General features: G+C 58.5%; 104 protein-coding genes, 1 pseudogene and 1 riboswitch (2 of these 106 running past the window's edge). Of the genes and pseudogenes, 26 read left to right on the top strand and 79 right to left on the bottom strand.

Going from position 1 to position 115,343, the window contains the following annotated elements:
- On the bottom strand, nucleotides 1–1,295 hold the start of the coding sequence (locus tag EXY20_RS03305) for an alpha-amylase family protein (protein ID WP_135547541.1). It extends 1,855 nt beyond the left edge of the window; the window shows 1,295 of its 3,150 coding nt (coding positions 1–1,295); the start codon lies at nucleotides 1,293–1,295; its stop codon lies off the left edge, out of view.
- 145 nt (nucleotides 1,296–1,440) lie between these two features.
- On the opposite strand from EXY20_RS03305, the gene EXY20_RS03300 reads away from it, so the two are divergent.
- On the top strand, nucleotides 1,441–2,475 hold the full coding sequence (locus EXY20_RS03300) for a LacI family DNA-binding transcriptional regulator (protein WP_135547539.1): 1,035 nt from the start codon (nucleotides 1,441–1,443) through the stop codon (nucleotides 2,473–2,475).
- A gap of 75 nt (nucleotides 2,476–2,550) precedes the next feature.
- Here the strand turns inward: EXY20_RS03300 and EXY20_RS03295 are convergent, their stop codons facing one another.
- From EXY20_RS03295 to EXY20_RS03270, 6 genes are all read right to left on the bottom strand, one after another.
- Nucleotides 2,551–3,018 (bottom strand): GNAT family N-acetyltransferase, encoded by a 468-nt coding sequence (locus tag EXY20_RS03295; protein WP_135547537.1) that lies wholly within the window; start codon nucleotides 3,016–3,018, stop codon nucleotides 2,551–2,553.
- 322 nt (nucleotides 3,019–3,340) lie between these two features.
- A complete protein-coding gene (locus EXY20_RS03290) occupies nucleotides 3,341–4,216 on the bottom strand; it encodes a hypothetical protein (protein WP_135547535.1) in 876 nt (291 codons plus the stop codon).
- On the bottom strand, nucleotides 4,210–5,319 hold the full coding sequence (locus tag EXY20_RS03285; RefSeq protein WP_135547533.1) for a hypothetical protein: 1,110 nt from the start codon (nucleotides 5,317–5,319) through the stop codon (nucleotides 4,210–4,212). The genes EXY20_RS03290 and EXY20_RS03285 overlap by 7 nt, the downstream gene beginning before the upstream one ends.
- An 88-nt stretch (nucleotides 5,320–5,407) precedes the next feature.
- A complete protein-coding gene (locus EXY20_RS03280; RefSeq protein WP_135547531.1) occupies nucleotides 5,408–5,656 on the bottom strand; it encodes a hypothetical protein in 249 nt (82 codons plus the stop codon).
- Between the two features lie 292 nt (nucleotides 5,657–5,948).
- The gene (locus EXY20_RS03275; RefSeq protein ID WP_135547529.1) at nucleotides 5,949–6,227 is read right to left on the bottom strand and encodes a DUF2277 domain-containing protein; all 279 of its coding nucleotides are present in this window, start codon (nucleotides 6,225–6,227) and stop codon (nucleotides 5,949–5,951) included.
- A 75-nt stretch (nucleotides 6,228–6,302) separates the two neighbouring features.
- Entirely contained in the window at nucleotides 6,303–9,080 is a 2,778-nt protein-coding gene (locus tag EXY20_RS03270) for a calcium-translocating P-type ATPase, SERCA-type (RefSeq protein WP_135547526.1), read from the bottom strand.
- Between the two features lie 250 nt (nucleotides 9,081–9,330).
- On the opposite strand from EXY20_RS03270, the gene EXY20_RS03265 reads away from it, so the two are divergent.
- A complete protein-coding gene (locus tag EXY20_RS03265; RefSeq protein ID WP_135547524.1) occupies nucleotides 9,331–9,627 on the top strand; it encodes a hypothetical protein in 297 nt (98 codons plus the stop codon).
- 114 nt (nucleotides 9,628–9,741) lie between these two features.
- Here EXY20_RS03265 and EXY20_RS03260 read toward each other — a convergent pair whose 3' ends face one another.
- Entirely contained in the window at nucleotides 9,742–11,025 is a 1,284-nt protein-coding gene (locus EXY20_RS03260) for a hypothetical protein (protein ID WP_135547522.1), read from the bottom strand.
- On the bottom strand, nucleotides 11,015–11,572 hold the full coding sequence (locus EXY20_RS03255) for an RNA polymerase sigma factor (protein WP_135547520.1): 558 nt from the start codon (nucleotides 11,570–11,572) through the stop codon (nucleotides 11,015–11,017). The genes EXY20_RS03260 and EXY20_RS03255 overlap by 11 nt, the downstream gene beginning before the upstream one ends.
- A 158-nt stretch (nucleotides 11,573–11,730) precedes the next feature.
- On the opposite strand from EXY20_RS03255, the gene EXY20_RS03250 reads away from it, so the two are divergent.
- Nucleotides 11,731–13,497 carry an Rqc2 family fibronectin-binding protein gene (locus EXY20_RS03250; RefSeq protein WP_135547519.1) on the top strand — a complete coding sequence of 589 codons (1,767 nt, stop codon included), beginning with the start codon at nucleotides 11,731–11,733 and terminating at the stop codon, nucleotides 13,495–13,497.
- A 92-nt stretch (nucleotides 13,498–13,589) separates the two neighbouring features.
- A complete protein-coding gene (locus EXY20_RS03245; protein ID WP_135547517.1) occupies nucleotides 13,590–13,802 on the top strand; it encodes a twin-arginine translocase TatA/TatE family subunit in 213 nt (70 codons plus the stop codon).
- Nucleotides 13,803–13,874: 72 nt separating this feature from the next.
- Here the strand turns inward: EXY20_RS03245 and galU are convergent, their stop codons facing one another.
- From galU to EXY20_RS03205, 8 genes are all read right to left on the bottom strand, one after another.
- Complete coding sequence (gene galU / locus EXY20_RS03240; protein ID WP_135547515.1) at nucleotides 13,875–14,747, bottom strand: UTP--glucose-1-phosphate uridylyltransferase GalU; 873 nt, start codon at nucleotides 14,745–14,747, stop codon at nucleotides 13,875–13,877.
- 52 nt (nucleotides 14,748–14,799) lie between these two features.
- A complete protein-coding gene (locus EXY20_RS03235; RefSeq protein ID WP_135547513.1) occupies nucleotides 14,800–15,663 on the bottom strand; it encodes a PHP domain-containing protein in 864 nt (287 codons plus the stop codon).
- Between the two features lie 28 nt (nucleotides 15,664–15,691).
- Nucleotides 15,692–16,603 carry a selenium metabolism-associated LysR family transcriptional regulator gene (locus EXY20_RS03230; RefSeq protein ID WP_135547511.1) on the bottom strand — a complete coding sequence of 304 codons (912 nt, stop codon included), beginning with the start codon at nucleotides 16,601–16,603 and terminating at the stop codon, nucleotides 15,692–15,694.
- A 155-nt stretch (nucleotides 16,604–16,758) separates the two neighbouring features.
- On the bottom strand, nucleotides 16,759–17,193 hold the full coding sequence (locus EXY20_RS03225; RefSeq protein WP_135547509.1) for a hypothetical protein: 435 nt from the start codon (nucleotides 17,191–17,193) through the stop codon (nucleotides 16,759–16,761).
- Between the two features lie 180 nt (nucleotides 17,194–17,373).
- A complete protein-coding gene (locus EXY20_RS03220; RefSeq protein ID WP_135547506.1) occupies nucleotides 17,374–17,637 on the bottom strand; it encodes a YlbG family protein in 264 nt (87 codons plus the stop codon).
- A gap of 148 nt (nucleotides 17,638–17,785) precedes the next feature.
- Nucleotides 17,786–18,241, bottom strand: coding sequence for a YlbF family regulator (locus EXY20_RS03215; RefSeq protein WP_135547504.1), 456 nt, complete (start codon nucleotides 18,239–18,241; stop codon nucleotides 17,786–17,788).
- Nucleotides 18,242–18,287: 46 nt separating this feature from the next.
- A complete protein-coding gene (locus tag EXY20_RS03210) occupies nucleotides 18,288–20,207 on the bottom strand; it encodes a helicase-associated domain-containing protein (protein ID WP_135547502.1) in 1,920 nt (639 codons plus the stop codon).
- A complete protein-coding gene (locus EXY20_RS03205) occupies nucleotides 20,204–21,913 on the bottom strand; it encodes a DNA repair helicase XPB (protein ID WP_135547500.1) in 1,710 nt (569 codons plus the stop codon). The genes EXY20_RS03210 and EXY20_RS03205 overlap by 4 nt, the downstream gene beginning before the upstream one ends.
- 146 nt (nucleotides 21,914–22,059) lie before the next feature.
- Here EXY20_RS03205 and EXY20_RS03200 point away from each other — a divergent pair, with 146 nt between their 5' ends.
- Nucleotides 22,060–22,839 carry a thermonuclease family protein gene (locus EXY20_RS03200; protein ID WP_235885320.1) on the top strand — a complete coding sequence of 260 codons (780 nt, stop codon included), beginning with the start codon at nucleotides 22,060–22,062 and terminating at the stop codon, nucleotides 22,837–22,839.
- A gap of 55 nt (nucleotides 22,840–22,894) precedes the next feature.
- Here EXY20_RS03200 and EXY20_RS03195 read toward each other — a convergent pair whose 3' ends face one another.
- Both EXY20_RS03195 and EXY20_RS03190 read right to left on the bottom strand, forming a co-directional pair.
- On the bottom strand, nucleotides 22,895–23,335 hold the full coding sequence (locus EXY20_RS03195) for a CBS domain-containing protein (RefSeq protein WP_135547498.1): 441 nt from the start codon (nucleotides 23,333–23,335) through the stop codon (nucleotides 22,895–22,897).
- Nucleotides 23,336–23,413: 78 nt separating this feature from the next.
- On the bottom strand, nucleotides 23,414–24,640 hold the full coding sequence (locus tag EXY20_RS03190; protein WP_235885319.1) for an amidohydrolase: 1,227 nt from the start codon (nucleotides 24,638–24,640) through the stop codon (nucleotides 23,414–23,416).
- Between the two features lie 191 nt (nucleotides 24,641–24,831).
- Here EXY20_RS03190 and EXY20_RS03185 point away from each other — a divergent pair, with 191 nt between their 5' ends.
- Both EXY20_RS03185 and ftsW read left to right on the top strand, forming a co-directional pair.
- The gene (locus EXY20_RS03185) at nucleotides 24,832–25,179 is read left to right on the top strand and encodes a YugN family protein (protein ID WP_135547496.1); all 348 of its coding nucleotides are present in this window, start codon (nucleotides 24,832–24,834) and stop codon (nucleotides 25,177–25,179) included.
- 9 nt (nucleotides 25,180–25,188) lie between these two features.
- Nucleotides 25,189–26,415, top strand: coding sequence for a putative lipid II flippase FtsW (gene ftsW, locus EXY20_RS03180; RefSeq protein ID WP_135547494.1), 1,227 nt, complete (start codon nucleotides 25,189–25,191; stop codon nucleotides 26,413–26,415).
- A gap of 451 nt (nucleotides 26,416–26,866) precedes the next feature.
- Here ftsW and EXY20_RS03175 read toward each other — a convergent pair whose 3' ends face one another.
- Nucleotides 26,867–27,241, bottom strand: coding sequence for an Asp23/Gls24 family envelope stress response protein (locus tag EXY20_RS03175; protein WP_135547492.1), 375 nt, complete (start codon nucleotides 27,239–27,241; stop codon nucleotides 26,867–26,869).
- A 461-nt stretch (nucleotides 27,242–27,702) separates the two neighbouring features.
- Between EXY20_RS03175 and cax the strand changes: the two genes are divergently transcribed.
- Nucleotides 27,703–28,767 carry a calcium/proton exchanger gene (gene cax / locus EXY20_RS03170; protein ID WP_135547490.1) on the top strand — a complete coding sequence of 355 codons (1,065 nt, stop codon included), beginning with the start codon at nucleotides 27,703–27,705 and terminating at the stop codon, nucleotides 28,765–28,767.
- Between the two features lie 686 nt (nucleotides 28,768–29,453).
- On the opposite strand, the gene EXY20_RS03165 is transcribed toward cax, so the two are convergent.
- The 5 genes from EXY20_RS03165 to EXY20_RS03145 all read right to left on the bottom strand — a co-directional run bounded on the left by EXY20_RS03165 (nucleotide 29,454) and on the right by EXY20_RS03145 (nucleotide 34,286).
- On the bottom strand, nucleotides 29,454–29,741 hold the full coding sequence (locus tag EXY20_RS03165) for a YlaN family protein (protein ID WP_135547488.1): 288 nt from the start codon (nucleotides 29,739–29,741) through the stop codon (nucleotides 29,454–29,456).
- Nucleotides 29,742–29,939: 198 nt separating this feature from the next.
- Complete coding sequence (locus EXY20_RS03160; RefSeq protein WP_135547486.1) at nucleotides 29,940–30,188, bottom strand: HPr family phosphocarrier protein; 249 nt, start codon at nucleotides 30,186–30,188, stop codon at nucleotides 29,940–29,942.
- A 99-nt stretch (nucleotides 30,189–30,287) separates the two neighbouring features.
- A complete protein-coding gene (locus tag EXY20_RS03155; RefSeq protein ID WP_135547484.1) occupies nucleotides 30,288–31,403 on the bottom strand; it encodes an aminopeptidase in 1,116 nt (371 codons plus the stop codon).
- 39 nt (nucleotides 31,404–31,442) lie between these two features.
- Nucleotides 31,443–32,141 (bottom strand): TVP38/TMEM64 family protein, encoded by a 699-nt coding sequence (locus tag EXY20_RS03150; RefSeq protein WP_135547482.1) that lies wholly within the window; start codon nucleotides 32,139–32,141, stop codon nucleotides 31,443–31,445.
- Between the two features lie 177 nt (nucleotides 32,142–32,318).
- Complete coding sequence (locus tag EXY20_RS03145) at nucleotides 32,319–34,286, bottom strand: sensor domain-containing diguanylate cyclase (RefSeq protein WP_235885318.1); 1,968 nt, start codon at nucleotides 34,284–34,286, stop codon at nucleotides 32,319–32,321.
- A 321-nt stretch (nucleotides 34,287–34,607) separates the two neighbouring features.
- Here EXY20_RS03145 and rpsD point away from each other — a divergent pair, with 321 nt between their 5' ends.
- Both rpsD and EXY20_RS03135 read left to right on the top strand, forming a co-directional pair.
- Nucleotides 34,608–35,210 carry a 30S ribosomal protein S4 gene (gene rpsD / locus EXY20_RS03140; protein WP_135547480.1) on the top strand — a complete coding sequence of 201 codons (603 nt, stop codon included), beginning with the start codon at nucleotides 34,608–34,610 and terminating at the stop codon, nucleotides 35,208–35,210.
- A gap of 172 nt (nucleotides 35,211–35,382) precedes the next feature.
- Nucleotides 35,383–38,562, top strand: a complete 3,180-nt coding sequence (locus EXY20_RS03135; protein WP_235885317.1) for a transglycosylase domain-containing protein — start codon at nucleotides 35,383–35,385, stop codon at nucleotides 38,560–38,562.
- Between the two features lie 142 nt (nucleotides 38,563–38,704).
- Here the strand turns inward: EXY20_RS03135 and acsA are convergent, their stop codons facing one another.
- The 4 genes from acsA to EXY20_RS03115 form a co-directional block, all read right to left on the bottom strand.
- Nucleotides 38,705–40,429, bottom strand: coding sequence for an acetate--CoA ligase (acsA, locus tag EXY20_RS03130; RefSeq protein ID WP_135547478.1), 1,725 nt, complete (start codon nucleotides 40,427–40,429; stop codon nucleotides 38,705–38,707).
- Between the two features lie 197 nt (nucleotides 40,430–40,626).
- Nucleotides 40,627–41,328, bottom strand: a complete 702-nt coding sequence (locus EXY20_RS03125; protein WP_135547476.1) for a 5'-methylthioadenosine/adenosylhomocysteine nucleosidase — start codon at nucleotides 41,326–41,328, stop codon at nucleotides 40,627–40,629.
- 138 nt (nucleotides 41,329–41,466) lie between these two features.
- Nucleotides 41,467–42,474 (bottom strand): catabolite control protein A, encoded by a 1,008-nt coding sequence (ccpA, locus tag EXY20_RS03120; protein ID WP_135547474.1) that lies wholly within the window; start codon nucleotides 42,472–42,474, stop codon nucleotides 41,467–41,469.
- Between the two features lie 263 nt (nucleotides 42,475–42,737).
- Nucleotides 42,738–43,160 (bottom strand): hypothetical protein, encoded by a 423-nt coding sequence (locus EXY20_RS03115; protein WP_328592482.1) that lies wholly within the window; start codon nucleotides 43,158–43,160, stop codon nucleotides 42,738–42,740.
- Nucleotides 43,161–43,412: 252 nt separating this feature from the next.
- Here EXY20_RS03115 and EXY20_RS03110 point away from each other — a divergent pair, with 252 nt between their 5' ends.
- Nucleotides 43,413–43,937 carry a type 1 glutamine amidotransferase domain-containing protein gene (locus tag EXY20_RS03110; RefSeq protein WP_135547472.1) on the top strand — a complete coding sequence of 175 codons (525 nt, stop codon included), beginning with the start codon at nucleotides 43,413–43,415 and terminating at the stop codon, nucleotides 43,935–43,937.
- 72 nt (nucleotides 43,938–44,009) lie between these two features.
- Here EXY20_RS03110 and ptsP read toward each other — a convergent pair whose 3' ends face one another.
- Genes ptsP through EXY20_RS03095 form a run of 3 tightly spaced genes read right to left on the bottom strand, consistent with a single transcriptional unit; the run spans nucleotide 44,010 to nucleotide 48,040 of the window.
- Nucleotides 44,010–45,764 (bottom strand): phosphoenolpyruvate--protein phosphotransferase, encoded by a 1,755-nt coding sequence (ptsP, locus tag EXY20_RS03105; protein WP_135547470.1) that lies wholly within the window; start codon nucleotides 45,762–45,764, stop codon nucleotides 44,010–44,012.
- Entirely contained in the window at nucleotides 45,757–47,655 is a 1,899-nt protein-coding gene (locus EXY20_RS03100; RefSeq protein WP_135547468.1) for a glucose PTS transporter subunit IIA, read from the bottom strand. Before EXY20_RS03100 ends, ptsP begins: the two co-directional genes overlap by 8 nt.
- 37 nt (nucleotides 47,656–47,692) lie before the next feature.
- Nucleotides 47,693–48,040: an Hpt domain-containing protein gene (locus EXY20_RS03095; RefSeq protein ID WP_135547466.1), complete on the bottom strand. Its 348-nt coding sequence runs from the start codon at nucleotides 48,038–48,040 to the stop codon at nucleotides 47,693–47,695.
- A gap of 79 nt (nucleotides 48,041–48,119) precedes the next feature.
- On the opposite strand from EXY20_RS03095, the gene EXY20_RS03090 reads away from it, so the two are divergent.
- Nucleotides 48,120–48,500 (top strand): response regulator, encoded by a 381-nt coding sequence (locus EXY20_RS03090; protein WP_135547464.1) that lies wholly within the window; start codon nucleotides 48,120–48,122, stop codon nucleotides 48,498–48,500.
- 458 nt (nucleotides 48,501–48,958) lie between these two features.
- On the top strand, nucleotides 48,959–50,680 hold the full coding sequence (gene ilvB / locus EXY20_RS03085; protein ID WP_135547461.1) for a biosynthetic-type acetolactate synthase large subunit: 1,722 nt from the start codon (nucleotides 48,959–48,961) through the stop codon (nucleotides 50,678–50,680).
- Here the strand turns inward: ilvB and EXY20_RS03080 are convergent.
- The 7 genes from EXY20_RS03080 to aroA form a co-directional block, all read right to left on the bottom strand.
- Nucleotides 50,677–51,006 (bottom strand): spore coat protein, encoded by a 330-nt coding sequence (locus EXY20_RS03080; protein WP_135547459.1) that lies wholly within the window; start codon nucleotides 51,004–51,006, stop codon nucleotides 50,677–50,679. The two genes, ilvB and EXY20_RS03080, sit on opposite strands and share 4 nt — an antisense overlap.
- Before the next feature lie 26 nt (nucleotides 51,007–51,032).
- On the bottom strand, nucleotides 51,033–51,263 hold the full coding sequence (locus tag EXY20_RS03075; protein ID WP_135547457.1) for a hypothetical protein: 231 nt from the start codon (nucleotides 51,261–51,263) through the stop codon (nucleotides 51,033–51,035).
- A 136-nt stretch (nucleotides 51,264–51,399) separates the two neighbouring features.
- Nucleotides 51,400–51,783, bottom strand: a complete 384-nt coding sequence (locus EXY20_RS03070) for a hypothetical protein (RefSeq protein ID WP_135547455.1) — start codon at nucleotides 51,781–51,783, stop codon at nucleotides 51,400–51,402.
- 434 nt (nucleotides 51,784–52,217) lie between these two features.
- Entirely contained in the window at nucleotides 52,218–52,880 is a 663-nt protein-coding gene (gene thiE, locus EXY20_RS03065) for a thiamine phosphate synthase (RefSeq protein WP_135547452.1), read from the bottom strand.
- Nucleotides 52,873–53,298: a CoA-binding protein gene (locus tag EXY20_RS03060; protein ID WP_135547450.1), complete on the bottom strand. Its 426-nt coding sequence runs from the start codon at nucleotides 53,296–53,298 to the stop codon at nucleotides 52,873–52,875. The genes thiE (EXY20_RS03065) and EXY20_RS03060 overlap by 8 nt, the downstream gene beginning before the upstream one ends.
- A 28-nt stretch (nucleotides 53,299–53,326) precedes the next feature.
- Nucleotides 53,327–54,166: a C39 family peptidase gene (locus EXY20_RS03055; RefSeq protein ID WP_135547448.1), complete on the bottom strand. Its 840-nt coding sequence runs from the start codon at nucleotides 54,164–54,166 to the stop codon at nucleotides 53,327–53,329.
- Nucleotides 54,167–54,213: 47 nt separating this feature from the next.
- The gene (aroA, locus tag EXY20_RS03050) at nucleotides 54,214–55,509 is read right to left on the bottom strand and encodes a 3-phosphoshikimate 1-carboxyvinyltransferase (protein WP_135547445.1); all 1,296 of its coding nucleotides are present in this window, start codon (nucleotides 55,507–55,509) and stop codon (nucleotides 54,214–54,216) included.
- A gap of 196 nt (nucleotides 55,510–55,705) precedes the next feature.
- Here aroA and EXY20_RS03045 point away from each other — a divergent pair, with 196 nt between their 5' ends.
- The gene (locus EXY20_RS03045) at nucleotides 55,706–56,011 is read left to right on the top strand and encodes a rhodanese-like domain-containing protein (protein ID WP_207671208.1); all 306 of its coding nucleotides are present in this window, start codon (nucleotides 55,706–55,708) and stop codon (nucleotides 56,009–56,011) included.
- 11 nt (nucleotides 56,012–56,022) lie between these two features.
- Here the strand turns inward: EXY20_RS03045 and EXY20_RS03040 are convergent, their stop codons facing one another.
- On the bottom strand, nucleotides 56,023–56,547 hold the full coding sequence (locus tag EXY20_RS03040) for a shikimate kinase (protein ID WP_135547443.1): 525 nt from the start codon (nucleotides 56,545–56,547) through the stop codon (nucleotides 56,023–56,025).
- Between the two features lie 160 nt (nucleotides 56,548–56,707).
- Between EXY20_RS03040 and EXY20_RS03035 the strand changes: the two genes are divergently transcribed.
- Nucleotides 56,708–57,019, top strand: coding sequence for a hypothetical protein (locus EXY20_RS03035; protein ID WP_135547441.1), 312 nt, complete (start codon nucleotides 56,708–56,710; stop codon nucleotides 57,017–57,019).
- A 10-nt stretch (nucleotides 57,020–57,029) separates the two neighbouring features.
- Here the strand turns inward: EXY20_RS03035 and EXY20_RS03030 are convergent, their stop codons facing one another.
- The 16 genes and pseudogenes from EXY20_RS03030 to EXY20_RS02955 all read right to left on the bottom strand — a co-directional run bounded on the left by EXY20_RS03030 (nucleotide 57,030) and on the right by EXY20_RS02955 (nucleotide 68,314).
- On the bottom strand, nucleotides 57,030–58,028 hold the full coding sequence (locus EXY20_RS03030) for a sugar phosphate nucleotidyltransferase (RefSeq protein ID WP_235885335.1): 999 nt from the start codon (nucleotides 58,026–58,028) through the stop codon (nucleotides 57,030–57,032).
- A gap of 605 nt (nucleotides 58,029–58,633) precedes the next feature.
- Nucleotides 58,634–58,990 (bottom strand): hypothetical protein, encoded by a 357-nt coding sequence (locus tag EXY20_RS03025; RefSeq protein WP_135547437.1) that lies wholly within the window; start codon nucleotides 58,988–58,990, stop codon nucleotides 58,634–58,636.
- A gap of 18 nt (nucleotides 58,991–59,008) precedes the next feature.
- Nucleotides 59,009–59,587, bottom strand: a complete 579-nt coding sequence (locus EXY20_RS03020; RefSeq protein WP_235885334.1) for a 2'-5' RNA ligase family protein — start codon at nucleotides 59,585–59,587, stop codon at nucleotides 59,009–59,011.
- A 32-nt stretch (nucleotides 59,588–59,619) separates the two neighbouring features.
- Entirely contained in the window at nucleotides 59,620–60,120 is a 501-nt protein-coding gene (locus EXY20_RS03015; protein WP_135547433.1) for an NUDIX domain-containing protein, read from the bottom strand.
- A 141-nt stretch (nucleotides 60,121–60,261) separates the two neighbouring features.
- Nucleotides 60,262–61,328, bottom strand: a pseudogene (locus tag EXY20_RS03010) (FAD-dependent oxidoreductase).
- Nucleotides 61,310–62,149: a thiazole synthase gene (locus EXY20_RS03005; protein ID WP_135547431.1), complete on the bottom strand. Its 840-nt coding sequence runs from the start codon at nucleotides 62,147–62,149 to the stop codon at nucleotides 61,310–61,312. Before EXY20_RS03005 ends, EXY20_RS03010 begins: the two are co-directional and overlap by 19 nt.
- A 5-nt stretch (nucleotides 62,150–62,154) precedes the next feature.
- Nucleotides 62,155–63,009: a thiamine phosphate synthase gene (gene thiE / locus EXY20_RS03000; protein ID WP_328592479.1), complete on the bottom strand. Its 855-nt coding sequence runs from the start codon at nucleotides 63,007–63,009 to the stop codon at nucleotides 62,155–62,157.
- A 183-nt stretch (nucleotides 63,010–63,192) separates the two neighbouring features.
- Nucleotides 63,193–63,299, bottom strand: a riboswitch (TPP riboswitch).
- 256 nt (nucleotides 63,300–63,555) lie between these two features.
- Nucleotides 63,556–63,825, bottom strand: coding sequence for a hypothetical protein (locus EXY20_RS02995; RefSeq protein ID WP_135547429.1), 270 nt, complete (start codon nucleotides 63,823–63,825; stop codon nucleotides 63,556–63,558).
- A gap of 40 nt (nucleotides 63,826–63,865) precedes the next feature.
- The gene (locus EXY20_RS02990; RefSeq protein ID WP_135547427.1) at nucleotides 63,866–64,411 is read right to left on the bottom strand and encodes a nucleotidyltransferase family protein; all 546 of its coding nucleotides are present in this window, start codon (nucleotides 64,409–64,411) and stop codon (nucleotides 63,866–63,868) included.
- A gap of 17 nt (nucleotides 64,412–64,428) precedes the next feature.
- A complete protein-coding gene (locus EXY20_RS02985; RefSeq protein ID WP_135547425.1) occupies nucleotides 64,429–64,959 on the bottom strand; it encodes an AAA family ATPase in 531 nt (176 codons plus the stop codon).
- A 28-nt stretch (nucleotides 64,960–64,987) separates the two neighbouring features.
- Nucleotides 64,988–65,455 (bottom strand): GNAT family N-acetyltransferase, encoded by a 468-nt coding sequence (locus EXY20_RS02980; protein WP_135547423.1) that lies wholly within the window; start codon nucleotides 65,453–65,455, stop codon nucleotides 64,988–64,990.
- A 28-nt stretch (nucleotides 65,456–65,483) separates the two neighbouring features.
- Nucleotides 65,484–66,119, bottom strand: a complete 636-nt coding sequence (locus EXY20_RS02975) for a hypothetical protein (RefSeq protein WP_135547421.1) — start codon at nucleotides 66,117–66,119, stop codon at nucleotides 65,484–65,486.
- A gap of 28 nt (nucleotides 66,120–66,147) precedes the next feature.
- Nucleotides 66,148–66,561, bottom strand: a complete 414-nt coding sequence (locus EXY20_RS02970) for an NUDIX hydrolase (RefSeq protein ID WP_135547419.1) — start codon at nucleotides 66,559–66,561, stop codon at nucleotides 66,148–66,150.
- A gap of 21 nt (nucleotides 66,562–66,582) precedes the next feature.
- Nucleotides 66,583–67,050, bottom strand: coding sequence for a UPF0158 family protein (locus EXY20_RS02965; protein WP_135547417.1), 468 nt, complete (start codon nucleotides 67,048–67,050; stop codon nucleotides 66,583–66,585).
- A gap of 112 nt (nucleotides 67,051–67,162) precedes the next feature.
- The gene (locus tag EXY20_RS02960) at nucleotides 67,163–67,927 is read right to left on the bottom strand and encodes a nucleotidyltransferase domain-containing protein (RefSeq protein WP_135547415.1); all 765 of its coding nucleotides are present in this window, start codon (nucleotides 67,925–67,927) and stop codon (nucleotides 67,163–67,165) included.
- Nucleotides 67,928–67,942: 15 nt separating this feature from the next.
- On the bottom strand, nucleotides 67,943–68,314 hold the full coding sequence (locus EXY20_RS02955) for an iron chaperone (RefSeq protein ID WP_135547412.1): 372 nt from the start codon (nucleotides 68,312–68,314) through the stop codon (nucleotides 67,943–67,945).
- A gap of 201 nt (nucleotides 68,315–68,515) precedes the next feature.
- On the opposite strand from EXY20_RS02955, the gene EXY20_RS02950 reads away from it, so the two are divergent.
- Entirely contained in the window at nucleotides 68,516–69,940 is a 1,425-nt protein-coding gene (locus tag EXY20_RS02950; protein ID WP_135547409.1) for a PQQ-dependent sugar dehydrogenase, read from the top strand.
- Between the two features lie 828 nt (nucleotides 69,941–70,768).
- Here the strand turns inward: EXY20_RS02950 and EXY20_RS02945 are convergent.
- Entirely contained in the window at nucleotides 70,769–71,233 is a 465-nt protein-coding gene (locus EXY20_RS02945) for a DinB family protein (protein ID WP_135547407.1), read from the bottom strand.
- A 27-nt stretch (nucleotides 71,234–71,260) separates the two neighbouring features.
- The gene (locus tag EXY20_RS02940; RefSeq protein ID WP_268965913.1) at nucleotides 71,261–72,253 is read right to left on the bottom strand and encodes a helix-turn-helix transcriptional regulator; all 993 of its coding nucleotides are present in this window, start codon (nucleotides 72,251–72,253) and stop codon (nucleotides 71,261–71,263) included.
- Nucleotides 72,254–72,334: 81 nt separating this feature from the next.
- Here EXY20_RS02940 and EXY20_RS02935 point away from each other — a divergent pair, with 81 nt between their 5' ends.
- Both EXY20_RS02935 and EXY20_RS02930 read left to right on the top strand, forming a co-directional pair.
- Complete coding sequence (locus tag EXY20_RS02935) at nucleotides 72,335–72,814, top strand: hypothetical protein (protein WP_135547404.1); 480 nt, start codon at nucleotides 72,335–72,337, stop codon at nucleotides 72,812–72,814.
- A gap of 22 nt (nucleotides 72,815–72,836) precedes the next feature.
- Entirely contained in the window at nucleotides 72,837–73,313 is a 477-nt protein-coding gene (locus EXY20_RS02930; protein WP_135547402.1) for a GyrI-like domain-containing protein, read from the top strand.
- 73 nt (nucleotides 73,314–73,386) lie between these two features.
- Here EXY20_RS02930 and EXY20_RS02925 read toward each other — a convergent pair whose 3' ends face one another.
- Nucleotides 73,387–73,839 (bottom strand): hypothetical protein, encoded by a 453-nt coding sequence (locus EXY20_RS02925; RefSeq protein ID WP_135547401.1) that lies wholly within the window; start codon nucleotides 73,837–73,839, stop codon nucleotides 73,387–73,389.
- A 93-nt stretch (nucleotides 73,840–73,932) separates the two neighbouring features.
- Here EXY20_RS02925 and EXY20_RS02920 point away from each other — a divergent pair, with 93 nt between their 5' ends.
- Both EXY20_RS02920 and tnpC read left to right on the top strand, forming a co-directional pair.
- Nucleotides 73,933–74,118 carry a hypothetical protein gene (locus EXY20_RS02920; protein WP_135547399.1) on the top strand — a complete coding sequence of 62 codons (186 nt, stop codon included), beginning with the start codon at nucleotides 73,933–73,935 and terminating at the stop codon, nucleotides 74,116–74,118.
- 444 nt (nucleotides 74,119–74,562) lie between these two features.
- Nucleotides 74,563–75,987, top strand: a complete 1,425-nt coding sequence (gene tnpC / locus EXY20_RS02915) for an IS66 family transposase (RefSeq protein WP_135547397.1) — start codon at nucleotides 74,563–74,565, stop codon at nucleotides 75,985–75,987.
- A 513-nt stretch (nucleotides 75,988–76,500) separates the two neighbouring features.
- On the opposite strand, the gene EXY20_RS02910 is transcribed toward tnpC, so the two are convergent.
- The 3 genes from EXY20_RS02910 to EXY20_RS02900 form a co-directional block, all read right to left on the bottom strand.
- Nucleotides 76,501–78,399 (bottom strand): ABC transporter ATP-binding protein, encoded by a 1,899-nt coding sequence (locus tag EXY20_RS02910; RefSeq protein ID WP_135547396.1) that lies wholly within the window; start codon nucleotides 78,397–78,399, stop codon nucleotides 76,501–76,503.
- Nucleotides 78,396–80,123 (bottom strand): ABC transporter ATP-binding protein, encoded by a 1,728-nt coding sequence (locus EXY20_RS02905; RefSeq protein ID WP_135547394.1) that lies wholly within the window; start codon nucleotides 80,121–80,123, stop codon nucleotides 78,396–78,398. Before EXY20_RS02905 ends, EXY20_RS02910 begins: the two co-directional genes overlap by 4 nt.
- A 270-nt stretch (nucleotides 80,124–80,393) precedes the next feature.
- Complete coding sequence (locus EXY20_RS02900; protein WP_135547393.1) at nucleotides 80,394–81,329, bottom strand: phytanoyl-CoA dioxygenase family protein; 936 nt, start codon at nucleotides 81,327–81,329, stop codon at nucleotides 80,394–80,396.
- A 216-nt stretch (nucleotides 81,330–81,545) separates the two neighbouring features.
- Between EXY20_RS02900 and EXY20_RS02895 the strand changes: the two genes are divergently transcribed.
- The gene (locus EXY20_RS02895; RefSeq protein WP_235885316.1) at nucleotides 81,546–82,427 is read left to right on the top strand and encodes a helix-turn-helix transcriptional regulator; all 882 of its coding nucleotides are present in this window, start codon (nucleotides 81,546–81,548) and stop codon (nucleotides 82,425–82,427) included.
- Nucleotides 82,428–82,432: 5 nt separating this feature from the next.
- Here the strand turns inward: EXY20_RS02895 and hrpB are convergent, their stop codons facing one another.
- From hrpB to EXY20_RS02860, 7 genes are all read right to left on the bottom strand, one after another.
- Nucleotides 82,433–84,916 (bottom strand): ATP-dependent helicase HrpB, encoded by a 2,484-nt coding sequence (gene hrpB / locus EXY20_RS02890; RefSeq protein ID WP_135547392.1) that lies wholly within the window; start codon nucleotides 84,914–84,916, stop codon nucleotides 82,433–82,435.
- Nucleotides 84,917–85,657: 741 nt separating this feature from the next.
- Entirely contained in the window at nucleotides 85,658–89,380 is a 3,723-nt protein-coding gene (locus EXY20_RS02885; RefSeq protein ID WP_135547390.1) for a heparinase II/III domain-containing protein, read from the bottom strand.
- 76 nt (nucleotides 89,381–89,456) lie between these two features.
- Entirely contained in the window at nucleotides 89,457–90,344 is an 888-nt protein-coding gene (locus EXY20_RS02880; protein WP_135547388.1) for a carbohydrate ABC transporter permease, read from the bottom strand.
- Nucleotides 90,345–90,387: 43 nt separating this feature from the next.
- Complete coding sequence (locus tag EXY20_RS02875; protein WP_235885315.1) at nucleotides 90,388–91,347, bottom strand: ABC transporter permease; 960 nt, start codon at nucleotides 91,345–91,347, stop codon at nucleotides 90,388–90,390.
- Nucleotides 91,348–91,431: 84 nt separating this feature from the next.
- Entirely contained in the window at nucleotides 91,432–93,054 is a 1,623-nt protein-coding gene (locus tag EXY20_RS02870; RefSeq protein ID WP_167858948.1) for a type 2 periplasmic-binding domain-containing protein, read from the bottom strand.
- A 156-nt stretch (nucleotides 93,055–93,210) separates the two neighbouring features.
- Nucleotides 93,211–95,535: a helix-turn-helix domain-containing protein gene (locus EXY20_RS02865; protein WP_167858947.1), complete on the bottom strand. Its 2,325-nt coding sequence runs from the start codon at nucleotides 95,533–95,535 to the stop codon at nucleotides 93,211–93,213.
- Between the two features lie 134 nt (nucleotides 95,536–95,669).
- On the bottom strand, nucleotides 95,670–97,499 hold the full coding sequence (locus tag EXY20_RS02860; protein WP_135547381.1) for an FAD-dependent oxidoreductase: 1,830 nt from the start codon (nucleotides 97,497–97,499) through the stop codon (nucleotides 95,670–95,672).
- A 245-nt stretch (nucleotides 97,500–97,744) separates the two neighbouring features.
- Between EXY20_RS02860 and EXY20_RS02855 the strand changes: the two genes are divergently transcribed.
- Nucleotides 97,745–98,842 (top strand): acyltransferase, encoded by a 1,098-nt coding sequence (locus EXY20_RS02855; RefSeq protein ID WP_135547379.1) that lies wholly within the window; start codon nucleotides 97,745–97,747, stop codon nucleotides 98,840–98,842.
- Between the two features lie 324 nt (nucleotides 98,843–99,166).
- Here the strand turns inward: EXY20_RS02855 and EXY20_RS02850 are convergent, their stop codons facing one another.
- Both EXY20_RS02850 and EXY20_RS02845 read right to left on the bottom strand, forming a co-directional pair.
- Nucleotides 99,167–100,108 carry a 1-phosphofructokinase family hexose kinase gene (locus tag EXY20_RS02850; RefSeq protein ID WP_135547377.1) on the bottom strand — a complete coding sequence of 314 codons (942 nt, stop codon included), beginning with the start codon at nucleotides 100,106–100,108 and terminating at the stop codon, nucleotides 99,167–99,169.
- A 4-nt stretch (nucleotides 100,109–100,112) separates the two neighbouring features.
- Nucleotides 100,113–101,096: an ROK family protein gene (locus tag EXY20_RS02845; RefSeq protein WP_135547375.1), complete on the bottom strand. Its 984-nt coding sequence runs from the start codon at nucleotides 101,094–101,096 to the stop codon at nucleotides 100,113–100,115.
- Nucleotides 101,097–101,301: 205 nt separating this feature from the next.
- Here EXY20_RS02845 and EXY20_RS02840 point away from each other — a divergent pair, with 205 nt between their 5' ends.
- The 3 genes from EXY20_RS02840 (at nucleotide 101,302) to EXY20_RS39670 (ending at nucleotide 105,306) form a co-directional block, all read left to right on the top strand.
- Entirely contained in the window at nucleotides 101,302–103,167 is a 1,866-nt protein-coding gene (locus tag EXY20_RS02840; RefSeq protein WP_135547373.1) for an ABC transporter ATP-binding protein, read from the top strand.
- 79 nt (nucleotides 103,168–103,246) lie between these two features.
- Nucleotides 103,247–103,921, top strand: a complete 675-nt coding sequence (locus tag EXY20_RS02835) for a response regulator transcription factor (RefSeq protein WP_135547371.1) — start codon at nucleotides 103,247–103,249, stop codon at nucleotides 103,919–103,921.
- Nucleotides 103,918–105,306 carry a HAMP domain-containing sensor histidine kinase gene (locus EXY20_RS39670; protein WP_235885314.1) on the top strand — a complete coding sequence of 463 codons (1,389 nt, stop codon included), beginning with the start codon at nucleotides 103,918–103,920 and terminating at the stop codon, nucleotides 105,304–105,306. The genes EXY20_RS02835 and EXY20_RS39670 overlap by 4 nt, the downstream gene beginning before the upstream one ends.
- A 123-nt stretch (nucleotides 105,307–105,429) precedes the next feature.
- On the opposite strand, the gene EXY20_RS02825 is transcribed toward EXY20_RS39670, so the two are convergent.
- Together EXY20_RS02825 and EXY20_RS02820 are read right to left on the bottom strand one after the other, a co-directional pair.
- Nucleotides 105,430–106,056, bottom strand: a complete 627-nt coding sequence (locus EXY20_RS02825) for a YcnI family copper-binding membrane protein (protein WP_135547368.1) — start codon at nucleotides 106,054–106,056, stop codon at nucleotides 105,430–105,432.
- Between the two features lie 16 nt (nucleotides 106,057–106,072).
- The gene (locus EXY20_RS02820) at nucleotides 106,073–107,713 is read right to left on the bottom strand and encodes a copper resistance CopC/CopD family protein (RefSeq protein ID WP_167858946.1); all 1,641 of its coding nucleotides are present in this window, start codon (nucleotides 107,711–107,713) and stop codon (nucleotides 106,073–106,075) included.
- 231 nt (nucleotides 107,714–107,944) lie between these two features.
- Here EXY20_RS02820 and EXY20_RS02815 point away from each other — a divergent pair, with 231 nt between their 5' ends.
- On the top strand, nucleotides 107,945–108,871 hold the full coding sequence (locus tag EXY20_RS02815) for a S66 peptidase family protein (protein ID WP_135547363.1): 927 nt from the start codon (nucleotides 107,945–107,947) through the stop codon (nucleotides 108,869–108,871).
- A gap of 654 nt (nucleotides 108,872–109,525) precedes the next feature.
- Here EXY20_RS02815 and clpP read toward each other — a convergent pair.
- The 6 genes from clpP to EXY20_RS02785 form a co-directional block, all read right to left on the bottom strand.
- On the bottom strand, nucleotides 109,526–110,104 hold the full coding sequence (gene clpP, locus EXY20_RS02810) for an ATP-dependent Clp endopeptidase proteolytic subunit ClpP (protein WP_135547361.1): 579 nt from the start codon (nucleotides 110,102–110,104) through the stop codon (nucleotides 109,526–109,528).
- A gap of 104 nt (nucleotides 110,105–110,208) precedes the next feature.
- Entirely contained in the window at nucleotides 110,209–110,895 is a 687-nt protein-coding gene (locus EXY20_RS02805; RefSeq protein WP_135547359.1) for an RNA polymerase sigma factor, read from the bottom strand.
- Nucleotides 110,896–110,976: 81 nt separating this feature from the next.
- A complete protein-coding gene (locus tag EXY20_RS02800; protein ID WP_167858945.1) occupies nucleotides 110,977–112,398 on the bottom strand; it encodes a sulfatase-like hydrolase/transferase in 1,422 nt (473 codons plus the stop codon).
- A gap of 116 nt (nucleotides 112,399–112,514) precedes the next feature.
- Nucleotides 112,515–113,945, bottom strand: coding sequence for a sulfatase (locus EXY20_RS02795; protein WP_135547355.1), 1,431 nt, complete (start codon nucleotides 113,943–113,945; stop codon nucleotides 112,515–112,517).
- 249 nt (nucleotides 113,946–114,194) lie between these two features.
- Nucleotides 114,195–114,998, bottom strand: a complete 804-nt coding sequence (locus EXY20_RS02790; RefSeq protein ID WP_135547353.1) for a sugar phosphate isomerase/epimerase family protein — start codon at nucleotides 114,996–114,998, stop codon at nucleotides 114,195–114,197.
- A 20-nt stretch (nucleotides 114,999–115,018) separates the two neighbouring features.
- Nucleotides 115,019–115,343 carry the end of a Gfo/Idh/MocA family protein gene (locus tag EXY20_RS02785; RefSeq protein WP_135547351.1) on the bottom strand. Its footprint extends 665 nt past the window's final position, so 325 of the gene's 990 nt are visible here — the last part of the coding sequence; its start codon lies beyond the right edge, outside the window; its stop codon occupies nucleotides 115,019–115,021.

The raw sequence follows: 115,343 nt of genomic DNA, 5'->3' as shown, positions 1-115,343 counted from the left end.
CGCCAGGCTGTCCAAATGCCGGTGCGAATCAGATTGATGCCCGCCCGCTTCATCTGCGCCATGTCGCGGTCCCAGACGGCGGCGTTCGGCAGAAACAGAAACTTGCGCGCCACGTCGCTCGTCATGTAAGTCATGCCGACGATCGGCACCGGCTGTCCGCCGCGCACGAAGTAGTCGCGCCCGCAAGAGAGCCTATCGCCTTGCCGCAACAGTTCGTCATCGAAGCCCCAGAAGCCTTGGCGCAGCACGCGCCGTTCCCCGTCCGCCGCAGACAGCACCTCGCATTCCGCAATATAAAATCCGGCCTCCAGCGTCACCGGAACCGGCACGCGCAGCTGCGTCAGCACGGCGCCGACTTCGCATTCCCGCTCCGTCTCCCACACCGGCGCGAAGCCGCTGCCGTCTCCCGGCTCCGGCGTTTCGCTTGCCGCCGCCGAGCTTGCCGCTTTCAGCACGCGCAAGCGCAGCCGACATCGTGCCACCTCTTCTTTCCGGCTGCCAAGCCGTTGCCCCTGCAGCGTCAGCACCGCCCGTTCGCCCGGCTCGTACGAAGCGTAGTTCGGCTTCAGCCACAGCTCCGTCACCCCGGATGCGGCGTAGTCGGCCCATTCGCCAAGCGCATCCGCCCCGCCGCCCGACCAGAACGGCTCGCGCACCGCCTGATTGACGAGCACCCACCGTCCGCCGGCAAAATCGCCCTTCGTATGCTCCAGCAGCACGGCAGGAGCCGCAACTTCGCGGCGCAGGCCGCAGCCGCTGATGCCCTTCAGCAGCGGATAAATATGCGCGTCCATCGGACCGCCCGAGCCAAGCTCGCCCGGTTTGTCTTCCGTGCGGGTGACATGCAGCACGAGTCCGTACGTCGGCTCGACGGTGAACAAGCTTTCGCGTTCCGCCATCAACGGAATGTCGGCGTTGGCGGAAAGGGAAGCCATTGGCGCGGGATCGACCGGCAGCGCCTCGTGAATGTGCAGCTGCTGGTGATACGCCGTCTGCTCCGGTTCGGGCGCCCATTGCCCTTGCACGTCGTTGACGGGGATTTTGAACGGAGCGCCGCCGATGACGACAAGCCCTTTGCCGCCGCGCAGATGGGCCAGCACCGCCGTCCAGGCCGCCTTCGGAAAATAAGCGCCGTGCAGGTGCACATAAACGTCCGCATCGGCCAGGGCAGCGGCAAGCTCTGCCGCTCCGGCGACATGGCAGCGGGCGCGCAGCTTCTCCAGCGCCGTGGCGGAAGGCCTCTCCCCCGGGTATGGAAAATCGGCATCGTAGAAAACGACAATACGGCTTGGCAAATGAATTCCTCCTTGAATGGAAACAATGGACTTAGTATCATTTTGTTAGGTTGGTTAGGTTGCGAAGGTGCCGATCGCGCCCATAATCTACGCTTCCGCTCCGGAATAGTCAATAGCCAATCGATGCAGCGGAGGTGCGATTCCAATGGCAGGCAAAATTACGATGCAGCACATCGGCGACAGGCTCGGCGTGTCCAAATATACGGTATCGCAGGCGTTGTCGGGCAAGCCCGGCGTAAGCGAAACGAAGCGGCGGCAAATCATTGCCCTTGCCCGCACGCTGGGCTACCGCCTGCCGCCGGAGTCAATGGCCCGACCCGCCGACGACGAACCGGCCAAACTTGCAGCCGGTTCCGGTTCCGGCGCCAAAACACTGCTGATCTGCATGGCAAAAGAGCACCGCGAAGAACCGACGTTCTGGAAGCGTGTGCTCGACGGTTTGTACGGCGCTTGCCGCGACTACGGCTGGTCGCCGCATATGGTCGAACCGGGCGATCCCGTTGCCCTTGCCGCCGGCGGCATCGTCGTCGTCGGGCGCGTATCCGTCGCCGATTTGCTTGCGCTTCGCCCCTTGGCGCTGCCGACGGTGCTGCTCGATCACGAAGAACCGCTTATCGAAGCGGACGTCATTCTGAACGCCAATCTGGAAGCGGCGCGCACCGCATGCCACCATTTGCTCACTGCCGGGTGCAGGAGGATCGTGTTGATCGGGAGGGACAGCTTTGCCGTCAGCTTCAAGGAGCGCTGGTGGGGCTGCCGGCTGGCGGCGGACGAGTGGCGGGCGAAGCGACCGGAGGAAGCGGCCCGGCTGACGAAGTGGACGATCGCGTACGGCGGCCCTCCCGCCGCTTGGGAGACGCAACTGGCCAAGCGGCTGGACGGCATCGCGCCGGGTGACGAACCGGACGGCATCCTGTGCGCCAACGATCAAATTGCGCTGAAGCTGCTGCCGCTGCTTGCCGCTCGCGGCATTCGCGTTCCCGGGTCTTGCCGCGTGGTCGGCATCGACAACATTACCGCTGCCGCCGGAGCCGAACCGCCGCTGACGACCGTGGCGCTGGCGAAGGAAGCGCTCGGCCGGCGGGCGATCGAAGCGCTTGAACGCAAACGGAGCAACCCCGGCAGCGTAAGCGAAAAAATCATTTTATCCGCCCGATTGATCGTCCGCCGCTCCGGCTGAACTGACAAAACCCTTCCCCGCCGCTCTTGCGAACGGCGAAGAAGGGTTTCGTTCCGGTTTGGCAAAGATCGTTTGTCAAAGGAAAGCCATATAGACCCGTTTGCCTGCGAGCAGCTCGAACCCCAGCCTTTCGTACAACGCGCGCGCAGTTGCATTGTCTTCATCCGTCTCCAGCTGCAGCCGGCATGCTCCTTTCAACTTGGCAATGGCGAACGCGTGCTCCATCAACTGCCTGCCGATACCGCCGTTCCGGTGCCGGGGCGAAGTGTATAGCGCTTCCACCCGAAGCACGGGTCCCCCTTTTGACGAAAAGCTCCACGCGAGCATCATAAACCCGACAAACTCTTGCTCCAGCTTGGCTACAAAGCATTGTGCCGTTTCGTTCCGGAGCAACCGGAACAAAGCGCCTTCCGCATCCTCCAACTGGCTGCGCGTCAATTGCTTTTCCGCCTCTTCGTCGGCTGCATCGGTCCAATAACCGGCAAGCAGCCGCGCGACCGAAGCGGCGTTCTCCTGCCGCAGCGAAATGATAGCCAGGCTCATGAACGACCCTCCCCCGTAAGTACTCGCCATTATAGCCTAAATCGGAGACGATCGCCATAGCGTTAATATTAAGCCATGTTTCATTGGCTATTGCGCCCAAAATGGCTCCCCATAACAAAATAGCCAGTGAAATCGCTGGCTATTTCGCGGAAAAATCCAAATTCGGGGCTGTTGGGTCACAATAGCCAGTGTTTTCACTGGCTATTTTCGCCGCAGCAGGCGAAACCCGGCAAATAGGCCATTTTTCATGGCCTATTTGCCGGAGAGCGGCCACCAAGGCCCATCGCCTGGCTACCGCGCCGCCCCGCCTGCCCTTTTCCCCTTACGGCATCTGATTCACCTTAACAAACAGCGGCGTTTCGCTGACGTTGATCGTCACGGCGCCGTTCCGGATCGTCAGGCTGCTGGAGACGCCGTCGGTGTCGTTGTTCGCCAGCGCGATTTGCGTTGCCCTCGTGGGGCTTCCTCCCAGGCTGAGCGAATAGCCGCTTACCGTCGTTCCGTTAGCCGTGTGGCACCAAACGACATACACGCCTTCATTGCTCGTCGCGCTTTTGAATTTGTAAATCCACACATTGGCGTTGCCTGACGCCTGTTCGCCGACATACTTCATGCCGGTTAACGCATTCCGCATCGTGTACACATAATACCAGGACGGTTTTTTCGTCCAGTCGTTTTTCGGCCCGACCATGCCGGAGGTCGAATACTTCTGGCTCGACGTGCCGGCGTCGCGCAGCATGTACATCATCGAGCGGTCGATGCCGGAGGCGGCCAGCGCCAAATACGAGCGGACGAGCCAATCCGCCTGCACGTCCTTGTTCGTCTTCGCGCCGATCGTCGGCGCTCCTTGGGTCGAGGACGGATGCGTATCGTAGCCGAATTCCGACACCCAGATCGATTTGCCCGGCAAGTTGACGTTGCGGTACGCAACAAGCTCCTCGGCCGCTTCCTTCATCCCGCATGCCTCCGGACTGATGCCCTTCGTACCGCTCGTACAGTACGTGTGGAAATTGAGCACGTCCGCCGGGAAGGAGCCGTCGCTGCGGTTGTAGTCGGTCCATACTTTCATCGCCTGCAAATAATCGAGCCGGTAGCCGGCAAGCCCGCCCATCACGACGGTGACGTTCGGATCGGCCGTCTTCATCCCGAACGTGTTGCCCATCGTGCCGTTATGGCCGTCGTAGTCGGCGCTCAGCATCGCCGCGTATTCGTAAGGCGCCCAATACGCTTTGCGGTCGCCCCAATCGCCGTTTTCCTCGTTCCAGTCCTCGACGTAATGAACGCGTCCAGACCGCTGACTCGCGGTTGGCCGGCGTCGAGCTTCAGTTTGCCGTCGGCCACGGCGGTGCTGCCGTAACGGGCGACGAACTGGAACAAATGATCCGCGCGCGAGGCGTAAGAAGCCGGGTTGGTGGCGCTTTGACCGGTCGGCACGACCCAGGGCGTATTGTAATCGTTCGTGCCGAGCCAGTTCGTCATCCAGCCGGGGGTCGCCTTGTGGGCGGGGCTGACGAAATACCCGGCGTTGATCATATCGGTATAATACGTGTCAAAATCGGCCCCCGAACTGGACGGATTGAAGCTGTTCAGGTCGTTCGGATACGTGTTCGCCAGATCGGCTTCCCAGTCCCAGTTGTGGTATTCGCGGATGACCTTCAGCACGTCGAGGGAATCGCCGGGATCGAGCGTATCGTCAAAAAACGCGTTCATCCCCATAAACTCCTCCATCACCGGCCGGGTCGTGCCGACCGGCGTCGGCGGAGCGGGCGGTTCTTCGATCGGATAGCCGTAAACAACCACTTCCTTGACGATCGCCCCGGCATTGGCGAACGTAAATCGCAAGTAGCGCGTATCCGCATTGACGTTGTTGTTTTTCCACAGGTTGTTGCCGACGAGGTTGTCGGTGAACGCCGCCGTCCAATTGAACGGCTCGCCGGTGGAAACGGTAAACGCATTCGTTGCCGATCCGTTCGTATCGTAGAAGTACACTTTCGTAATATGATACTTGGCGCCAAAATCGAGGAAAGCGGAAGCCGGCAGCCACCAGCTTTCGGTTTCGTGCGGGGCGGCGTACTTTTTGCCGAACAGGTACCAGCCTGTCGTCGGAGCGCCGCCGGTTCCGTTCATCGGATCGCCCGCCAGCGTCTGCTCGTCGATCAGCGTGCCGGCGTTCTCGTGAGCGATTTCGTTCACCAGCATCGACGGCGTCAGCGTCATCTTCTGCGCGACCGCCCCCGACGTCGTGCCGCTGGCCACATTGGAGAGCGCCGATTCATTCGGCTGCTCGTCGCTCGTCTTCATCGCAAAATAGTACGTAGTGCCGTAGCGTCGCCTCCCGAACCGTATACCTGGAACTCATAAGCGCTTGCCCAGCCGGTGCTCGCACCCGTTACGGTGTTTGCGGATACGTCGGGCCGACAGCCGACCAGCGCGTCCCGGTCAATTCGCCGTCGTTGGCATTGCCGGGCGGATTGGAGCCCTGATTCGAGCTCACCGCCACCGATTTGCCTTGCGAGAGCAGCACTTCCGCCGCATGCGCCGGAAGCGAGCCGAACCATACTCCCGCCAGGCATAAGACGAACACGCCGACCAGCAGCCATACCGGTTTCAGACCGAACCTTGTTAAGCCCACTTGCACGTTACATTCCTCCTTCGATTCGAATGCCTTTTTGAAAACCATCGTCTGCCATTCGGCCCCGATGCCTTGGGACAAGCCCCCTTTCCGCCTGCCATTCGCAAAGCAACTTCATTATAGGCAATCGGCTCCGCGGGAACTATTGCCTTCTATTGTGTTTCCTGATCTTTCGTTAAGCAGTTGTGTAAACGGCTCCGGTCATCGACGGCACATGGGCAAAAAAAAACCGCAATGCCGTCCTCGCCCGTTCGGGCAGAAGCGGCACTGCGGCATTGCGGCTCAAACCAAGTTGAGATTATCGTTTGACCGTTCCGAATCGTTGCACATTCCTCGCCTTGGCCCTGGCGATTTCGACGTCGCGGTTGCGCGGCTCGGCATTCGTCACGAGCGAGTCCAGCAGCTTGCGGGCCGCTGCGGCCACTTCTTCGACGGCTTGGTGAAACGCCGCTTCATTCGCCTTCGACGGCGATTGAAAGCCGGACAGCTTGCGCACGAACTGCAGCGACGCCGCCCGGACCTCGTTGTCGGTGGCCGGAGGGTCGAAGTTGTACAGCACTTTGATGCTGCGGCACATGTCTGGCGGTCTCCTTTCGCGAACAGGGATATATCCCAGTTTACACGATCCGCGCCCCACTGCGCCATCTCCCGCTTACTTGACCAGCGTCCGCGATCCGTAGCCGAGCTTCTTCGCCGTTGGTTTGGGCTTGTGCATCACGCTGCCGAAACCCATCAGGAAGGTCGGAATGCCGGCGAATACGAGCACAACGATCCATTCCTTCCAGTTCAGCGGCACCGTCTTGAAAATTGTTCGCAGCGGCTCGACATACATGACGACCAGCATCAGCACTAGCGATGACAGCACGGCCAGCACCAGGTAGCGGTTCTGCAGCGGGTTGCGGTGGAAAATCGAACGCGAGCTGCGGCAGTCGAACACGTGGATGAGCTGCGCCATGACGAGTGTTGCGAACGCGATCGTTTGCGCCTTGACGAGCGTGTCGGCCGTGTCCGGACCGCGATAAAGCACCAGGCAGAACGGCGCCAGCGTGCAGATGCCGATCAGTATGCCGCGGCTGATGATTTTCCAGCCGAGCCGGCGGGCGAAAATGTTTTCCTTCGACGAGCGCGGCTTGTGCTGCATCAAATCTTTCTCCGCCTGGTCGACGCCGAGCGCCATCGCCGGCAAGCCGTCCGTTACCAGGTTTACCCAAAGGATTTGAATCGGCACGAGCGGCAGCGGCAGCCCCATCATCATCGCAAGGAACATCGTCAAAATTTCGCCGACATTCGAAGCGAGCAAATAGCGGATGAACTTGCGAATGTTTTCGTAAATGCCGCGCCCTTCCTCGATCGCCGCAACGATCGTGGCGAAATTGTCGTCGCCGAGCACAAGCGCCGACGCCTCCTTCGACACGTCGGTGCCGCTGATGCCCATCGCGATGCCGATGTCGGCCGCCTTGATCGCCGGCGCGTCGTTGACGCCGTCCCCCGTCATCGCCACCACATGGCCGCCGCGCTGCAGCGACTTGACGATGCGCAGCTTGTGTTCCGGCGAAACGCGGGCGTACACGTACACGTTGTCGACCGCCGCGTCGAGCTCGGCGTCGTCCATAGCGGCCAGCTGCCGTCCGGTCATCGATTGCGCTCCCGGAGGCAGCATGCCGAGCTGCCTGGCGATCGCTTCCGCCGTCGCCTGATGGTCGCCGGTAATCATGACCGTGCGGATGCCGGCCTTTTTGCAAGTGGCGATCGCTTCGCGCACTTCCTTGCGCGGCGGGTCGATCATGCCGGCAAGGCCGACGAACACGAGCTGCGATTCCGCCGTCTCCTCGTCGTCGAGCGACTCTCCCGGCTTGGCGTCGCGATAAGCGAAGCCGAGCACGCGCAGCGCCGCTTTCGCCATGCCTTCGCTTGCGGCCATCACCTTCTGCCGCAGCGTGTTCGTAAACGGGATCACCTTGTCGTCCCAAAGGATATAGCTGCAGAGCGGCAGCAGCACGTCCGGCGCGCCTTTCGTACAGATGATCGCGCCTCCCGGCTGCGATGCGACGACCGACATGCGTTTTCTTTCCGAATCGAACGGGAACTCCGCTTTGCGCGCATAATGCGGCTCGAGCGACTGCCGGCTGATGCCGGCCTTGGCGCCGAGCACGACCAGCGCCCCTTCCGTCGGGTCTCCGGCGATGCTCCACACCGGCTTGGCCGGCTCCTTCGCCTTCTTCTTCCCCGCTTCGGGCACCGACTGCGTCAGCGACGCATTGTTGCACAGCACCGAAATATGCAGCATCTTGCGCAGCATCGGCTGGGTGCGCGGCTCGACGGCTTTGCCCTCCAGCAGCATGGCGCCGGTCGGCTCATGCCCTTCGCCGGTTACCTCGAGCAAATCGCCGCCTACCCACACGTGGGTCACCGTCATTTTATTTTGCGTCAGCGTTCCCGTCTTGTCGGAACAGATTACCGATGCGCAGCCAAGCGTTTCCACCGATGGCAGCTTGCGCACGATCGCATTGCGCCGGATCATCCGCTGCACGCCCAGCGCCAGCGCGATCGTGACGATTGCCGGCAGCCCTTCGGGGATAGCGGCGACGGCCAAACTGACGCCGGCGAGGAACATGCCGTACGGCTGCTGCCCGTGCAGAATGCCGGCGACGACAACCATCACCGTCAGGCCGAGCGCCACGACGATAAGCGTTTTGCCAAGCTGCTCCAGCCGGTGCTGCAGCGGCGTTTCCATCGCTTCGGCGCTTTGGATCAGGCCGGCGATTTTGCCCATTTCCGTGCTCATCCCGGTGCGCACGACCACGCCTTTGCCGGTGCCGCGCGTCACCATCGTGCCCATGAATCCGAGATTGCGCTGGTCGCCGGCGGGAAGATCGGCGCCCGCCAGCGGCTGCGTATGTTTGCTGACCGGCACCGACTCGCCGGTGAGCGCCGATTCTTCCGCATACACGCCGTTCGTTTCGATCCAGCGAATGTCCGCCGGCACCCGGTCGCCGCTCTCCAGCAGCACGATATCGCCGGGAACCAGCTCTTTGGCAGGCACCTGCTGCACGGCGCCGTCCCGCACCACCTTGGCCGATGGTGCGGACAGTTCCTTCAAGGCGCGCAGCGACCGCTCCGCGCGAAATTCCTGGACGAAGCCGAGAATGCCGTTCATGACGATGATGGCAATAATCGTAATCGCGTCCAGGTATTCGCCGAGCAGGCCGGAGACCAGCGTCGCCCCCGCCAGAACAAGCACCATAAAATCTTTGAACTGATTGAGCAGAAGCACAAGCGGCGAGACGGATTGCCCGTCCGACAGCTCGTTGCGCCCGTTCTTCTCGCGCCTGGCGATCGCCTCCGCCTGCGACAGCCCCGTCTCGGCCGCCACTTGCTGCGCCTGCAGCGTCTCCTGCGCCGACAGGTTGTGCCACTGATTCGCATCCATGTTCCGTTTCCCTCCCGAACGGTCGCTTTCTGCATTCCGGCCGGACGGCGAAACCGCCGGACAGACTGCCCTGTCGCCAATGTATGCAGACAAGCCGAAAAATAGCACCCGACTCCGGTTGAAGTCGTTTTTTCCCTGGCGATGATTCCGGTTTCGCTTTATCATTAAGGAATGAAAATACAAGCGGAGGGATTTGATGTGTACGACAACAACAGCAGCAATATCGCCGTTCGCCAGTGGCGGGAAACGGATGCCGAAACGATATCCGCCGCATTCCGCCAGCAGGGCTGGGAGAAGCCGGCGGAGCAATACCTCCGGCAGCATGCTGATGGACCGGGCGGAAGCGACGATTGGCGAACGCTCGCCGATTGCCGGACTCGGCGTCGGTCTGTTCAGCGATTACGGGGCCGCGCAAGTGTTGTACGGCAAGCGCGGTTATATCCCCGACGGCAACGGCATTTACTGGAACGACGCCTACGTGCGATATGGCGAGCAAGTCGTGGCAGACGACGATCTGAACCTGTTTCTGGTCAAAATGCTGCGGTAGCCCTCATCCCGGGCAGTGCAAATAACCCCACGGAGTGGGGCCGGTCTGTTGCGGGGATCATCGGTGCCTTTCTCGCGATCGGCTCGTCATCGAAGCTGCCATCAAACATACGTCTTAACGCAAATTTGCTCTTGCCTGGGCAATCCAATCCTCGGCATATTTGGCCGTCGCCCATTGCGCCATAATCATCGTTTCGCCCGGATTCAGATCGATGCGCAGCGACATATCGGTGGCAACCCCGTTGTCCGTAAACGGATGGACGAAAATATACTCCGACGTCACGATTGCGATCATGTCGCGGTCCGGAGACGTCATGGCATCCACCGCCGCCGGGCGGGCTGCCTTCACATCTTTCCAATCGACGTCCATCTCGTCGTACGAAACGACGGAATAAGGCAGCTTCAAGTTCACATCGGCCAGCACGTAGGAAGATACGCGGCTGCTGGCGGCGCGCTGGGTTACCGCTACTTGCGGCTCCCAGGAGCCGCGCTTGCGGGCAACCGCCCAGTGGTCGCCGTTCACTTCCGTCTCCATGCCGAGCTCGGTCAGCACGCTCGAACCCTCCATAACGGCAAGCGCCGACGCAGCCGAATCGCCAAAAATATCGCGCAGCGACACATGAGGCTCGTCCGCTGCCGCGGAGCGCGCCGCGTTCAGCTGGCGAATTTCCTTCGTCCACACCGTGTCCGTCCGGGACGTCGTGTTGCCCCGCTTCACCTGATCGCTTTCCCCTACCGAAACGTACTTGTTGCCGACGTACAGCAGCTTCTCCTCGTGCTTCACTTCTTCGTTCGGGTCGTCCGCCGGCCAATCCGCCGCCGCTTCCGCCTGCCCGCGCACCGGCGCGGCCGTTAACGCGTGAAGCACGTCGGTGCTCGTTTCTTTCGTTTTCGTGCCGATGCGCCAAAACTGCTGGCCGTAAGGCATCAGAATGCCTCCGCCTTCGGCCGCCGTCAGCAGCTTGCCGCCGCGTTCGGCGATCAGCAGCGTGCGGTAGGTGCTGGATTCCGTTTGACCCAGCGTGCGCCGGCTGTCCTTCTCCGTATGGTCGGTGCGCAGACCGAGCAGCAGCACCGAACGGACCGGCAGCGCCGGCAACGGCTCGAAGACGGCGGCTGCGCTTGGCGCGGCAAGCGGTTGCTCCGTTGCGGCCGCCTGCTCGAACGGAACCTTGACCGTTTCTTGCTTAAGTCGCGGTGCGATAACGAGCAAGCCAATGAGGACAAGCGCTGCAGACCCGATCAGCGGCAGCCGGCGTCTCGGCAGCGAACGACGACGATCGATCGCTTCGCCGATCCGCCGTTTCAGCTCGGCGTCGACCGACTTTTCGGCAAACGGCGGCTTCGCCAGCTCTTCCCGCAACGATTGGTCTTCCGACCTGCTGTCGTCAAGGCTCAAGACGTTCACGCTCCTGCTGTTTTAACATTTTCATTCGCGCATGGTGCAGCCGCGACCGCACCGTTCCTTCGCGAATGCCGAGCACATCCGCCATCTCCTTCATCGACAATTGATGATGACCGAACAAAATCAGCACTTCCCGGTATTTCGCCGGCAACTGCAGCACTTGCTCCCAAATGTCGTCGATGGTCAGCTTATCCATCGTTTCCTGCTCGGCGGACGCCGTTCGTGCGCTGGTCCGAATCGTATCGACGAGCGTCACCCGCCGCAAAAACGCCGACCTGCGATAATCGAACGCCGCATTGCGCGTTATCGTAAGCAGCCACGTTTTCACAGACGCTTCGCTGCGGAATGTAAACAAGTTGCGGAATACTTTGAGAAACACTTCCTGCGTTATATCGTCGGCCTGCTCGCGCTTGCGCACGATGCTGAAGGCGTAATTCCACACGTCTTCCCCATAGGTCGTCATCAGGTCCACGACGATCGCCTTGTGATCGCTGCTGCTCGTCATCGTCTTCAAATAATTATAATCCACGTCGATGGCCATAATTTCACCTCTCCCCCATTTAGACGTTGCATCGCCGCAAAAAGTTGTATCGTTTTGCATCATTTCGGGAAAAAATCGTTGCGATTCGAGCTGCCCCTTAAATTTTGCCGCCATTTATGGCATGATAGAGGAATCTTGGACAGGAGTGAATACGACCTATGGCATTGGACGGACTCGTCGTCCGCGCGCTTGTGCACGAGCTGGCATGCTGCGCCGGCGGACGAATCGGCAAAATTCACCAACCGACAGAAAACGATATCGTGCTGAACATTCGCGCGCAAGGAACCAATTGGCGGCTGCTCATTTCGGCCAGCCCTACGTATCCGCGCCTTCATCTTACCGAAAGCTCTTACCCGAACCCGCAGGAAGCGCCGATGTTCTGCATGCTGCTGCGCAAACATTTCGAAGGGGCGATCCTCGAATCGGTCGAGCAGGTCGACAGCGAGCGCATTATTCGGCTGCAGGCGAGGCAGCGCGACGAGCTGGGCGATCTGAGCGTGAAAACAATTGTCGTCGAACTGATGGGCCGGCACAGCAACATCATTATCGTCGATCCGGCGACCGGCACGATCGTCGACGGCATTCACCACGTCACGCCTGCGATCAGCAGCTACCGCATCGTCATGCCCGGCAGCGCCTATGTCGCCCCGCCGGATCAAGGCAAAGCGTCGCCGCTTGCGGCCGATCGCGCTTCGTTCCTCGTTGCGGCGGACGGCGCAGGCGCACGCGACGACAAATCGGCGACCCAGTGGCTGGTGGCGCATTACAACGGCATCAGCCCGCTCGTCGCGACGGAAATCGCCTATCGCGCCGCCCGCGATCAAACCGCAGGCGCCTCGGACGCAATCGCACCGGAGGCGCTGTGGTCCGCGTTCGACGGTGTAATGGCCGACATGCGCCAGCACGACTATTCGCCGGCCATCGTCGCGACGGACAACGGCAAAACGGTGTTTTCGGTCGTGCGGCTGACGCACGCGGCAGGCGACGAGCAGCCGTTCGCCTCTGTCAGCGCATGCCTCGAAAGCTATTACGGCGACAAGGCGCTGCGCGATACGGTGAAGCAGCGAACAGCCGATTTGCACCGTTTCCTGCAAAACGAAAGAAGCAAAAACGTCAAAAAGCTGGGCAAGCTGGAAGAAACGCTGGAGGAAGCGAAGGACGCGGACAAATACCGCATTCGCGGCGAGCTGTTGACCGCTTCGCTGCATACGTTGAAAAAAGGAGACAAGGAAGCGGTCGTCGTCAACTACTACGACGAGGATCAGGCGACGCTGGCGATTCCGCTCGACCCGCTGCTGACTCCTTCCGAAAACGCGCAAAAATATTTTCGCCGCTACAACAAGAGCAAAACGAGCCTGACCGCCGCCGCGCAGCAATTGAGCGAAACGCACGAGGAAATTCGCTACCTGGACACGGTGCTGCAGCAGCTCGATAACGCCGGCCTGGCCGACATCGAAGAAATCCGCGCCGAGCTGGCGGAGCAAGGCTATGTGCGCAGGCGCGCCGGCAAGAAGGACGCCAAGAAGCAAAAAGCGGCCAAAATCAGCGTCACCCGTTTCACTTCGAGCGAAGGCGTCGCGATCTATGTCGGCAAAAACAATACGCAGAACGAGTATGTAACCAACCGGATGGCCGAAGCGAACGATACGTGGCTGCACACGAAGGACATTCCCGGCTCGCATGTCGTGATCCGCAGCCAGTCGTTCGGGGAGCCGACGCTGCATGAAGCGGCGCAGCTGGCGGCTTATTTCAGCCAGGCGAAAATGTCGGCCAACGTACCGGTCGATTACACGCTGATCCGGCATGTGCGCAAGCCGAACGGGGCCAAACCGGGTTACGTCATCTACGACAACCAGAAAACGCTGTTCGTCACCCCCGACGAGCAGCAGATCAAAACGCTGAAGCAGGAAACGGCGTCCCGTTGACGTGAAGCCGACACCAAACGTTTGCATGCTTTTTCCGGCTGCAGGGTGTATACTACAAGTAACATGGCATTGTCGGAATCGAGGTGGAACGTATGGGCGATCTGTTTACGCCGGGTCACATCATGCTGGTGATTATCGCCGCCCTGCTCCTGTTCGGACCGCGCAAGCTCCCCGAGCTGGGACGGGCGCTGGGCAGAACCGTGACGGAGTTCAAGAAAGGCACCCGCGGTTTGGCCGACGATGACGCCGAGCCGGAGAAGACCAAACCGCTGCCGGTTGCGGCGGAAGAACAGCCGAAGGCGTAGCTTCTGATTGTGGATCGTTGGAAAAAAAACGTCGCTCCGTTGCGGAGCGACGTTTTTTTGGAGAGTTTCCGTTTACTTCCATCGTTTTACAACCTCGAGCAAATATTCCTTCAGCTCCGCCCCGAGCTCCTCGCGCTTGAGCGCAAACTCGATCGTCGCTTCGATATAGCCGAACTTATCGCCCGTGTCGTAGCGTTTGCCCTGCTGCAGGTACGCCACCATCGACTTGCGCGCATTCAGCACGCGAAGCGCGTCGGTCAGCTGGATTTCGCCGCCGCGTCCGGGTGTCGCCGCTTCCAGAATATCGAAGATGTCCGGCTCCAGCACATACCGGCCAATAACCGCCAAATTGGACGGCGCCTGCCCGATTTCCGGCTTCTCCACCAAATCTTCGATATAGGAAACGAGCTTCGTTCCGTGCGAAGGCGAAATAATGCCGTACTTGTTGACATCCTCCCAAGGCACTTCCATCGCGCCGATCACCGACGTGCCGTGCTCTTCGTACAAATCCATCATTTGCTTCAGGCACGGCGGATCGGAATCGATGATATCGTCGCCGAGGAGAACCGCAAACGGCTCATTGCCGATAAACTTGCGCGCGCAATACACCGCATGGCCGAGCCCGAGCGGCTCCTTCTGGCGAATGTAATGGACGTCGACGAGATTGGAGACGTTCTGGACGAGGCCGAGCAGCTCGCGGTTGCCTTTCTCTTCGAGCATACGCTCCAGCTCCGCCGATTTGTCGAAATGATCCTCGATCGCCCGTTTATTGCGTCCGGTGACGATAATGACGTCCTCGATGCCGGAAGCGATGGCTTCCTCGACAATATACTGGATCGCCGGCTTGTCGACGATCGGCAGCATCTCCTTCGGCTGCGCCTTGGTGGCGGGCAGGAACCGGGTGCCGAGACCCGCGGCGGGAATGATCGCTTTGCGAATAGCCATTCAGACAACTCCAATCGACTAAGGTTCGTATTTACTCCCTTTAACCGGGCTTTTACTGCCGCTGCGCGCGAACGCTGCATGCTTGCCGCAGCCTGCCCAGCACAACCGCGTCAACGCGCTTCGAGCCGATCGCCCCGTGGAACACGATGCCGCCCCGTGCGCCGTGAAAATCCGAGCCCGCCGTGGCGGGCAAACCTCGTTGCTCCGCAAGTCGGGCAAACAACGCTTCTTCTTCCGGGGAATGATCGGAATGGTAAGCTTCCACGCCGTCAAATGCGCCGGAATCGAGCCATTCGGTCACAAGCGCCACATTGCGGTACAACCCGGGATGAGCCAGCACCGCCGCGCCGCCCGCTTGCCGGATCCAGCCGGCGGCGTCGAGCGGACCGTTCCGGTCCGGCGCCACATATGCCGCCGCGCCGTCGGCCAAATACCGGTCGAACGCTTCCTTCATCGACGCAACGTAGCCTTTGCGCACGAGCAGCGCGGCGATGTGCGGCCGGCCGATCGTTTCGTCCGGCTTCTTCTCGGGCACGCTCGCTTCCACTTCCTCCATCGTGATCGCCAGTCCCAATTCGCGCAGCTTCGCGGCGATCCGTTCGTTGCGCTCGTCGCGCGCCCGGCGCTGCCGCTCAAGATGCCCGAGCAGCGTTTCGTCCCGGATGTCGACAAAGTACCCCAGCACGTGAATATCCCGTCCTCCGGCCGTTGTGCTGATTTCGACGCCGGGCACGACCTCGACGCCGAGCCGTTTCCCTTCCGCCAACGCTTCCTCCACGCCGGCTACGGTATCGTGATCCGTAATCGCCACGGCGGCAAGCCCCGCGGCCGAAGCGGCGCGCACGTTGCTGGAGGGCGTTTCCAATCCGTCCGAGGCCGTCGTATGCGTGTGCAGATCGGCAAATCGGATCGACATGCCCTCACCCTCCCATTTTGCGAAAGCGCTACAGCCACTGGCTCAAATCGCGTTCGCGAATAAAATTCAAAAACGTAAGCGCCGGAATCGGCAGCATCGCCGATTTCAAATAAATCGCATAAAAGCTGCGCACGAACCGCACCCCTTCGATCGTGCGCGTCTGCAGCAGGCCAAGCGCTTCCTCGTGGCGCACCGAAGACTGCGACAGGATCGAAATGCCCAAATTCGCTTCGACCGCCGATTTGACAGCGCCCGTGCTGCCCAAATCCATTACGACCGACATCGCCCGCGGATCGCAGCCGTGCGACAGCAGCGCCTCCTCCATCACCCTTCTCGTACCCGAGCCCATCTCCCGCACGACGAACGGAAATTCCAGCGCGTCATCGAGCGTGATCGTTTCTTTGGTCAGCAGCGGATGCCCTTTGGGCAAGACAAGTTTCAACTCGTCATTCAGCACTGCCTCCACGTGCATATCGGCATGGTCGACCAGCGCTTCCACAATGCCGAAACTAAGCTGGTGCTGCAAGATGTCTTCCATAATTTGCGACGTGTTCATCACTTTCATGCTGATGGAAATATGCGGATGCTCTTTGCCGAACGGGCCGAGCAGCCGCGGCAGTATGTATTCGCCCACCGTCAGGCTGGCGCCGAGCTGCAGCCGTGCGGCAAGCAGCTGCGTGAATCGCGACATCGCGTCGTCCGTCTCGCGCATCAGATCGAGGCTGCGGCGCGCAAACGGCAGCAGCGCCCGACCCGCTTCTGTGAGCTCGACCTTCTTCGCGCTGCGCTGAACCAGCTTGACGCCGAAATGCTCCTCCAGCGACTGAATTTGCATCGTTACGGCAGGCTGGGTCAAATAAAGCGATTGCGCCGCGCCGGAAAAGCTGCCCTTCTCGACGACCGCAAAAAAAATGTGGAGCTGGTGAAAGCTGAGCGCCATAAAAAGGCTCCTTCCGCACGCACTACTAGCATTTTACCGCAAAACGGCAGGAAAAGGAAACCGGCCATTGCGGCCGGCTGCGGAGTTCCATATCGTCGTCAAAAAGCCCCGTTGTCCGCGGAGCTTTGGCACGGATAGACGTCAACCGGTGGCGCCTAACGGCGTTTGCGGCTATTTTTGATCAAGGTCATGCGGCGCGAGTGGCGAAGCCAAGAGTAGTACGTCTTCAGATCGCGCAGCTCCATCGTTTCGGACATGCGGCCGAGAAAGGTAACGACAATCATCTTGTGCAGCGGATTGCCGGCAATGTCGGTTTCTTCCATCTTGGCGAATTCGGCCACCATGACCAAATCGTCGTCGATAAGATAAACGTCCTCTTCGTTGCGGTAATATGACGTCACTTGATGATCTTTCAATTTATTCCAAAGGAAGGTGCAAATGTCCTCGAATCCGGTTTTTTCGTGCTCCACGCGGTCGATCCAACGAGTGCGGGCATGATTGGTAATAACGATATCGGCGATTTTCTTGTCGCCTAAGACAACATAAAAAGGCTCGTAGGTGCTCCATCTATCCATCATTTTGTCTCTCATTATTCCATCTCCCTCCCTGGAAGAAACGGTTCCCTCGTCCGCCTGGAGACAATGCCCGTTCTTCGAGACATCGATCATGTAGCTTCGGAATGGTGGAGCGTTGCAAAATCGGTTCTTAAGTACTATGTAGAGCGATTTACCTAATTTTACAGCAAACATCCTTATTTTCCAATCAAAATTTTACAGCGAGTAAAATCTTGTTTTATCCGGCACATTACTACTATATTCCGTCTTGATCTCATTTCGATACGACGGCTCCACTTTTTTTACGTACGGCAGGCGCTGCATATGTTTCAGCGTTTCCTCCAGCTTGGCGGCATGAATATACAGCACGACGTAATGCATTTTTTTGGAAATATAATGAATCGTTCCGAAACGCTCCAGGTTTTTGGCCGGTTTCAGGTCGTTGACCCAAACGATCAGGCCGGTTCTTTCCGTCAACATCATGGATATCCCCTTCCGCTAATCTCAAATGCGCTTCCGCCCTCTTCCGATGAGAGCGCTTTACCGCGCGGCTACGGCAGTTTGTGCCGGCGGCGCGTTGCGTCATCGACGCCGCGCGTTTGCCGACACAACAGGCCGTGCCTCGCTTCTAGCTGCAGCCGCCGCTGCAATTGCCGCCGCAACCGCCTGTCCCGCAGCTTGAGCCGGTATTCGCCTTTTCGTTGCCCGGCACTTTGATCGTTGCCGACACCGAGTGGGCAATCGTTTTGGAAACGTCGTGCAGCAGTTCGTCCAGCGCCTGTTCCGCAAGTTTAAACGACCTTATCGCTTCGCATGCGTCCATCTCCTGCTGGATGGCTTCCGCTTCTTGCTTGGCTCGATGATAGTCCGGGTGAAAATGCCCGAACCGTTCGCATTCCGCGAACAATTCCTTCTTGCGGGCGAACGTGCGGATAAGCCGCTGCGCGTCAGCGTCCGTTGCGAGCCGTAGCTGCCACTTCTTATAATCGGCTACTGCGGCCGACATATTAATCCGATCCCCGAGCTCGTAAGCCGTAGACAGGAGGATCGACATATCAAGCGCCTGCTCTTCTGCAATGCTCATTCCGATCATCTCCGTCGTTTATCGATTGATAGGCCGAACGCGGCCCTTATTCATTAATACCCGGAAGCATGATTTGCATGCATTCCCATTGTTCCTGACGCAGCTCGATCGGTTGCCCGCCGCCGTCGCGCAGCTGTCCGACAATCGACCACCCGCCGCTTTCTTCCTGCTCGATGCGCAGCGGCGTCACGATCCACTGCCGTTCGCCAGCGCCCAGCTTGACTCGCGTGCGCCAGGCAAGCGCCTGCTCGACCATCCGCCTGCGCGTCGATGCATGGTAGCTTCGGCATAGCGCGAACCAGGCTTGCGGGATGCGGCCAAATCCCGGATACAACCGTTCCGGATCACGAGGTGCCGGCACCGGTATTTCCAGATCGGGCGGCTTCGGATTGCGACTTGACGCTTGCTCCCGATTGCCTATCGTCGTGTCGAAAACGCGCGGATATAACCGATTCGACGGCATGTCGCTCCATTCGACCCGACAGCGATACGAAAGTCCCGCTTGCGCTATATTCAGTATAAGGTTTTCCGCCTGATCCCTCAATACGACAAACGCCAACTGGCCCGATTTACCGGACAGGCACATCCGCAGCTTCGGATGGCCGGCGACAGCCGCTGCCGTTCTGGCATCCGCGCACAGCAGCAGACAAGATGCGGCTGCCTGCTGCAGCCGTCCCTTACCGTCTCGCGCACGCTCGCCGGCTTGCCGCATCCACCGCCGCAGCTCGGCTGCCGCCGCTTCGGGCACGCCGTATTTGGCGTGCTGCTGCAGGAAAGCGATGGCCGTTTCCGCATCGCGGCCGTTGTCCGCGGCCCGCGCCGCGCTGGCCTGCGTCAGCTTGTATACGCTGACGACATCGGCGGTCGCGCGCTCCGCCAGCCCCATCAGCTCCCACTGCACCGCAAACGAAACGTTGGCGGAAGCAATAATTTCCAGATCCGGCTGCACGTACAGCTCGGCCCTGCTCGTTGCGCCGGCTGCCGCCGGAATGGCAGCGGCGGCGCCGTCTTCCGTCAACGCCCCGGTCGTGCGCAGCCATACCGCCGCCGAGTCCCGGCCCAGCTCCAACCAGCCGAAGCCGGCCAATTGGCACAGGATGCCTGTCGCATGTGCGGACGGCAACTCCGTGCCGTTACCGTTTATCATACCATAATGTTGCATCCACCGAAGCAAATTTTCCCACCGATTCCAACCAAGCGCCGGCAACGCCTCCAGTGCGGCGAGCATATGGCGCGCTTCGGCCGATCGCGGCGCGGCGATCCGCTTCCAGGCGGCGTATGCTTGTACCCGCAGCGTTGGATGCGGCTGATGGAGCCACGCGATCAGCGGCCGTTCGCGCAGTTCCAGCCGTTTGCCGGCGACGAGCAGCGCCAGTTCGCCCGCAAGTGCAAGCAGCAGCCCGGCATCCGGCTGCGATTGTGCGGCGGCAGCATCGTCCAACTCCGCCAAGGATGCCGCCGCTGCGTAAGCGTCGTTGTACGGCGCCATACAACCTTCCAGCTGTTTGGCGAGCTTCCTTGGCATTCGCCCCTCCTCCGGAGGCGCCGTGCCCCCTTCCAGGCCAATTCGGCCAAGCAGCTCGAGCAATCCGTGCTCAAGCCCGAGCGCAGCTCCCGCGGCAGCGGAAAATTCGGGCTCCGCGCCTTCCGGAAGAAGCGTTGCCGGGTGCCGCTTCGGCAGCAGCAGCCGCTGCCAAGCTGCCAGCATATGCGCCGGAAGCTCCAGCTTGCGCGGCTCCCGCGGCCCGTCTGCGGCTTCGCTCAGCACGCCTCTTGCTTGCAGCATCTCCAGCCCTGCCGTCGCTTCCGCCGCCGTCATGCCGCTGTATGCAGCGGCGGCCGTCAACTGCTGGGCGTCAAACGGCAAGTCGGCGAACCGGCGCAGGACGACCAGAAGCGTATTCCGCTCCCAATCCTTCATGGAAGCGAGGGCGTCCGTCAACGCCGTTTCAGCCGCGCCGCTCACGCCTGCACCCCCGCGCCCGGCAGCATTTCCGATCGGAACGGTTCCGCGGCTGCCGTTTCCACGCGATACCCGTACCCCTGCTCGGCCATAAATTGGCGCCGGCGCGCGGCAAAGTCTTGTTCCTTCGTGCCTTCCGTCACGACCGTATAGAAGTACGCCCGATTCGCTCCCGGCTTCGGCCGCAGCAGCCGGCCAAGCCGCTGCGCTTCCTCCTGGCGCGAGCCGAAGCTGCCGGACAGCTGCACGGCTACCGCCGCCGCGGGCAAATCGACGGCAAAGTTGGCTACCTTGCCGACGACAAGCAGCCGCAGCGAGCCGGCGCGGAAGCAGCGGTACAGCTCCTCGCGCTCGTCCTGCGGCGTTTCGCCGCAGATGACCGGCGCGCCGAGCGCCGCCGCAGCGGCGCGCAGTTGGCTGCGATACAGCCCGATGACGAGCGTCGGCTCGTCCTCATGACGGGCGAGCAGCTCGCGCAGCGCCTCCAGCTTGCGCGGATTTTCCGCGGCGATGCGGTGGCGCTGCTTCTCCGCCGCCTGCTCGTAGCGGCGCCGCCCGTCCGGCGGCAGCGGCACGAGCAGCTCGCAGCAGTCGACCCGCGCGATCCAGCCGCTGCGCTCCAGCGCGCGCCACGGCATGTCGAAGCGCTTCGGGCCAACGAGCGAAAAGACGTCCTGCTCATGACCGTCCTCGCGGACGAGCGTGGCCGTCATCCCCAGCCTTCGCGTCGCCTGGATATCCGCCGTGACGCGGAAGATCGGCGCCGGCAGCAAATGCACTTCGTCGTAGATGAGCAATCCCCAGTCCCGCTTCTGCAGCAGCTGCATATGCGGGAACAAGCCGCTTCGGCTCGGCCGATGCGTGAGGATGTGGTACGTCGCCACGGTAATCGGCCGCACTTGTTTCGAGCTGCCGTCGTACGCCCCTACCGTATGGCGCGGCACATTCGTTTTGCCGACGATTTCGTCGATCCATTGCCGGACGGATGTGGCGTTCGGCGTCAAAATAAGCGTCGCACAGCCAAGCTGCGCCATTGCGGCGATGCCGACGACCGTTTTGCCGGCGCCGCACGGCAGCACCACAACGCCGCTGCCGCCTTCTTCGCTGCCGCCGCGGTAGAACGCGTCGAGCGCCGCCTGCTGGTAGTCGCGCAGCCGCACGTCGCGCCGCAGCCGCAGCTCCAGCGTTTCGCCGGCGTGATAGCCGGCCGTATCGCGCACCGGGTAGCCCAGCCTCATCAGCTCCCGCTTGATCGTGCCGCGCAGGGCCGCCGGCAGCTCAGCCCGAGCGCCGTCTTCGCTTATGCCGTGCGGAAACAAGCCGCCGATGCTCGGATAAGCGGCAAGCTTGCGCAGCAGCCCCGGTTCAGCAGCAAGCAGCCGAAGCTGCCCTTCCCCGCTTGCCTCCAGCGTCAGCAAGCCGTAGCGGTTCATCAGCGTCCGCAATTCTGCCGCCACCTTGGCCGGCACGGCGAGCTTGCCGTATCGCTGCAGGAAGCCGAGCGCCGCTTCGGCAGTCATCCCGGCCGCCGCGGCGTTCCACAGCGACAGCGGGGTCATCTGATACGTATGAAGCCGATCCGGACTTTTGACCAATTCGGCGAACGTGGCGAGCGTTTCGCGCACTTCCTCGAACGCGGGATGGTCCGTCTCCAGCAGCACCGCCAGATCGTGCCGGACGAACAGCGGCGAATCCGCTTGTGCGAACATCGTATTCCTCCTCGTCGGCTGCGGGGAAACGAATTCCCGTATAGCCGGAATACATTTACCTTGTAGTATGAAAGAAATCGTTGCAAAATAAACCGGCGGCCTTCTACAATGAGAGGATCAGCGAAGAATGGCGGTGTTTGGGTTTCATGGCAAAAAGGTTTCTGTGGAGTATGCTCATCCTTATCGGCTTGGCGGCGGCTGTCGGCTGCTCCTCGTCCGATTCCGCGAACGACGCATCGTCGTTTGCCGCAGCGGTGCGCGGCAAGTATCCCGAATTGAAAGAAAACGCTTATACCGTTGACAAAGTGAAACGGGTCGTGGACGGCGATACGTTCGAACTGGAGAATGGCGACAAAGTGAGGCTGATCGGCGTCGATACGCCGGAAAGCACGAAGGAAATCGAGCCGTTCGGGAAAGAAGCGAGCGCGTATGCGAAGGAACAGTTGACGGGACAAACTGTATACCTGTTCCGCGACGCCGGCAACAAAGATACATACGGCCGTCTGCTGCGCTATGTATTTATCGCGGGAAATACGGAGATGTTCAACGAAACGCTCGTGCGCGAAGGGTACGCCAATCCGATGACCGTGCCGCCGAACGTCATCTATGCCAAAACGTTCGTGGCGCTGGAGCGTACCGCCCGAGAACAGAAGAAAGGGTTGTGGGGCGATCCCGCGGCGGCGAATGCCGCTACGGCTTCCAAACCGCCGGCGTCCCAGGCGCCTTCCGGCGATTCGGCGAAACAAGCCGGCGTGCCGGCATCAACCGCTTGCGCCAAACCGGCGATCAAAGGCAACATCAATTCCAAGAAGGAAAAAATATACCATTTGCCCGGCGGACGCTACTATGAGCAAACCGTTGCCGAGCAGTTGTTCTGTACCGAAGCCGAAGCGAAGACGGCCGGTTTCCGCAAATCGGCGGAATAGCCGCATGTATGCAAATCGCCCCTGTCCGTTTAGAAGCGGACAGGGGCGATTGCCGTTATTTGGCGGCGCCGGTGAACGACTTGTTCGATTCGGAAATTTTGCTGAGCGCTTCGCCCGCTTCATCCTCGAATTTCGTGCGCACCGCCATGTCGCCGATCGCGACGACGCCGACCAGGTTGCCGTGCTCGACGACCGGCAGCCGGCGAATTTGTTCGTTCGCCATCAGCTTGGCCGCATCGTCGACCGACGTCTCCGGATTGACCGTCGTCAGCTGTTCGCTGAGCACTTCCTGTATGGCCGTCGAGCCGGAATGTTTCTCCGCGTAACCTCTTACCACAAGGTCGCGGTCCGTGACGACGCCGACCAGCTTCTTGCCGTCCAGCACGGGAATGAATCCGATGTTGTGCTGCTTCATTTTGAGTGCGGCTTCAAACACATTGTCCTGCAGCGTTAACGTCACGCAGTCCGTACTCATGATTTCTTTGACGGTTTTCAAGGCGAGTCGCTCCCTCCAGGCGTAAGAAGTGTCGAACGACATTAGCTTTGCCCGAAGCGCGGATTTCATGCGGACGCGTTACCGATTCGCCGCCGCGGCATGGCTCGCCTGGTAATCGAGGCACAAGCCGGCGAGCAGCGCGGCTGACTGCTTCATCGCGTCCTCGTCGATATCGAACTGCGGATGGTGATGCGGCGCCGTTGCGCCTTTCTCCTCATTGCCCGCCCCGACGAAAATGAAACAGCCCGGCTTGATTTGCAAATAGTAGGCAAAATCTTCTCCCGCCATAATGAGCGGTAGCGGCCGGACGCTGGCTTCGCCAAACAGATTCGCCGCGACGTCCTTGCATCGCCGCGCTTCATTAGCGTCATTAACTACTGCCGGATAGCCGTCGATATAGTCGATGTCGCACGCCGCTCCGAACATTGCGCATGTCGTCTCGGCGATAGCTTCGATTCTGCCCCGGATCTGCCGTTTGACGTCCGGGTCGAATGTGCGCACGGTGCCGGACAGCACGCACGTTTCGGAGATGACGTTAAAGCCCGTACCGGCATGCAGCATGCCGATGGACACCACGCACGGATCGGCGGGATTGACGCTGCGGCTGACGATTGTCTGCAAATTGACGATCAAGTGCGCGCCGACCACAATGCTGTCCACCGTCTGATGGGGCAGCGCGCCGTGCCCGCCTTTTCCTTTGATCCGGATCACGAATTCGTCCGGCGCCGCCATGACCGGCCCCGCGGCGGTGTGGATGCCGCCCGCCGCGAACGGCGTCCACAAATGCACGCCGTATATGACGTCGACGCCGTCCAGCGCGCCGTCCGCAATCATGGCCTTGGCACCGCCGGGGCATACTTCCTCCGCCGGCTGGAACAGGAACACGGCATTGCCTTGCATCTCGTCTTTGCCGCCGGCGAGCAGCCGGGCCGCGCCGAGCAGCGCCGCGGTATGCCCGTCATGGCCGCAGGCGTGCATCACGCCGGGCACTTGCGACTTGTACGGCACCGTCTTCTCGTCCTGAATCGGCAGCGCGTCCATGTCCGCTCGCAGCGCTACGGTCGGCCCCGGCTTGGCGCCGCGCAGCAGGCCGACAATGCCATGGCCGCCGACGCCGGTTCGCACTTCGATGCCGATTGATTCCAGCACTTCCGCCACGAATCGGGACGTCTTCTCCTCCCGGTACGACAACTCGGGGTTCATATGCAGATGACGCCGCCAGGCGACCATATCCGGGAATATCGTTTCCACTTGTTTGCCGAGCTCCATCCGCCGCACCCCTTTCGTTTGAGGCAACTTTGTCATCTTTGCTTCCTATTTTAGCAAAATGGCGGCACAATTACACTTTTCCCGCCGTTGCCTTCAGCCCGGCGCGAACCGCCACAATTTGGTCACAACCTTGCCTTGGGCCGAAGCTTTCGACTTGCACTGGGCCGGGAAACATACTATCATGAAACATAATCGAAGATTTACCATATCCGGGAGGCGCATCTGTCGTGATTATCGAAAACACAGGAATCAAAGGAATGAAAAGCGATTTGGCCCATCTGGACGAATCGACCGAGAAGCTGGGCTTTGTTCGTTGGCAGTGGGAATATTACCGTGCCACGTATGACTATAAATATGAAGACCGCGCCACCAAGAGCGAATATTTCCTGCGCGTCAACGCCCGCGTCGAGAGCGGCAGACTGGAGAAGCCGGACGCCATCCTCTATTTGGAGGACGCCTACATCGGCAAAACCACGTTCCCCCACGGTCTCGACTACAATGCGCCGATTCCGGACGCCGTGCTGTCGACGCTCAAGTCGAAGCTTGACCAACTTAAGCACGCGCTGGCTCACTAAGAGCTGCCGATGAAACCGGTACGCAGAGGAACGCCCGACTTTTTGCTGCTGTTTCTGTCGCTTGCACTCGTCGCCTTCGGTTTGCTTATGGTTTTCAGCGCCAGCTCGATGACTGCCGTTACGGATTGGGGCGATCCGTGGTACTACGTCAAGAAGCAGGCCATCGCCATCTTTCTCGGTATGTTAGGCATGGTTGTCGCCATGAACATTCACTATTCCCGAATGAAAAAGTGGGTCCTGCCCGCTTTTTTCGCATGTCTGATTCTGCTTGTCCTGGTGCCGTTCTTCGGTACCGGCCCGAAAGGGATGGGCGTGCACAGTTGGTTCCGCGTCGGCCCGTTCAACTTGCAGCCGAGCGAATTCGCCAAGCTGGGCGTCATCCTGTATTTGGCGCTGTACATCACCCGCAAGGGCGAAAAGTTCCGCGAATGGAAAGGCGGCTTGTTCCCGGCGCTCATCATGCTGGGCTTTATCGCCTTGCTGATCATGCTGCAGCCCGACATGGGCTCCTGCGTCATCCTGGTGCTCTCCGCCTTCGTTGTTATTGTGGCCGGCGGCGCCAGAATGAAGCATTTGTTCGGCATCGCGGTGACGGCAGCGGCGATCGTCAGCCTGATACTCGGCATGAACAGCTTGCGCGGCAGCGAGGAAAGCGATTACCGGTTGGACCGGTTTACCGCGTTCCTGAACCCTTTCTCGGACGAGAACGGCATCGGCTACCAACTGGTGCAGTCGCTGTACGCCTTCGGGCACGGCGGCATCACCGGCGCGGGCTTCGGACAAAGCATCCAGAAGCTGCATTATTTGCCGGAACCGCATAACGATTTTATATTCGCCATCATCGGCGAGGAATTCGGTTTTATCGGAAGCTCCTTGTTCCTGCTTGTGTTCGTCTTTTTCCTCTGGCGCGGCATTCTTGTTTCCGTTCGTTGCAAAGACCAGTTTTCGATGCTGGTCGGCATCGGCGTTATGGGCATGTTCGGTATTCAGGCGTTCGTCAATATCGGCGGCGTCACCGGCGCTATTCCGATGACCGGCGTTACGCTGCCGTTCATCAGCTACGGAGGCTCGTCGGTCATCGCCACGCTGCTGAGCACCGGCGTCATGCTTGGCATTTCACGGGAGCAGAACAAACAGGACGCCGCGGACAAGCCGGAGCAGCCCGAACGGCAGGAGCCGGAGCAGCCGCAGCGCTCCGCTTATACGCGTCCCGCCGCCCGGCATTATTCCAAGTAGCTTGACACCCCCGCATCGGACATTTCCGGCGCGGGGGTGTTTTGTTGTGGCTCGAAAGCCGGTCTCGTATCGCGAGGCTATCGCCTTATTGGGGCTGTTGCCGTTGCGACTTGGGAGCGGATATCGCCGGAGCTTCTCCCCAACTTCCATACGCTAACGGTTTCCAGCGAGTCTATTCGGGCATTTCAAGCGTTTTTCCGGCGCTAACGATTTCCGTTGAGCTTATTGCAGGCGGGCCGGGCGATAGGGGGCCAATAGGCCATTTTTTATGGGCTGTTCGTTGCCGAGTAATCAATCGGACCACTCAGGAGTATGCTCGTTCTGCCGGCATCCGAAAACAACAAGCGATCGGAAAAGCAGCCCTTATCCGTATCTTATTTGTCAAAAAAAACCGCTTCTGCCAAGATGCCTTGGCAAAGCGGTTTTTGCTGCAAAATGCGGCGACAGTTCATTACTTGACCCGATGGGGATCGTCCAATTCTTCTTCCTTGAAGGCCACGCCTTCCACCTTGACATTGACTTCAACGACGCGCAGCCCGGTCATATTCTCCACCGCTTCGCGTACATTCAGCTGCAGTTCGCGGCATACGTCCTGGATTTGCGTACCGTAATGCACAATGATACGCAGATCGATTGCCGCCTCCAATTGGCCTACTTCGACGGAGATGCCTTTTTGCACATTTTTGCCGCTGAGCCGTTTGGCCAGCCCTTCCGAAATACCGCCGGACATTGCCGCGATCCCGCTTGTTTCCAGCGCCGCCAATCCGGCGATTGTCGCCACTACATCGTCTGAAATACGAATTAATCCTTGGCTTTCTTCGGACATCCCGTACACCTCGTTTCTTGTCGCAATGCCGCAGGGGCGGCTTCGTGAAATGCTTCGATAGAAGCTTCTCTTATTATAAGTTTTCCCATATGCAGCGTCAACGCGCCGCCTCCGCTTCTTCCGCTTCTTGCCATTCCCCCAGTCAAACCGTTATAGTAAGAAAAGCAACTATCGAAGCACTTCGAAGAAGTTGGCCCGGATTTAGCGGTAACTTTTCATGCCAATCAGAAAGTCGGTTTCGCTCTAACACTTTAGCGAATTTAAACTTTCTGATGTGGTAAGAAAAGCAACTATCGAAGCACTTCGAAGAAGTTGGCCCGGATTTAGCGGTAACTTTTCATGCCAATCAGAAAGTCGGTTTCGCTTCAATGCCTTAGTGACCGTAAACTTTCTGATGCGGTAAGAAACGCTGCTATGGTAGCACTTCACGGTTGCATCTTACATACGGGGTGACAGGTTTCGTGAGACAAAAACTGTTTTACATGCTGCTGATCGTCATGTTCGTCGCCAGCGGCATCGCGCATTACGGCGGAGCGGCGAATCTCGTGCAGCTCGTGCTTGCGTGCATCGCGGTCATTTTTGCGGCGGGTTTCCTCGGCAAAGCGACCGAAAGCGTCGCCCACTACTCCGGCGAGCGGCTCGGCGGATTCCTGAACGCTACCTTCGGCAATGCAGCCGAGCTCATCATCGCCATCATCCTGATCAAGGATGCGATCTTCCACGATGAGCCGAAGCTGTTCGACATGGTGAAGGCGAGCGTCACCGGTTCGATCATCGGCAACATGCTGCTCGTGCTTGGGCTTAGCGTACTGGCCGGCGGGTTGAAATTCAAAGTGCAAAATTTCAATCCGAAGCTCGCCGCCCACAACGCGTCGCTCATGATGCTGGCCGTCATCGCCCTGTTCGTTCCCGCCGTGTTCGCCAAACAGCTGTCGCCGGCGCATACGGAAACGTTCAGCATCATTGTCGCCGTCATCCTGATCGTCGCTTACCTGCTGTGGCTCTATTTCTCCATGGTGACGCACAAGGACGAGCTCGCGGATGAGGCGGTCGAACACGGCGAAGCGCTCTGGTCGAAACGCACGTCGATCCTGTTCCTCGCTCTCGCTACGGTGATGGTCGCCTTCGTCAGCGAATGGCTGGTCGGCACGCTCGACACGTTCTCCGAAACATTCGGCTTGTCGGAGTTGTTCGTCGGGGCATTCGTAATCGCAATTATCGGCAACGCTGCCGAACATTCGGCCGCCGTCATGCTCGCGATGAAGAACAAAATCGGCGCCGCCGTCGAAATCGCCATCGGCAGCAGCCTGCAAATCGCCCTGTTCGTGGCGCCGGTGCTTGTCATCGTCAGTTTCTTCATGGGCAATACCATGAACATTGTCTTCACCGCCTACGAGCTGGTGGCTATTGGCGTCGCGGCGTTTATCGCCAAATCGATTTCCCAGGACGGGTCGACAAATTGGTACGAAGGCGTTCTGCTGCTGGCCGTCTACCTGATTCTCGGCATCGCGTTTTATCTGGTGTAAAGATCGCCTTCCATGGACAACCCCCGGCAAGCGCCAAGCCTGCCGGGGGTTGTTGCGTATTCGTACGCATTCGGCCATGAGAAAACCGCCTGGGAAGACCGCCCTGGTCCTATTGGGTTTGAAGTCTGAAAGGGGCTGCTTTTTTGCCCGCGGCCATCGGGCAAGCGCATTAACGCGGTGGCAATCTGGCTTGTCCGGCAACTGCAAAGCCTCCAGTGGGGCCGGACCGCTGCAAGGAAAGGCTGGCCTTGTGAGGGCGGATCGCCTATCATGGAGCAGGCACTTTGCTTCATGCGCGCCATTCCCCCATCCGCCAACCAGCACCTTGCCAAATAGGCCATGTTTTCTTGCCTATTTCGCCAATAAAGGGCAGTCAATACGAAATAGCCAGTGATTTCACTGGCCATTTCGCTCGAAGTGCCTATTTGAAGGCGATCACGGGCAAATAACCAGTGTTTTCACTGGCTATTTCATACAAGCTGGGCGATAGGAGGCAAATAGGCCTTTTTTCATGGGCTATTTGGGTTGTTCGCCTTTGTTTTCGAATCGGAGGAGCAGCATTTCCGCGCAGCGGCTGCAACGTGAAGCTTGGTTGCACTTTCTAGCGCCAGCACGCCGGCAACATCCTGTCCCCACCCCGAAACTTATAAATTCTTAAATGTATAAAAAAAAGCAACCGTCGCCGGTCACTCCTTCGGATTCATCAATTCCACCAACTGGGACAAATTGCGCTCGAGCTTGCTGAGCAGCCCCTTCCCCGCCATTTCCTCGATCAAGCCGGCCCGTACCGCAAAATCCACCTGACGGGAGAAACCGTACATTTGCGTATCGAGAACTTCTTCATACAGCGGACATTTGCGCGTCGACAGGTTGGCCATCTGGATTTCAATCAATTTCTCGATTTTATCGGCATCTTCCTGAAGAAGATTATAAGCTTTGGCGCTTAGCTCCGTCTGCAATTCGGATGATGACATCAAGCTTCCCCCCTGTTACGTTAAAAAAACAACCCCTATGCTAATATTAGTCGAAATCGCGTCAATACACAAGAGAAGCGAGTGTTGTCGCGCGTTTCCCTGCCAAACAAAAAGCGCCGCACCGGGACGGAATCGCTTCCGCATCGCCGGAACGGCGCTTTTTTCGCACTTGTTGCGCCTGGGGCGTGTCTGAACGCCCTAATCGTTAATCAATTCAACGGACATGCCGTGCTTCGTGAACACTTCCTGCATCGCGGCCGAAGCTTCCGTCGCGTCCGGGCCGTGTACGTGCAGTTGATAGCTGCCTGCAGTCATTAACGTCGTGAATAATCCGAGAATACTTTTTACGTCGATAAACTTATTTTGATATTGCAGTACGATCGAAGACCGAAACTTGTTGGCGGTTTGAGAAATTTCCACTACTGCCGCGTTGCTGGTGCTGGCCATGACTAATCCCTCCGATTGGTAAAATGACAGACTGCAAGGTTTTCCATTCGCTACTATGATACCTTGGAACCGCCGCCGCGCGCAAGGTCGGCTGCCGTCTTATTTCAAATTTTCCGGGTTAAGCGCTTTTAATTCCGGCACAACGAACAAGCCGTCCTTGCGGATCAGCCGGTCGTCGAACCAGACTTCCCCGCCGCCGTATTCGGGCCGCTGGATCAACACAAGGTCCCAATGGACCGACGAACGGTTGCCGTTGTCCGCTTCCTTGTAAGCCTGCCCTGGCGTGATGTGAAGACTGCCGGCAATCTTTTCGTCGAACAGCGTATCTTTCATGGGGTGAAGGATCGCCGGGTTGAACCCAAGGCTAAACTCGCCCAGGTAGCGCGCTCCTTCGTCCGTATCAAGCACGCCGTTCAGCCGCCGCGTTTCGTTGGCCGTCGCTTCCACGATGCGGCCGTTCTCGAACACGAAGCGAATCTGCTCGAATGTCGTTCCCTGGTACACCGAAGGCGTGTTATATTGGAGCACACCGTTCACCGAATCGCGCACCGGCGCGGTGTACACTTCCCCGTCGGGGATGTTGCGCCTGCCGCAGCATTTGACCGAACCGATCCCTTTGATCGAAAAGCGGAGATCGGTGCCCGGCGCCACGATGCGCACCCGGTCCGTCCGGTTAATCAGCTCGCTGAGCGGCTCCATTGCTGCCGCCATACGCGAATAATCGAGATTGCACACATCAAAATAAAACTGTTCGAACGCTGCCGTGCTCGTTTTCGCCAGCTGCGCCATCGCCGCGTTCGGATAGCGGAGAACGACCCAACGCGTGTGCTTGACCCGCTGCTCCAGGTGAACCGGCTGGCGGTACAACTGTTCGTACAGCTTGCGCTTGTCCTCCGGAACGTCCGCCAACTCGCTGGCGTTGTCGCCGGCTCGCACGGCAACGTAACACTGCATGCGGCGCATGCGCTCCAGATCGAGCGCCGCCCACTCCTGCACGAATTCCGGCGTCGCCTCCGCCAGCTGAGCTGCCAGCACCGCGCTGTCGCGCAGCTCGACGAACGGGCGCCCGCCGCGGGCAACCACTTGCTCGACAAGACTGCGAACGATGTCGCGTTCGCCGCCGAACATTTCGATCATGACATTGTCGCCCGGCTGCACATCCATCGAATACTGCACCAGGCCTTGCGCCAATTTCACAAGCCGCGGATCTCTCATCGAACCTCGCTCCTCCGCCCACCGAATCGTATCATGCCGTCAAACGATTCGTTTCACCGTGTAACGCTTTTTGATCCAGGTCCCAACTGCCACAAGCACTACAAGCACGAGCAGCAATACGGCCAGCCTGCCGCCGTATTTCTTCAGGTGGAACAGATCGTGGCCGATCATCGACTCCAGCAGCACGATGGGCAGCTTGCCCAGCATCGTGCCCAGCACGTAAGGCATGATGCGCATGCGCGACACGCCTGCGCCCAGATTGATCGCCGTCGACGGCACGAAAAATAAAATGCGCCCCAGCAGCACGATCAAAAACCCGCGCTTCTCGATCAGCGCATTCACCTGCATGGCGGTCGGGTACTTGGCCATCTTCGCCGCGATCCAGTCGTGGGCCACATAGCGCGCGAACAAAAACGCCAGCATCGCTCCGAGACAGGACATCGAATAATTGATCAGAAAACCGGTCTTGAATCCGAACACGAGCACGTTTGCGCCGGCCAGCAACACGAACGGCACATACGGCACCCACGTCTGCAACAACACGGCCAAGCTGCCGACGACGATGGCAAACGAGCCGAACGATTGCAAATAAGCGGACAGCTCGCGGTCGTTCATTCGTTTCATATGGTTGAAATGCGTGCCGGTCCGGGCATAAACGACCAAATAAATAACAATCGCGGTTGCTGCCGCGGCGCATGCAATCTTCAACGCGACAAGCAGCCAGTTTCTTTTTGCCAAAGCGATTAACTCCCCCCGGTGACAGACGCGAGATTGGCTTCTATCTTACCATGTTCTCCAGACGATTGAAAACTATGCCAATAAGAGGTTGTCCGGAAAGCCGGCTTGCTGGACACGGTACAAGACGCGAAAAAACCTTGCGGATCGATTGCCCCGCAAGGGTGCCGCAATCGGCATTCAGCCGATCTTGATCTGGTTCTTCCCTTCGTGCTTCGCCTTGTACAGCGCCATATCGGACTTGTAGAACAGCATTTCCACGCTGACCCGCTCGTCCTGCCAGTTCCAGTCCGATACGCCGCACGACACGGTCACCTGCGGATTTGTTTCGGTCTGCACCCGCTCGCGCACCCGCTCGGCGATGCGCACCGCCTGCTCGATCGACACCTGCGGCAAATAGACTGCCAGCTCCTCGCCGCCCCACCGCGCCGGGATGTCGCTTTCGCGGATGCACGATTTGATGATCCCGCTGACCTGGATCAAAATTTTGTCCCCGACCTGGTGGCCGAACGTGTCGTTGACGCCTTTGAAATTGTCGATGTCGACGACGATCAGCGAGCCGCAAAAGTCTTTCTTCTGGAAGTAGTTGATCTGTTCGTCCAAGTAGTGCCGCGCATAAAGCCCGGTCAAATTGTCGGTGATGACCATGCGGCGCACTTCGGCGTGCAGCGACGCATTGGCTATGGCCAAGCCTACATGGCCGGACAGCACCTGCAGCAGCTTGTAGTTCTCGTAGGAGAAAAAGTTCGGCGTCCGATGCGTCACCAGAATAACGCCAACCACTTCGCTATTGACGAGAATCGGCGAAGCGATCAGCGAACGCGATGCCGTCATCTCCATCAGCTTGGAGCTGATTTGCGGATGCGACCAATAGTCGGATATAATCAGCGGCTCCTTGCTGGTCACCACCACACCAGCAAAACCGTAATCGACGGCAAAAATGTCGTGGAACATCGACGGAAGGTTCGTGCCCTGCACGATCATTTCCTTGTTCTCGTTATCGGTCTGCAGAATGCAGCAAAAATCGGCGCCGAATATCGTAATCAGTTCGGAAGAAGCGAAATGGAATATTTCGTTCAGCTTGAGGCTCTGGTTCAATCGTTTGGTAATTTCGTTGATAAGCCGCAGTTCGCTGATCATCAGGTTCGATTGTTCGTACAGCTTGGCGTTCTCGAAAGCCGTGCCCGCGGTGCGCGTAATCGATTCGATGAAAGCCGGCGATTCGGTAAACGGCTCTCCGTCCGAGATCAGATGGAACACCCCGTACACGCCCTGTTTGCCGATGAGCGGCGCGGCAACTTCCGTTCTGCCGGCGAGCGGGTCCGTCTCGCGAATGACGCGGCCTTCCATAAACGCCCGGGTACACAAATCGTCTTCCTGATTGTAAAAAATGAGCGGCTTCACATGCTGCGAATTGCTGCTGTTGTCCTGGGACAGCAGCAGATCGATTTCCGCGTGCGGGAATATATCTTTCATCTGGCGCAGCAATTCGGACAAGACGGAGTCGACATCGATCATCGAAAACAGCTTCTGCGACAATTGAAACAGCGTCTCGCGACGCTTCTCCTCGCGCAGCAGATGCAGATGCTCGGCCGTCTGCACTTTGTCGGAAAGCGCGACGACGCGATTGTCCACATAGGGAACAAACGATACTGCGCCCATCTGCAGCAGCAGCAGCGGATCGACGCCGGCCGGCAGTCGGCCGACGAGAGCGACGAACCCGACCGTGTCCGCTGCATCGGCGATAATCGGCATCAGCGCGACCGTCAGCTTGTCCTGGGCGCCGAGCTTCGGGTAAGCGTACGCAACGCTTGCCCGAAGACCCCCGTCCCGCCAAAAATCGGCCGCGTTCATCTTAATAAACAGCGTCATGTCCTGCAGCCGTTCGCCTTTATATTCGTCGTGCAGCCTGCCGGACTTGTCGCCGATCAGAAACTCGAATGTTCGTTTCGGGAAATGGATGCCCACCGTCTTGTGCCAGCGGACGAATGCGGGACGCAAAATGTCTTCGAATATGTCCGAAGGCGCGTTCAAATCCCGTTCGGATGCGGAGCGGAGCGTGATACGGCATGCGTAATCCCCGTTATAGCTCGGAGATGAGGATTTCCATTCTTTGTCGCTAAACGATTCACGCAGGTGATCCCTCATACGCGCCCTCCTCTCCGAAAAAATACCGTTACTGCAAAACCTGTCGACAGACATATAGTACAATGATACTATGTTTCCAGATAACTTGCACTAGGGAATAATATTTTGGCCATACAAAAGCAAGACAAACGTTCCTCTTGACATCACCTTTATCATGCTTATATAATTGGTAGTTGAGTGAACGCAAATTGTCACCCTCGCTGATTTTGTTGCTGACAGGACTGCGGCTGAACATGCCTGTCGGAAAGCGACTTCGCTTGTAAACAAAATCAGGCAATCTGCAATCGCCGACCCCATTACACTCAAAGGAGTAATCAATACATGTCGCGCTACACAGGCCCGAAGTTTAAATTGAGCCGCCGTCTCGGCATTTCGCTCAGCGGCACCGGCAAAGAATTGAGCAAACGTCCGTTCCCTCCAGGCCAGCACGGCCCGGGACAGAAGAAGAAGATCAGCGGCTACGGCATGCAGCTGCAAGAGAAACAGAAGCTGCGCCATATGTACGGCTTGAACGAGAAACAATTCCGCAACCTGTTCGATAAAGCGGTCAACATGAAAGGCATTGCCGGCGAGAACTTCATGATCCTGCTGGAAAGCCGCCTCGACAACCTCGTGTACCGTCTTGGCTTGTCCAACTCGCGCGCTGGCGCGCGCCAGCTTGTCGCGCATGGCCACGTAACGGTGGGCGGCAAGAAAGTGGACATCCCGTCGTACACGGTAAGCGTAGGCGATCTGATCGGTCTTCGCGAAAGAAGCCGCGGCTTGTCCACCATCAAGGACGCGCTGGCCGGCCGCCATCACATTCCGGGCTACCTCGATTTCAACGAGAACGCCATGGAAGGCAAGTACGTCCGGTTGCCGGAGCGTTCCGAGCTTCCGCAAGAAATCGACGAGAAACAAATCGTCGAATTTTACAGCCGGTAATCGTTCGAACCAAGCCGTCCCGTCGTCAGCTTCGCTGGCGCAGGGCGGCTTTTTGCTTGATCGTTCGCGCCAATTTGCCGATGCCCGGGACTAGCGGATACCCGCTCCCTTCTCCCCTTCGTTTGGCCCCTGCAATTGTGGTATAATAGTTTATTGATGGGGGGAAAACCGATTGAATCCGAAACTTCGCCGTACGATGTACATACTCAAAACGATCGCTATTGTGCTGCTCATGATGATAAAATGGGTACTCATCGTCGGCTTCATCTCCGGCGTGCTTGCAGGCGGCGTCGCCTTCGGGTACGTCTCTTCGCTCGTCAAGGACGACACGCCGCGAACGAAAGAGTTCATGCTCGAGCAAATCGAGGAAAACGCCGTCACCGGCTTCGTTTATTTCAAGGATGAAACCGTTATCGGCCAGCTTCGTTCCGACGAAGACCGGCGTCTGGCGACGCTCAGCGAAATTCCGGAGATGCTGCAGGAAGCGGTGATTGCCGTCGAGGACAAGGACTTCTACGAGCATAACGGCATCAGTATCGGCAGCTTGCTCCGCGCCGTCCGGCAGAAAGTATTGAATGAAGAAGTGCAAACGGGCGGCAGCACGATCACCCAGCAGCTTGCCCGTCGCGTCTTTCTGAGTCTCGACCGCGAAGACAGCCGCAAGGCCAAAGAAATTTTGCTCTCCATGCGAATGGAGCGGCTGCTGTCCAAGGACGAAATTTTGCTCGCCTACCTGAATAAAATTCCGTACGGCAACGGCGCCAGCGGCTACAATTTGTACGGCATCAAAGCGGCAGCCAAGGGCATTTTCGACATTGACGACCTGAGCCAGTTGAACGTCGCCCAATGCGCCTATTTGGCCGGTTTGCCGCAGTTGCCGAGCAACTTTTCCGCTTTTACGAGCAAGGGCGAATTCGATGCGGCCGGCTTCAAGCGGGCAAGCGGGCGGATGCAGATTGTGTTGAAACGTATGCTTGAGGAGCAGAAAATTACGGAAACGCAATACGAGCAAGCGCTTGCCTTTGATTTGAAAGGCTCGCTCGCCAAAACACAAGAAAAAGCGTACACCACCTACCCTTACTTGATGGTCGAAGTCGAGAAACGCGCGGCGGAGGTACTGCTGGCCCAGCAGTATCCGAACCTCGTCATCGATTCGGACAAGAAACGGGACGCCTATAACGAGGCGCTGAAGGATGTCCAGTCGCAGCTCAGCCACAGCGGCTACCACATTTATACGACGATCGATCAAACGATCTACGACAACATGCAGGCGATCGCCCAGGAGAAGAAAAATTTTACGCCCGACGATCCGAAGAAAGGCATCGAACAAGTCGGCGCCGTTCTGATCGAGAACAAAACCGGGGCCATTCTCGGCATGATCGAAGGACGCAACTTCTACGCCGAACAGCTGAATCATGCGACGCAGGCATACCGGCAGCCGGGCTCCGCGATGAAGCCGCTTGCCGCTTACGGTCCTGCCATGGAGCTCGGCAAAATTCAGCCGGGCGGCGTCATCGACGATACTCCGGTCATTCTGAAGGACGGACAAACGAACGGCTACTTTATTCCCGAAAACTGGGATAAACAATTTCACGGACTCATCACGGCCCGGCAAGCGCTCAATTCGTCCTACAATATTCCGGCGATCAAGCTGTTCCTGTACGACGTCGGCATCAACCAGGCGTGGGATTACGTGCGCAAGATGGGCATCACCTCGATCACGAAGGAAGATTCGTACGCCCAAACCGGCGTAATCGGCGGCTTGACCAAAGGCGTGTCCGTCGAAGAAATGACCAATGCTTACGCGACCTTCGCCAACAAAGGGGTCTTCTACGACGCCTTCATGATCAGCAAAATCGTGGACAGCAAAGGCAAAACGATCTATGAGCATACGGCCAAACCCGTCAGCGTCTTTTCGCCGGAAACGTCGTATCTCATGACCGATATGATGCGCACCGTCATTACGAGCGGGACCGCAAACGATCTCGTCGCGCAAAAAAAATTCAAGCATTACGGGCAAGTGCCGGTAGTCGGCAAAACCGGGTCCACCCAGGACGATGCCGACGCCTGGTTCGTCGGCTACTCGCCGGACGTAACCGTCGGCGTATGGGCCGGCTACGACCAGCCGGTTTACAAGCTGACCGTCGCTTCGGGCGGTACCGCCCGCGCCAAAAACGTCTGGGCGATGGTCATGGACATGGCCATCGACAAGCGGCCGGAGCTGTTCCCGACGAAGCAGTTCGAGAAGCCGGCCAATATCGTGTCGATGACGGTATCGAATTTGTCCGGCAAGCTGCCCAGCGATTTGATTACCGAATCCGGCCATCTCGTTACGGATCTGTTCAACAAGAAGTTTGCGCCGCAGCAGGAAGACGACGTCATGGTGAAAACGAAGTATGTCTCCTACGAAGGCGTCAACTATGTGCCGCTGGCGGTAACGCCGGAAGACATGCAGCAGGAAAGCGTCATGATTCGCCGACCGGAGTCGCTCAGCGAAACGCTGAAGAAAATCAAGGACATCGAGGCCAAAATTGCCGAAGACCGGCGCAAGCCGCTCGGAGCGTATATGCCGCCGGATGCCGGCAACGATGCGCCTACCGAGTCCGATCCGCGTGTCGACGACGGCAAAGCGCCCGATGCGCCAGGTACGCCGGTGCTGACGAAAGAAGGCGCCGATGTGCGCATCTCCTTCGCCGCTTCGCCGGGAACGGACATTGTCGGTTATCGCTTGTACCGCAGCGTCAACAAAGGAGCGTACCAGAAAACCGGCAAAGTCGTGCTTGTCGGCAAGGATCCGCTCTTCGCCGATACGCCGGACGCGGCGGGCGTCAACAGCTACTATGTGACGGCGGTCGACGTGGCCGGACGCGAATCGAGCCCGAGCCGCATTGTGGGCACGGACGGATCGACGCTTGACCCGATCAACGTTCCGGGCTTTACGCCCATACCATCGGGTTCGCCGCTGCCGGGCGGGCAGTCGCCAACGCCAACACCCGCTTCTGGAGCATCTGGAAGCCCTTCTCCGGGCGCAAGCGCCAGCGTGAAGCCGGATATGACGGCTGCCGCGGCGCCTACCCGCCCTCGCGGGTTAGCGCTCGACCTGCAAGGCGTTTCGCTCCATTTCAAGTGGACGGCGAACCCGGCGGCCGACAAGGTGCAGCGCTATGACATTTATTACAGCGACAAGGAGAACGGCAATTACCGCAAGCTAGGTTCGGCGACCGGCTCAAACGAGTTTATGTACACGGCCGTCGTGTACGACGGGTATTACCGGGTAACGGCGGTCAATTCATTCGGCGAATCGACGCCTTCCGCTTTTGTCTCGTACAAATCGAAGGTCACGACACAATAGCGGCCCGGCAGTCCCTCCCATGCCAAACGCAAAGCCCATGCACAAGCTGCATGGGCTTCTTTTCTGCGCTCGAATCGCAGGCGCGAAAAAAAACGGCCCGGCATTCGCGATCAGGCGAAGGCCGAGCCGTTTAAACAGCGAATCAATCCTCGATCGTCGACAAATCGCCGGTTGGCAAACCGAGCTCCCACGCTTTGAGGACACGGCGCATAATTTTGCCGCTGCGCGTCTTCGGCAATTTGTCTTTGAACTCGATTTCGCGCGGCGCAGCGTGCGCCGACAACCCTTCCTTGACGAACTTGGCGATTTCCGCCTTCAGTTCGTCCGACGGCGTAAAGCCGGCGCGAAGCGAAATGAACGCCTTGATGACTTCGCCGCGCAGCGGGTCCGGTTTGCCGATGACGCCGGCTTCGGCGACGGCCGGGTGTTCAACCAGCTTGCTTTCGACTTCGAATGGCCCTACCCGCTCGCCGGACGTATTGATGACGTCGTCGACGCGGCCCTGGAACCAGAAATAGCCGTCCTCATCCATATAAGCCGAGTCGCCGGAAATATACCAACCGCTCAAGCGGAAATATTCTTCGTACTTCGCCGGGTTGTTCCAAATTTTGCGCATCATCGACGGCCATGGCGTTTTGATCGCGAGGTTGCCCATTTGCAGCGGTGGCAGCACGTTGCCGTTATCGTCGATAATAGCTGCTTCCACGCCTGGAATCGGTTTGCCCATCGACCCCGGCTTGATCGTCATCGACGGGTAGTTGCAGATCAGGTGTCCGCCGGTTTCCGTCATCCACCACGTGTCGTGAATGCGGTGGTTATACACCTTCATGCCCCAGCGCACAACTTCCGGGTTAAGCGGCTCGCCTACGCTAAGCACATGGCGAAGCGAAGACAAGTCGAACTGCTTGACTACATCGTCGCCGGCGCTCATCAGCATGCGGAACGCGGTCGGCGCGCTGTACCAGACGGTAATTTTGTATTTGGCGATCGTTTGGTACCAGTCCTGCGGGCTGAACCGTCCGCCGCGGATCACGTTCGTCGCCCCGTTCAGCCACGGCGCAAAAATGCCGTACGACGTGCCCGTTACCCAGCCCGGATCGGCGGTGCACCAGTAAACGTCATCTTCGCGCAGGTCGAGCACGATTTTGCCCGTATAGTAATGTTGAATCATGGCATTGTGGGCATGGAACACGCCCTTCGGCTTGCCGGTGGAGCCCGATGTATAATGCAGAATGAGCCCGTCCTCGCGTCCCACCCACTGCACGTCGAATTGCTCGGAAGCGGCGTTCATTTCTTTGTAGAAATCGATTTGTCCGGCTTCCGCCGTTATGTCGTGGCCAACCAAAATGATGTGCTTCAGTTCCGGCAGTTCCGCTACCGGCACGCGCGACAGCTGCGACGGGGTTGTGATGATCGCAACGGCACCGCTGTCGAGCAAGCGGTCCCTGACGGCCGTTTCCATAAACGCTTCGAACAGCGGTCCAACGATGGCGCCAACCTTCAACGTGCCGAGCAACGCAAAATACAGCTCCGGCGTGCGCGGCATGAAGATGAACACGCGATCTCCGAGGCCGATGCCGTGGTTGCGCAGGACGTTGGCAAACTTGTTCGATTGCGCTTTCATCTCGCCGAACGTATATTGTTCATCGCGGCTCGCATCGCTGTAATACAGCGCGACTTTGTCCTGGAGGCCGTTCTCCGCGTGGCGATCGATCGCCTCGTAGGCCATATTGACTTTGCCGTTCGTTTGCCACGAAAATTGTTTCTCCACGTCTTCCCAGCGGAACGCGGCACGGGCGGCCTCATAATCGCCCAAATTGGTGACGGCCGCGACTGCTGGCAGCTTTTCGTCTTGCAGGTTGCTCATTTCGGTAAAACCTCCCGTTTCATGAAAAGTAATTGCATAATAACGCTTTCAACCGCATCCGGACAATCCAGTCTTTCGAGCGCAACGCAAAAACGGTGCTTGTGCATTTCAGCAAGCCTAATTATATCATACCCGTTGGCGACACGCCTACTTCTTTATTTGGTCGCAAAGTGAAGCCCGGCGCTTGGGGAAGGCCGCTATTCGCCCATCGCCTGCAGCATGCCGCTGACGATCGCATACGACCGGTCCGCCGATTCGCGGGCAAACGTGGCGAAATTGACGGAAGCGGAACCGTCTGCCTTATCCGACATAGAGCGAATGACCACATAAGGCACGCCGTTCATGGCGCACACTTGCGCTACCGCCGCACCCTCCATTTCCGTACAAACGCCGCCGAGCTCCAGGTGCAGCTTCGCTACCTTGTCGCGATCGGCGACGAACTGATCGCCGGACAACACGCGGCCGACAACGACGCGGCCGGTCGCCTGCTCGGCGCAACGCCTGGCCAGATCGGTCAATTGCGGATCGGCGGGAAAGTCGGATACGTCCTGGTAAGGGATCGCGCCCAGCGGGAAGCCAAGCGCCGTCACGTCCATATCGTGCTGCAAACACGAAGAGGAGACGACGATGTCTCCGATCTCCAGCGCCGGATCCAGCGCCCCCGCTACCCCGGTGAACACCACGGCGTCTGCGCCGAACCGGTCGATCAACACTTGCGTGCATACTGCGGCATTCACTTTGCCGACGCCGGACTTGCACACGACGACGGAACGGCTCTGAAACGTCCCTTCCACATAAACGATGCCGGCGCGCTGCGTCGTTCGCTCCTGCTTCATATGCGCGTGCAGAAGCTCCACCTCTTCCGCCATTGCGCCGATAATGCCGATTCGCTCTGCCATCGTATGTTCATTTCCTCCCTTGATCTTCCTCATATGCGGCATAATGATCCGCCAAGACGAAAAACAGCCCCACAACGTGGGGCTTGCGCTTCGAAGCATGCTCAGTTGCTTGGCGGGGCCCCGGAAAAGTAAAGCGCCTCATTTCACATGAGCCACGGAATTGCGCTTGATGATTTCGTGGGGCAGCACGTACTTCGCCTGCTCGACGTTCTCCTTGTTCATCAGCTTCGTCAGCAGCCTCATCGAAACGGCGCCGATATCGTACATCGGTTGCGCCACAGTCGTAAGCAGCGGGCGCACCATCGACGAGATGCGGCTGTTATCGACACTGATGACCGAAACGTCGTCCGGCACGATCAACCCTTTGTCCTGGATCGTATGGATAGCGCCAATCGCCATCTCGTCCGTCGCCGCGAAGATCGCCGTTGGGCGTTCTCCCAGCTCAAGGAAATACTTGGTCGCTTCAATGCCCGATTCGTACCGGTAATTACCGATACGGACCAGCTCGTCCGTCACCGGAATGCCGGCTTGCTCAAGCGCCTTGCGATAGCCCTGGTAGCGGGCGTAGCCATTGGCCGGATCCTGAAGCGTGCCGCTGATCATCGCAATGCGGCGATGGCCGTTTGCGATCAGCAGTTGAACGGCATCGAACGCGGCTTTCTCGTGGTCGATATCGACCGCGGGCATCGTGTTGTTCTCGTCCGTTGTCGCGCACAGCACGATCGGCACCGTCGACGTGCGGAACGCCTGAATGTGCTCGTCCGTAACGACGCCGCCCATAAACAGCAGCCCGTCCACCTGCTTCTCCAGCAGCGTGTTGACGACGCGGATTTCCTTGTCCTTCTTCTTGTCCGCGTTGCACAAAATAATATTGTAGTGGTACATATTCGCAATATCTTCGATACCGCGCGCCACTTCGGCGAAAATGGCGTTGGAGATATCCGGTATCACGACACCGACCGTCGTCGTTTTTTTGCTGGCAAGCCCTCTGGCGACGGCATTGGGGCGATACCCCAAACGTTCGATCGCCTCGAATACCTTCTTCCGCGTCTGCGGCTTCACGTTCGGGTTGTTGTTGACCACCCGGGACACCGTAGCCATCGATACGCCGGCTTCACGCGCCACATCATAAATCGTAACGGTCACGTTCGCTCTCTCCATTTGACAATAGATTTGTCCCAACGACTCGCATTAAGGCTATGATACGATAAATTGTCGTTTCGTGCAATTGTGAAAACCTTTTTATTGCCAAATCGCGTTTCTTTCATGAACTCACTGGCGCCGCGGCGATTTCGTTCGAACTCGCTTCTTCAAGGCAGCGCATACGGATTTGTTGCTATACTATCAAAAAAACCGAAAAAAAGCCAACGGGACGCTGGCTTTCGGCATTTCGGTTCGATGCTTGTCCCTTACGAAAAATCGTATGTAGAGACGGCATGGCTCGTAATTTGCGACAGCCGTTCGCGGATGTCGTCCATCCAGGCTTCGTCGCCCAGCGACTGCGCAATCAGCAGCAGGTCGAGCAATTCGTTGATGCGCTCGTCGAGAATCGTTTCGACGGACCGGTGCGCCAGCTGCTTGTCCGTTACTTTCGTCAGCAACAGCGCGACTTCGCTCACTTCGTCGAACGGAAGCGTCATCTTGTCCGGGTTGTTGCTCAGCTTGGCGATCAGCCCGGTCAAATGCGGCTTGACGGCCGGATACACTTCGCTGCGGCTGCACGACTCGCAGGAGAAGACCGGCACGTTCTCGATCTCCACTTTGTTCTGATAAATGACCGTTCGCAGCCGAATATTCATCGGATTCCCGCACTTGCACGGCTTCCGCACCACTACCACTCCTCCATTGCTTGGGCAGACCGCAGGCAAACGGTTTCGGCATACAGCCAAAGCGCGGGCTCGTTATCGGTCTTCTGTCATATTCTCTGTATATCGGCCGATTTCCTTCTTGCCTGCAGTAGTATTTGTTGGCATCCAAGGAATGATATGCAGCTCGTTATTGGCATTCTTCTTCGCCGCCATGGTACAATGACGGCAAGATTCGTCATCCAATCCCGTACGTTTGGAACCGAAGGAGGCTTGCATATGCGCTTAAGCGGCAATAAAGTCATCTGTCTCGTCGACGAAGAATTCGAAGATCTCGAGCTGTGGTACCCGATCTACCGGGTGCGCGAGGAAGGCGCCGTCGTCCACCTGGTCGGTCCGGAGAAAGGCCGCACGCACACCGGCAAATACGGCGTGCCGGCAACGGCGGACCTGGCGTTCGACGAAGTGGACAGCGCCGACTATGACGGCATTCTCGTGCCGGGCGGCTGGGCGCCGGACAAGCTGCGGCGCTACCCGCAGGTGCTGCGTTTCATCCGCGAGATGAACGAGGCCGGCAAACCGATCGGGCAAATTTGCCATGCCGGCTGGGTGCTCATCTCGGCCCGCATCCTGCAAGGCCGGCAAGTGACGTCAACGCCGGGCATCCGCGACGATATGGAAAATGCCGGCGCCACCTGGCATGACGAGCCGGTCGTCGTCGACGGCAATCTCGTGTCGTCGCGCCGACCGCCGGATCTGCCGCCGTACGCGAAAGCGTTCTGCGATTTGCTGGCGGCTCGCTGAACAAGCGGCAATACCGAAAGTAAGGGCTGTCCCGCGAGTAAGGGACAGCCCTTTTGCGTATGCGCCGCGGAGCTACGCTTCCGCCTGTGGAATGGCGGCGCATCCTGCCTGCAGCAGCGCTTTGATCTCCGCGCCCGTGCGGCACGCCAGAGCCCGCTGCAGCAGCTCGGCGCTGGCGTCGGCGCGACTGGCCAGCAGCTCCTTCTTCACCGGCAGCAGCGCCGGCACCGACATGCTGATTTCGCCGATGCCGAGCCCTAGCCACAGCGGCAGCGCCAGCCGGTCGCCGGCAAGCTCGCCGCAGACGCTGACCGAAATGCCGCGCCGCTTGGCCGCGTCGACGGTCGTCTTGAGCATGCGCAGCACCGCCGGATGATACGGATCGTACAGATGGGCGATCGCTTCGTTCATCCGGTCGACGGCAAGCGCATATTGCACGAGATCGTTCGTGCCGATGCTGAAAAACTGTACCTCTTCCGCCAGTAAATCGGCGATTGCTACCGCAGCCGGCACTTCGATCATAATCCCCACTTCGATGTCCGCGTTGTACGTTTCCCCGGCGTCGTCAAGCTCGCGCATCGCCATACGAAGCACGTCCCGCGCCGCACGCACCTCTTCAACGGACGCAATCATCGGGTACATGATTTTGACGTTGCCGTACCGGCTCGCCCGCAGAATCGCCTTGAGCTGCGTGCGGAACAGGTCCGTCCGATCCAACGATATGCGGATTGCCCGGTACCCGAGCGCCGCATTGTCCTCGCGCGGCAGCGCGAGAAAATCGACGTTCTTGTCGCCGCCGATATCGAGCGTACGAATGACGAGCGGTCGCCCGCCCAGCTTCTCGGCGGCGCGTCGGTACACGTCGAACTGCTCGTCCTCGGTCGGCAGCGCGCTGTTCTCCATGTAGATGAACTCCGTGCGCAGCAAGCCGACGCCGGCAGCGCCGCTTGCGATGGCGGCATCGAGATCCTGGATCGAACTCATGTTGACCAGCAGTTCGAGCCGCACGCCATCCTCGGTCACCGGCGGCACGCCGGCGATCGCGTTAAGCCGGTCTTTTTCGGCCAGCCATTCCGACTTGCGCGCCTTGTACGTTTCGACGAGCTTGTCGTCGGGATGGATATGCACCGTCCCCGCATCGCCGTCGATGATCAGCAAATCGCCGTTCTCGAGCGGCTCCGCCAGCTTCCCTTCCAGTCCGAGCACGAACGGAATGCCCATTGCGCGCGCCATGATCGCCGCATGCGACGTGGTGCCGCCGAGCATCGTGACGATGCCGAGCACCTGCTGCGGGTTCATATGCGACAGTTGGGACGGCGACAGTTCCTTGGCGCAAACGATGAACGGCGGCTCGTCCGGCACAGGAGCCGTCTCCGGAAAAACGCCGAGCAGATGCTTCAGCAGCCGGTTGCCGACGTCCTTGATATCCGTCGCCCGCTCCTTCATGTAATTGTCGTCCAGCAAATCGAACATGAGCGCAAACTTGTCGATCGTTTCCTTGACGGCCACTTCCGCCGACTTGTATTGCCGCTTCATGATGTTATGCACTTCGTTCATGAAGATCGGGTCGTCCAGAATCGCCAGATGGGCGTCGAAAATTTCCGATTCCTGCTTGCCGATCATTTCCGAAATGTCCTGCTTGATCAGCTCCAGCTCCAGCTTCGACGCACGAATGCCTTCGAACAGCTTCTCGAACTCGAACGTCAGGTCGTTTGCGTCGATCGCTTCGTCGGGAATGTTCCACTCCCACGCCGGCAGCAGAAACGCTTTGCCGATGGCGATGCCGGGCGAGGCGCCGATGCCGTTCAGGCTGAATCCGCTACCCATTCGTGCCACCTCCGCCGCTCGTCGTTTCGTCTTTCAGCACAACGGACATTACGGCCGCCTGCCCTTTTTTGACCGCCTTGAACGGTGCGAAGCTCCACGTTTTCACTTTGGCCGGATTGGTGACAACCATCGGCGTGATCGGCGACTTGGCAAGCTCCTTCACCTTTTGCAAGTTGAACTTGATGAGCAGTTGGCCCGGCTCTACCTCGTCCCCTTCTTTCACATAGGCGGTAAACCATTTGCCTTGCAAATTGACGGTGTCGATGCCGACGTGAAGCAGCACCTCCAGCCCTTCTTTCGTCACGATGCCGATGGCGTGCAGCGTCGGGTACAAGTGGGCCACGCGGCCCGCAACAGGAGAAACGAGCTCGCCCCGCTCCGGCAGGAAGGCGACGCCGTCGCCGACGATTTTGCCGGCGAATACCGCGTCCGGCACTTCGTCGAGCGGCAGCATCTTGCCTTGCATCGGCGAGCTGAACAGCACCTGTTCGATGTCCTTTCGCGTCACTTTGACGATTTCCTCGCGAATCAGTTCGGAGAACGTGCCGAACACGACCTGCACGTTGCCGCCGCCAAGCGTGATGACGCCGGCGGCGCCCAAATGCTTCAGCGCGGCCATGTCCAGCAGCTTGTCGTTCTCGAGCGTCAGCCGCAGCCGCGTGATGCAGGCTTCGATCGTCTTGATGTTGTTCTTGCCGCCGAGCGCGCGCAAAATAAGCGGCGCCCGGTACGGGATATCGCCGGCCCATTCCTCGAGCTGGGAGCCTTCCTCGCGGCCCGGCGTCGGAATGCGGAAGCGCTGGATCGCCCAGCGGAACAGCACGTAATATACGAGGCCGTATACAAGGCCGATCGGAATGAGCCACAGCCCGCGACTGGCGAGATGTTCGTTGATCACAAAGTCGATGGCGCCGGCCGAAAACGAAAAGCCGTGATGAATGTCGAGCTCGTAGGCGATCCACATCGCGGCGCCGGACAGCAGCGCATGAATGAAAAACAAATACGGCGCCACAAACAAAAAGGCGAATTCGATCGGTTCCGTAACGCCGGTAAGAAACGACGTAAGCGCGGCGGTCAGGAAGGTCGCGCGGATGCCCGGCTTCAAATCTTCGCGCGCCTCCTGGATAATGGCCAGCGCAATCGCCGGCACGGCGAACATCATGATCGGGTACAGGCCCGCCATGTACGTGCCCGCCGACGGATCGCCGGCGAAATAGCGCGGCAAATCGCCGAACACGACGCTGCCGTCCGCCCGTTCGAACGAACCGAGCTGAAACCAGAACACGTTGTTCAGGATATGGTGCAGCCCGGAAGGCACGAGCAGCCGGAACGACATGCCGTACAGAAAGGCGCCGAAGCCGCCCATGCCGAGCATAAAGTCGCCGATCGCCCCGAAAAACCGCTGGATCGACGGCCCCACCGCCATCATGATCAGCGTAAACACGATCGTTACCGCGCTCATGAAGAGCGGCACAAAGCGCGGTCCGCCAAAAAATTGAATGTACTCCGGCAGCTTGATGTTGCGAAACCGGTGATAGGACAGCGCGGCCAAAATGCCGATCAGGATGCCGCCGGAAACGCCAAGCTTCAGCTCCGTGCCGATATAATACGCTTCCGTCAGACGGGTGAACAAAAAATAGCCGAGCAGCGCGGACATACCGGCGGTGCCGGCGTTTTCCGTCAGGCCGAGCGCCACGCCGACGGCAAAGATGAACGGCAAATACGTAAAAATCGTATCGCCGCTGAAACGCAATATTTCCCCCACCTGGCCAAGTCCAACCGACTGCCAGGGAATTGCCCCGAGGTACAGCAAGATCGCCGCCACGGGCAACGCAATTGTCGGCAGCATGATCGACCGGCCGAGCTGCTGCAGATTACCCATCCAGTTCATGGCGCTGTCCTTTCCGTTAAACTAGCTTGTCCCCGCGTCAACCGGCATCGTCCGCCTCCGCCACCGCGGTTTCGAGCCGATTCGCCATTAATCGCAACGATTCGAGCTTTTCCGCTGTCCAAACTTGCCCTTCCTGTTGTAAAATAAAACCAAGCATGCGCTCGCAAGCCTCATCGATCGCCGGCAATGACAACGTGAGCGCCAGCCCTTTCATGCTGTGGGCGATGCGATACGCCGTGCCGGCAGTCCGATCCGGCTCCGCTGCGCCCCGCTCCCATTCGACGAACGCGCGATGCAGTTGTTCCATTTTGACGCGGCTGTCGTCCATAAAGGCAAGCTTCGTTCGCTGCAAGATAGCCGCCATACGCTCCGCTTTGTCCGTCATTTCGATTGTCCCCCGCTGCTCCGTAATCGATCCGTACCGGATCGCAATTGATTAATGCCATTAAAGGAGTGTCCAGTCCGTGCCCAAACATATCGCCATTGTCGACGATAGCGGCGCTTTCTGCCTGCTGGTCAAACAGCTGCTCGAGATCGACGAGGAGTATGTCGTCGAAGCTTTCGCCGATGCCGATGAATTTCTCAAAATCAGCTCGCGCATCCGCTCCTACGACCTGATTATGCTCGATATTAACATGCCCGGGACGAACGGTCTGAGCGCGCTTGGCCAATTGCAGGCCAGTGCCCATACGAAGTCCGTGCCCGTTCTGCTCCTCTCCGGCGATTCGCGCAAATCGACCGTCACCGAAGGCGTCATGCTCGGGGCCAAGGATTTCCTGATGAAGCCGATCGATCCGGCGCAATTAATCGAGCGGGTCCACGCCATTGTGAACCGGCCGTCTTGATCCATCTTATCACAAGATTGATTTATAAGGGAGACGCTTGACTGGAACGGATTTCATGTTCTATAATCTGATGCTAATACATTACACGCGATGATGAGCAGTAAGCGCACCTCCCTTGCGCCCAGAGAGCGGACGGATTGCTGAAACGTTCGCCGCAAGACATGCGCTTTAGTCCGCTCGGAGCTTCCGGCTGAACGCCGGGTTCAGGCGCCTGAACCCTGTGCCAGTAAGTGCGGACGGAATGGCGCTCGTTACCGCGCCTGAGGCAAGCTCGTCGGTTGCCTCATAAGGCCGGCATCGCAAGATGTCCGGCGAACCAGGGTGGTACCGCGAACCGTTAACCGTTCGCCCCTTTTGTATGGCATGCGCCGAAACGCGCTGCGATGCAGAAGGGGCTTTTTGATGTTTTCATATTCTCGCGTTCGCTCCCCAATCCCGCTTTCAAGGAGGAATTGTCCATGTCCACAACCGCATCTGCCGTTTCCGGTTCGGAGCTGCTGCTCCGCTGTTTGCTTCGCGAAGGTGTCGACTGCGTATTCGGGTATCCCGGAGGCAATGTCCTTTATGTATACGACGCCATGTACAACAATGCCGGGTTCCGGCACATTCTGACCCGCCACGAGCAAGGCGCGATCCATGCGGCCGACGGTTATGCCCGCGCTACCGGAAGGGTCGGAGTTTGCATCGCCACGTCCGGTCCGGGCGCTACCAATCTCGTCACCGGCATCGCCACCGCGCATATGGATTCGGTTCCGCTGGTCGTCATTACCGGCAATGTGCCCACAGCGCTCGCCGGTTCGGACGCGTTCCAGGAAGCGGACATTGTCGGCATCACGATGCCGATCACGAAACATAGCTACTACGTGCGTTCCGCGGCCGACTTGCCGCGCATCGTCAGGGACGCGTTCCGCATCGCCTCCACCGGCCGACCGGGTCCGGTGCTGATCGATATCCCGAAGGACGTGTCCAATCAGTCGGTTGCATGGAGCGACAATTGGCTGCCGGGCGCAGGTTGCGAAGCCGAAGCGAAAGCGGAACCCGATCCTGATCCGCTCGCCATCGCACGGATGACGGATGCGATCGCAGCAGCGAAACGTCCGCTGCTGCTGGTCGGCGGCGGCATCATCGCCTCCGGTGCCGCCAAGGAATTGCTCGCGTTCGCCGAAGCGGCGCGAATCCCGGTTGTGACGACGCTGCTCGGCCTGGGCGGCTTCCCCAGCGGGCACGAGCTGTGGGTCGGCATGCCCGGCTTGCACGGCGCCTACGCCGCGAACAAGGCGCTGCAGAAATGCGACGTGCTGATCGCCGCCGGCGCGCGCTTCGACGATCGCGTGACGATGAAAGTGAGCGGCTTCGCCCCGCAAGTACGCACGATTGTGCACATCGACATCGACGCGGCCGAGATCGGCAAAATCGTACCGGCCGCCATCGCCTGTGTCGGCGATGTCAAAATGGTGCTGCGCGCGGCGCTGCCTTTGGTCAGGCCGGCCGATTCGGCACAATGGCTGGACGAAATTGCGGCAGATGCTCGGCTGTTTCCGCTCCTGCGCGAATCCGATCGCGCCGCGGGCGACGAAGATCCGATCAAACCGGCTCGCTTTATCGACATGATCAGCGAATCGACGCGCGGCGAAGCGATCGTCACCACCGACGTCGGGCAGCACCAGATGTGGGCGGCGCAGTTTTACCGCTTCAGCCGTCCCCGCTCGTTCCTTACGTCCGGCGGTCTCGGCACGATGGGCTTCGGGCTGCCGTCCGCGATCGGCGCGCAGTTCGGCTGCCCGGACCGGCTCGTCGTGTCGATCAACGGCGACGGCGGCATCCAGATGTGCGCCCAGGAACTGGCGGTATGCGCCCTTTACCGGCTGCCGGTCAAGATCGTCGTCATGAACAACGAAGTGCTCGGCATGGTGCGCCAGCAGCAGGAGCTGCTGTACGACAACCGGCTGAGCCAGATCGAATTGGCCGGCAGCCCCGATTTCGTCAAGCTGGCGGAGGCGTACGGCATCAAAGGGGTGCGCGCCCGCACGCAGCAAGAAGCCCGGCTCGTTTGGCAGGAAGCGCTGCAAACGCCGGGCCCGGTGCTGATCGAATGCGTAATCGGCCGCGAAGAAAACGTGTACCCGATGGTTCGTGTCGGCTATACGCTCGACGACATGATTCTCGGAGAGCCGACTTAATGGAATGTCGGAAACTGCGTCCGGTAATTGCTGAACTGCTGGTGCGCTTGCGTGATTTCCTGCGCATCGGCGGCTTTCATCTTGTACCAGCCGTTCTGGAACATCAGATCGAACAGCTGCGACTGCGTGTCGTGCACATCGTTCAGCACGCGCTGCACCGTTTGATGAAGCGCCGGATTCTGCATTTCATTAAGGCCGACATTGTAGGCGGCGGTCAAATATTTTGCCGTCGTTAATATGTCGTTCAGCCTGTCCCGGTCGTTCATTTCAGGCCCTTTCACTTGCGGTTCGCCCGGTTTTTTCGGCATTGCGATTTCAGTGGCCATCTTGTCCGGTCCCCTTTCGGTCGTGGTTAGTGCAGATGCGACAGCAATGTTTCGTAATGCTGCTTGTGTTTCTCGCCGGTCTGCTTCAGCTTGGACTGAATTTGCATATCGGTGCAGGCGTTGGCAGCATCGTTGCATTTCTTCATCGCAAGCAGCTCCCAGGACAAATAATCCTTGATATAGTCCAGTTCCTTGGCAGTCAGCATGTTGCGGTTGCTTGTTGTTGCGGTAGTTGTGTTTGCGGTTTGTGTTTGCATCGGTGGTTCTCCTTTCGCCGGAAGGATCTCATCAGCTTGTTATTGCCCGAGGCCGTCGCGTTGCCGCGCTTCGATCAGGGACGGTCCCCACGGCCAGAAAGCGGACTTCTCAGTCCGCTTCGTACGTGCCGCTTGGTTAACGTCCCATATTCCGGCTCTGCATCGAGCCGGCGGTTGCTGCCGTCGACCGGTAGCCTGTTTGCGCCGCACCTTGGGCGGCAGTGGCCGCCGAAGTGACGGACGGCACAAAGCCGCTCGGGCGGAACGAGCTATTGCCGCTCATGGAAGACGAGGAAGCCGAGCTTGCCGCGCCTTGCGGGCGGGAAACGAAGCTGCTGCCGACCGTATGGGCGGATGCCGCGGTTGCCGTTTGGGCGGATGCCGGGTTGTTCCACTTATTGATGACGGACTGCTTGCCTTGATACACCGATTGGACGAACCCTACCGGCTCGTACTTCTTCTGGGCGCCGAACCGCGAGGAAGCGCCGCCGCTGCCGGCAAAAGACGACTGATTGTACACCGTTGATCCTCCTTGGCATTCGAGTAGTCTTCATGCCGCACCATTCGGTTTCACCGGTCGCCATGAAGCTCGTCTTATTGTTAGCTTCGGCAGCGATTTATAAGCAGGAGAACGCTGGCAACGGCAATCACAACCCACGACCAAGTTGAAAATAGACCCTGTTTTCTTGCCTATTTAGCCAAAAACGGGCAGCCTCTGCAAAATAACCAGCGAAATCACTGGCTATTACTTTGAAAAAAACGATTTTGGGGCTTCGAAGTTGAAATAACCAGTGCTTTCACTGGCTATTTCCGACGAGTCGGGCGATAGGGGGCAAATAGGCCATTTTATGGGCTATTTTGCTTATCCAAACCGGCTTCCATCTATCATAAAAAAAGCCCCCACCCACATTACTGTGGAAGGGGGACTTTTGGTGCAACGCCAACGTTCCCGTGCTACACGAGCTTCGCTCCCTCCGCCGCTGCGGCGATGCTGCGAAGCCGCGCCGCAGCTTCGCGCGGATCGTCGCTGCCGGCGATCGCCGATACGACGGCGATGCCGTCGGCGCCGCTCGCGATCACGTCCGCCGCGTTGGCCGCGTCGATGCCGCCGATGCCAACCTGCGGCAACCCAAGCTCGCGCCGCACATAACGCAGCAGCGACGTGCCGATCGCGTCGCCGGCATCCGGCTTCGTCGCCGTCGCGAAGATCGGCCCGACGCCAATGTAGTCCGCACCGTCCGCGGCCGCCTGCGCCGCTTCTTCCCTCGTCTTCGCCGATACGCCGATCATCCGCTCCGGACCGACAAGCTGCCGCACCATCGCGCACGGCAAGTCGTCCTGGCCGACATGCACGCCGTCGGCGTCCAGCAGCAGCGCAACGTCGACGCGGTCGTTGACGATGAACGGCACGCCGCTCCGGCGGCACAGCTCGCGGAGCGCCGCTCCTTCCCGCATAATGCGGGAAAGCGGCGCCTCTTTCTCGCGCAGCTGTACGATCGTCACGCCGCCGTCCAGCGCCTGTGCCACCGTCTCAAGCGCGCTGCGGCCGCCGACCGGCGCAAGCCCCGTGACAAAATACACCGGCAAGTGTTGGCGTAGCGTTTCCTTGTCAGCCATGCTTCGGCCGCAAAATCGAATCCTCGACCTTGATGCAGCGGTCCATAATCACAGTCAGCCCGCCTTCGGCCGCGATCCGCGCCGCTTCCTCGTTCACGATGCCAAGCTGCAGCCAGAACGCCTTGGCTTTGATTTGCACCGCTTCCTCGGCGATCGGCACCACTTGGTCGCTGCGCCGGAACACGTTGACGATATCGACCGGGAACGGAATGTCCGACAAGCGGGCATACACTTTTTCCCCGAGGATGGTGTCGGCGTTCGGATTGACCGGGATGATGCGATAGCCTTTGTCCTGCATCGCCTGCGCCACCATGTGCGAAACTTTCTCCGGGTTGTCGGACAGGCCGACGACGGCGATCAGCTTCGTTTGCTCCAGCAGTTCCTTGATCTGTTCGCGTGACGGATTTTCGAATGCCATGCCACATTCCCTCCTCAAAATAGAACTTCTACGGATTTCGGTACGAAATGGCCTGCTTCCCTAACGCTTCCCAGGATTGAACAAATTGATTCTTCGCGACCGGTACGGCGGCTTTTCCCGAACGCGGGTCGTTTACATACACATAGTCTTTGTCGTACCCGACCATCAGCACGGCATGTTCGGAGAACGTCGTGCGGATCGGTCCGATCGGCGTGTCCCAGATGTACCAATTGCTCGGCAGGTTGAAGTCGATCGTAGTCCATACAACAACCGGCATGCCGGCCGAAACGTACCGCTCGATGTCGTCAAACGTGCCGTCCGTCAAATCGACGCCGGTTTTGATGTACTTCTGCATCACCTGCAGCAGCGGCCCATGGTATATCGCAAACCCGCGCGTGCGGTTCGTCACGTCGCCGACGTAACCGGTGTTCGGATTGCCCCAGGAGACGATCTTTCCGTCAGCCTTCATCACGATCGGCGTCATATCGACGGGCGTGTCCGCGATCAAATCCATCTTGCCTTTGCTGACGCCGGCGTATTGCAGCAGCATCGCCAGGCTCGTAATTTCGCAGCCGGCCGGCAGCTCCGGGTATTGGGCGATCGCCGGCGCCTTCAGCATGGCGGAAGGTTTGGCCGCCGGCAGCTCGCTCGGCCCGGGCGTCGGCGACGGTTCGGGCGCAGGCGATGCCGTTGCGGAAGGTGGTGACGCCCCCTCTGCATATACGACAGCGTCGTCGGCGTTTGCGCGGAAGGACCAGTCTTTGTCGGTTATTTTCGCATAAAGCAGCACGCTGAACACGCCGCTGGAAAACACGAGCCCCACTACAAGCAGCAAGGTCGACGCGTATTTGATCAGTTTCCATGCCATTCGATTGCGCACCACGCTTCAGTGAAATGGAAATGCCGGGCGGCGGCTCAATCGGCCACTTGTTCGATGCGGGCGCCAAGCGCCTGCAGATGCTCGAAATATTGCGGGTACGACTTCGCCACATGATGCGCGTCGCGAATGGTCAGCCCCCGGCGCGAACGAAGCCCGACGACCGTAAGCGCCATGATGACGCGATGGTCGAAGTGCGCATCGATCTCCACGCCGCCTTCGACGCCTTCCGGTTTGCCGTGCACGATAATTTCGCTTTGCCGCTCTTCCACGTCGGCGCCGGCCTTGCGCAGCTCCGCCAAATAATCGGTAATGCGGTCGCATTCCTTGTATCGCAAGTTCTCTACATTATAGAAGCGCGACGTCCCTTCGGCGAAAACCGCCGCGGCCACCATCGCCAGCACGCCGTCGGTAAAATGGTCGCCGTCGAACTCGCCGGCCGCAAGCCGCTTGTTGCCTTGCACATGGACAACGCCGTCCTTGTGCGTGAGCGGCACGCCCATCGCCTTCAGGACGTCGACAACGGCGCGTTCGCCTTGTTTGCTGTCCTCCGTCAGGCGCAGCACGCGAACTTCGGAATCCGTTACGGCCGCAGCCGCCAGGATCGCCGCCGAACCCGGATAGTCGCCTTGAATAACGTATTCCTTCGGTTCGTAACGCTGGCCGCCCGGCACGCGGAAATGCATCAGATCGGCGCTCGCTTCCACGCGTATGCCCGCCTGCGCCAGCACCTCAAGCGTCTGGCCGACGACAACCTTCGATTTCAAATCGTTCAGCACGACAATTTCGCTGTCTTCCGCCAGAAGCGGCGTCATGAACAGCAGCGAGCTGAGGTACTGCGAACTGACGCTTCCCGATACCTCGATGCGGCCGCCGCGCGGGGCCCCGCCATGAATCGTAATCGGCAGCTTGCCTCCGTTATGGTCGACCTTGACGCCGATCTGACCAAGCGCGTCGATCAAATCGTCGTGCGGCCGTTTGCCGAGCGATTCCGGGTACGTATTGACGAACGTAACTTCCGGGCAGAAGGCGGCGGTCGACATCAGGAAACGCAGCACGGCGCCGGCATTGCCGACATTAAGCTCCTTCACGTTCCTCGGATGCCGGCCGAAACCGGTAATGGTAATTTTCTGTTCGTCTTCCGTCATGACGGCGCCCAAATCGCGGATGCAGCGGCGCATGGCGTCGCTGTCCTCGCTGTGGGCGGGATAAAGGATCGTGCTTGTCCCTTCGGCCAGCGCGCCGACAAGCAAATAACGGGTCGTATAATTTTTGGAAGACAGGGCGTTGATTGTTCCTTGTAAAGATGCTGCGGGTGTAACGATGACTTTCATGTAAGCTTGAGCGCTCCCCTCGAATTTCGTCGCATAGTGTCAGTTTACCATAGCTTGCCCTGCTTGGGAATGCGCCCCGCAAGCCGCCCGCAGGCCGCCGCGGCAACCGATGCGGCAATCGGCCGCGCGGTTTGACAGCGGCTCCGCTTCCTCCTATGATGAGGGGGATCGACGAATGCTGAGGAGGGGTTCTTTTTTGTCCACGATCGGTTCCATCACGCCAAAGCAATTGAAAGATCGGCTGCAGCGCGGCGAAACGCCGGCCATGGTCGACGTGCGCGAGCATGACGAAGTAGCGCACGGCATGGTGCCGGGCGCTGTTCATATCCCGCTGGGCGAGCTGCCAGAGCGGCTGCGCGAGGTGCCGCAGAACGGCGAAGTGATTCTCATTTGCCGCAGCGGCAATCGCAGCGGAAGAGCATGCGAATACTTGCAGGCGCAAGGCTTGCAAGGACTCGTCAACATGACCGGCGGCATGCTGGAATGGGAGAAGTTGGACTGACCGGCGCGGGCTTACGTTTCCGGACGGTCGTACGTTGCGGAAAGCCGGACAATCGTTTCGGCGATCTGTTCGACCGTAAGCCCGTCGGTAGCCACCGTCACATCGGCAAAATCGTAGGCGTGCTTGCGTTTCTCCATCAGCTGCGGCACTGTCTCATGCGCATTCCCCTGCAGCAGCGGACGATTCGAATCGCGATTGACCCGCGCGATGATCGTTTCCGCCGATGCCGTCAGCGCGACGACGATTCCTCCGGCCCGCATGGCCTCGCGATTGCGCGGAGCCAGCACCGCTCCGCCCCCCGTTGCCACTACTTGTCCGCTGCGCGACATCACATCGGCTATCACGCCGCTTTCGACGTCGCGGAAATAGGTTTCGCCCGGGCCCGCAAACAATTCCGGGATCGTCCGTCCTTCCCGCCGTTCGATTTCTTCATCCGTTCCGACCAGCCGCCAGCCGAGTTTGCCGGCCAACACCCCGCCGACCGACGTTTTACCCGTCCCCATAAAGCCGACCAGAACGATATTGTGCCATTTCATCCTTTTTCCCCCTGACGCCTTCCCGCCGATAAAATCTCATCTATTCTAGCACAGGAGACGCCAGTATGGAATGATCGGACGAATCCGATCCAGATGCGCATGATTTGGGCGATTGTCGCGTATGGATGAAACATGTCTGTCTTTCAGGAGTGAACAATCCATGGAATTTTCCCGATCCGAAACGGTTCCCGTTTCCGAAGCCGCCTTGCGCAAGCTCGAAAGGCTGACGCAAAGCGACTATTCGCTTTGCCGCGAAGAAGCCGTGTGGCTGCTGGAATATATGCGCGCTTCTCTGGCCTGCGACCCGGCGATGCCGGTTCAAGACCGGAGCGCGGCGCAATGGAAGCAGCAATTCCGCTGTTTCGCCGATGTGGCGCTGCTGCTCATTCGCCGCGGCCTCTCGCCCTCCGATTTGGAGATCGAACGGCTAAAGGCCGCGCTGCGCGAGCAATCCCGGGTTGCGCTGCCTTGACGTTTGTCGTTCACTCGATAATCGACGATTTGTCGCCAATGATAAACCGTGCCGGTTTGTTCGTGGCCAACGGGGCGTTGATGCGGGACATGGCACCGAATGCGCTGTTTAGGGCATACAGGTGCGCAAGCTCCGCCTGTTCCAGAATGATCGAATTGTCGATGGTGCACGCTTCCAATCGGCATGATTCGCCGACGGTAACGAACGGCCCCAGCCTGCTGTTGCGAATCGTGGCGCCTTTCCCGATGCGTACCGGCGGAATCAGGACGGTCCCCTCCAGATCGACGCCGTCCGCGATCACATTCCGGCTGCCGTCTTCCGCCATCAAGTGGCGATTGGCGGCAATCCATTGCTCCGGCGTGCCCACATCAAAAAACGGCGTGTCCAGCAGCGAGTATACGATCTTCTCCGTCTGTCCGATCATCATCTGCAGCACGTCGGTCAGTTCGTATTCCCCCCGCCGGGAAGGCCGGAGCCGGTCGATATGCAACCAGACGCCGGTCCGGAAGGCGTAGGCGCCGGCGATGGCAAGATCGGAGCGGGGATGCTCCGGCTTCTCCTCCAGGTCGACAACGCGCCCTTGCTCCACAACGGCAACACCGAATTGACGCGGGTTCTCGACCCGCGCCAGCATGATCGCGCCATGAGCGCCCTCCATCTCCACCGCCGTTCGCAACGCTTCGACCGGCCCTTCGATCAAATTGTCGCCCAGCATAACGAGGAAGGAATCGCCGCCGAGAAACGATCTGCCGCTCCGGATCGCATCGGCCAAGCCTCGCGTCTCCTGCTGCTGCAGGTAGGTAATCGAAACGCCATGCCGATCGCCGGAACCGAGGTGCTCACGGATGGACGGCTGGCTCGCATGGATAACGATGCCGATCTCGCTGACGCCCGCCCGCTTCAACTGGCGGATGGAGTAGTCGATGACGGGAATCCCGTTTACAGGAAGCATGCATTTCGGCCTGGAGTATGAAAAAGGTTGAATCCGTGTCCCTTTGCCTGCGCACAAAACGATTCCCTTCAAAAGCCATCACTCCATAAAAGTTAGTGCGGGAATTTTATTGCAAGTACCGGTCGACCATCGCGCGGGAATGGCAGCGACCGACGACGAACCGGCGCAAATCGGCCGGATGCCGTTTGGCGTTGCGGCGACGTCCGCTTTTCTTGACGCGTTAACTCTGCTCGGCGAAGTCACTTTGGAGGTTTTCGGCACCCTACTTATGGGTATGTTACCAATGTGTAGTCTGTATAGGCGTACAACCTCCTGCATCAACATATCTTTTGACTTTTGCCTACTCTATTTCCGCATGAGTGATACCGACTAAATAGCCCATGAAAAGCGGCTTATTCCCTCGTTTTCCCATGGTGCGGCGGACATAACCAGCGAAAACACTGGCTATTGTTGCCCAATCGCCCCTCAATCGAAGATTTCGTTGAAATACCCAGTAAAATCGCTGGCTATTTCTGTGTTGGCCGCCATTTTTTACCGAAATAACCAAGAAAAAATGGCTTATTTTCGGTATATGTCTTTGTGGTGCGCATTGGGAGACAAGTTTGACATAAAGAAACGGCTACTCTCTTGGACAAAAGAGGGCAGCCGTTTCTTTCGGCGGTTTATTTGCGACGGTGCGACGGCTTGCCGTTCGTTTCGTTATCCGGGTCGTCGCGAACCTTCGGGTCGTTCGGATCGTCCGCTTCCACCGGACCGTCCCACGATTCGCCGTTCCATTCCGGGTCCGCTTCCAGTTCTTGTTCGATTTCTTCGTTCGTCGGCGGGCGATCGAACGCGGCTCCGATGCCCAGCTTCTCCTTGATCTGGCGAATATCCAGCTGGATTTCCCTGACACGCCAATACGTGGCGAAAATAACGCCGACTACAATCGCGGTCAACATGATGCCGCCAAACGTTCCGGCCCAATACAGCAACGCGATCACAAGCCCGACGGCGACGATGGCACCGAAAATAAACAACGTTTGCCCTCCTTTCGTTTATCCCAAAGGAATGATCATTTCGATCGCCGAGTACTCCTGTTCGTCAATTACCTCGACGCTGATTTCCTTGACTGTATGCTGCTCAAAACGCTCCTTTATGGATCGATAGGAATGTACGGCGCGTTGCCATTCAGTTCGGTCGTTGATCCGGCCTACCGTCAGATGGGGAACATAAGGAGTCTCACGCAGAAACGGCGGATAATACGATTGCAGCATTCCCGTATAAAGCCGGCGATGAAGCTCGCTCAATTCTTCTCCGCCCTGCGCCACATCCAGAAACAAGTAGCCCCCTTCCGCGCCGCTGATTCCTTGCATCACAAGCCGGAACGGTTTCACTCCCGCAACAGCCGTCTCGATATTGCGGCGCAACGCTTCGGTAGCGATATCGCTGCAGAACGGAAACACGAGCGTAACGTGCGCCCCGACATAACCAAACAAAGGATCGTGTTTGCTTCGTATTTCCTCAATCGCCGCAAGGTTCTCGAAGGAAGGGAATATCATGATGCAACGGCGCTTGGCGCATCCGTCCGCAGCCGCTTCGTTCTTCCCGGTCTCCATCTTGTCGTTTGGCTCCATCTCCACGGCCACGCTCCCCCTTCAAAAACATCTCAAAACACAAGCGGATCGTTCAATTCCGCCCATTGCATCAGCGGCGCGCCGTCCTTGCCGCTTGTGATCGTGCCGACCCGGATTCCGGACGGATCCGCACGTTCAAAATCGTAGGCCAGCATCGCACGCACGATCGCCGACATCGGAAGGCCGAGCACCGCTTCCTTCCTCACCCAGTGCAGCTCGCCTTCGTCGCTGTTGACGAAATCGCTTCTGGCCGTCGTGCCGAAATAAACGAACTGCTGCCTGATTTCGTCGCCTTTGATCCGCAGCAGCAAATAACGCAGCCGCAGCTCCGACAAATCCGACTCGGCGAAACCGGACTCTTCGAAAATTTCGCGCAAACAGGCGCTTCGCGGATGATTCAGCTCGCTGGCTTCCACATGTCCGCCCAGTCCGCTCCAGAAAGGCCGATCCGCGATCCGGCTGTTCGATTTCCGCATCAACAGCAACTCATCGCCGCGAAACAAAAAAGCCGTGGCCATTTGTCTGACTTCCACCGCATCTCATTCCTTCCGGAAACAAAAAAACATCAAGTTTGATTCAACCTGATGTTCATCGTTTCTTGTATTTTCTCCTCTAGTATACGATAAATCGTTTCAACATTTAACAGATCTTCCCTGAATAACTTCCCCTTCGTTTCATTGCCGCAACGCAAACCGATCCGGTGCAAACGGCGCCAACAATCCCGCCCCCGCGCTTCCCTCCAGCAGGTCGCCGACAAGCTGCGCCGTCACTGGACTGAGCAAAATGCCGTTGCGATAATGGCCGGCGGCGATCAGGATATCGTCCCGATGCGGCAGTCGGCCGATCAGCGGCCGGCCGTCGAGCGTCGCCGGGCGAAGGCCCGCCCAGCGGCGAACCGGCTGCCGCCCTTGCAGAAACGGGAACAGCCGCGGCCCCCAGCGCAGCAGCCGCTCGATCCCGCGTTCGGTGACGGACGCATCGAATCCGGCCACATCTTCCGATGCGCCGCATACGAGCGTGCCGTTTTTTTTGCCCACCCAATAGGCTTGGCTCGAAAAGACCATATGGCGGGTATCGCCAAACGGCACGTCGTACGAACAAATTTGCCCCCTGATCGGATGAATCGGAATCGGCAGCCCGATCGTTTCGGCGAAACGGCACGTCCAGGCGCCGGCGCACAGAACGGCGCGATCGCCGCGCCATTCCGCTCCGTTGCCACCGCGCAACAGCACGCCGCTCCCCGAGAGACGGTGCGGATCGACAATCTCCACCTCACCCGCGTGAGCCGTCAAGCTGACGCCAATTCGGCGGCAAGCCTCCTCCAAAGCGGCGACCAGCAGGGGCGCATTGACATGGCTTTCTTCCGGGCAAAACAAAGCTGCCGCCGCACGGCTGGTGAGCTCCGGCTCCGTTCGCTGCAGTCGCTCTCCTTGCTCGATAAGCTCGGCGCGGGCGCCCAATGACCGCTGCCACGCAAGACGAGTCTGCAGCGGCAGCAAATCCGCTTCGTTCAGCGCAACCGTCAGACTGCCCGTCGCCAGCAGCTCGGGATCGATTCCGGAGACGGTCCGGACCCGCTCCAGCCGGCTGCGGCGCCGGACGCTTGCCCTCCGAACGCTCCCGACTCGATGACCGTGACCCGAAACCCGCGCGACGCCGCTTCAAAAGCGCACGACAAGCCAATAATGCCGCCGCCGATGATAAGCACGCTTGCCGCCACGTTCAGACGCCGCCTTTCCATTGCGCCGAGGCTGCCTTGCCGAGCGGCTGCGGCGGCACGGATATGCCGGCGGTATCGCTGCTCGCCGATGCGTCCCGCCGCTGCGGAATGCGGCCGGCGCGATAGGCCAATCTTCCCGCTTCGACGGCAAGCCGCATGGCGCGGGCCATTGCAATCGGGTCACTCGCCTTGGCGACCGGCGTGTTGACGAGAATGCCGGCGGCGCCCAGCTCCATCGCCAGCACGGCATCCACGGCAGAACCGATTCCGGCGTCGACAATTACCGGCACCGTCGCTTCTTCCGCAATCAAGGCAATATTGTACGGGTTCAAGATGCCGAGCCCCGAACCGATCGGCGCGCCTCCCGGCATGACGGCGGCGGCTCCCGCTTCTTCCAGCCGTTTGCACAGAATCGGGTCGTCGGACGTATACGGCAGGACAACAAATCCTTCAGCGGCGAGCCGTTCGGTAGCTTTCAGCGTTTCCAGCGGATCGGGCAGCAGCGTGCGGGCGTTGGCGCTGATCTCCACCTTGATCCAGTCGCCGAGCCCCGAAGCCCGCGCCAATCGCGCAATGCGCACGGCTTCTTCGGCATTGGACGATCCCGATGTATTGGGGAGGTAGATCAAATCCTTGTCTTCCAGTTGCTGCAGCAGCGAATCGTCCTCCACCATGTCGAGATTGACCCGGCGTACGGCGAACGTGATGACTTGGGCCGCCGAAGCTTCCAGCGCCATCCGCATCACCGCGGGACTCGGAAAACGTCCCGTGCCGAGAAACAGCCGGGATTCCAGTCTTTTGCCGCCTATAATCAACGGATCATTTCCTGCTTGTGTTTCCATCTGCCTCAGCCTCCCCCGACAAAATGTACAATCTCGATCGTCGCTCCATTTACGAGCGTCGTATCTCTCCAAACCTCTTGCGGGATAATCGCGCCGTCCACTTCCATGACGATTCGTTTATCGAGCAGCCCCAACTCCCGTACAAGCTCGTCCAGATGCAGAGACGTTGTCTGCCTATCCCTGCCGTTGACGCGAACCGATACGGTCGATCGCGAACCGGCGCAGGGCCTTGCGCAGTCGATTCGCGCAAGCAACCGGCGGCACACCTCGGCCGGATCGTCGCTGCCGACGACCGCGGATACCGCGCATATTTTCGTCGCGCCTGCGGCAAGTACGTCATCGACATTGCCCGCCGTGATGCCGCCGATGGCAACGAACGGAATCCGTATGCGTTGTGCAGCTTCTTTCACATACGTGGTGGTGACGGCGGTTTTGCCCGGCTTCGTCTGCGTCGGATAAACCGGACCGACGCCAATGTAGTCCGCTCCTCCCGCCTCCGCCTCCAGCGCCTGGGCGATATGATGGGTCGAGATGCCGATCAACCGATTGGGCCCGACAATATGCCGCGCCTCGGCGAGCGGCAAATCTTCCTGGCCGAGATGAACGCCGTCCGCATCGACGGCAAGTGCAACATCGAGGTGATCGTTGACGATCAGCGGCACCTCGTATCGCCGCGTAAGCTCGCGAAGCGCATACGCTTTTGCCAGCACCTCGCGCTTTGGCGCGTGTTTGTCGCGCAGCTGCACCATGTCCGCCCCGCCTTGCAACGCTTGCTCCATCACGTCGAGCATACTTCTGCCGGGATGATATTCCTCGCCAGTAATGACATACAGCCGAAACGACTTCCAATCTTGTTTCACGGATTCGTCCACCTTCTTATCTCATTTGGAAAATCACCCACTTGGGACAACAAAAAAACCGCTCCAACATAGGAGCGGTCTGTTTACACGAACGTTTCCGAACGCGCCGGCCTGTGCCGGCATGCCCGGATGCCATCGGTTCCGTAACACGGCGTCGTCCGCCGCGAAGAATCCATAAGCGTCGCATGCACATTCCCACTTTCCTACGCTGGTATGACCCAGATCAGGTTCGAAGGGACAAAGGCGGCAACGCCTTATCTCAGCCCGTACGGGCGCCCCCAGTGGATTTACCTAGTATGACTATACGCTGCTTTCACGAAATCTGTCAATCATACGGGTATCAATGGCAGGACAATCGCTTACGAAAGTAAACCTAAGCTGGAAAAAGACAAGGGGAGTTGCCGTTGATCAAACAAGCAATGAAAGCACCTGCTCGATCTCAAAAGATGAATCGTCACGGAATCGTGTCTCAGGAGCAGGGTGACGGTGAATAGTAACCATTCGTAAGCGATTGCCCTGGTATCCATCATTTACCGCTTACGGGTTCTAACGCTCGTTCACGGCGTTTGACGATTTGCGCTTCACACTGCCGGGAAAGCCGGCCACCAGCAACAGAAAACCGATGAAGAACATCAAATAGATCAAGATCCCGTAAGAGCCGTCGATCAGGTAGACACGCTCTCCCGTCGGGCCGCGTGGAGCGTCGCCGGATTGGATAATCGCTTCCGCTATGCGGATCGAAACGCGATCGATCGTTGCCAGCAGCACACTGCCGATCATCAGCACGACGCCTAATATTTTATTTGCGTTAAACATGATTGCCTACTCCTTTTGGACGACCACGTTCATACAGCCGTCATTCGATCAATTTCAGCTTGGGCCAACGTTCCAGCCATTTTTTGCTGTGCACTCGCTTCAGAAACTTGGAGGTATCTTGAAAGTAGGGGCTTTGCCGGACGATCAAGCCGAGCAAATCATCCGAACCATGTGGCGCAATGACGCCGATCCTGCCATCCGGCTGCGAATAGACGCCGATCGCCGTTGCGGTTTCCGGCCACCGCATCATCGCGTCTGCCATTGTCATGTAGGGAGGCTCTTGATTCCTCAGGTGCATTCTCGCTTGATTTTTGACCGACCATGGATATGTCGGCGCCAGCTGCCGAAGCTGACGCTCCCATTGCTTTTCCGTCTCTTCCCGAAGATCTTCGGGATCGTAATAAAGCACATCGACATCGTTCAGCGGCGTTTCTTCGTCATAGCCGTGCAAGCAATCCCAGACGTAATTCCGCACGTAGCCTGCGGCAATGCACCAATCAGGCAGCCGCAATTGACGGACCAGCTCCAAATCCTTCGTCAAACTCGGATGTTGCTGCAACAGCTCCTGCAGCCGGTTGTCGATCATCGGTTGCCTCCCCGTCGTTATCGCATGCGGTACTGGTCGTTGGTCATGATGGCAGCGAGAATGGTGGGCAATTGTTCGACGGTATACGTTTGCGTGTACAGCTTGTTTGATTGCGGCAGCTCGCTGTCCCGTTCGAATTCATCGAGCAGGATCAAGCTCCGTTCTCCCATCTGCTCCGTCTCCGGTCTCAATCGATCCCTGGTCACAATGGTTTCCCGGTCGACAAGCAGCACGACATAAACGAGCCTGATCTCGCGATCGTTCAGTTGTTCGGACAACCAGTAGACTTCCTTCGGAAACGCCACATAGTCGATGACGACATCATACTCATCATCCAACAAATTGCGGGTCAAGCACCGTATATTTTTCCAAGTCAATTCGTTCGTCTTCGGGTCGAGCCAAGGCTTTCCTCTGCCGTTGACCGGGATATGACTAATATCGTCACCCGACAGATAGGCGCTTCTGTCCAGCGCCTCCACCAACTTGCGCGACGTCGTCGACTTTCCCACCCCGGCCGGTCCCGAAATGACGTAAACTGTCTTTTTCATGGAAGGTCCTTTCGTTGGTTAGCTTATCTTAATCTTCCAGATCTTTGAACACATAAGTTCTATATGCTTGAAACCCTTGTTTGTCATAAAAACTGGCGGCCGAATGATTGTCCGCCCAATAATCGAGTTCAATCCTCCGAATGCCGCGGCTCGCCGCAAGCTCGTAGATCGTGTTCATTAATAGGGAGCCCAAACCTTTGCCGCGATGCTCGCTGCCAATACTCAGTTGATGCACAAAGACGGATCGATACGCTTTCATGAAGGCGTTCTCCCGGTACTCCTTGATCTCCACCCAGGCATAACCGAAATATTTGCCGTTGTCTTCGAGTACAAAGAAAAGAAATCGCGAATCCCCTGTCGCCTTCGAGAAAAATTCCAGTATCTCCTCGACCCTATATTCCTTGAAATACTGCGGATACAGCGATACATGTAATTCGTGAACATCCTTGTTGAGACGCGCCAGAAGCATGGCGTCACCCGTTTGTATTACTTGCATCCGGCCCCTCCTTAAAAAAACTCCCCCGCTACCACTTCAATTCATGACGTATTGTTAGCTCATTCCATTCTTTAACGGTATCGTGAATGAAATGGAGTATGCGGTCTGTTTGAAAATACTGGAGCTCCTGCTGCGGTTCGTTCAACGGCTCGCTCAACCACGCCAATTTGCTCTGTCGATACTGATCGACTTCCGCCAACGTTACAAAGGGCGACATCTCAAAGCTCGAGGCTCCCGAAAGTTTGGCCAACAGTCGGTCGGAGTTTTCCAATTCGCTCATCAACGTAAATTCCAATTGGCTTGCTTCGCTATTGTAGGTCGATCGAATCGTATTTTTTTCGCCTCTGCAGCGGTTCTCAAAATCGGCATACACAGTATGAGTCCACCGTACATCCGTATAAATATGCGAGAAGTAACCAAGCACAAAATGTTTCCACTCCATCTCCGATCGACGACCGCCGTATTCCACACATTTCTCCAAAATAAGCGATATGTCCGGAAGCTTTTGGTCACGGACAAAATGCGCAACGCCCTTCTCTTCCCGAGAAATATTTCCTCTCATGTGGATGGCGTCCGGAGCGATACAACCGAGCAACAGAGCCGGCGTGGCCTCTCCCGCAAATAAACGATCGGAGACAGCCAGATGCACCATCGGCCAAGGCAAACGATTTCCTCCTCAGAAATGAGATCGCTTATTTTAAAAATAAATGCCGGCTCAATTTCACCTGTTCGATCATATGCCCGATGTTCCCTTCGCCGGCGTACTGCGTCATATCGAAAAAAGGGCGGTTCAACTCTGACCAATACAATTCATTTTCCTCACCGGCAATGGTCACCTCGCGATTCAGCACGCCGGCATAAACTTCCACGTAGCATTGATGCAAGTGATAGGTAAAATCCATCAAATGGCGCAACTCCACATCCGCCTGGGTAATGGCGGTCTCTTCGGCCAACTCGCGATATGCCGCGGCCATTCCCAATTCCCCGGGTTCGATTTTCCCCCCGACGAAATTGCTCAGCCCTTTGTACGGCTCTTTTAATCGTTTGCACATGAGAATGCGGCTCATGTCCATATTGTAGATCATCAACACATTATACCCCTGCATCGGCTATCCCCAGTTATATATTTACTCCACATATTTCACGTTATGAGCATCGCACCAATCAATCGCGACTTGTTTATACCGCTCATCCCGAAAGGCGTACCATTTCTTTTCAACTCCAATGTAGCCCACCAGATCTTTAAATCTTCTGAAGGCGCCTTTTCCGCGAATGGCGTCAAGCAAAGAATCTTGATCTCTTTGATTTGCAAGCGTATAGCAGAAGTCTTCCATCATTTCATATTCATTGATCTCGTATCGATCGGGAAGATCGATGTATCCGTCGAAATTTTCGACCACGTCAATGGCGGCCCTTATATCATTCTGTTGCCACTCCGGCAAATGGTCCGTAGGCTCCTCGTCTTCTGCCAGCCGAAGCGCTTCCTGAGAAACGGTAATCACTTCGCCTTTTTTGACATTCAGGAAAGTTCGGAACTCATCAAATTGAAGGTCCATGCCATCCATTATTTCTTTAAGCTTGACTGGTTTTTCCACTGTTCTTCTTTCCTTTCAGAACCGCTTCAACAACTCATAAACCGCTGTCCCCTCTTATTTTAACACAATTTTCCACGCAGCGGATACCTTGACAGAAGTCCACATCAACGCCCTATTTTGATGCGCTTCTTAGCCTCCAACCGTCGATATGGAAGCCGCCCATTTTATGCAAAACATACTCGGTCAACAAGTCGTAATGAAGAACAAAATCGCCGATTTCTTCCGCTTTCACAGCCTTGACAAACAATGCTGCAAACTCCTTGTCAGGGAACGGTTCTTTCAGGTATTTGCCAAGATAGCTTGGCTCCGTCAAGTAAGCAAGCAACTGATGATAAGGGATTTCCTCCAGATGAAGAAATTCACAGTAGCTCTTGAACAAATGGTGCAATGAGTTGAAATAAACCGAACGGAGTTCTTCCCCGCCGCGATCCGCACAATCGTGAAAATTATCTTGCATATCCCACAATCCGTACTTGAGTTGCTCGAGACGAACAGATGGCATCTTTTCATAGGGCTTGTCCATCCATTCCTGTGCTTCCCGCCGCAATAACTGGAGAGTCCCCGTCCGATCCCACAGCACTTGGCCTGTAACAAATTGGACCATCGACATTTTGCGGCGATCGTGGTAGTCCTCCTGAAAATAGGCCCGGATTTGCCGCGGCGGGTTCATGAAATATTCGATCAAATAACCGGCGACGACCTTATTGCCACGTTCCCTCCAATCCGCTTCCTCGTCGAGCAACAAATGCACATCGATGTCCGAATGTTTCGTAGCGTTACCGGTGACATAGCTGCCGCAGACGAGCGCTCCGGTAACGATCGGATTCCCCCGCCATTCCATCAGAAATATGTCCAGCGCCTGTTTCCAGCCTTCCACGGTATCGCCTCCTTGCTATTTCCGCCAAAAGGTGGAACAATCCGCTTTATCCGTTATATTAAAATCGATCATGTTCTCAAGCAAACCGTAAGGAACCGGACGATCCCACCGGACCCGAACCAACTCCTTGGTATACTCGTAGCCGGATTGGGCAATTTTATCGGCAAAATGAATCATTCCCGCTCGTTCCGGAGCAAAAGCCATATGATGTTTGGCTGCGCTAAAACCGATAATAAACGTGCCGTGATCGGTATACATCGGCTGATTCCACGCCAGCTTCGGTTCCAAATGCGGAAATTGTTTCGTAACCCAGGTCAATACTTCTTCCATACGCTCCCGATGCAGCGGGTTGGCAATACGCACTAAATAGTCGGCGAAAACTTCCATGCCGTTCCCTCCTATTCTCAAATCGTCTTGCATAGCTTTCTGAACCCTATTTATTTTATCATTTTTCACTTGATTCGACCCATCACCAAGTCGCCAGACAAGGGAAGTGGCGTTCCTGGAGCGCTTCGTACCTTAGGTACTATAAGAATCGTTCCAATCATATTTTGATAAAGAAAATCGATAAACTGGAGGGGAAAGCTTTTGATAAACGTTACCGTCAGTTTACGACCCATTGTCAGAAACATCAATATGCCCACCGTTTTGAAAACAACCTATTTGCCGGGCGACTCAACAGAAAGTTTATTAATCGCAACTCAAGTAGGAGAGATCCTTTACATAAGGAACGGAGTAATCGGGACTTTTTTAGACATTCGCCCGCGAATCATGAAACTTGGAGCTACTGGTGGCGGATATGATGAAAGAGGATTGCTGGGACTGGCCTTTCATCCCCAATTTTACTATAACGGTCTGTTTTATCTCCATTATTCGGTAGCCGGATCTCAAGGACCGGGTGCTCTTCCAGGCACCTTTGAATCGTTTAAGCCCGACCCGTGCGATCCTGGAACTTTGAACCTGAAGTGGACCAATCGGGAAATTCATTACGATCATATGGATACAGTTGAAGAATGGATGATGCAGGCAAATGGCCGACCTCAAAAACGGCGGACCTTGCTGAATATTCGCAGGCCATTTTTAAATCATAATGGAGTCAATAGCTTAACTTTTTCACCTGAAACGGGAAAACTTGTTTTGACCACCGGAGATGGCGGATCCGGCTACGATCCTTTTCATTTAAGCCAGGACAATATGGAACTCGCTGGGAAAATTATTGAAATTGACATCGCGAATCAGACGTGGATCGAAAATCCGCCTGTCGTCACACGATTCCATGAGCTTCCCGTACCCATTCAGGAAATGCTTACGGTAATGGCCAAAGGAGTTCGCAATATACCTGGCCTTTCATATCAAAGGTTTGATCAGCATTACATCAAATACGCCGGCAATGTCGGACAAGATCTCGTCGAGTCGATTTTTTCGTTCACTTATTATCGCCCCCTACCGGTTACCTGGCTTGTTCAAGCTTCAACGAAGGAGTCAGAAACCGACCTAGAAGGATCGATTAACCTGGGTTGGCGAGGATGGGAAGGTGCCTTTCCCACATCGGTGCTAACGCGCTGCTCATCAAATCCGGCCTTGGATGTGAAAACAATCGCCTACTACGATGATGCAGTAAAAATGTCGGCGAAACGTCTTCAGCCGTTAACCAGCTATTTTCATCAGGATCCAAGGCCCGATAAATTTGCAGGAACTGCACTTACAGGCGTCCAGCCCTATATGGGAAATGAAATCTACGGCTTAACGGGAAGCATTGTGTTTATCGATCTTGCTCGGAAACAACCATCTCGGCTTCCGGTTAGAGGGGTCCTGGCTTATACCAGGGTAAGATCGGATGGAATGACGAATGATTATCATGTTATAGAAACCGATGATCCTTTTGGTTCACAATCCGCTTATTATGTTAGCTTGGGAGCGAATCTGAATCAAACCAGCTTATATTTAGGAGTTTATGGTTCCATGAAAGTGGCCGATGCCAACCAAGGCACCGTTTTCGAAGTTGTTCCGTAAATGAACATCGTTATTTCTTATTGTTAATCTCGGAGATTTCGCTATCCCGAGAAGCCATGGGCAGATCCGGGATCTGCGTGAAAACGGTGTTAGACGAAGTTATTGCCCTCTTTGAAATCTCCAATAACTACGAAAGCTTATCTCTTTTCATTCTATCTTCAAGCAATTTCATTTCATCATTGGCTTCTTTTATCAAATACTTTAGTGATCCTCCAGTAATTAACGAAGCAATCGAAATCATAAAACAAATTATCATCCAGACGGTTCCCCTTAAATCATTGGTGAAGTTATACGAAAGAATCTCTGTGAACTGGCTGCTTGCAAAGAAGATGATAGACAGAATGAAAAATAGTATAAAATTTACAAATAAGTAATTGGACAGTTTATTTGTTTTCTCGAAAAAAATCATTTCTTTGCCTCCTTGTACTTTACGGTTTTCGCCAATTGCATTATTACATAGTTAAAACTTCTCTTTAGTAGTTACTCATTGGATATGCCCTCACTTCTGTATACATCAGTAATAAAAAATTTTTTAATGATTCTCCGTAAGGATGTTTGGCTGCGCTAAAACCAATAATAAACGTGCGTGATCGGTATACTTCGGCTGATTCCACGCCAGCTTCCAAATTCGGAAATTGCTTCGGCACCTAAGTCAACACTTCTTCCAATCACTCACGGTGCAACGGGATGGCAATACGCGCTAAATAGTCGGCAAAAGATTCCATATTGCTTCCTCCCCATCCATTAATTTCACCATCCACTGTTGAGAAAAACTGACCGCCAACCGCAAAGCTGCTGCTCATATCGATAGATTCGCATCTGACCGGTTCAATCCCTGTTGGACCTCGCAAACGTGATGTAATCGACTTGGGCAGGCTCTGCCGATTCGATCCGAAGTGCCCGGTTGATCTGTCCCCGGTGATATTGCCCATGCAAGAGGACTTGCGACAGGATGTCCCGGATGGACGTTCGGAACGGAACCCCGCTTTGGTTCGCATAGTCGATCATCTCGTCCAACCCGGATTCCTCAAGCCCGTCGATATAGACGCGATATTGCTTGGCGTTTTCTGCGAACATCGTCCGGATCGCCGTCAGGTCTTCCGTTTCCTCCCACAACGAATATGGCGCGCTGCCCGTGCCCTTCAATCGGGACAGCCAGACTCGTTCTGCGACCGCGACGTGCCGAACCAGCTTCAGTAGGTCCTTGTTCTTCGTCTTGCTCTGCTCGAGCGCGTCCATGATGCGCCCGTCCGCCCAAATCAGATGGTCCATCATACCCTTGATCGTCTTCATTCTGTGTCCCCCTCTTCGTCTCAGCGACTACTTGAACCTGCTGTCCCCCGTTAGCGGAAAGGTTAAATTTGCCAAACGCTCTTCCAAAATCACGCGAAGTTCATCAGGAATCCGTTCAAACTCGACCCCTTTCCCCAAAAACAAAAGCCAATCCGCATAATACGCCAGCGCCTCGACATCGGTCACATCCAGCTGAATGTTGAACATCCCGCTCGACTGAAACATCCCGGTCAAGGACAAAATAATTCCTGGCGGGTGCATGCGCTTAAAGCGCTGAATCCCAATCGTATCAAGCTTCACCACAAGATTGGACTCACGTGCGACAAGCCGTTTTTTGCTTAAAATCTCTTGCTCGGACCACTTCATCTTCGTCTCGGAAATTGTCGAATCCCGCAGCATCTCAACGGGCAAATAACGAAACTCATCCGTGTCAAAATCATAAACTTCGACCAGCCACCGAGCGTTCGAGTTGAAAATATGCAGTAAAAAAACGTCCATCAACTGCGGCCAGCCAGGACTTCGCTCATAAGTCACGCGCAAATGCTTATTCCGCACAGCAAGCGAAATGAGCTGGTTCAGCTCCGCCGGCGCCGCATCGTCGAGCTCCAATAGAGTCGGATTGGCAGGATTCGTATTTTCGAAAAGCAAGATATGATTCAGCTCGATCAGCTCGTCTTGCTGGACCTGAGAAGCGATTCCGATCAGCTTTTCAGTGATTGAGCGGCGATTTTGCAGATAGGGCAGCTGCGAATTTTTCGAGGCGATAAAACTGATGAAAATCGCCTTCAGCTCATCCGGCGTGAAGCGGGTGGCGGGCAGATACTGATTTTGCAGGACAAAGTAGCCGCCACCGCGCCCAAGCTCGGTCGTCAGCGGAAAACCCATCGCCTGAATCTCGTTAATGTCGCGGATCGCCGTCGCGCGGGAAATCTTGAACTCCCGCTGAATCTCGGCAATCGTAAAATGTGCGCGGTTGTTGATATAGCGCATGATCAGGTTTACTCGTTCTGTTTTCTTCATAATTTTATTAGTATCATTTTTTGATACATTAGGCAAATAGAATCAAGCTTGTCAAAACAAATCCGCAAAGGAGAGAATAAAATGGCTACCTACTCCATCCAAACAATCTCGGAAAACTACAAAATGACTGCTTTTGGTGTTTCATTTGAAGACTTCAACGACTGGGCAGGCAATGCGGCAAAAACGGCAGCGAAAAAAGCGGAAATCACGGAAAACGGCAAGCTTGCCGAACTTCTCGCGCTCGCCGACGGGCAAGAATATCAAATTAACTACGTCATCAACGGAAAAGCTTGGCGCGGTTTCGGCGTGATGGGCGAGTTCGACGTGGAAGGCGCGGTCGTTCTCGATTTCCTCGCTGGCGACTATATCGTCGTGCCAGGCACGGGCGCTGACAAAAACCGTCTTGCTGACGAAATCACAGGCAAATTTTTTGGCGGGATGATGCAAGAAATCACAGACTACAAATACGTTGGTCCGGGCAACTCCACATTCGTCAAAGCAGCTGAAAACGGCGAATTTTACGGCGAAATGTGGCTTCGCGCCAAGAAAATCGAAGCCTAACCTGGATAAAAGGAGCATCCGCATGGCAGAATACACACTTGAACACAAAAAATCATTCACTTTGACCGCTTACGGTTTTTCGATCCGGTCGAATTTCCAGGACATGCCGGCTATGCAAAAGGAAAAAGCCGAGTTTTGGGGCGGACTCAAGGCTGACGGGCGTTTCGATAAGCTTAAAGGCGCCGCAAAAGACGATCGCGAATGGTCAGTCAACGAGGTTTATCAAGGCAAACCGTGGAATTATTTCGCGGTAGAAGCCAGTAAATCCGTAGGTGACGCAACGCGCATCATCGAGTTTCCGGAGAGCGAGTACATCGTGGTCGCAGGAAATGGCGATAAGGAAACTTTGTTCGATCAACTGACTTACCGCGCTTTTGGCGAAGTCTTGTCCCAAATCACCGACTATGCTTACATCGGCGGTCCGAATGCGACTTATCGCAAAGATAACGGCGACGGCACTTTCTACGGCGAGTTTTGGGTGCCGGTGGTTAAAAAATAAGCAATAAGAACGAACCAAGGACCCTGCATCAAGGGGCCTTGGTTTTGGTTTGTCAGCATCTTGTTCAAGTTGGCTAAGAAAAGTATTTTACTTGCTCTTCTTCCGACCATTTAACCTTGTATTGCTTGATAATATAATTTTCAATTGTTTGTCTGTCTTTATTTGAATAGGTACTGCTTATTTTTATCGATTCATTGCTATACATAAACAATTGATATTCATCTTCTTTTGGGGATTTTCCGATATGAATCTTTAGATGACCCGCTTTCCTTTTGGAGATCTTGACAATATGTCTTATCCTGCTTACCTCAATTTTCTTGCCCATCGGAACAAATAAAACATATCTAATAAGGAATCCGTCTTCAATTTTATAGTACATTCCACTTCGTGCTGCAATCACAACTATAAGTAAGAATGAATAAAACGGACTCTCCAAAAGATTGGCACTGCCTGTGATCATGTAATAAATAAGCACAACAAATCCCACTATCATTATTCTGGTTACGATATGTTCTTTAAAAACCATCCTGGGTTGCTCCCCATCAATATAACCTTTATTCCTCTCCCATCGTCCCTTTGATATAATCAAGACGTTTCTTCTTTCAGGTGGTGAACCGGCTTGGCTAAACTAGATTTAATTCTTGAACAACTCAGAGAACTTAATCAGATATCTTCTGCTGTCCGCACTAGAATCGATGAAACAGATGCAAAGATGGATGCTCTTGCTATAGATGTACATAAAGTTATCGTTCAAGTTACAGCAATTCAAGAAAGTCAAGAAAGACATGAGCGCCTACAGCTTTAGCTACCGATGGCTCTTCACTTAGCCTCGCAGGATTGTCTGCCTGACACCGCTTCCTCAAAATATCTAGGGCAGATCAAAGGTGGATGCCAGCCGGTCCGCTGAAAATACGGTAATAGTTGGTTAAACTCTCATATTCTTGATCCGCTAGAATACTCCAACGACTGCGACGACCCGAATTGTTGTTAAGTTGGACCCCAGCTACCCGACATACTGGTTGCTATGTAAGCGGACTTAACTTAAGCGGCAACGTTCCCTGACATTTTGAGCTAACAGTTGTATCTCCTAAGCGTCCACCGTACCCGATCGTTCGACCAGGAGAGAAATAGTCCATTAAAAAGTTACTACTTAGGTGGGGTAAAGTTTTTCCAAGGGAACGAAAGGGAAATGCTCCGCGTTGAAGAATAAGTGACATACAGAATCTTCAATAAAGGAGATGAAGCCCCGATGAAGGTAACCCCGGAACAAGTGAAAACGATCAGCAAAGGTGACCCTGAAATCGAAGGTTTCATCCAGATGCTCCTTGCCCATATCGAGAAGCTGGAGACGCGCGTTCGGGACCTCGAGCGTCAGTTGGGACAAAACAGCCAGAATAGCAGTAAGCCGCCATCCAGCGACGGGTTTCGGAAACCGACGAACCTGAGAAAACCCGGCGGTAAGAAGGGAGCGCCCGACGGACATTCCGGTCATACGCTTCTCTTCACCGATCGCCCCGATGAAGTCGTGACGCACCATCCCACCGTTTGTACGCGTTGTTTCCACCCGCTCGAGGAGGTCCAAGGAGAGCAGTACGAGAGGCGGCAAGTCGTGGACTTCCCGCCGCCGCGGGTGGTGACGACCGAACATCGCGTCTTCCAAGTCTGTTGTCCCTGTTGTGGGAACATCCAGCAAGCTGCGTTCCCAAGCCGCGTGAGTGCGCCGACGCAGTATGGGGACGGGTTTGTCGCGTTGACTAACTATTTCAGCACCTATCAGATGCTGCCGCTGGAGCGCATCGCCCAATTGTTTGCCGATCTGACCGGACTTCGGCCGAGTGAAGCGACCTTGCTCGCCCATCTCCGCGACATGTCCGACGCACTTGAGCCGGCGGAAGAAACCATTCGGGAGCAACTGTTGCGCAGTCCGGTGGTTCACGTCGATGAGACCGGTGTCCAAGTAGAGGGCAAGAAGCAGTGGTTGCACGTGGTCTCCAATGCAGCGTGGACGCTGCTTGGCGTTGACGCCAGCCGCGGAAGCAAGGGAACAGACTCGCTGAAGGTGCTTCCTACCTATCTCGGGAAAGTCGTTCATGACTGTCTGACCTCTTACTTTAAAACGTGCTATCTGTTTTGGCACATCCTATGCAACGCGCACTTGGTGCGCGAATGCCAAGGCATTGTCGAGTACGACGGCCATCGGTGGGCGGCCCAAATGAAGACACTCCTGCTGGAGAGCTGGGAGTCGGTCAAGGCAGCGCGGCTCGACGGCGTGCCGCTACCGGAGGAGCACATCGCCGCCATTCGGGACCAATATGCGGCCATTCTCGCCCACGGGAAGACCGAATGGGAGCAGGATGTGGTCCGCGAGAAGACGGGCCCCCAAGGCAGGAAAAGCAAAAGCAAAGCCGCGAATCTGGGTGAACGGTTCTTGCTCCATCAAGAGTCGGTCCTCCGGTTTCTTTGGGATGCCGAAGCGCCGTTTGACAACAATCAGGCGGAACGGGATCTTCGCATGGTGAAGGTGAAGATGAAAGTGTCGGGAACCTTTCGTACAGAGAAAGGCGCGGACCAGTTTGCTCGTACGCGCAGCGTCATCTCCACGCTGATGAAACAAGGTCGTCCGGTATTGGCCTCCCTGAAGTCCGCTTTGGGTGGCACAGCCATTTTTAGTTGACCAAAACGGGCGGGACCGTAGACAAAGGCTCCCGCACTTTTCGAGCCCCCCCCTTCTTACCTCTCTGCTCTCCTTTTTTGAGGCCAGCTCCAATCTCCCCACCTAAGTAGTAACATTAAAAATGGCTTATTTGCTTCATTTCGGTCGTCTCATCGAAAATAGCCAGTGGAAACGCTGGTTATTTGGGCCGAACGACCCCAATCAGACCAAATTGATAAGAATAGCCAGTGAAATCATTGGCAATTTCGTGGCCACTACCCATTTTTGACCAAATAGGCCATAAAAAATTGCCTATTTGGCACTCCCCCTTTCTTGTTCCACGTTAATCTGACAACATCCGCCCCCGATTCTCATCGCCGATCGATTGCACGATAAAACTCATTACATTTTAGCATATTTTCCATATTTTAAACTATCTCATTCCAATAAAAACGGACAGTCCCCCAAAAAGGGAACTGTCCGAAGCTTTCAAATGCGACTCATGTCTGTCTGAATTGCCTTCTATGTCGAGGATTACCCCGCACTCGTCAGCGGCTTGCCGCCGCTGAACTGGCTGTTGTACAAGTCGGTGTAGAAGCCGTTCATCGCGATCAGCTCCTGATGGTTGCCTTGTTCGATCACGCGGCCATGGTTCATGACGAGGATCAGGTCGGCGCCTTTGATCGTCGACAGCCGGTGCGCGATAACGAAGCTTGTGCGGCCCTGCATCAGGTTGACCATCGCCTGCTGAATATGCAGCTCGGTCCGCGTATCGACGCTGCTCGTCGCTTCGTCGAGAATCAGGATCGCCGGATCGGCGAGGATCGCCCGCGCGATCGTCAGCAGCTGCTTCTGCCCTTGCGAAATGTTCGACGCCTCTTCGTTCAGCACGGTGTTGTAGCCGTCTGGCAACGTGCGGATGAAATGGTCCGCATACGCCGCCTTGGCCGCCTGAACGATTTCATCCTCGGTAGCGCCGTCGCGGCCGTATGCGATGTTATCGCGGATCGTTCCGTTGAACAGCCACGTATCCTGCAGCACCATGCCGAACAAGCTGCGCAGCTTGCCGCGCTTCATGTCGCGGATATCGACGCCGTCGATCGTAATCCGGCCTTCGCCGATATCGTAGAAACGCATCAGCAGGTTGACGAGCGTCGTTTTCCCGGCGCCGGTCGGGCCGACGATGGCGACGGTCTGGCCCGGCTTCACGTCGATCGACATATGCTCGATAATCGGCGTCTCTTCCTTGTAGCCGAAGCTGATGTTGTGAAAGGCGACGTTGCCTTTCGGCGCGGCGAGGGCAACCGGTGCCGCATGCTCCGGCACTTCTTCCGGTTCGTCAAGCAGCTCGAACACGCGTTCCGACGAAGCGAGCGCCGATTGGATCAGGTTGGCGATCTGCGCCACCTGGGTGATCGGCATCGTAAATTGCTGCGAATACTGGATAAACGCCTGTACGTCGCCGATCGTAATCACATTGCGCGTGACCATAATGCCGCCAACGACGCTGACCAGCACATAACCGATGTTGCCGACGAACATCATCAAGGGCATGATGATGCCGGAAACGAACTGCGCCCGCCAGGCGGAATCGAATAACTTTTCATTAATGCCATGAAATTTCTCCAGCGATTTCTTTTCATGCCCGAACGCTTTGACGATCGTATGGCCGCCGTACATTTCTTCGACGTGACCGTTCAGTTCTCCGAGCGTTTTTTGCTGGGCGCCGAAATATTTTTGCGATTTGCCGGCGATGTTCTTCGTCACGAGAATGCTGAGCGGCAGCGTAACGATCGTAATCAGTGTCAGCCAAGGGCTGATCGTCAGCATCATGACGACAATGCCGATAAGCAGCACCACGGACGAAATGAACTGCGACAGCACCTGCTGCATGCTCGTGCCGATGTTGTCGACGTCGTTGGTGGCGCGGCTCAAAATCTCCCCGTGGGTGCGCGAATCGAAATATCGCAGCGGCAGCCGGTTCAGCTTCTCCTGCACTTCCTTGCGCAGCAAGTACACGACGCGCTGGGCGACGCCGGCGACAATATACTGCTGAATGAACGTAAACAACGCGCCGACCAGATACAAACCGATCAGAATGAGCATAATGCGGCCGATATAGTCAAAATCGATCGATGCGCCGGCAACGCCGTTAATCCGCTCCATCGCCGCCTTGAACAGATGCGTCGTAATATGGCCCATAATTTTCGGGCTGACGATGTTGAACACGGTGCCGATGATTGCGGTAATCAGAATGACGAGCAGCGAACCTTTGAATTGGCGCAAGTAGCCGAGCAGGCGTTTCATAGCGCCTTTGGCGTCCTTGGCTTTCTGCGTCGGCATCATACCCATCGGTCCGCGGCCGAACTGCATCCCCGGAGGCGGTCCGCCTTGCGGCCTGGGCGCACCTTGCTTGTTGCCTGCCTGACTCATGCGCTCTCCTCCTCCGACAGCTGCGACGATACGATTTCGCGGTAAACGCTGCAGCTCTGCATCAATTCTTTATGCGTGCCGATGCCCGCCACCGCGCCTTCGTCGAGCACGACGATCCGGTCGGCGTTCATGATCGTGCTGACGCGCTGGGCGACGACGATCAGCGCCGCGTCGCTCACTTGCTCCTGCAGAGCGGCGCGCAGCTTGGCGTCGGTCTTGTAATCGAGCGCCGAGAAGCTGTCGTCGAACACATAGATCGGCGGCTTGCGAACAAGCGCGCGGGCGATCGACATACGCTGCTTCTGGCCGCCGGACAAGTTAGCCCCGCCCTGGGCGATTATCGAGTCGAAGCCTTCCTTCAGCTCGCCGATAAACTCGCTCGCCTGGGCGACGGCCGCCGCCGCCTCCACTTCCTGGGCAGACGCGTTTTCGTTGCCGAAACGAATATTTTCCATCACCGTTCCCGTGAACAGCACCGCCTTCTGCGGCACGAATCCGATCCGGCTGCGCAAGTTCTCCTGCGTATACCGGCGAACGTCGGTGCCGTCGACAAGGACGCTGCCTTTTTCGACGTCGTAAAACCGCAGCAGCAAGTTGACGATAGTCGACTTGCCTGAACCGGTGCCGCCGATAATCGCGGTCATCTCGCCGGCATTGGCACGGAACGAAATATCGCGCACCGCCGGCTGTTCGGCGCCGGGATACGAAAACGTCACATTCTTGAACTCGACATTGCCTTGCGGCTTGACGCCGGATACGGCATCCGCCGCATCGGCAATGACCGGCTTCATGCCGAGCACTTCATGAATCCGTACCGCCGACGCGGATGCCCGCGGCACCATCATGAACATCATCGATACCATCGTCAGCGAAAATAAAATTTGCGAGGCGTACTGGATAAACGCCATCAAATCGCCGACCTGGATGTTGTTGTCGTCGACGCGAACGCTGCCGAACCACATGATCGCCACGATCGACAAGTTCAGAATAAGCAGCATGACCGGAAACATGACCGACATGATGCGCGTGACCCGAATGGCCGTATCCGTCAAATCGCTGTTCGCGTCGGCGAAGCGAACCCGTTCCCGCTCCGTGCGATTGAAGGCGCGAATGACGCGGATGCCCGTCAAGTTCTCGCGCAGCACGAGATTAAGCTTGTCGAGCTTCGTTTGCATGGCGCGGAACAGCGGCACCCCCTTGGAAGCGATCAGCACGATGGCGCCGACCAGAATCGGAATGACGGCAACAAGCACAAGCGACAGCTTGGCATCCTTGGACACCGCCATGATGATGCCGCCGGCGATCATGAGCGGCGCGCTCAGAAACATGCGCAGCATCATAAACAGCACTTGCTGTACCTGAGTAATGTCGTTCGTCGTGCGCGTGATGAGAGACGCGGTGCCGATGCGGTCGAACTCCTGCAGCGAAAACCGCTCCGCATGCGCGAACACTTCGCCTCGCACGATTCGTCCGAAACCGCTCGCGATGCGCGAGGAGAAGTAACCGGCGAACACGTTGCACAACATGCCGGCCGCGGCGACAAGCAGCATAAGCGCTCCCGTGCGCCAGATGAAAGCGGTATCGCCGGTGACGACACCCGTGTCGACAATGTCGGCCATCAGCGTCGGCAAATACAGCTGCCCGATCGCCTGCGCGAACATCAGCACGACGACGACGGCGACCCACGCCCGGTACGGCTTGGCATAACGAAACAGCTTGAACATCGCGAAGGTCCTCCTTTAGTCAGTATGAAATCGGGATGCAAAAAGGGACATTCCCGGTCCTTTCGACCGCAGAATGTCAAAATCGGCCAATCATGCGCAGATGCGATTATTATGCCAAATCCATGGCTGGTTGTAAAACCGGATTTTTGGCGCCGGTCGCGCGCATGCGCATTAGTATACGCGACTTTTGTGAACGGAATATAAACAGCCGGCCTTCCGTAAAAAAAGCCGAACGCGGTTCGCGTCGGCTGTGAGTGTATTTGCAAAGGGTCAGTTTCCTCTGGACTTGCGCCAGTACTCCATGTGCGGGTAGCGGTGGGTTGGCGGCGTCACCCGTTCGGCGACGGCAAAATGGCCGGTCGGCTGGTACGAGAACGGCATTTCGCCCTGGCCGGCTTCCGCCGCCTTGCGGCGCTCGATGCAGTCGAGCAGCACCTGCTGCTTGAGCGGCAAATACTCGGGCACGTGAGGCCCGAATTCCAGCTCGATTTCCCCCGGGCGGAATTCGTAATAGACGGTGCGGCGCAACGGATTGCCGTCGCCGCTCGGCGAGCCGTGCAGCACTTTGATATCGTGGAAAATGACGTCGCCGGCGTTAAGCGGCACCGGAATGGCGTCCGATGTGTCGAATCCGGCGCGTTGGCAGCGGGCGTCGGCATCTTCTTTGGTCCATTTGTTGCTGCCGGGAATAACCCACAAGCAGCTGCTTAAATCGGCGTCATCCATATAGAAGTCGACATTAAAGATCGGACGCGGATCGTCGCATCCTTCCGGAGGCTCGGAATCGCGATGCCAAGGGACGATAATGCCTTCGTCCGGCATTTTGAGCACCATCGAGTCCCAAGTGGGGATGAAATTGGCTCCCTGGACCTTTTCGACCGACGACAAGATGAACGGATGGCCCAAAAGCACCTTGGCCGGATCGCGCTTCTGAATCACGTATTCGATCCGCTTCAGCACTTGGTTCCCGCTCTTCATGCCGATGCCGTACATGAAGTCCGGATCGTTCTCGACGCCGGCGGCGCCGATGTTCACCAGCTCCATCATCGCCGCCTGCATGTCGGCAAGCTCCTTGCCCCGCAGCACATTGCGAATAACGAGAAATCCGTTGTCGAGAAAAAACTGCTTCTGTTCGTCCGTAATCGACGATTGCCGGGCGGCGTCCGCCTCCAGCATCGTTCCGGGACGGCGATCGTTTGTCAACATGAGTCAAAGCCTCCTTGGTTGTGTGGCAATGCTTCCGAAAAAACATGCCGGCGATCTGGGCTTGTGCCGGAAGCATCGGCTGCGATTTAATGCCATTGTAAGCGATGCCGCCGGCGCTTGTATTTAGCCGAAACGAATGAATCGGTTGCCAAAAGCATGCAACAACGAATAAACTGGGCTTAGCAAGAAACCGGATGAATCGGAAAGGAAATCGCGATGAACTTGCAGCCGCATACGCCGAACGATTTGATGCTCCTGTCGCCGCAGGAGGCGGCGCTTCGCGCCGACGGATTTTTTCACCCGCCGTACATTACGCTGGCCCACTTGTTCAACGCGCCGCAAGGCTGGCACCTCGGCATGCGCAAATTTCGCCAATACCAGCTGCAATACGTCTTGAACGGCGCCGCTTATTATACGATTGAAGGCACGGAGTATTTGACGCGCAAGGGCGACCTGATTTTGCATTCCCCGAACGAGCTTCACGACGTCGTTATGCTGCCGGACATGCCCTATGTGTGCGTTTCGATCGTGTTTCATTTCGGCGCAAGCGCGTTTCCGCTGCAGGAATGGCTGGCAGGCGCCAATTACATGGGCAACTACGAGGGCGAACCTACCGAGTCGATGCTTACCGAAGTCGCCGCCGAGTTTCACCAGCCCGGGCCGCTGCACCGGTTTCGCTGCCAGCAGCTGCTGATGGCCATCCTGTACGAGGTGCTGCGGCGGCACAGCAAGCTGTATTCGCCCGATAACGGCGAAGAATCGCAAGCTAGCCGCATGCGGGCAAATATCGTGCTGGTCAAAAATTACATCCGCGACCATTATGCCGAAACGATCACGTTCAAAGAGCTGGAGCGCGTCTCCGGCTGGAGCAAAAACCATATCACCAGCCGGTTCAAGGCGGCTTACGGCGTAACGCCGATGCAGTACCAAATTCGCGTCCGCATGGACCGCGCGAAGGAACTGGCGATCCAGAGCAGCATGAGCGTCACCGAAATCGCGCTTGCCGTCGGCTATTCGGACGTCCATACGTTCGGCAAAACGTTCAAAAAAAAGACAGGCCTCAGCCTGTCCGAATACTGCGCTTCACTGGTTGTATAACGGCGTCAGGAGCTCGGCCGCGGACGCGAGCGGCTCGTCGGCTCCGCCTGCAGCGGGTCATCCGGCCAGTAATGCTTCGGATACCGCCCTTTCAAATCTTTACGCACCTCGAAGTACGCCTCCCGCCAAAAGCTGGCCAAATCGCGCGTCACCTGCACCGGCCGCTGCGCCGGCGACAGCAGCTGCAGCGTCAGCGGCACCCGTCCGCGGCCGATGCGCGGCGTATCCGCGAGCCCGAACAGCTCCTGCAGCCGCACGGCAAGCTTCGGCGCCGCCGGATCGCCGTAGTCGACGGCGATGCGCGAACCGCTCGGCACCGTCACGTGCGTCGGCGCTTCGGCGTCCAGCTCGCGGCGCTGCGCCCACGTCAGCATCGCGCCGAGCGCGTCGACCAGCGCCAGCCGCTTCAAGTCGTCGCGGCTGCGCATGCCGGCAACATGCGGCGCGAGCCAGTCCGTCAGCGCGGCCGTCAGCGCGGCGTCATCCGCTGCCGGCCAGGACGGATCGGCGGCATGCATCAGCTGCAGCCGCTGCTGCAGCTGGCGCGCCGGCTTCGTCCACGGCAGCATGTCCAGCCCTTCCGCCGCGATGCCGGCGAGCAGCGCGTCCAGCACCCGCTGCGGATCCGGCTGCGCCAGCGGCGTTTCCTTGAGCACGAGCGCGTCCAGCCGCAGCCGCTTGCGCGCTCGCACCGCCTGGGCGGAGCGGTCCCAGGCGACTAGCTCCTCCGCGGCGATCCGCTCGCCATGCTCGCGCTCCAGTTCGTCTTGCTCCAGCGGCGCGGCCAGGTAGATGCGGCTTTCCGCGCCGCTGTCCTCCAGTTCGGCCGCAACCAGATACGGCGCCGCGGCCAGCAGCTGTTGCAGCTCGGCAAAAACGGCGCCGCGGCCGCCGCTCAGCAGGAAGCGGCCGTCGTCGCGGCGCTGCGCGATGCGGTCCGGAAACGCGAAGGCAAGCAAGCTGCCGCAACCATCAGCGGCACTCGCGGCACCCGTCGCCGGCAGCCCGAGCGCCCGGCGCAGCTGCGCCGCTTCGCCCTGGATGCGCCGCAGCGCTGCCGCATCGCCGGAGGCGCGCCCGCGCAGCGCTTCCACGCGCAGCCGCACGTCGGCTTCGCGCGTTTCGCCGCGCAGCGGATCGCGCTCGCCGAGCAGCGCCGCGAGCTCGCAGGCAAGCGCGCCGCGGCCGAGCTCGGCGGCGCGCAGCAGCATGTGCGCGAGCCGGGGATGCGCGCCGAGCTGCGCCATGCGCCGGCCGTGCGGCGTCAGCGCGCCGGCTTCGTCGAGCGCGCCGAGCTGGCGCAGCAGCCCGCGCGCCTGCGCGTAAGCGGCGGCGGGCGGCGCGTCGAGCCAGGCAAGCTCGGCGGGGTCGCCGGCGCCCCAGGCCGCCAGCTCCAGCGCCAGCGGCGCCAGATCGGCTTCGGCGATTTCCGGCGTGCCGCGCGGCGCGAGGGCGCGCTCTTCCTGCGCCGTCCACAGCCGGTAGCAGACGCCCGGGCCGAGCCGGCCGGCGCGGCCGCGGCGTTGGTCGGCCGACGCAAGCGACACCGGCACCGTTTCGAGCCGAGACATGCCGGTGCGCGGCGAGAAGCGCGGGATGCGCATCAGCCCGCTGTCGACGACGACGCGCACGCCTTCGACAGTCAGGCTCGTTTCGGCGATCGACGTCGCCAGCACTACTTTGCGCTGACCGGTCGGCGCCTTGGCAAGCGCCCGTTCCTGCGCTTCCTGCGGCAAGTCGCCGTAGAACGGCAGCACCGACACGTGCGGCGGCAGCGCCATCGCCGCCAGCTGCGTTTGCACGCGGCGAATTTCACCCGCGCCCGGGAGGAAGGCGAGCACGTCGCCTTCCTCCTCGGCCAGCGCGGAAGCGATTGCCGCCGCGACGGCGGGTTCGATGCGGCCGGCGGCACGCGGCCGCGGCAGGTGCCTCGTCTCCACCGGGTAGGCGCGGCCTTCGCTTCTGACGATCGGCGCGCCGCCAAGCAGCGCCGCAACGGGTTCGGCGTCGAGCGTCGCCGACATGACGACGAGGCGCAGGTCGTCGCGCAGCAGCGCTTGCGCCTGCAGGCAAAGCGCCAGCCCGAGGTCGGCGTGCAGGCTGCGCTCGTGAAATTCGTCGAACAGCACGACGCCGACGCCTTCGAGCGCCTGGTCCGACTGCAGCATGCGCGTCAGTACGCCTTCGGTCACGACTTCGATCCGCGTGTGCGGCCCGACCTTCGTGTCGCCGCGTACGCGGTAGCCGATCGTGCCGCCTACGGCTTCGCCGCGCGCTTCCGCCATGAACCGCGCCGCCGACCGCGCGGCCACGCGCCGCGGCTCCAGCATGACGATGCGCCGCCCGGCGAGCCACGGCTCGTCCAGCAGCGCCGGCGGTACGCGCGTCGTTTTGCCCGCGCCGGGCGGCGCGACCAGCACGGCGTTCGGGCCGGCGGACAGCGCAACGCGCAGCTCGGGCAGCGCGGTATCGATCGGCAAGGATGTCATTGTTTTCTTCCCTTTCCTTGTATCCGTATCCGTTTCCGTCTCCGTGTTCATACGGACGGTAGCGCTAAACGAGGGCAAATGCCCGTTTCGATTGCTCTGAGCCCACACTTGCTCCGCCAGTAACAGGCTTCGTCATCTTGGGCCGACAAATCGCACCTCGTCATCGAAAATAGCCCATAAAAAATGGCTTATTCGCCCCATTTCGCTCGCCTCGCCGAGAATAGTCAGTGAAAAGACTGGCTATTTCGTCCAAGCAGCCCCCAAATGGCGGTTTTCGAAGAAATAGCCAGCGATTTCATTGGCTATTTTGTTGTTGCCCGCCAAATTTGCGCAAATAACCAATAAAAAATGGCTTATTTTGAACCTTGGCCTCGATCGAGCCATGGATTCGCGGGATAGTGGACTCGCGGGTTCGCGAATTCTCGGATTCGCGGTCCGTGGATCCGCTGTTGACGAGCCAGTGTGTTCTCGGGTCCGCAAGGCCCGTGGGTTCACGAGTAGACGGGTTCATTTGTTCTCGAGTCCGCAGGGTCCGTGTATTCGCTGTTGACGAGCTAGTGTGTTCTCGGGTCCGCAAGGCCCGAGGGTTCACGAGTAAACGGGTTCATGTACTCTCGGGTCCGCAGGGTCCGTGGGGTTTACGAGTAGACGGGTTCATTTGTTCTCGGGTCCGCGGGTTCGCGGGTTGTCATGTCGATATTGATGATCCCAATCGGCTCGACTTCATCGTAACACGGAGGTTCAGCGGCCGGCAAATCCCGCTTCGCTGCGCCACTCGTCGACGAGCGCGATGTCGAACGTATGGTCGCCGGTCCAGCGAGTGCCGGGATGGAATTTCAGCTCGGATGCCTCGTCATCGCCCAATTCAAAACCCGGATCGTGTTCGGCGAACGCCAGGCAAGTTTGCCCGGCGGCGATAGCGACCGATCCGACGCGATAGCCGCTAGTCGTTCCGTCGGGATGAGTCAGCACCGCATAGCGGCCAGCGATTCGCTCGGCGAGAAGCGGCGCGATCGGCTCGCGAGCGACGATACCGTCGAACCGGTCGCCGTTGCAGCGGCGTTTGACCGCCGCAACGGTCCCGCTCACGAAACCGTGCCCGGCAAGCTCGCTCGCGCCGCAACGCAGCATAGTGCCGCCGACCAGCCCCATGTACCGCACTTCTCCCGCCACCCGGCGGACAAATCCCCACCGCCCCCGCATCGTCACGCCGCCGGCGACGATTGCCGCCTGCTCGCAGCCGCTCGGCACGCTCACCAGCAAATCGTCCGTGTCGCCGCTAACGACACGAACGACAATCGCGCCATCCGGCGCCGACTCCGGCCGCACCCGTTCCACGCGTTCGATGCGCGAGCCGGCATTCCGGTCCGCCAGCGGTTCAAGCAGCGATACGAACGCGCTGCGCAGCCCACCCTCCGAACGCTCGCGCCGCAGCACAAGCTTCGGCATCTCGTAACGCACCGCTTCGTCGTTCGTATCGCGCGATTTGCCATACAGGCGCGTGGAACGAAGCGACGGCGCGAAACCGACGAACAGCTCGCTTTCCCCCTGCTCCAGAAGCGCGGTCATCCGCAGCCTCCCCGCATGGCCGTTTCCTTCGCCTTCTCCTTTGCCGCAGGCTTCACCATCGCTGTCACCGCCTCCCTCCTCCGCCGCCATAAGCATCATTTCCAGCTTGTTGCCGTGCAGATCGGCACGCCGTACATGGCGCATAAACGCATACGCCGGATAAAACCCCTCGGCTTCGCCGGGATCGCGAAAGTCGGCGGCTTCGTGAACCGCAACGCCGGGCGGCAGCAAATAGTCGCCATACGGCGCAAGCGATACGCCTTCCGCTGTCCAATACCCGTTATGGTTGGCGTCCCCTTGCAGCGTATACTCATGGCGGAATCCGCCGCATATGCGGAACAAGTCCAGCGCATAGCCGCCGCCACGCGCGTCGTCAAACGCGATCTGCCACAGCTCGCGGCCGTATTCGCTCGTCTGCGGATAAGCTTCCCGCTGCTCCGCGCACTGCAACCGAACCGGCCCCGCTTCGGCGATGCCGCGAATTCGCCCGCCGTGGACGGAAGCGGCATCGATCGTCATGTCCGCCCCGTCCACCACGACCGTATTGTGACCGAACGTGGACAGCGTGTAGTAACGCGCCTTCGTATACGTGTAGCCAAGATCGGGCAGCAGTTCCCGGCCATCGGCGAACAAGGCGAGATGCAGCGGGTCGAAATGGTTGTGATGGCCATACTTCGGCTCGAAGCCAAGATAAAGCTGAAACATCCGCTCGCCTTCGCCAACCGCCAGCCGGGCGATACGAGCCGCCGGCAGCAGCAGCGTTCCGGCGGCGGAACATGGCGCATCATCCGTGCGATCCGACGCCCACGTATCCTGCACCGGCAGCATGCGCCCGTCCGGGTACGCCAGTGCGGCACGGTTCGCCGCCGCCTTGCCCGCAACCTGCGATTCGGCCAACAAGTCGAGCCCGTCGAACCGTTCCCCCGTTCGCGGCGACATGTAACCGGGCGGATCGCTCCAGCCCCGCAGTGCCTCCATTGCCTCCAGCAGCCCCTCCGTCGATTGCACATGGTACGAGGGCGCGACTTCGTTCCAGTACCCGTCGGAAAGAAACTGGCCGGCCAAGTACTTGCGGATCCATTCCACCGTCAAATGGATCAAGTCCGGCTCCTGCAGCGCCCGCCCCGCAGCGGCCAATCCGAGCCATTGCGTATAGTTCATGTTGCCGAGCAGCAGAGGGAACGACAGCGCATACCGGACCGATGGCACGACGACCGACTCGCGGAACCTCGACTCGACGTCTTCCCCGCTCTCCCGGCTCAACCGCCGCAATGCTTCGGTGCCGCGGACCGCGGCGAAGGCGCGCAGCAGCGGCAGCATGCCGAACAGCTCGGCGCACGACCAGCGGTACCAAACGCCGCCCCAGTAGTTGAACGGCGGACCGCTTGCCGGGCTGTGCGGGCTTTGGTGCCAGACATAGTCGGTGCTCGGGACGTACCGCTCGTACACCTCCGCGAACCGGCGCAGCAGCACGGCCGCGCCGTACGGATCGTGCGCCGCAAGCAGCTCGGTTCGGCGCAAGACGTACTCTTTTTGCCAATACCACAGGTGGGCCGAAAAAAAATACCGTCTCCCCCGTTCGTCTTCATAATACGGATAAACGACAGGCTCGCCGCCCCGCCCGGCCACGACGACCGACTTCGTTTCCGGGAACTGATCGTTCGGAAACGAAGCGCCGGTTTTCAGCGACACGATGCGGCGCCGGTCGTCCGACAGCCGGTACAGCCGATCCGGATGCAAATCGGGGTGCTCCGGCGATCCGAGGAACAGAAATCCGGCCCGGTCCGGCAGGAGAGCCAACAGCTCGCGCACTTCTTCCGAGACGGCAGGCTGTTCCCGATCGTGCTCGAACAATTCCTCTTCTGCCACTGCCGCTCCCATCGCCGGCTGCAACACGCCGCCACTTAGTGCCGCAAACGCCGCTTCCCCGGCGCGAATCAGCCCCATTCGGTCGAACGTCCATTTTGCGACAAACGTCTCCCGCCCGCTCCGAACAAGCTGCAGCTCATACAGGCCTTCAAGCAGCGGCTCCGGGTGGCGGAAGACGATCGTTCGCGCGCCTTCCGCCGCAAGCGACACGGGCTCGAGACTCGTTGTGCGCCCCGCCGGGTCTTTCCAGATCAACTCCAGCCGCGCGGCATCCGGCCAAACACCGTCAATTTCCACCGCCTTTTCCGTAAAACCGAGATACGTCATCTCCGCCTCCGGCTGCCAGCGCCTTCCGCACGGCAGGCGCCCGAAGTACACACTGCCAAGCCTGCCTTCGTCAACCGCGTTCGCTTTGACCGCAATCGTGCCGCCTGCATCCCAGAAGCTGGTCGTACGAATCGGCACCCATGACGCCATCGGCTTCGTATGCAGCCGGCGCACCAGCATCGCGTTGACCCGCCATTCGTCTCCTTCCCGCGGCTCCCGTCCGAACGCGTTCAGCGGAATCGCCGCTTCGAACGTTGTCCCCGCCCCGGGCGTACGCTTGAGCCGAACCGTTGCCGGTAACGTTTCCCGCTGCGGGTTCGCTTTCGCCACTTCGCGGCCAACATTCCAATCCGCCGTCATCGACCGGCCCGTTTCCGCAAGCGGAATCGTCACCACGCCGTGCCGCTCGCCTGCCGCCTGCGGACTGACGACGATGTCGACGAACGCCGTCGCTTCCGCCTCTTCCCGCTCCAGCGCCATGCCGACATACACATGCTCCGCGTCGTAAGCCGCGCGAAAATCAGCTCCACTCGCCGCCTCCAGCGTGTACACATATCGCAGCCCGCCCAAACGTGCAGCGTCCTCCCAAAGCGGATCGCCCATCGTTCCGTCCAGAACGGGCGCGTGCGGCCATTTCGGCAGTACGCTCCAGCAATCGCCGAACAGCTCCACGCTTGCCCGGCTTTTCTTCTTTTCCATATGCCGCCCTCCTCGCCTGTCGCCGAAAAAACGCCGGCAAGATGCCGGCGTTCCTTTTTTTGCCGCCGATCGCGCCTTACCCTTTGACCGCGCCGATCAGCATGCCTTTGATGAAATATTTTTGCAGGAACGGATACACGATTACGATCGGCATAATCGCCACCGTCACTGTCGCCATCTTGATCGTTTCCGGAGGCAGCGGCGGCAAATCGCTCGTGTTGACCATCAGCTCCTGGCTGACGTTCGGCGTCTGGATCATATTGCGCAGCACCACCTGCAGCGGCTCCAGATGTTTGTCCGTCAAATACATGATGCCTTTGAAATATTCGTTCCAGTGCCCAACGCCGTAGAACAGGCCCAGCGTGGCGACGATCGGCATCGACAGCGGCAGCACGATCGTCAGCAGCGTGCGCACGTCGCCGCAGCCGTCCACCTTGGCCGCTTCCTCCACTTCCTCCGGCAGTTGCTCGAAATACGTCTTCATAATCAGCAAATTGAACGTCGACACGAGTCCGGGAATCATCATCGCCCAGATCGAGTTGTACAGCCCGAGGCCGCGCACGACAAGATACGTCGGAATGATGCCGCCGCTGAACAGCATCGTAAACACGACCGCCATCAGGAAGAAGCTTCGGCCTTCCAGCGTTTTTTTGGACAGCGGGTAGGCAAGCAGCATCGTAACGATCAAGTTAAGCAAGGTGCCGCCTACGGCGATGATCGTCGTAATTTTGATCGCGTCCGGAATGCGCGGGCTGCCGAAAATTTCCCGGTACGCATCGAACGTCAGCCTGCTCGGCCAAATGACGAAGCCGCCGTTCTTCAGCACTTCCGAATAGGGCGTAATCGACACGACGAACACGTAATAAAGCGGAAACAACGTCGATAACGCGAACAACGTCAGCAGCGTATACAGTATGGCGTCTACCGCCCGATCCGCCGCCGATTTATGAAGACCTCCTGTCATGCTTGTGTCACTTCCTTTCCGTCCGGCATCGGGCAGCCGGTTGTTACCAGATGCCCGATCCGCCGACTTTTTTGGCCAGCTTGTTCGCCGACACGACGAGCACGAGCCCGATTACCGACTTGAAGAAGCCGGTGGCGGCGGCGATGCTGAAATCGAGGTTCTCAAGCCCGCGCCGGAACACCCAGGTATCGATAATGTCGCCCACTCCGTACACCCGTGCGTTGAGGAAAATGTATACTTGATCGAAACCCGCGTCGAGAATACTGCCGAGCCGCAAGATGAGCAGCAGCACGAACACTTCGCGGATGCCCGGCAGCGTGACGTGCCACAGTTTGCGCCATCGGCCGGCGCCGTCGATCGCCGCGGCTTCGTAAAGCTCCTGGTTGATGCCGGCCAGCGCCGCCAAATAAATAATCGCGCCGAAGCCGGTGTTTTTCCACAAATCGCTGACGATCAGCAGCGGCCGAAACAAATGCGCATTCGTCAGGAAATCGGGCGTGCCCCAGCCCATGTCGCGGAAAAAGTTGGTGATCAAACCCGAACCGGGCGCCAGAAACGAAAAGACAAGGCCATAAACGATGATCCACGATAAAAAGTGCGGGCCGTAGGTGATCGTCTGGATCGTTTTTTTGAACCAGGCGACTTTGATTTCGTTCAGCACAAGCGCCAGCGCCACGTCCGGCAGCATGTTGAACAGCAGGCGGTACAGGCTGATGACAATCGTATTTTTCAGAATGATCGTAAAGTCAGGCGAATGAAACAGCACGTTAAAATTGTCGAAGCCGATCCACGGGCTGCCCCAAATGCCCTTGTTCAGGTTATAGTCCTTGAATGCGATCAGGATGCCGCCCATCGGCACATAATGGAAAATCGCGTAATACACCAGACCCGGCAGCATCATCACATAGAGCCAGCGCTTGCGCAGGATCGACTTGATCCGCCGCCTGGCGTCGGAAGTTGCCGATTTGCTGCCGGCGGCCCGGTCCATCGTCGTACTCGTCACAGCTCGTCGCCTCCTTGGCAGCAGCGGGAAACGGAGGAGCGCCGCCGGGCCGGCAGGCGCTCCCCACTTCCGTTCATCGCTCGTTTACTTGATGATGCCGGCCTTTTTCAAATCCTCGTTGTATTTCGCGAACAAATCGGACGCCTTGTACTTCGTCAGCAGTTCCTCGCGGTAAGCCGGCCAGTTTTTGCCCGACTTGTCCTCGAAGATCGCTTTCGAGAACAGCTCGTTCTGGCGCTTGCGGAAGCCGGCAAGATCGAACCCTTGCGGCGGCGTAAGCGATGTGCCGATGTAGTTGTTCGCCGGCTGCTCGTCCAGAAACTTGATGATCGTACGGTCGCGGTCGGTTTCCTTCGGATCGATGACGGACAGGCCGAACACTTGCGGCTGCACCGTTTCCTGCGTGAAGAACGACCAGATTTTGAGAAAATTGCCTTGTTTGACGACATCGTTGTTGAAATTGTCCGCATTAATTGTGATCGTTTTGCCGTCGCGGGTATAATCCTTGCCTTCCTGGCCGAAGTGCGTCAGCATATAGCCTTCTTCGCCGGCCAGCCAGTCCAAAATTTCGACGGTGCGGCGCACCTTCTCCGGATCCTTCTCGGCCACGGACTTGGCGATCAGGAACGGATAGCTCGGTCCCAGCTTGTTGCTGAGCGGCGTGTCGCCAACCATCGTAAACGGCTGCCACTCGGCTTTCGGATTGATTTGTTTGGTGCGGAATTGCAGCCCTTGGGCATTGCTGTCGAGCGCAAAATCTTTGGTCGTGCCCATCACGACGCCCACTTTGCCTTGAATCGCCTTCTCGATATGCTGCGGCGACTTGTTCAGGTACCAGTCGGGATCGACAAGCTTGTCGGCGGTCAGTTTGGCCACCTGGTCGAGCACCGTCTCCATCTTCGGCGACATCGTGCCGTCGACGATCGAATTGTTTTCGATGAACGTAGGGAACAGCAGCTTCTGGTTGGCCCATTCCGGCCACTCGTACCCCAGGTTGGCGCCGGCGCCCGCTGTGGAAAACCCGTAGGTGTCAGCTTTGCCGTTGCCGTCCGGATCTTTTTCCGTAAACGCTTTGAGTACGTTGTAATATTCGTCGTAAGTGGTCGGAATTTTCATGCCCAGCGTGTCGAGCCAGTCTTTGCGGATGTAATAGATGCGGTATGTGCGCTTCATATAAGGAATCGGCGCGCGGAAGAACCCGTTCTGGATCTGATACCGCTTCACTTCGTCATCAGTCGTCCAGTTCTTGAAATAGTTCGGCATCGTCGCCGGGCTGACGAAGTTGGTCAAATCGGCGAGCAGCCCGTCGAGCGCGTACTTGTTGCCGCCGTCGCCGTTCTGGTCGACCCACATGTCGGGCGGCGTCGATGCGAGCAGAGCGTTGATTTTCGTGATGTAGTCGGTGCCTGTCGCCATGTAGGTCAGCTTCAGGTCGACGTTGAACTTCTGCTGAATCGCCTGCAGGACAAAATCTTTGCTCGCATCCGGCAGCGACGTGTTCGCCGAAGCCGGGACGAACCAATTGAGTGTAATCTTTTCTTTGGCCTTCGGCGTTGCGGACGCCGGTGCCGATGCTGCCGGGCTGCCCGATCCTGCCGACGGCGAGCTGCTCGCCGAAGGTTCTTTTTTGCCGCCGTTGCCGCAAGCGGAAAGCATCATGGATGCGGCTACCGTCAGGACAACGCCTTTCTTCCAATGTTGCGCCATCATTGTGGACCCCTTTCGTTTCGTCACTGTGCCGCGCTTGTTTATCGGCAGCCTCATCATGGCACGGCCGTCGTTACCGTTCAATTGTCACTTGATCGCACGCCCGGAACGTAAAGATAAGTCTCGCCACATAAAGATAACACCCGCAAAACCGCGTCAAGGCTCGGTTTTGCGGGTGCTCGCGGCGGAGCGGTTATCTTCTTGCTCCGGCTCGACGCCGTCCATGGCGCGATACGCGCCCGGGGTGTCGCCGGTCGATTGCTTGAAGATGCGGGTGAAGTTCGTCACCGACGTATATCGCAGCCGTTCGGCAATCGTTTTGATCGGCATCTCGGTATAGCGCAGCCATTCCTTCGCCTTGTCCATACGCAACCGAATCAAATAGTCGCCGAAATTGTCGCCGGTTTCTTCCTTGAACCATTTGCTTAGCGTCGGACGCGGAATTTGCAGCCGTTCGGCGATCAGCTGCAGCGACAGATCGGTTTCCAATTCGTCCTGTACGGCGGCGACGGCCGCCTGCACGCTCGCCTTCTTCTTCGACGTTTGCGCCAGCTCCAGCCGCTTCTGCAGCGAGCCGATCACCGTGTCGTCGATCCACGCCAGCAGCTGCGACGTATTACGAACGCCGTACAGCGGCTTCAGCACTTCGGTGCCGAGCATGTCGCCGAGGTCGACGCCGATTTCCTGCAGCGATGCGTCAATGTCGCCGATCAAATAGGCGAAAAGGCCGATAATCGCCTCGAAGCTGTGCATCGACGCGGAAGCTTCGCGCGTCAGCTGGTGCAGGTGGTCGGCCGCATCCCCGAAGCGGCCTTGAGCAATCGCGGCGACGATCGTCCGCTCCAGCTGGATAAGCCGCTTGAACGACGCCGTCGATGCCGCCGCGGCGACGCCCGGCTCGATCAGCGTGTTCGGGCCGAGCGCCAGCCGCAGCATGAGCCGCGACTGCGCCTCTTCGAAGGAAAGATGGACGCGCTCGAAGCCTTCCCGCGCCTCCGCAATCGCCACGGAGACGGTAAACGGGAAGTAGCGGCTGATCTGCGCGCCGATCTGGCGCGCGAACTGGCTGACTTGATCGTCGACTTTCTTGCTGCGTTCGCCTGCGGCGACGAGAAACACGATTTGCCCTTGCTTCGGCGATACGCCCAACACCGGGAAGTCGGCTTCGCCGATCTCTTCGATCATTTTGCGCAGCGCGTACATGATGAGCGAACGATCCGATTCGTTATAGGAGGTGCGCAAATCGAGCCATTGATCGATTTCGGCCACACCGACATAAAACCATTTGGCGCCAAGCGGTCCAAGACGCGTCTCCTGCTCGAGCATCACCGCTTCGCTTGCCAGCAGCTCGCCGCGCAGCAAGTTCAGCAGCGCATGCTCCTTCACGATCGGCATCTGCTCGTTCAAGCGCAGCATCAGATGCTCGTTCGTCTGTTTCAGCTCGCGCATCGCATGATCGAGCGTATGAATGACGTCGCCGCTCGGCTGGCCGCCTCCCGGCTCGCGGCCGGCGATGCCGGCGACCAGCCGCTGCAGCGGCACGAACAGCCGGTTCGAGCCGACGATGGCAGCCGCTCCCCAGATCAGTGCAATCGCACCGGCAATCATCCAGGAAATGTAGCGGATCCGGTTCGCTTCCGCGGCGATGTCGCTGGCGGAAGTAGCCGCCACGTACTGCCAGCCGTTCGCCGTCGAACGCACCGACGTGATCAGGTATTTCTTGCCGCCGACCGCCAGTTCGGCCGGCAACGGACCGCTTTTGCCCAGCTCGCCCTGGATGGCTGCCGTCGTGTCCGGCGTTTCGTCGCCCGTATTGGCGCTGACGACGAGCCGGCCCGTATCGTCGAAGACGAGCAGGCTCTGCGACAGCTGCGAGCCGGACTGCTCCATCAGCTCGACGAACCGGTTCGTCTTCAGCGACACGACGAGCAGCCCTTGCGGCGTTGTTGCGTTAAGCGGCACCGGGCGGACGATCAGCAGATCGGCTTGTTTCATGTATGTGCCGGGCGGAATTTTGTACGACGTATTGACGCCGGACCAGACGAGTTTGGCGATTTCGGTGAACGGGTAATCGATCTGGCGCATGATGCCGGTTTGCTGAGAATACACGGAATCGAACTTGTTCAGGATGACGGTGACGTCGATCGGCAGATCGGTGCTGTTGACCGTATTTTTCATTTCGTCCAGGAACGGCAGCGAAATGTCGAGCGTATTCATCGAAATGCCGCTTTCCACCGCACGCTGCACGAGCGCATTCGACGCCAGCGCCAGCGACGTTTGGTCCATGCGGGCAACGTAGGTGTCGAACTGGGTCTGCATATGCTTCAAATCGCTGTATTGGCGGGAATCGACTTCCTGCTGCAGCGAGCTGGCGAACAAATAGGAGGAAATAAGGCCGAGAACCAGCACCGGGACGATGCCGAGCACGAGCGAAAACGCCATCAATTTCTGACGGTAGGACAGCGATGCCACAGCTTTCATCCGGTTCGTTCCCCCGTAATAGGTAAGTGTCGGTGCAAGTGTTTCTATCTTACCTCTTCCGGCGGGAGGCGGACAAGCGGGAATTGCAACGAATCCCCGGAATCGCTTCCGGGGATTTGTTCGTGCCATTGCAATCAAGGCAAGCTGCTGTAAATGTTGATCATCCGGTTCTGATTGTCCCAGGAAGCATTGTAGCCGAACAGATCGCTCATTTCGCGCAAATTGATCAGCACGCGATTATTGAGGATATACAGATGCGTCGCCATCGTCCTGGACTCTCCTGCCATCTTATAGCGAATTTCCTTGCGGTCGAGGTCGATGCGCACCGATTCGGCACCGAACGCCTTCAGCAGCTCTTCCGCCGGCGACCACGTCTGACCGTCGACGATTACCGGCCGATGCGCCGTAAACTTGACTTCCTTGTTGTCCACGAACACGCGGATAAAAGGCAGCGTGCGGGCCTGCTCGTTCGCCAGCAGCGTAATATGCCCTTCGTTCAAATCGGCGATGTCGGCATCGGACATACCGGCAATTTTGTTCGTGCCGGCAGGCGGCATCAGCTGCACGCCGTATTGCTCCAGCATGACGCGGTGAAACTGCGCCAGCTGGTCGTCGGTCAGCTGCTTCAAGTTGGCGCCCGGGTACAAACCGAGCAGCACGCCGATGCTTTCCGCCGCGAGCGAGCCGTTCGCCTGGATTCGGGCGCTGCCAAAGGCAACATAGGAAGCGCCGACCAGCTTGCCGGTCATGATGACGTTGCCCGCGTCTTTCAGCAAGTAGCTGCGCAGCGGGATGCCGTACTTGTCGGGGCGGCCGATCGCAAAGCCTTCGCGGTTCGAGCGCGAGCCTTGAATGTCGATGAAATAGCCGCCGACGCTCACATTGTCCGCAAACATCGTGCCGCTCAGCAAATCCGATGCTTGAAGCACGTATTCGGCCGGGTAATGATTGTATTCGCGCACGTACAAATAATCCGGATCGCCGTTCAGCTCCGCCCGCTCGAAGCCGACGATGTGCTGCCGCAGCAAATCGCGGATGCGCGGCACTTCCTGCCTGGCGATCGCCATGGCCTCTTTTACCGTTTCCGGCCGGCTCGGATCGACATCGTACACTTGCAGCGCATTGATGATGACGTCCCCGTTCTTCTGATTCAAAATGTTAAGCCCGCGCAGGTTCGTTTTCTCCGGATGCAGCAGCTCGTAACGGGCAACGATCGGCGGGAATCCGTAGGCGATGTTGCCGTCCACGTACGTTTCCGGTCCGTACAGCGAAGTGCGCTCCGTCTTGGCAAGCTGCCAGAAGTGGCTGGAAAACCGTTCCCAGTCCACATTTTTGAACTTCATCATATACGTTGCGCTCATGTATTCGGGGCCGGGCGACTGGTACAGCGATTCGAGGCCCGGCAGCGGCTTCGACCCGATGGCGTTGACAAGCGGCGCATTATCGGTGTTGTCGACGAAATAATTGGCCGCGATCGATTGCTCGCGGTCGTTTTTGTCTTTGTACCGCAACGCCGTAACCGTGTCGCCGCTGCGCTCGACGCCCGTGACGACGGCGTTCGTTTCAAGCGGAATATCGTCGATCAATTCATTTACGTAGCGGCGAAAATCCGCTTTTTTGCGTATGTCCCCTTTATAATAACGCTCGAACAACGCTTTGACATCGCCTTGCAGCAGCGAATCCCCTTTGTCGTCGAACGCTTCGTCCAAATAAAGCATTTCGCCGCGCAGCAGTTGGCCGCCGATGTCGTTGTCCGGCTCGAGAATGCGCACGTCGAGGCCGCTTTCGTGGGCGCGTTTTGCCAAATAAAGACCTTCCAATTCCGTTCCGACCACTACGACGTCCGCCTTCCCGTCCAGTGGCGCGGGAGAAGGTCCGTTATCGTACCGGTGCCAATAATAGCCGCCGATCGTTGCAGCCAGCAGCAGCACGACACCGACCGATAGTAAAGCGAGTTGTTTCACGTGGGTGATGTCTTCCCTTCAATCTTCGATGAGTGCCTGGGTCCACGGTCTTGGTCCGATGCTACCGTATTTCGAACAACCTCTTCTATTGTAAATAGTTTCGTTCCAAATAGAAAGCGCAACTTGGTGCCGGCGGGCTGCAACGGGCGGTGGCCCGATATCGTGCCTTGACGGCATCGCCGCGGCATCGTATCCTTGAACTGACCTGTAGACCGGAATGATCACAAGGGAAAGAAGGGGAACCGATGAAGCTGCGGGAATTGGACTTCGTGCGCGCGATCGCCATCGCGGCCGTACTCGTCATCCATGGTACGTCCGACGTATTCGCCGCGCTGCAAGGCAGCGGGCTTTCGTATACGCTGTACGTCATTTTGAACAAAATGAGCAACTTTGCCGTACCGGTCTTTCTGTTCGTCAGCGGGCTGGTGCTGTTCTACCGGTATACCGGCGATTGGAAAAAGGGCGCCTGGCTTCGCTTTTACGCCAAACGTCTGCGCTCCGTCGTGGTTCCTTACGCGATCTGGACGCTGCTGTATTATTTGTTCTGGCAAATTCTTGCCCACCCGCGCGACTGGTCGACGGTGCGATTCGATCCGGTCTACTATTTGAAGCTGCTGCCCAGCTCGAACGCTTCTTACCACTTGTACTTTATCATTATTATTGTCCAGTTCTACGCGTTATTCCCACTCCTGATGAAACTGTCGGAAACGTATGCCTGGTTTCGGCGCTATTGGGTGCCGGCGGCTTGGCTGCTGCAGGCGGCGTTTTATATTTACGGCCATTGGTTTGCCGAAGTGCCGCACCGCGCCGAGCTGTTCCTGACCTACTTCGGCGTGTTCGCCGCCGGCGCGTGGGTCGGCGCGCATTATGCCGCCGTCGCCGGCTGGCTGCAGCGCCGCGGCTACGTCGCCTTGCTCGCCGCGCTTCTGATCGGCGGCGCTTACCCGACGTATTTTCTCGTCAACGAGCATCGTTTCGTGTTCGAGCATACGTGGTTCGAAATCACGTTTCATCTGTACGGCGTGGCGGCCGGGCTCGCGCTCATTCGTATCGGCCAGCTGCTGCTGGGGCTGCCGGCTCGCGCGACGGGCTGGCTCGTGTCGATCGGCGTTTGCTCGTACGGCATTTATTATGTCCATCCGGCCATTCTTGGCGTGTACCGCCGATACGTAACGGCGCCCGGCAACATCGGGTTGTATCATCTTTATACGCTAGGCGGCACGCTTCTCGTGCTGCTGCTTTCCTGGTGGGTCACGCTGCTGTATCGCAAAGCGGAAAAACCGTTCAAAGGTTTGCTCGCCCCTGCCAGCGGCAAAACAAATCGGACTAGCTCGGCGTCATAAGAAAAGCTGCTATCGCATTAGCCTGACGATACCTATCCTCATCTGCGAGTAACAGGAAAACCTCCCGTTATTTCGCATCAAAACCACCGATACGCCAAAATAAAAGGAAAACCTCCCGTTATTTTTCGCCATTTACCCGAAAATCGGCATTTGGCGCTGAAATAGCAGGAGGTTTTCCATCTATTTTTCATTTTCCCGTATAAAACGAAAAAATAACGGAAGCTTTTCCCGTTAAGGGGTGCCAGCTTCCCCACTCGGCAACAACGAATCGCCTCTCGTCCGGCACTCAAGCCGATCGGGAGGGGATTCTGTGTGTTTGCCCGACTAATGAATCCTCGTAACTGCCGTCTCCGCATACAGGCGTTTGACATCGTCCGGCTTGACGTCGCCGGCGACGAGCGACAGCGCATTGGCCGTGCCGACGGCGGCGGCGAAGCGCAGCGCGTCGTCCGCCGGTCTGTCCTCCGCCGTGGCGACCGCCATGCCGGCGACAAACGCGTCGCCGCAGCCTACCGCGTTAACGACGTCGATCGTCGCCGAACGGACGCGGTACAAGGCGCCTTCGTGGCCGGCCAGCGCACCTGCGCCGCCTAGCGACACGATCACGCTGGCGATGCCTTGCTCCATGCAGCGGACGATCCACTCCGCGAGATCGGCTTCCTTCTCGATGGCGCGGCCGAGCAGCACCTGCGCTTCGTCCTGGTTCGGCTTGATCAGGTGCGGCGCCGCCTCGATGCCGGCCAGCATCGCCGCCCCGCTCGCATCGAGAAAGACGCGTGCTCCCGCTTCCTTCGCCAGCGTCACCAGCTCGCGGTAGATGCCGGTCGGCACGCCTTGCGGGATGCTGCCGGAGAAGCTGACGATGCGCGAAGTGGAAGCGAGTTCGCTCACCTTCCGCTTGAGCGCCTCCACTGCCTCCGCAGGCACGACCGGCCCGGACTCCAACAGTTCCAGCGAGCTGCCGTCCGCATCGGAGATCATGTTCAGGCACAGCCGCGATTCGCCTTCCACCGCGACAAAATCGTGCCCGATGCCAATCGCGGAAAGCGACCGCTCGATATAAGCGCCGTTGCTGCCGCCGACGATTCCCGAGGCGCGCACCGGCAGCCCAAGCTGGTGAACGACGCGGGCGACATTGACGCCTTTGCCGCCGGGTTGCGCGAACATGCGGCTCGCCCGCACGACGTTGCCCGGGCCAAAAGCCGGGACGCCGGGCACATAATACGTTTTGTCGATGGCGGCGTTTAGCGTAAACGTTGTAATCATTTCGTTAGTTTCCTTCCTTCCGCAACAGGCGTTGTCTGGCATTCCAGGCGCTGCCGAAAATGCCGGCGTCATCGTTATGCTCCGCGGCGGTGATAACCAGACGTTCCCAATATTTCACAAAAACGAGCCGTTTCAGTTCTTCCCGCATGGGAGCCATGATGCGTTCGCCCGCGTTGGCGCCGCCGCCGCCGATGACAACGACGTCGGGACTGAGAATCGTAACGGCATACGACAAAGCTTGTCCGAGCAGCCTGCCGGTCGTTTGCATCACTGCGATGGCAGCCGGATCGCCGGCGTCGTAAGCGCGGGATACGTCGGCGGCCGTCAAATGGTCGTACGACGCGTCCGGAAACCAGTCGCGCAGCAAGGACGGTTCCCCGGCCAGCAGCTTCGCTTTCGCCTGCCGGGCGATGCCGCTGCCGGAAACCATCGTCTCCAGGCACCCGAACCCGCCGCAGCCGCATTCGTACGGAATGCCTTCCAGCTTGATATGGCCCAGCTCGCCGGCAAGGTTGCCGCCGCCGTAATACAGGCTGCCGTCGTTCACGATCGCCGCGGCCAATCCGGTGCCCAGCGTGACGCCAAGCACGTGGCGAAACCCACGGGCCGCGCCGCGCATCGCTTCCCCGTATACGTACATGCGCACGTCGTTGTCGATAAACACCGGGAAGCCGCTTCTTCTAGCCACTTCATCCGCCACCGGCACGTTCGTCCAACGCAAATTGCCGGCGAACTCGGTCACGCCGCGCTCCGGATCGACAAGTCCCGGCGTGCCGATGCCTACCGCTTGCACCGACTGCCGCGAAACGTTCGCCTCCGTCAGCAGCTTGTCGATCATCGCCGCAATCCGGTCGAACACATGGCTGCCGCCTTGCGCCGCTTCGGTCGGCCATTTGATTTTATGAATCAGGGTTCCTTCTTCGCTAACAAGCCCGCAGACGATATTCGTCCCGCCGATATCGATCCCGATGTGATGCACGGTTCCCATCCGTCTCCCCGCTTTCCGTCTGGCACCCCGCTTGCGCGCCAGCAGTTACTGAGAGTATATGATAGCATTATGATTTTTTCAATCATTTTTTGATCGTTTCGCCCAATTCTCTGCCGCCGGCCGATAGCCCGATCCGTTTACATTGCATTTATAAACGTGTCGTAAGATAGAAGCATCCGCACAAGCAAAAGGAAGGGGTCATCGCATGAATCGAAACGAGCGTTTTCCGCAGGAACGGCAGCTGCAAACCAACCGGCCGAATCGCCGTTCGGGCGATTGGCGCCGATTTTTCCGGCTGATCCGCGAAACGAAGCCGTCTTACCCGGCGCTATCCGCCGCGCTGGCGCTCAGCATCGCCACAACGCTTGTCGGGCTCGCCATTCCGCTGTTTACGAAGCACCTGATTGACGGCTTCACGCTGGCGTCGATCAGCGCCACGCAAATCGTTGTGCTCGCCGCGGTGTTCGTCGGCCAGGCGGTGACGCGCTTCGGCGCCAGCTACATGCTGAGCCGCATCGGACAAGGCATGGTGGCGAGCTTGCGCGACCGGCTGTGGCGGAAGCTGCTGAAGCTGCCCGTCCCATATTACGATCGGCACTCGACCGGTGAAACGGTCAGCCGCGTCACCAGCGACACGGCGGTTGTCAAAGGGTTGATCACCGATCAGTTGTCCGGTTTCATTACCGGCATCATCAACGTGATCGGCTCCCTCGCCCTGCTGCTGACGCTCAATTGGCAAATGACGCTCGCCGTGCTGGTCGCCATCCCGCTGGCTACGCTATGCATGCTGCCGGTCGGTCGTCTGCTGCGGCGCAACGCCTATGGCATGCAGGAGGAGACGGCCAAATTTACGGCGACGCTCACCCAGGTGCTGTCGGAAGTGCGTCTGGTCAAACTGTCGGGCGCGGAAGCGCGCGAATACGACAACGGGCACCGCGGCATCGCCGGCATGCTGCGCTTCGGGCTGCAGGAAGGCAAAATTCAGGCGCTCGTCGCGCCGCTCGGCACGTTCGTCATGATGGCGCTGCTCGTGCTTGTCATCGGGTATGGCGGGCTGCTCGTTTCGTCGGGCGCCTTTACGGCCGGGGAACTGGTGGCGTTTATTTTATACTTGATTCAAGTTGTGATGCCGACGACGCAAATCGCCAACTTCTTTACGCAGCTGCAACGGACGCTTGGGGCAACGGAACGAATCGTTTCGCTGCTGGAAGCGGACGAAGAAACGTTTGCGGCCGGCAAACCGCTGTCCGCCGCAACCGGTCCGATTGTGCTCGACCGCGTCACCTTCGCCTATCCGCGCGAAAGCGTGGATGAAGCCGGAGGCGGCGGCGAAAAGAATGGCGAACCCGCCGTCGACGTACTGCGCGACATCAGCTTCACGATCGAACCCGGCCGCACGACGGCGATCGTCGGACCGAGCGGCGGCGGCAAAACGACGTTGTTTTCGCTGCTGGAACGGTTCTACTCGCCGACGGGGGGCGGGATCCGGCTCGGCGACGAGCCGATCGAAAGCTACGCGCTCGGCTCCTGGCGCCGCCGGATCGGCTACGTGTCGCAGGAAAGCCCGCTGATCGCCGGCACCGTGCGCGACAACATCGTTTATGGCATGGAGCGAGACGTCAGCGATGACGAGCTGAAGAGCGCCGCCGCGATGGCTTACGCCGACGTTTTCATCGACGAATTGCCGCAAGGCTACGACACCGAAGTCGGCGAACGCGGCGTCAAGCTGTCGGGCGGCCAGCGGCAGCGCATCGCCATTGCCCGCGCCTTGCTGCGCGATCCCGATATTCTGATGATGGACGAAGCGACGTCGAGCCTCGACAGCAAGTCGGAGCTTGTCGTGCAGCAGGCGCTGCGCAACCTGATGGCCGGGCGCACGACGCTGGTTATCGCCCACCGGCTGTCGACCGTCGTCGACGCCAGCCGCATCGTTTTCATCGAGCGCGGCGCCGTGACCGGCATCGGCACGCACGAGGAGCTTTTCCGCACGCATGCGATGTATCGCGAGTTCGCGGCGCACCAGTTGCGCATGAGCGACGAACAGCCGCTCCCGGCCGGCGCGGGGCGTTGACGGGCCGCTCCTGCTATAATAGGAGCAAGATGAAGCAGACCGATCCCCCATCTTCGCTTTACGAAAGGAGCGAAATCCGATGACCAAAGTGCTTGTAGTCGACGACGATCCGCATATTCGCCAGCTGGTCCGCCTGCTGCTGACCGGGGAAGGCCTGGAGGCGCTGGAAGCCGAGGACGGCGTGGAAGCGCTCGAGCTGCTGGAGACGGTAAGCGTCGACATGGTGGTGCTCGACGTGATGATGCCGCGCATGGACGGCTGGCAGCTGTGCCGCGAGCTGCGCGAGCATTACGAGCTCCCCCTGCTCATGCTGACGGCCAAAGGGGAAACCGAGCAGAAGGTGAAAGGCTTCGATCTCGGCGCGGACGACTATCTCGTCAAACCGTTCGATCCGCCCGAGCTGATCGCGCGCGTGAAGGCGCTGCTGAAGCGCTACCGCATCGCCGCATCGCAAACCGTCCAGGCCGGCAAACTGCAGCTGAACCAGAAGACGTTCGAAACGTACGTCGACGGCATCAGCCAGACGCTGCCGCTGAAGGAATTCGAGCTGCTGTTCAAGCTGGCCAGCTATCCGGGCAAAACATTTTCCCGCGAGCAGCTAATCGAACAAATCTGGGGCTACGATTACGAAGGCAACGAGCGCACCGTCGACGTGCATATCAACCGGCTGCGCGAGCGGTTCGAGGAAGCCGTCTGCGGGTTCCGCATCAGCACGATCCGCGGGCTCGGCTACCGGCTGGAGGTGCAGGGATGAAGCCGCTGCAGTTTTTGTGGCGGATTGCGCTGGTGTTCGTCTCGATTTCGTTCTTCTGGAGCATCGGCTTTACGCTGATGTCCTGGATCAGCGGCAGCCACGACAAACAAGCCGTCTGGGAGCACAATCTGGCAAGCGGCACCCAGGCGGCAGCCGCCATTCGCAACGATCCGGCCGCGGCCGACGACTTGCTGCGGCAGCTGGGGCAGCTGCTTGTTGCCGACGTGGCGCTGATCGACGCCTCCGCCGCGGTCCGCCCTTCCGCATCGGCGGAAGCGGCAGCGCTGGCGGGCGATCTGTCGCCGGCTGCTGCCGACAGCGTGCTGCGCGGCGAAACGTACCAATCGCATTCGCGTTGGAACCCGTTCCGCGACGGACAAGCAACGACCGGCCAGCTTATCGAGGTGGAGGGCCGCCCGGCCGCGCTGTTCATTCGCACGGAAATTCCGTCCGTCTTCTCCGGTTATGCCCGCCAGCTGGCCGCGCTCAACATCGGGTTCCTGTTCCTGTTCGGCACGATGGCGCTGATCGGATCGCTCAGCAATAAGGCGCGGCGCGACGGCTTCCATCTGATGATCGAAGCGACAAGGCGCATCGCCAAAGGCGATTTCAACATCAATCTGGACGCAAGCCCGATGAAGCACGGACCGTTCGGCGAGCTGGCGCAAAGCTTGAATCACATGGCCGGCGAGCTGAACGAAATGGAAAAAATGCGCCAGGAGTTCATCTCCAACGTTTCGCATGAAATCCAGTCGCCGCTGACGTCGATCAGCGGGTTTTCGCGCGCGCTGCAGAACGACGACATCAGCCGAGAGGAGCGGCTGCAAATTCTCGGCATCATCGAAACGGAAAGCAAACGGCTATCCAAGCTGAGCGACAACCTGCTGAAGCTTACATCGCTCGAATCGAGCCATCACCCGTTCGAACCGAAGCGGTACCGGCTCGACAAGCAGCTGCGCACCCTGGTGCTCGCCTGCGAGCCGCAATGGGTCGGCAAAAACATCGACATGGACGTTTCCCTCGACGAAGTCGCCGTCGTCCTCGACGAAGACAGCATGAGCCAGGTATGGATCAACCTGCTCGGCAACAGCATCAAATTTACGCCGGAAGGCGGCGTCATCGGGCTTACGCTGCGGCAGGTCGGCGACCGGGCGATCGTTTCGGTGTCCGACAACGGGCCGGGCATCGGCGAGGAGGACGCGCCGTTCGTGTTCGACCGCTTCTTCAAGGCGGACAAGTCGCGCAACCGGGCGAACGGCGGCAGCGGCCTCGGCTTGTCGATCGTCAAAAAAATCGTCGACATGCACCACGGAACGGTTGCGGTCGTCAGCAAGCCGGGCGAAGGCGCCAAATTTACCGTGACGCTGCCGGTGCAGCCGACGTAGCCTTCGCTTCCCGTACTTCTCTGCCGCTCCGCTGCCGTTCGCCTGGCGTCAAACCGAAAAAACCGTCCGGCGACGAGCGACTGTGCGCTCCGCAGGGCGGGTTTTTCGGTTTTCCGGATGCAGTTATTTCGCCTTGCGCGTCAGCGCTGCAAGCAACGCGGCTGCGCCGAGCACCAGCGCTGCGATCGACAGGTAGAGCGGCAAATCGCTTGTCGACGATTCTCCCGCATCGCCGCCGCCCGCTACCGCGTTGCCGTGGCTGTCGGTTGCGCCGCCGGTCGGCTTCGCCTTCACCTTGGTGACGGAAGCCGGCGTTTTCGAATCGGACGCTCCCGTCCATTCCACTACCGTACCGTCCTTATAGGTTTGATACGCCTTCCATGCTATGTCTTTCGCCGTGTCCGCCACTTTGCCCTGCATGTTAAATTCGCCAAACTCCGTCGCCAGCAGCCCGTCGCCGGTAGCCGTCCAGACGACGCCGGTTATTTTATCGCCCGACTTGACGATGTCGTATTTCCAGCCCGGCTTCGGCTCGAAGCGCGATACGGCTACATCGTCGGTCGCGAATTTCACTTCCACTTTGACGGTTGGCGACTCTTTTTCGCTTGGCACGCGCACCGTAAACTTCTCATAAGTTCCCTGCGTCGTTTCTTGTGGGAAAACAGTCACATGGGCGCTGGCCGCGCCGGCGACGGAAAACGCCAGCAGCAGCGCAAATACGAGCGAACCCAGCCATTTTTTTCTGTTCATTGGTTAATCCCCCTAACTATTTACCGGATAAAGTTCCGTAAATCCGCGTCGTTTTTTCATATACCGTTTCGTCGTCGTTCGCGTCCATCACGCGCACTTGCACTTGCCATTTGCCGGGCAGCGCCAGCTGCTCCCCTTGCGCGCGATACTCGTACATGGTGAAGCCGGCGTACAGGCTTTTTTCCATTTCGTTCAGTTCGGCCGTCGCAAGCGGCACCTCAATCGCCGCATCTCCCCCGCCGTTCAGCCGCGTCAGCAGCAGCTCCGTCCGCTTCGGCGCCTTGGCCTGCTCCGGCAGCCAGACCCGTACGGTAAACGTATTCGTCCCGGGCACATTCGGCGCAATGACCGCCGACATATGGATCGTTTCCCCCATCACGTGCCAGTTCAGCGGTTTATTCGCCGGATGCGGGTTCAGAAACGTGAGCACCGACGCCAGCGCCACAATCGCCGCCATGCTGCCGAAATCGACGGCAAGCAGCCGGTTTGCCGCGCCCGGCGCGCGCCGTTTCAACGCAAGGCGAATACCTCCCGCAACCGCCGCAACCAGGACGACCAGCGCCGCTTTCAGCAGCAGCACGACACCCCATTGGGTGACGAACAGCTCCTCCCAGTCGGATGTAATGGCAAACGTCAGGAATACGCCGGTAATGGTCAGCACGACGATGCTGCAGAGAGCTGCGAACGAAAACCGCGGCAAACGTTGCGCCAGCCAATCGGCATCGCGGCGGAACACGAGCAGCTGCAGCAGCCCCCCGATCCACAAAGCCGCAGCGGCCAGATGGACATAGTCGAGCGCAATCGCCGTCGGCTCTCCTCCGAGTCCCGCCGCGTGCCCGGTCCACGCTTTGGCCGCCAGCAGCAGCGCCACCCATAACAGGTCGATCGCCTTGCTCCGCTCCAGGACATAAAACGCCAGCAGCGCAAGCGCAATAGACGCGGTCCAGCCGATGCCTACAGTCGTATTAAGCATCAGCTCGCGCACATGCTCGCCGGTCAACTCGGCTATGTACAGGCGCATTTGCAGCGCGACGCTGGTCAGCAGCGACAGCACAAAGGCGCGTTTCAGCCCGAGCGTCCAGGCGTTTTGTCGCAACGCGTACGTTTCGCCGGGCAGCGGATGCAGCCGCGTCCAGAGCACCCAGCCGGCAAGCGCCAGCATCGTCCCGTAGAAGGCGAACCGCGCCATAAACGTCAGCGCGTCGAGAAAGCCCATCGGCCACGCCAGCGTGAGCTGCGACTGCGGTCCTGATGCCGCGGGCAACGCGTTTTCACTTGACGGTACGGGCTGCCCGACAGCGTAGACGTAAGCGCCGCTGATCGGATGGCCGTCCGCCGATACAATCCGGTAGTTAACCGTGTACACGCCGTTTCCGGCATCCGGCAGCGGCAGCGTAAGCTGCTTGCCGTCGCTGCTGATCGCCGTCTGGCGGTCGTTCAGCTTCTTTCCTTTCTGATCCAGCACGCGGACGTCGAACAGCTTGCTTTCAATCCGTTCGTCGAACGTTAGCGTGACGGCATCCGGCGCCGTTTCGAGACGGCTGTCCGCTGCCGGCGCGGTACCGACCAGCGACGCGTGCGCCATGGCGGAGCCGGGCGCCAGGCAGAGCAGGAAAGCAACCAGCAGCAATGCCGTCAGCGGCCATCTGGTTCGCATCGAAGCAAACTCCTTTCTTGCGCAGGGTGTGTCTTTCGTCCGGGCAGGCCGTTTAATCCTCACCCAGCATACTGTATTTGAAGCCATTTGCCTATGACCCGATCGGGCTATCGTGCTTGATTGCCGACTGGCATGCGACATGCGGCATACGCCAAGCCGGATCGCGCATATACTGCAACAACGAACTTCCGGTCTTCTGCGAACGGCGGCGAAAGGAGACGAACGGACGCCATGACGATCAAACCGGCGATGCTGCGCAGCGGCGACACGATTGGCGTCGTTACGCTCGGCAGCCCGCTTGCTCCAACCACGATTCAGGCGCGCATCAACACCTTGCAGCGTCTCGGCTTCCGTGTCGTTGTCGGCAACTATGCCTATGACGCGCAGGGTTTAGTTGCCGCAAGCGCCCAGGCGCGCGCGGCCGATCTGATGGGCATGTTCCACGACAGCGATGTGCGCCTGATTTTGCCGACGCGCGGCGGTACAGGCGTGATCGATATTCTTCCCTATCTTGATTATGCCTACATCAGCGCCCATCCCAAAATCGTCAGCGGCTACAGCGATATCTCCGTGCTGCTGAATACGCTTTATTCGTATGCCGACCTGATGACGCTCCACAGCCTCATGCTGATCGATTTCAAAATGGAGACGCCCGCCTACAACTTCAATCAGTTTTTCACTGCTGCATCGACGCTCGATTCGCCCCGAACGATCGTCAATCCGCCGGCGATGGCGCCGCCGGTCGGGCTCGTGCCGGGCGACGTGACGGCGCCGGTGGTCGGCGGCAATATGACTTCGCTGGTCGGCTCGCTCGGCACCGCCTACGAATGGATCACCGACGGCAAAATTGTGTTCCTAGAAGAAACGCACGAACCGGTCAATCGGGTTTATCGCTATTTGACGCAGCTGCTGCTGGCGGGGAAATTTCGCCGCTGCGCCGGCATCGTCATGGGACAGTGCACGGACTGCGCGGTTGCTTACGGCCAATCGTACGACGATCTGATCCGCGAGCTTCTCGTTCCGCTTGGCGTGCCGCTGCTGACGGGCGTGGCGACAGGTCACGGCATATACAAGGCGGCGATCCCGATCGGCGCAATGGCGCGATTGAACGCCACCGCATCGACGTTCACTCTGTTGGAGCCGAGTGTGACTGTTTGAAACGGGCAATAAGCTTCCTATTTGCGCCGTGCGGGGCCGTAGCGGGAGCTGCAATGCAGAATTCCAAGGCCAGTTTGGTGATAAACTCGCCTCTGCCGGTATCCGCAAAATGCACTGCAGCATCCATTTACTGAAGTAGTTTACGATGTACAACCCCACGTTACGGTAGAGTTCAGTTCTTTGATGCAGACGGAGTTTGCTTCGTGCTTCTCATTTCTCTGTGAGGAGAATAGACGCCATGTTGCCAGGGTAATAACGAAGTTATGTGTCTTGACAGGAACGCCGCGTTCCTTTTCATGCCCAGTGGACATTAACTTTCAGTAACGCTTTGACGAGCGTGAGCAAAATAAGGCCGATTTCAGCCTTACAGCGTCATTTTCTCAAACGGAAAGCGAAATAAGGCTGATTTCAGCCTTACAGCACCATTTTCCCAAGCGGAAAGCGAAATAAGGCTGATTTCAGCCTTACAGCACCATTTTCCCAAACGAAAAGCAAAATAAGGCCGATTTCAGCCTTGCAGTGCAACCTTCGTCGCAAGCGGAAAGCAAAATAAGGCCGATTCCAGCCTTACAGCTGCGCTTTCGCTGACAACACGACTAACGCCTCCCCGGGCAGCTTCCGCTGTCCGAAGAGGCGTTTCGTTAATCGTGCTCATTATTGACCCAGCACGCGATCGATCAGCCCGTAGGCTACCGCCTCCTGGGCCGACATGTAATAGTCGCGGTCGGCGTCTTGCGCCACCTTGTCGAACGGCTGGCCGGACTGATCGGCCAATATGCGGTTCAAGCGGTCGCGCGTTTTGATAATATGCTCGGCCTGGATTTTGATATCCGCCGCCTGGCCGCGCGAGCCGCCCCAAGGCTGGTGGATCATCACTTCGGCATGCGGCAGCGCCAGACGTTTGCCTTTTGTTCCGGCGCACAGCAGGATGGCGCCCATCGAGGCGGCCATGCCGATGCAAATCGTCGAGACGTCGGGCTTGATGAAGCGCATCGTGTCGATGATCGCCAGCCCTGAAGTCGTTACGCCGCCCGGGGAATTGATGTACAGCGAAATGTCCTTCTCCGCATGCTCCGAAGCGAGGAACAGCAGCTGGGCGATAACCGCGTTTGCCAGTTCGTCGTTGATTTCGCCGCTAATCATCACAATGCGGTCTTTCAGCAGGCGCGAATAAATGTCGTACGAACGTTCTCCCTTGGCCGTTTGTTCCACTACGACCGGCACCAATGGCATCGTTACCCCTCCCGAAAGCTTCCCTGCGGAAGCGTTGTGCCGATGCTCGGGCAAAACAAACGCCGGCATCGGCGAGAGGAAGCAACGAAAGCGAACCGAAACGCTTACGAAGCAAGCAACATCGTCGGGCCGCTCGTACCGACGCCGGCGATCCGGACGATGCGGTGCACGTCGGTTTGGCGGAACGCGTGCCAATACGCGTCAACTACGTCCGCATCGGCTTGCGCGCCGTCCGCGATCCCGATGCCGGCTTGCACCAGCCGCAACCGCTGGCGCGCGCGGTGCAGCGACGCCTTGACGGCGCCTTCCGTCGTCCGCAACAGCTCCGCCGCTTCGGCGGCGCTGAATTTCCAGACGTCGACGAGCAGCACGGCGGCGCGCTGCGCGGCAGGCAAACAGGCGACCAGCGTTTCGAGCGCAGCCCGAACATTGTCGCCGTCCGGCGGCAGCGCGGCATCGCTTGCGGCGCGGGCGGCGTAAAGCTCATCCACCTGGCCTGTAGCATCCTCGCGCTTGTGCCGGCAGCGATCCACCCAGGCGTTCGCCGCGATCCGGTAAAGGAACGATCGGGCGAGCGGCCTGCCGGGATTGCGCCGGTAAGCGGCCAGCGCTTTCTCCAGGCTGCTCTGCAGCAGATCGTCCGCTTCCCAGCGCGAACTCGCCAGCCGCAGGCAATACCCGCGAAGCGCGCCGGCATGCTGCATGACGAATTCGACAAAACGTTCGTCGCCAGCCGCAAGGCCGGCCTGATCGTTGCGGTTCCGCCGTCTGTCGGCTTGCTTCAAAGCCATTTCGGCCCGCCTCCCAACATGATCGTCTTTCCTCTCCTTATTGTAACGGATGGGAAGGTCGAAACGATACGCGGCCGTCGATCAAGACACGATTTTTCCCTCCAGCAGCTGCCGCCGCGTCCATTCGTTGCCGACCAGCGCATCGCCATCCTGCCGCAACACGTCGTACAGCCGGCGGCGAAGCTCGCGCACGGTTTCCGCATGGGCAGGATCGCCGATCAGGTTGGTCAGTTCGCCAGGGTCGACATCCAATCGGTACAGCTCATCGACGTCGGCCGTATTCCAAACGTATTTCCATTCCCGGGTACGAATCATACGCTGCGTGTACAGGCCAAATTGCTGGCCGTTGTACGAAGCGACCACGGCATCGCGCCATTCGCCGTCCGAGGCCGGTTGTCCTCCCGCTCCCGAAGCGTTCGCCTCAAGCAGCGGCCGCAGCGATCGCCCGTGCAGCGCATCCGGCGCCGCGCAGCCCAGCCAGTCGAGCAGCGTCGGCGGCACGTCGAGCAAATTGTAAACGAACGCGTCGCTAACGGCGCCGGCGCTCACCCGGCCCGGCCAACGCACGATCAGCGGTACGCGTACGATGTCGTCATACATCACGCAATGTTTATCCATCATGCCGTGGCTGCCGCACATGTCGCCGTGGTCGGCCGTATACACGACGATCGTTTCGCCCGCTTCCCCGGTTTCCTCCAGCGCCGCCAGCACCCGGCCGATCGCTTCGTCGGCCTGGCTGACGACGCCGTAATACCGCGCCACTACCTGCGCCCAGTCGTCCCAGCCATAGTGCTCCACGCCCCAACTGGCTTGCATTTGCCGCTGGATGTACGGCTTGTTCGCGAACGTGTCGGCGAAGCCCGCCCACGGCTCGATGCCGGCCGGGTCGTACATCGTCGCGAAGCGCCCGGCGGGCCGGTTCGGCAAGTGCGGCTCCGTAAAGTTGAGCCGCATGTGCCAGCTTTGGCCAGTTTGCGCCCATCCATGAATCGCCTCGGCGGCGCGGTCCGCAAACCAATGCGTCCGCGACGACGCCAGCGGAACCGGGTCCGGTTCGCCGAAGTAGCCGGCCCGGTATTCAACTTCCGGGAAACGTTCCTTGCGGAACCGGGCATAGTCGCCTTCGCTCGTATAAGCATCGTAGCCGAAAGCCGTCGGATCGTGTGCAGCGCTGACGCCCCATTTGCCCAAATAATGCGAAACATAGCCTTGCGCCTTCAGCTCGCGCGGCCAGACATATTCGTTCGGCGAAAGCGAACTGACCGGAAGCGCGATGCCTTCGTTCCATAAGCCCCCGAACGTCTCCGCGCGGCGGCCGTTCATGAACGATTGCCGCGCCGGCCCGCACAGTGGAATATGGCTGAACGCATGCGTGAAACGCGTGCCTTCCGCGGCCAGCCGGTCCAGGTGCGGCGTCTGCACGGGCCGCATCCCGCTCGATCCGATACAATCGTAACGCTGCTGGTCCGCCATAATAATCAAGATGTTCGGCAACTGCTTCATTTCCGGAGCCCTCCTTCTGTCCTGCCTTTGCCCCGGCCGCCCCGCAAGCGCCAAAAGCGCAAACGGCATGCCCCGCCCAAGCGGGACATGCCAGATGCGGCGGCCGTTGCCGCCCTTTATTTCGCTTCCGCTTCTTCCGACTTGGCTTGTTCAGCCGCCGGCTTGGCGTCTTTGGCTTGCAGCTTCTCCGCCGATTTCGGCGAGCCGATGTACATCGCCTCATAAGCTTCTTCGGACGATTGGAACGGCCCGGTGCCTTTGCCATGCCAATCGGTATTCGTGTAGATCGGCGCCGTGCGTCCGGTTTCGCTTTCGCGGCGGGCGATGAACGCTTCCATCCGCGCCGTCAGCAGCAACACCTGCTCCGGCTCGGCGTCTGCGACGTTGTTCAGCTCGAGCGGGTCTTTGACCACGTTGTACAGCTCAACCGGCGGCTTGCCGTGGAAGTCCGGCTCCAGCGCCACGATCAGCTTCCACTCGGGCGTACGCCAGCCGTGCTTGCGCATCCAGGTGCATTCGGTGATGTAGAACTCCGACACCGGCTCGAACGTTTCTCCGTTCGCCAGCGGCATCAGACTGCGGCCGTCGAAAGCAACGCCGGCGTCGATGCCGAGCAAGTCGAGAATCGTCGGCGTCAAATCTTTTTGCAGCGTGTAGCCGTTATCGATTCGTTTGCCTGCCGGCACCTTGCCCGGGTACCGCAGCACGAGCGGCACCGTCAGCGTGCATTCGTACAAGCCGTGATGGTCGAAATAGCACTCATGCTCGTCCAGCGTTTCGCCGTGGTCGGACGTGATCACGATCAGCGTCTCTTCTTCGATGCCAAGCGCTTCGACCGTTTCGAACAGGTTGGCGATCGCCGCGTCCATATAAGCAATGGCGCCGTCGTACTGCGCGTTGACGTATTCGGCGTCGGTGCAGTCCGGCGGGAACCACGAGCGAAAATAGTCGGCGAACGGCTTGAACGCGTAAATCGGGTCAAGCGAACGATTGTCCGGATCGGTTTCATTGCCGCCGTAGAACAAACGCTCGAACGGGCCGGGCGGCAAATACGGCGAATGCGGGTCCATATGGCGGAGGAACAGGAAGAACGGTTTGTCTTCCGCCGCCAGCCGCTTCAGCTCGGGGATTGCCACATCGTTCAGGTTTTCCGCTTTCGGACTGCGGCCCGCTTCATAGGAGCCCCAACCGCTGAAATCCAGATACTTGTCAAAGCCGCGCGACGACGGGTTGCCGGTGAAACCGACGCATGTCGTGTTATATCCGCGTTCGCCAAGAATTTCCGCCAGCGTTTTCACATGGTCGCCGAGCGGCCCTTTATGGCGCAGCGCAACGACATCGGTGCCGAAGCAGTCCATGCCGGTGAACATCGAGGCGTAGCCCGGCGTCGTCGGAATACTTGGGCTGTAATGCTTCTCGAATACGGTGCCGCCCGCGGCGAACCGGTCGATATGCGGCGTGGTCAAACGTTTGTAGCCGTACAGGCTCATATGGTCGGAGCGCAAGCTGTCGATGCCGAGCAGCAGCACATTCGGTAATTTGCTCATGGGTTCACCCATCCTTTCTAGAGGTTGTTCAAAAAGCCGACTTTTGATCACGAAGCTAATCATGAAGCATATTCGACATCGAATCTTGCGTTCACCCTCGAAGTCCGTTGCTCATTTCGTTAGCGGGGAGAGTTTAGCAAGCTAGACTCCCTATATAGGGTTTTGCCTAAACTCCGCTACTCCTTCTTCAGGTTCTCGCAACCTTCTCGGTGCTGAAAAGCCGGCTTTTTGAACACGCATTTCTGATCGTTACCTTGCGCCGAGCGACTTCAGAATCGCGTTCAAATAACCGTAGCTTTCCGCCGCCACAATCGACACCTGAGCCAACGAATGCTCCTCCTTGGCGCCGATCACTTCCAGCACAACGGGGCCGTTGTAACCGCCGTCGACCATCGCCTTGCAGTAGGCGGCCAGGTTGATGTCTCCGCGTCCGCACGCCTGCAACTCAATCGAACCGGGTCCGGCTTCGCGGCCGCGGCAATCGCGGATGTGCACGTGCTTCACGCGGCTGAGCACTTGCGGCAGCGCTTCTTCCGGATTTTCGCCGGCGCGGTGGATGTGGCTCGGGTCCATGTCGATGCCGAACCCGGACGAAGCGATCGCCTCCATCGCCCGCAGCGTCGTCGGCGTGTTGTAGATCGCGTTGCCGACATGCGCCTTGACGCACAGCGTCACTCCGAATGAGGCCGCTTGCTCGGCGCGTTTGGCCAGCGTTTCGATCGACTGCACGACGTCCTCTTCGACGTCTTTTTTGCCGCCCGGCCCGACGTTGACGATCGGAATGCCGATGGCCGCCCCCGCTTCAAACGCTTTCAGCAGCCGCTCTTCGTCGAGCGTCGCCACCTCCATCGACAGAAACGGCAGCTCGTATTCGGCCGAAATCGCTTTCAGCTCCGCCGCCTGCTCCTTCCAGCGATCGAGCTCAAGGTGTTCGCACATGCCTTTGATCGCCGAAATTTCCACGCCGTCGTAACCGCTCGCCTTGATATGCTTCGCCGCCGTGGCAAAATCGAACTGCTTGAACAATACCGAATTGACGCCCAGTCGAATCATCGGTCCGTTTCCCCTTTCGCCTACAGATCTACGACGGTGCCCGTTTCGAACGAACGGATCGCCGCTTCGATAATGTACTGCGCCTTCAGCGCATCCTGACCGGAGCCGTTGATGCTGTCGTACGATGCACCGGCGACCAGTTGATCGACCCAGTCGTTGATCCGGCTTTTGAACGTTTCGCCGAACGAACGCATGCCGCCAAGGTACTTGTAGGATTCCGTCTCGATGCTGTGCCGCGGATAGAAGGTCAGCTCCTCGCACGCATCTTCCAGCACGAAGCGGCCTTTCGAGCCGACCACTTCGCAGCGCTCCAGCCCGTAGCTCGAGCCGGCGTCGTAACTGCCG

Origin of the sequence: Paenibacillus cymbidii, from assembly GCF_004764705.1 — a bacterium.
Taxonomy (GTDB): Bacteria; Bacillota; Bacilli; order Paenibacillales; family NBRC-103111; genus Paenibacillus_AN; species Paenibacillus_AN cymbidii.
This window is presented reverse-complemented; position numbering and strand designations above follow the sequence as displayed.

Coding starts and splice junctions, on each gene's coding strand:
- EXY20_RS03300 (WP_135547539.1), top strand. CDS start 1,441: ATGGCAGGCAAAATTACGATGCAGCACATCGGCGACAGGCTCGGCGTG.
- EXY20_RS03295 (WP_135547537.1), bottom strand. CDS start 3,018: ATGAGCCTGGCTATCATTTCGCTGCGGCAGGAGAACGCCGCTTCGGTC.
- EXY20_RS03290 (WP_135547535.1), bottom strand. CDS start 4,216: ATGCTGAGCGCCGACTACGACGGCCATAACGGCACGATGGGCAACACG.
- EXY20_RS03285 (WP_135547533.1), bottom strand. CDS start 5,319: ATGAAGACGAGCGACGAGCAGCCGAATGAATCGGCGCTCTCCAATGTG.
- EXY20_RS03275 (WP_135547529.1), bottom strand. CDS start 6,227: ATGTGCCGCAGCATCAAAGTGCTGTACAACTTCGACCCTCCGGCCACC.
- EXY20_RS03270 (WP_135547526.1), bottom strand. CDS start 9,080: ATGGATGCGAATCAGTGGCACAACCTGTCGGCGCAGGAGACGCTGCAG.
- EXY20_RS03265 (WP_135547524.1), top strand. CDS start 9,331: ATGCCGAAACGATATCCGCCGCATTCCGCCAGCAGGGCTGGGAGAAGC.
- EXY20_RS03255 (WP_135547520.1), bottom strand. CDS start 11,572: ATGGCCATCGACGTGGATTATAATTATTTGAAGACGATGACGAGCAGC.
- EXY20_RS03250 (WP_135547519.1), top strand. CDS start 11,731: ATGGCATTGGACGGACTCGTCGTCCGCGCGCTTGTGCACGAGCTGGCA.
- EXY20_RS03245 (WP_135547517.1), top strand. CDS start 13,590: ATGGGCGATCTGTTTACGCCGGGTCACATCATGCTGGTGATTATCGCC.
- galU (WP_135547515.1), bottom strand. CDS start 14,747: ATGGCTATTCGCAAAGCGATCATTCCCGCCGCGGGTCTCGGCACCCGG.
- EXY20_RS03235 (WP_135547513.1), bottom strand. CDS start 15,663: ATGTCGATCCGATTTGCCGATCTGCACACGCATACGACGGCCTCGGAC.
- EXY20_RS03230 (WP_135547511.1), bottom strand. CDS start 16,603: ATGGCGCTCAGCTTTCACCAGCTCCACATTTTTTTTGCGGTCGTCGAG.
- EXY20_RS03225 (WP_135547509.1), bottom strand. CDS start 17,193: ATGAGAGACAAAATGATGGATAGATGGAGCACCTACGAGCCTTTTTAT.
- EXY20_RS03220 (WP_135547506.1), bottom strand. CDS start 17,637: ATGTTGACGGAAAGAACCGGCCTGATCGTTTGGGTCAACGACCTGAAA.
- EXY20_RS03215 (WP_135547504.1), bottom strand. CDS start 18,241: ATGAGCATTGCAGAAGAGCAGGCGCTTGATATGTCGATCCTCCTGTCT.
- EXY20_RS03205 (WP_135547500.1), bottom strand. CDS start 21,913: ATGTTCGCACAAGCGGATTCGCCGCTGTTCGTCCGGCACGATCTGGCG.
- EXY20_RS03200 (WP_235885320.1), top strand. CDS start 22,060: ATGGCAAAAAGGTTTCTGTGGAGTATGCTCATCCTTATCGGCTTGGCG.
- EXY20_RS03190 (WP_235885319.1), bottom strand. CDS start 24,640: ATGACAAAGTTGCCTCAAACGAAAGGGGTGCGGCGGATGGAGCTCGGC.
- ftsW (WP_135547494.1), top strand. CDS start 25,189: ATGAAACCGGTACGCAGAGGAACGCCCGACTTTTTGCTGCTGTTTCTG.
- EXY20_RS03175 (WP_135547492.1), bottom strand. CDS start 27,241: ATGTCCGAAGAAAGCCAAGGATTAATTCGTATTTCAGACGATGTAGTG.
- EXY20_RS03165 (WP_135547488.1), bottom strand. CDS start 29,741: ATGTCATCATCCGAATTGCAGACGGAGCTAAGCGCCAAAGCTTATAAT.
- EXY20_RS03160 (WP_135547486.1), bottom strand. CDS start 30,188: ATGGCCAGCACCAGCAACGCGGCAGTAGTGGAAATTTCTCAAACCGCC.
- EXY20_RS03155 (WP_135547484.1), bottom strand. CDS start 31,403: ATGAGAGATCCGCGGCTTGTGAAATTGGCGCAAGGCCTGGTGCAGTAT.
- EXY20_RS03145 (WP_235885318.1), bottom strand. CDS start 34,286: ATGAGGGATCACCTGCGTGAATCGTTTAGCGACAAAGAATGGAAATCC.
- rpsD (WP_135547480.1), top strand. CDS start 34,608: ATGTCGCGCTACACAGGCCCGAAGTTTAAATTGAGCCGCCGTCTCGGC.
- acsA (WP_135547478.1), bottom strand. CDS start 40,429: ATGAGCAACCTGCAAGACGAAAAGCTGCCAGCAGTCGCGGCCGTCACC.
- EXY20_RS03125 (WP_135547476.1), bottom strand. CDS start 41,328: ATGGCAGAGCGAATCGGCATTATCGGCGCAATGGCGGAAGAGGTGGAG.
- EXY20_RS03110 (WP_135547472.1), top strand. CDS start 43,413: ATGCGCTTAAGCGGCAATAAAGTCATCTGTCTCGTCGACGAAGAATTC.
- ptsP (WP_135547470.1), bottom strand. CDS start 45,764: ATGGGTAGCGGATTCAGCCTGAACGGCATCGGCGCCTCGCCCGGCATC.
- EXY20_RS03100 (WP_135547468.1), bottom strand. CDS start 47,655: ATGAACTGGATGGGTAATCTGCAGCAGCTCGGCCGGTCGATCATGCTG.
- EXY20_RS03095 (WP_135547466.1), bottom strand. CDS start 48,040: ATGACGGACAAAGCGGAGCGTATGGCGGCTATCTTGCAGCGAACGAAG.
- ilvB (WP_135547461.1), top strand. CDS start 48,959: ATGTCCACAACCGCATCTGCCGTTTCCGGTTCGGAGCTGCTGCTCCGC.
- EXY20_RS03080 (WP_135547459.1), bottom strand. CDS start 51,006: ATGGCCACTGAAATCGCAATGCCGAAAAAACCGGGCGAACCGCAAGTG.
- EXY20_RS03075 (WP_135547457.1), bottom strand. CDS start 51,263: ATGCAAACACAAACCGCAAACACAACTACCGCAACAACAAGCAACCGC.
- thiE (WP_135547452.1), bottom strand. CDS start 52,880: ATGGCTGACAAGGAAACGCTACGCCAACACTTGCCGGTGTATTTTGTC.
- EXY20_RS03060 (WP_135547450.1), bottom strand. CDS start 53,298: ATGGCATTCGAAAATCCGTCACGCGAACAGATCAAGGAACTGCTGGAG.
- EXY20_RS03055 (WP_135547448.1), bottom strand. CDS start 54,166: ATGGCATGGAAACTGATCAAATACGCGTCGACCTTGCTGCTTGTAGTG.
- aroA (WP_135547445.1), bottom strand. CDS start 55,509: ATGAAAGTCATCGTTACACCCGCAGCATCTTTACAAGGAACAATCAAC.
- EXY20_RS03040 (WP_135547443.1), bottom strand. CDS start 56,547: ATGAAATGGCACAATATCGTTCTGGTCGGCTTTATGGGGACGGGTAAA.
- EXY20_RS03035 (WP_135547441.1), top strand. CDS start 56,708: ATGGAATTTTCCCGATCCGAAACGGTTCCCGTTTCCGAAGCCGCCTTG.
- EXY20_RS03020 (WP_235885334.1), bottom strand. CDS start 59,587: ATGGAGCCAAACGACAAGATGGAGACCGGGAAGAACGAAGCGGCTGCG.
- EXY20_RS03005 (WP_135547431.1), bottom strand. CDS start 62,149: ATGGAAACACAAGCAGGAAATGATCCGTTGATTATAGGCGGCAAAAGA.
- EXY20_RS02995 (WP_135547429.1), bottom strand. CDS start 63,825: ATGTTTAACGCAAATAAAATATTAGGCGTCGTGCTGATGATCGGCAGT.
- EXY20_RS02990 (WP_135547427.1), bottom strand. CDS start 64,411: ATGATCGACAACCGGCTGCAGGAGCTGTTGCAGCAACATCCGAGTTTG.
- EXY20_RS02985 (WP_135547425.1), bottom strand. CDS start 64,959: ATGAAAAAGACAGTTTACGTCATTTCGGGACCGGCCGGGGTGGGAAAG.
- EXY20_RS02980 (WP_135547423.1), bottom strand. CDS start 65,455: ATGCAAGTAATACAAACGGGTGACGCCATGCTTCTGGCGCGTCTCAAC.
- EXY20_RS02970 (WP_135547419.1), bottom strand. CDS start 66,561: ATGCAGGGGTATAATGTGTTGATGATCTACAATATGGACATGAGCCGC.
- EXY20_RS02955 (WP_135547412.1), bottom strand. CDS start 68,314: ATGGAAGTTTTCGCCGACTATTTAGTGCGTATTGCCAACCCGCTGCAT.
- EXY20_RS02945 (WP_135547407.1), bottom strand. CDS start 71,233: ATGAAGACGATCAAGGGTATGATGGACCATCTGATTTGGGCGGACGGG.
- EXY20_RS02940 (WP_268965913.1), bottom strand. CDS start 72,253: ATGAAGAAAACAGAACGAGTAAACCTGATCATGCGCTATATCAACAAC.
- EXY20_RS02935 (WP_135547404.1), top strand. CDS start 72,335: ATGGCTACCTACTCCATCCAAACAATCTCGGAAAACTACAAAATGACT.
- EXY20_RS02930 (WP_135547402.1), top strand. CDS start 72,837: ATGGCAGAATACACACTTGAACACAAAAAATCATTCACTTTGACCGCT.
- EXY20_RS02925 (WP_135547401.1), bottom strand. CDS start 73,839: ATGGTTTTTAAAGAACATATCGTAACCAGAATAATGATAGTGGGATTT.
- tnpC (WP_135547397.1), top strand. CDS start 74,563: ATGAAGGTAACCCCGGAACAAGTGAAAACGATCAGCAAAGGTGACCCT.
- EXY20_RS02910 (WP_135547396.1), bottom strand. CDS start 78,399: ATGAGTCAGGCAGGCAACAAGCAAGGTGCGCCCAGGCCGCAAGGCGGA.
- EXY20_RS02905 (WP_135547394.1), bottom strand. CDS start 80,123: ATGTTCAAGCTGTTTCGTTATGCCAAGCCGTACCGGGCGTGGGTCGCC.
- EXY20_RS02900 (WP_135547393.1), bottom strand. CDS start 81,329: ATGTTGACAAACGATCGCCGTCCCGGAACGATGCTGGAGGCGGACGCC.
- EXY20_RS02895 (WP_235885316.1), top strand. CDS start 81,546: ATGAACTTGCAGCCGCATACGCCGAACGATTTGATGCTCCTGTCGCCG.
- hrpB (WP_135547392.1), bottom strand. CDS start 84,916: ATGACATCCTTGCCGATCGATACCGCGCTGCCCGAGCTGCGCGTTGCG.
- EXY20_RS02885 (WP_135547390.1), bottom strand. CDS start 89,380: ATGGAAAAGAAGAAAAGCCGGGCAAGCGTGGAGCTGTTCGGCGATTGC.
- EXY20_RS02880 (WP_135547388.1), bottom strand. CDS start 90,344: ATGACAGGAGGTCTTCATAAATCGGCGGCGGATCGGGCGGTAGACGCC.
- EXY20_RS02870 (WP_167858948.1), bottom strand. CDS start 93,054: ATGGCGCAACATTGGAAGAAAGGCGTTGTCCTGACGGTAGCCGCATCC.
- EXY20_RS02865 (WP_167858947.1), bottom strand. CDS start 95,535: ATGAAAGCTGTGGCATCGCTGTCCTACCGTCAGAAATTGATGGCGTTT.
- EXY20_RS02855 (WP_135547379.1), top strand. CDS start 97,745: ATGAAGCTGCGGGAATTGGACTTCGTGCGCGCGATCGCCATCGCGGCC.
- EXY20_RS02850 (WP_135547377.1), bottom strand. CDS start 100,108: ATGATTACAACGTTTACGCTAAACGCCGCCATCGACAAAACGTATTAT.
- EXY20_RS02845 (WP_135547375.1), bottom strand. CDS start 101,096: ATGGGAACCGTGCATCACATCGGGATCGATATCGGCGGGACGAATATC.
- EXY20_RS02840 (WP_135547373.1), top strand. CDS start 101,302: ATGAATCGAAACGAGCGTTTTCCGCAGGAACGGCAGCTGCAAACCAAC.
- EXY20_RS02835 (WP_135547371.1), top strand. CDS start 103,247: ATGACCAAAGTGCTTGTAGTCGACGACGATCCGCATATTCGCCAGCTG.
- EXY20_RS39670 (WP_235885314.1), top strand. CDS start 103,918: ATGAAGCCGCTGCAGTTTTTGTGGCGGATTGCGCTGGTGTTCGTCTCG.
- EXY20_RS02825 (WP_135547368.1), bottom strand. CDS start 106,056: ATGAACAGAAAAAAATGGCTGGGTTCGCTCGTATTTGCGCTGCTGCTG.
- EXY20_RS02820 (WP_167858946.1), bottom strand. CDS start 107,713: ATGCGAACCAGATGGCCGCTGACGGCATTGCTGCTGGTTGCTTTCCTG.
- EXY20_RS02815 (WP_135547363.1), top strand. CDS start 107,945: ATGACGATCAAACCGGCGATGCTGCGCAGCGGCGACACGATTGGCGTC.
- clpP (WP_135547361.1), bottom strand. CDS start 110,104: ATGCCATTGGTGCCGGTCGTAGTGGAACAAACGGCCAAGGGAGAACGT.
- EXY20_RS02805 (WP_135547359.1), bottom strand. CDS start 110,895: ATGGCTTTGAAGCAAGCCGACAGACGGCGGAACCGCAACGATCAGGCC.
- EXY20_RS02800 (WP_167858945.1), bottom strand. CDS start 112,398: ATGAAGCAGTTGCCGAACATCTTGATTATTATGGCGGACCAGCAGCGT.
- EXY20_RS02795 (WP_135547355.1), bottom strand. CDS start 113,945: ATGAGCAAATTACCGAATGTGCTGCTGCTCGGCATCGACAGCTTGCGC.
- EXY20_RS02790 (WP_135547353.1), bottom strand. CDS start 114,998: ATGATTCGACTGGGCGTCAATTCGGTATTGTTCAAGCAGTTCGATTTT.